The sequence below is a fragment of the Providencia sp. PROV188 genome, assembly GCF_027595165.1.
Lineage (GTDB): Bacteria > Pseudomonadota > Gammaproteobacteria > Enterobacterales > Enterobacteriaceae > Providencia > Providencia lanzhouensis.
In genome coordinates this window covers 346,029-461,371 of sequence record NZ_CP097291.1, presented here as the reverse complement: position 1 = coordinate 461,371, position 115,343 = coordinate 346,029, and the positions used below count along the sequence as shown (strand labels likewise).

97 protein-coding genes, 1 tRNA gene, 3 rRNA genes and 1 riboswitch (1 of these 102 only partly in view) are annotated in these 115,343 nt (G+C 43.7%); of the genes, 38 read left to right on the top strand and 63 right to left on the bottom strand.

The genetic code is table 11. The annotated features are described in order from the left end of the window. Positions 1–12 precede the first annotated feature (12 nt). Positions 13–591, bottom strand: a complete 579-nt coding sequence (locus tag M5X66_RS02035) for a fimbrial protein (RefSeq protein WP_036955392.1) — start codon at positions 589–591, stop codon at positions 13–15. 965 nt (positions 592–1,556) lie between these two features. Here M5X66_RS02035 and zur point away from each other — a divergent pair. Next, positions 1,557–2,072 carry a zinc uptake transcriptional repressor Zur gene (gene zur, locus M5X66_RS02030; protein ID WP_036955395.1) on the top strand — a complete coding sequence of 172 codons (516 nt, stop codon included), beginning with the start codon at positions 1,557–1,559 and terminating at the stop codon, positions 2,070–2,072. A gap of 158 nt (positions 2,073–2,230) precedes the next feature. On the opposite strand, the gene lexA is transcribed toward zur, so the two are convergent. Beyond that, positions 2,231–2,848: a transcriptional repressor LexA gene (lexA, locus tag M5X66_RS02025; RefSeq protein ID WP_036955398.1), complete on the bottom strand. Its 618-nt coding sequence runs from the start codon at positions 2,846–2,848 to the stop codon at positions 2,231–2,233. Positions 2,849–2,985: 137 nt separating this feature from the next. After that, positions 2,986–3,360 (bottom strand): diacylglycerol kinase, encoded by a 375-nt coding sequence (locus M5X66_RS02020; RefSeq protein WP_154634461.1) that lies wholly within the window; start codon positions 3,358–3,360, stop codon positions 2,986–2,988. Between the two features lie 124 nt (positions 3,361–3,484). On the opposite strand from M5X66_RS02020, the gene plsB reads away from it, so the two are divergent. After that, positions 3,485–5,989 carry a glycerol-3-phosphate 1-O-acyltransferase PlsB gene (gene plsB / locus M5X66_RS02015; protein ID WP_154599664.1) on the top strand — a complete coding sequence of 835 codons (2,505 nt, stop codon included), beginning with the start codon at positions 3,485–3,487 and terminating at the stop codon, positions 5,987–5,989. 78 nt (positions 5,990–6,067) lie between these two features. On the opposite strand, the gene ubiA is transcribed toward plsB, so the two are convergent. The 3 genes from ubiA to pgi all read right to left on the bottom strand — a co-directional run bounded on the left by ubiA (position 6,068) and on the right by pgi (position 9,452). Next, a complete protein-coding gene (gene ubiA, locus M5X66_RS02010) occupies positions 6,068–6,922 on the bottom strand; it encodes a 4-hydroxybenzoate octaprenyltransferase (RefSeq protein ID WP_036955408.1) in 855 nt (284 codons plus the stop codon). Between the two features lie 74 nt (positions 6,923–6,996). Then, positions 6,997–7,500 (bottom strand): chorismate lyase, encoded by a 504-nt coding sequence (gene ubiC, locus M5X66_RS02005; RefSeq protein ID WP_036955412.1) that lies wholly within the window; start codon positions 7,498–7,500, stop codon positions 6,997–6,999. A 305-nt stretch (positions 7,501–7,805) separates the two neighbouring features. Continuing rightward, positions 7,806–9,452: a glucose-6-phosphate isomerase gene (gene pgi, locus M5X66_RS02000; RefSeq protein WP_154634460.1), complete on the bottom strand. Its 1,647-nt coding sequence runs from the start codon at positions 9,450–9,452 to the stop codon at positions 7,806–7,808. A gap of 359 nt (positions 9,453–9,811) precedes the next feature. Here pgi and lysC point away from each other — a divergent pair, with 359 nt between their 5' ends. After that, positions 9,812–11,179 (top strand): lysine-sensitive aspartokinase 3, encoded by a 1,368-nt coding sequence (gene lysC, locus M5X66_RS01995; protein WP_036955418.1) that lies wholly within the window; start codon positions 9,812–9,814, stop codon positions 11,177–11,179. 90 nt (positions 11,180–11,269) lie between these two features. On the opposite strand, the gene M5X66_RS01990 is transcribed toward lysC, so the two are convergent. The 4 genes from M5X66_RS01990 to metH all read right to left on the bottom strand — a co-directional run bounded on the left by M5X66_RS01990 (position 11,270) and on the right by metH (position 17,950). Further along, positions 11,270–11,515 (bottom strand): hypothetical protein, encoded by a 246-nt coding sequence (locus tag M5X66_RS01990; RefSeq protein WP_036955421.1) that lies wholly within the window; start codon positions 11,513–11,515, stop codon positions 11,270–11,272. 339 nt (positions 11,516–11,854) lie between these two features. After that, a complete protein-coding gene (locus tag M5X66_RS01985) occupies positions 11,855–13,411 on the bottom strand; it encodes an SEL1-like repeat protein (protein ID WP_036955425.1) in 1,557 nt (518 codons plus the stop codon). 195 nt (positions 13,412–13,606) lie between these two features. Then, complete coding sequence (locus tag M5X66_RS01980) at positions 13,607–14,194, bottom strand: hypothetical protein (protein ID WP_036955429.1); 588 nt, start codon at positions 14,192–14,194, stop codon at positions 13,607–13,609. A 72-nt stretch (positions 14,195–14,266) separates the two neighbouring features. After that, positions 14,267–17,950 (bottom strand): methionine synthase, encoded by a 3,684-nt coding sequence (gene metH, locus M5X66_RS01975; RefSeq protein ID WP_270103831.1) that lies wholly within the window; start codon positions 17,948–17,950, stop codon positions 14,267–14,269. A 261-nt stretch (positions 17,951–18,211) separates the two neighbouring features. Between metH and iclR the strand changes: the two genes are divergently transcribed. Beyond that, a complete protein-coding gene (gene iclR, locus M5X66_RS01970) occupies positions 18,212–19,042 on the top strand; it encodes a glyoxylate bypass operon transcriptional repressor IclR (RefSeq protein WP_036955435.1) in 831 nt (276 codons plus the stop codon). Between the two features lie 56 nt (positions 19,043–19,098). On the opposite strand, the gene M5X66_RS01965 is transcribed toward iclR, so the two are convergent. The 3 genes from M5X66_RS01965 to M5X66_RS01955 all read right to left on the bottom strand — a co-directional run bounded on the left by M5X66_RS01965 (position 19,099) and on the right by M5X66_RS01955 (position 21,799). Further along, positions 19,099–19,986 (bottom strand): N-acetylmuramoyl-L-alanine amidase, encoded by an 888-nt coding sequence (locus M5X66_RS01965; RefSeq protein WP_036955437.1) that lies wholly within the window; start codon positions 19,984–19,986, stop codon positions 19,099–19,101. Between the two features lie 328 nt (positions 19,987–20,314). Next, the gene (locus M5X66_RS01960) at positions 20,315–20,593 is read right to left on the bottom strand and encodes a helix-turn-helix domain-containing protein (protein ID WP_036955440.1); all 279 of its coding nucleotides are present in this window, start codon (positions 20,591–20,593) and stop codon (positions 20,315–20,317) included. A gap of 411 nt (positions 20,594–21,004) precedes the next feature. After that, positions 21,005–21,799, bottom strand: a complete 795-nt coding sequence (locus M5X66_RS01955) for an N-acetylmuramoyl-L-alanine amidase-like domain-containing protein (RefSeq protein ID WP_051422797.1) — start codon at positions 21,797–21,799, stop codon at positions 21,005–21,007. Between the two features lie 234 nt (positions 21,800–22,033). Here M5X66_RS01955 and edd point away from each other — a divergent pair, with 234 nt between their 5' ends. Beyond that, entirely contained in the window at positions 22,034–23,884 is a 1,851-nt protein-coding gene (gene edd, locus M5X66_RS01950) for a phosphogluconate dehydratase (RefSeq protein ID WP_108479272.1), read from the top strand. A gap of 25 nt (positions 23,885–23,909) precedes the next feature. Then, the gene (locus M5X66_RS01945) at positions 23,910–24,548 is read left to right on the top strand and encodes a bifunctional 4-hydroxy-2-oxoglutarate aldolase/2-dehydro-3-deoxy-phosphogluconate aldolase (RefSeq protein ID WP_108479271.1); all 639 of its coding nucleotides are present in this window, start codon (positions 23,910–23,912) and stop codon (positions 24,546–24,548) included. 42 nt (positions 24,549–24,590) lie between these two features. Here the strand turns inward: M5X66_RS01945 and aceK are convergent, their stop codons facing one another. From aceK to M5X66_RS01905, 8 genes are all read right to left on the bottom strand, one after another. Then, on the bottom strand, positions 24,591–26,333 hold the full coding sequence (gene aceK, locus M5X66_RS01940) for a bifunctional isocitrate dehydrogenase kinase/phosphatase (protein ID WP_036955445.1): 1,743 nt from the start codon (positions 26,331–26,333) through the stop codon (positions 24,591–24,593). 108 nt (positions 26,334–26,441) lie between these two features. Then, positions 26,442–27,749, bottom strand: a complete 1,308-nt coding sequence (aceA, locus tag M5X66_RS01935) for an isocitrate lyase (protein ID WP_036955448.1) — start codon at positions 27,747–27,749, stop codon at positions 26,442–26,444. 68 nt (positions 27,750–27,817) lie between these two features. Next, entirely contained in the window at positions 27,818–29,416 is a 1,599-nt protein-coding gene (gene aceB, locus M5X66_RS01930; RefSeq protein WP_154599669.1) for a malate synthase A, read from the bottom strand. 364 nt (positions 29,417–29,780) lie between these two features. Then, the gene (gene metA / locus M5X66_RS01925; protein ID WP_270103830.1) at positions 29,781–30,710 is read right to left on the bottom strand and encodes a homoserine O-acetyltransferase MetA; all 930 of its coding nucleotides are present in this window, start codon (positions 30,708–30,710) and stop codon (positions 29,781–29,783) included. Between the two features lie 464 nt (positions 30,711–31,174). Further along, positions 31,175–31,290: ribosomal RNA gene (gene rrf, locus M5X66_RS01920) — 5S ribosomal RNA — on the bottom strand. A gap of 139 nt (positions 31,291–31,429) precedes the next feature. Further along, positions 31,430–34,335, bottom strand: a 23S ribosomal RNA gene (locus M5X66_RS01915). Between the two features lie 226 nt (positions 34,336–34,561). After that, a tRNA-Glu gene (locus M5X66_RS01910) sits at positions 34,562–34,637 on the bottom strand. Positions 34,638–34,722: 85 nt separating this feature from the next. Further along, positions 34,723–36,262, bottom strand: a 16S ribosomal RNA gene (locus M5X66_RS01905). Together the 16S, 23S and 5S rRNA genes with 1 tRNA gene alongside form the textbook arrangement of a ribosomal RNA operon. A gap of 642 nt (positions 36,263–36,904) precedes the next feature. Between M5X66_RS01905 and purH the strand changes: the two genes are divergently transcribed. Next, a complete protein-coding gene (gene purH / locus M5X66_RS01900; protein WP_154636979.1) occupies positions 36,905–38,494 on the top strand; it encodes a bifunctional phosphoribosylaminoimidazolecarboxamide formyltransferase/IMP cyclohydrolase in 1,590 nt (529 codons plus the stop codon). Between the two features lie 15 nt (positions 38,495–38,509). Further along, on the top strand, positions 38,510–39,796 hold the full coding sequence (purD, locus tag M5X66_RS01895) for a phosphoribosylamine--glycine ligase (RefSeq protein WP_154599615.1): 1,287 nt from the start codon (positions 38,510–38,512) through the stop codon (positions 39,794–39,796). 268 nt (positions 39,797–40,064) lie between these two features. Here the strand turns inward: purD and M5X66_RS01890 are convergent, their stop codons facing one another. The 6 genes from M5X66_RS01890 to nudC all read right to left on the bottom strand — a co-directional run bounded on the left by M5X66_RS01890 (position 40,065) and on the right by nudC (position 44,661). Continuing rightward, on the bottom strand, positions 40,065–40,748 hold the full coding sequence (locus tag M5X66_RS01890; protein ID WP_080675654.1) for a DUF1481 domain-containing protein: 684 nt from the start codon (positions 40,746–40,748) through the stop codon (positions 40,065–40,067). Between the two features lie 32 nt (positions 40,749–40,780). Then, positions 40,781–41,053 carry an HU family DNA-binding protein gene (locus M5X66_RS01885; RefSeq protein ID WP_006657071.1) on the bottom strand — a complete coding sequence of 91 codons (273 nt, stop codon included), beginning with the start codon at positions 41,051–41,053 and terminating at the stop codon, positions 40,781–40,783. A 199-nt stretch (positions 41,054–41,252) separates the two neighbouring features. Beyond that, on the bottom strand, positions 41,253–41,840 hold the full coding sequence (locus M5X66_RS01880) for a YjaG family protein (RefSeq protein WP_036953566.1): 588 nt from the start codon (positions 41,838–41,840) through the stop codon (positions 41,253–41,255). A 74-nt stretch (positions 41,841–41,914) separates the two neighbouring features. Continuing rightward, on the bottom strand, positions 41,915–42,586 hold the full coding sequence (gene nfi, locus M5X66_RS01875; protein WP_154636980.1) for a deoxyribonuclease V: 672 nt from the start codon (positions 42,584–42,586) through the stop codon (positions 41,915–41,917). A 133-nt stretch (positions 42,587–42,719) separates the two neighbouring features. Continuing rightward, positions 42,720–43,784 carry a uroporphyrinogen decarboxylase gene (gene hemE, locus M5X66_RS01870; protein WP_154636981.1) on the bottom strand — a complete coding sequence of 355 codons (1,065 nt, stop codon included), beginning with the start codon at positions 43,782–43,784 and terminating at the stop codon, positions 42,720–42,722. Positions 43,785–43,872: 88 nt separating this feature from the next. Beyond that, positions 43,873–44,661 (bottom strand): NAD(+) diphosphatase, encoded by a 789-nt coding sequence (nudC, locus tag M5X66_RS01865; RefSeq protein WP_036953575.1) that lies wholly within the window; start codon positions 44,659–44,661, stop codon positions 43,873–43,875. Between the two features lie 226 nt (positions 44,662–44,887). On the opposite strand from nudC, the gene M5X66_RS01860 reads away from it, so the two are divergent. The 14 genes from M5X66_RS01860 (at position 44,888) to dcuC (ending at position 59,326) form a co-directional block, all read left to right on the top strand. Continuing rightward, complete coding sequence (locus M5X66_RS01860; RefSeq protein ID WP_036953578.1) at positions 44,888–45,940, top strand: ABC transporter substrate-binding protein; 1,053 nt, start codon at positions 44,888–44,890, stop codon at positions 45,938–45,940. 24 nt (positions 45,941–45,964) lie between these two features. Further along, positions 45,965–46,783, top strand: a complete 819-nt coding sequence (locus M5X66_RS01855) for an alkaline phosphatase family protein (protein WP_036953581.1) — start codon at positions 45,965–45,967, stop codon at positions 46,781–46,783. Then, positions 46,783–47,685 (top strand): ABC transporter permease, encoded by a 903-nt coding sequence (locus M5X66_RS01850; RefSeq protein ID WP_036953584.1) that lies wholly within the window; start codon positions 46,783–46,785, stop codon positions 47,683–47,685. Before M5X66_RS01855 ends, M5X66_RS01850 begins: the two co-directional genes overlap by 1 nt. Further along, on the top strand, positions 47,672–48,487 hold the full coding sequence (locus M5X66_RS01845) for an ABC transporter permease (protein WP_036953587.1): 816 nt from the start codon (positions 47,672–47,674) through the stop codon (positions 48,485–48,487). Before M5X66_RS01850 ends, M5X66_RS01845 begins: the two co-directional genes overlap by 14 nt. Then, entirely contained in the window at positions 48,484–49,500 is a 1,017-nt protein-coding gene (locus tag M5X66_RS01840; protein WP_154599616.1) for an ABC transporter ATP-binding protein, read from the top strand. The genes M5X66_RS01845 and M5X66_RS01840 overlap by 4 nt, the downstream gene beginning before the upstream one ends. A gap of 32 nt (positions 49,501–49,532) precedes the next feature. Then, positions 49,533–50,210 (top strand): HAD family hydrolase, encoded by a 678-nt coding sequence (locus M5X66_RS01835; protein WP_036953593.1) that lies wholly within the window; start codon positions 49,533–49,535, stop codon positions 50,208–50,210. A 207-nt stretch (positions 50,211–50,417) separates the two neighbouring features. Continuing rightward, positions 50,418–50,530: riboswitch (TPP riboswitch) on the top strand. 147 nt (positions 50,531–50,677) lie between these two features. Then, positions 50,678–52,645 carry a phosphomethylpyrimidine synthase ThiC gene (gene thiC / locus M5X66_RS01830; protein ID WP_270103829.1) on the top strand — a complete coding sequence of 656 codons (1,968 nt, stop codon included), beginning with the start codon at positions 50,678–50,680 and terminating at the stop codon, positions 52,643–52,645. Then, complete coding sequence (thiE, locus tag M5X66_RS01825) at positions 52,629–53,306, top strand: thiamine phosphate synthase (protein WP_108479689.1); 678 nt, start codon at positions 52,629–52,631, stop codon at positions 53,304–53,306. The genes thiC and thiE overlap by 17 nt, the downstream gene beginning before the upstream one ends. Then, complete coding sequence (locus tag M5X66_RS01820) at positions 53,296–54,054, top strand: HesA/MoeB/ThiF family protein (RefSeq protein ID WP_154634087.1); 759 nt, start codon at positions 53,296–53,298, stop codon at positions 54,052–54,054. Before thiE ends, M5X66_RS01820 begins: the two co-directional genes overlap by 11 nt. Next, positions 54,042–54,242: a sulfur carrier protein ThiS gene (gene thiS, locus M5X66_RS01815; RefSeq protein WP_036953608.1), complete on the top strand. Its 201-nt coding sequence runs from the start codon at positions 54,042–54,044 to the stop codon at positions 54,240–54,242. The genes M5X66_RS01820 and thiS overlap by 13 nt, the downstream gene beginning before the upstream one ends. Positions 54,243–54,244: 2 nt before the next feature. Continuing rightward, on the top strand, positions 54,245–55,015 hold the full coding sequence (locus M5X66_RS01810; protein ID WP_154636986.1) for a thiazole synthase: 771 nt from the start codon (positions 54,245–54,247) through the stop codon (positions 55,013–55,015). Further along, positions 55,012–56,133: a 2-iminoacetate synthase ThiH gene (thiH, locus tag M5X66_RS01805; protein ID WP_036953614.1), complete on the top strand. Its 1,122-nt coding sequence runs from the start codon at positions 55,012–55,014 to the stop codon at positions 56,131–56,133. The genes M5X66_RS01810 and thiH overlap by 4 nt, the downstream gene beginning before the upstream one ends. A gap of 569 nt (positions 56,134–56,702) precedes the next feature. Further along, complete coding sequence (pepT, locus tag M5X66_RS01800) at positions 56,703–57,956, top strand: peptidase T (RefSeq protein WP_036963418.1); 1,254 nt, start codon at positions 56,703–56,705, stop codon at positions 57,954–57,956. Further along, a complete protein-coding gene (dcuC, locus tag M5X66_RS01795; RefSeq protein WP_036953630.1) occupies positions 57,953–59,326 on the top strand; it encodes a C4-dicarboxylate transporter DcuC in 1,374 nt (457 codons plus the stop codon). The genes pepT and dcuC overlap by 4 nt, the downstream gene beginning before the upstream one ends. Positions 59,327–59,407: 81 nt before the next feature. Here dcuC and M5X66_RS01790 read toward each other — a convergent pair whose 3' ends face one another. Together M5X66_RS01790 and M5X66_RS01785 are read right to left on the bottom strand one after the other, a co-directional pair. Then, a complete protein-coding gene (locus tag M5X66_RS01790; RefSeq protein ID WP_108479687.1) occupies positions 59,408–59,863 on the bottom strand; it encodes a hypothetical protein in 456 nt (151 codons plus the stop codon). A 172-nt stretch (positions 59,864–60,035) separates the two neighbouring features. Then, positions 60,036–61,016 (bottom strand): VWA domain-containing protein, encoded by a 981-nt coding sequence (locus M5X66_RS01785; protein WP_414153957.1) that lies wholly within the window; start codon positions 61,014–61,016, stop codon positions 60,036–60,038. A 511-nt stretch (positions 61,017–61,527) separates the two neighbouring features. Between M5X66_RS01785 and M5X66_RS01780 the strand changes: the two genes are divergently transcribed. Further along, the gene (locus tag M5X66_RS01780; RefSeq protein ID WP_036953632.1) at positions 61,528–62,250 is read left to right on the top strand and encodes a class I SAM-dependent methyltransferase; all 723 of its coding nucleotides are present in this window, start codon (positions 61,528–61,530) and stop codon (positions 62,248–62,250) included. Between the two features lie 78 nt (positions 62,251–62,328). Continuing rightward, entirely contained in the window at positions 62,329–62,838 is a 510-nt protein-coding gene (locus M5X66_RS01775; RefSeq protein WP_036953633.1) for a pyridoxamine 5'-phosphate oxidase family protein, read from the top strand. Positions 62,839–62,912: 74 nt separating this feature from the next. Here the strand turns inward: M5X66_RS01775 and rpoC are convergent, their stop codons facing one another. The 17 genes from rpoC to fkpA form a co-directional block, all read right to left on the bottom strand. After that, a complete protein-coding gene (rpoC, locus tag M5X66_RS01770) occupies positions 62,913–67,136 on the bottom strand; it encodes a DNA-directed RNA polymerase subunit beta' (RefSeq protein ID WP_036953634.1) in 4,224 nt (1,407 codons plus the stop codon). A 109-nt stretch (positions 67,137–67,245) separates the two neighbouring features. Then, positions 67,246–71,274, bottom strand: coding sequence for a DNA-directed RNA polymerase subunit beta (gene rpoB / locus M5X66_RS01765; RefSeq protein WP_154609798.1), 4,029 nt, complete (start codon positions 71,272–71,274; stop codon positions 67,246–67,248). Positions 71,275–71,631: 357 nt separating this feature from the next. Then, positions 71,632–71,997 carry a 50S ribosomal protein L7/L12 gene (gene rplL / locus M5X66_RS01760; protein ID WP_006657047.1) on the bottom strand — a complete coding sequence of 122 codons (366 nt, stop codon included), beginning with the start codon at positions 71,995–71,997 and terminating at the stop codon, positions 71,632–71,634. 60 nt (positions 71,998–72,057) lie between these two features. Then, the gene (rplJ, locus tag M5X66_RS01755) at positions 72,058–72,555 is read right to left on the bottom strand and encodes a 50S ribosomal protein L10 (RefSeq protein WP_006657046.1); all 498 of its coding nucleotides are present in this window, start codon (positions 72,553–72,555) and stop codon (positions 72,058–72,060) included. 335 nt (positions 72,556–72,890) lie between these two features. Continuing rightward, positions 72,891–73,592 (bottom strand): 50S ribosomal protein L1, encoded by a 702-nt coding sequence (rplA, locus tag M5X66_RS01750; RefSeq protein WP_006657045.1) that lies wholly within the window; start codon positions 73,590–73,592, stop codon positions 72,891–72,893. Positions 73,593–73,596: 4 nt separating this feature from the next. Then, complete coding sequence (rplK, locus tag M5X66_RS01745) at positions 73,597–74,025, bottom strand: 50S ribosomal protein L11 (RefSeq protein ID WP_006657044.1); 429 nt, start codon at positions 74,023–74,025, stop codon at positions 73,597–73,599. A 167-nt stretch (positions 74,026–74,192) separates the two neighbouring features. Beyond that, on the bottom strand, positions 74,193–74,738 hold the full coding sequence (nusG, locus tag M5X66_RS01740) for a transcription termination/antitermination protein NusG (protein ID WP_006657043.1): 546 nt from the start codon (positions 74,736–74,738) through the stop codon (positions 74,193–74,195). Continuing rightward, positions 74,739–75,125 (bottom strand): preprotein translocase subunit SecE, encoded by a 387-nt coding sequence (secE, locus tag M5X66_RS01735; protein WP_006657042.1) that lies wholly within the window; start codon positions 75,123–75,125, stop codon positions 74,739–74,741. 388 nt (positions 75,126–75,513) lie between these two features. After that, complete coding sequence (tuf, locus tag M5X66_RS01730) at positions 75,514–76,698, bottom strand: elongation factor Tu (protein ID WP_187128653.1); 1,185 nt, start codon at positions 76,696–76,698, stop codon at positions 75,514–75,516. Between the two features lie 78 nt (positions 76,699–76,776). Beyond that, the gene (gene fusA, locus M5X66_RS01725; protein ID WP_036948738.1) at positions 76,777–78,903 is read right to left on the bottom strand and encodes an elongation factor G; all 2,127 of its coding nucleotides are present in this window, start codon (positions 78,901–78,903) and stop codon (positions 76,777–76,779) included. Positions 78,904–78,989: 86 nt separating this feature from the next. Beyond that, positions 78,990–79,460, bottom strand: coding sequence for a 30S ribosomal protein S7 (rpsG, locus tag M5X66_RS01720; protein WP_006813694.1), 471 nt, complete (start codon positions 79,458–79,460; stop codon positions 78,990–78,992). Positions 79,461–79,558: 98 nt separating this feature from the next. After that, positions 79,559–79,933, bottom strand: coding sequence for a 30S ribosomal protein S12 (rpsL, locus tag M5X66_RS01715; RefSeq protein WP_004265905.1), 375 nt, complete (start codon positions 79,931–79,933; stop codon positions 79,559–79,561). 136 nt (positions 79,934–80,069) lie between these two features. Next, positions 80,070–80,357 (bottom strand): sulfurtransferase complex subunit TusB, encoded by a 288-nt coding sequence (tusB, locus tag M5X66_RS01710; RefSeq protein ID WP_036948734.1) that lies wholly within the window; start codon positions 80,355–80,357, stop codon positions 80,070–80,072. 58 nt (positions 80,358–80,415) lie between these two features. After that, complete coding sequence (tusC, locus tag M5X66_RS01705) at positions 80,416–80,775, bottom strand: sulfurtransferase complex subunit TusC (protein WP_036948731.1); 360 nt, start codon at positions 80,773–80,775, stop codon at positions 80,416–80,418. A gap of 45 nt (positions 80,776–80,820) precedes the next feature. Beyond that, positions 80,821–81,225 (bottom strand): sulfurtransferase complex subunit TusD, encoded by a 405-nt coding sequence (gene tusD, locus M5X66_RS01700; protein WP_036948729.1) that lies wholly within the window; start codon positions 81,223–81,225, stop codon positions 80,821–80,823. Further along, complete coding sequence (locus M5X66_RS01695) at positions 81,222–81,926, bottom strand: helix-turn-helix transcriptional regulator (RefSeq protein WP_036948726.1); 705 nt, start codon at positions 81,924–81,926, stop codon at positions 81,222–81,224. The genes tusD and M5X66_RS01695 overlap by 4 nt, the downstream gene beginning before the upstream one ends. Positions 81,927–82,265: 339 nt before the next feature. Continuing rightward, complete coding sequence (gene fkpA / locus M5X66_RS01690; protein WP_036948748.1) at positions 82,266–83,009, bottom strand: FKBP-type peptidyl-prolyl cis-trans isomerase; 744 nt, start codon at positions 83,007–83,009, stop codon at positions 82,266–82,268. A gap of 233 nt (positions 83,010–83,242) precedes the next feature. On the opposite strand from fkpA, the gene M5X66_RS01685 reads away from it, so the two are divergent. Further along, positions 83,243–83,464, top strand: a complete 222-nt coding sequence (locus M5X66_RS01685) for a SlyX family protein (RefSeq protein WP_036948724.1) — start codon at positions 83,243–83,245, stop codon at positions 83,462–83,464. Between the two features lie 4 nt (positions 83,465–83,468). Here M5X66_RS01685 and M5X66_RS01680 read toward each other — a convergent pair whose 3' ends face one another. From M5X66_RS01680 to kefG, 5 genes are all read right to left on the bottom strand, one after another. Continuing rightward, a complete protein-coding gene (locus M5X66_RS01680) occupies positions 83,469–84,806 on the bottom strand; it encodes an aryl-sulfate sulfotransferase (RefSeq protein WP_270103828.1) in 1,338 nt (445 codons plus the stop codon). 250 nt (positions 84,807–85,056) lie between these two features. Next, positions 85,057–85,656, bottom strand: a complete 600-nt coding sequence (gene slyD, locus M5X66_RS01675; protein WP_211887250.1) for a peptidylprolyl isomerase — start codon at positions 85,654–85,656, stop codon at positions 85,057–85,059. Positions 85,657–85,742: 86 nt separating this feature from the next. After that, positions 85,743–85,946: a YheV family putative zinc ribbon protein gene (locus M5X66_RS01670; RefSeq protein ID WP_036948717.1), complete on the bottom strand. Its 204-nt coding sequence runs from the start codon at positions 85,944–85,946 to the stop codon at positions 85,743–85,745. Positions 85,947–85,955: 9 nt separating this feature from the next. Then, positions 85,956–87,764, bottom strand: a complete 1,809-nt coding sequence (gene kefB, locus M5X66_RS01665) for a glutathione-regulated potassium-efflux system protein KefB (protein ID WP_036948714.1) — start codon at positions 87,762–87,764, stop codon at positions 85,956–85,958. Further along, positions 87,757–88,317: a glutathione-regulated potassium-efflux system ancillary protein KefG gene (kefG, locus tag M5X66_RS01660; RefSeq protein ID WP_108478763.1), complete on the bottom strand. Its 561-nt coding sequence runs from the start codon at positions 88,315–88,317 to the stop codon at positions 87,757–87,759. The genes kefB and kefG overlap by 8 nt, the downstream gene beginning before the upstream one ends. Before the next feature lie 151 nt (positions 88,318–88,468). Here kefG and M5X66_RS01655 point away from each other — a divergent pair, with 151 nt between their 5' ends. From M5X66_RS01655 to M5X66_RS01645, 3 genes are all read left to right on the top strand, one after another. Then, positions 88,469–90,403: an ABC transporter ATP-binding protein gene (locus M5X66_RS01655; protein WP_108478762.1), complete on the top strand. Its 1,935-nt coding sequence runs from the start codon at positions 88,469–88,471 to the stop codon at positions 90,401–90,403. 417 nt (positions 90,404–90,820) lie between these two features. Next, complete coding sequence (locus M5X66_RS01650) at positions 90,821–92,023, top strand: peptidase (protein WP_108478761.1); 1,203 nt, start codon at positions 90,821–90,823, stop codon at positions 92,021–92,023. Between the two features lie 7 nt (positions 92,024–92,030). Next, the gene (locus M5X66_RS01645) at positions 92,031–92,750 is read left to right on the top strand and encodes an Lnb N-terminal periplasmic domain-containing protein (RefSeq protein WP_036948703.1); all 720 of its coding nucleotides are present in this window, start codon (positions 92,031–92,033) and stop codon (positions 92,748–92,750) included. Positions 92,751–92,896: 146 nt separating this feature from the next. On the opposite strand, the gene adiA is transcribed toward M5X66_RS01645, so the two are convergent. Both adiA and M5X66_RS01635 read right to left on the bottom strand, forming a co-directional pair. Then, the gene (gene adiA, locus M5X66_RS01640) at positions 92,897–95,164 is read right to left on the bottom strand and encodes an arginine decarboxylase (protein ID WP_270103827.1); all 2,268 of its coding nucleotides are present in this window, start codon (positions 95,162–95,164) and stop codon (positions 92,897–92,899) included. A 96-nt stretch (positions 95,165–95,260) separates the two neighbouring features. Then, on the bottom strand, positions 95,261–96,121 hold the full coding sequence (locus M5X66_RS01635; protein ID WP_154599893.1) for a MurR/RpiR family transcriptional regulator: 861 nt from the start codon (positions 96,119–96,121) through the stop codon (positions 95,261–95,263). A gap of 250 nt (positions 96,122–96,371) precedes the next feature. Between M5X66_RS01635 and murQ the strand changes: the two genes are divergently transcribed. After that, the gene (gene murQ, locus M5X66_RS01630; protein WP_036948695.1) at positions 96,372–97,283 is read left to right on the top strand and encodes an N-acetylmuramic acid 6-phosphate etherase; all 912 of its coding nucleotides are present in this window, start codon (positions 96,372–96,374) and stop codon (positions 97,281–97,283) included. Between the two features lie 27 nt (positions 97,284–97,310). Then, positions 97,311–98,780 (top strand): PTS N-acetylmuramic acid transporter subunit IIBC, encoded by a 1,470-nt coding sequence (gene murP, locus M5X66_RS01625; RefSeq protein ID WP_154609887.1) that lies wholly within the window; start codon positions 97,311–97,313, stop codon positions 98,778–98,780. Positions 98,781–98,841: 61 nt separating this feature from the next. Here the strand turns inward: murP and M5X66_RS01620 are convergent, their stop codons facing one another. Further along, positions 98,842–99,447: a LysE family translocator gene (locus M5X66_RS01620; protein ID WP_108478756.1), complete on the bottom strand. Its 606-nt coding sequence runs from the start codon at positions 99,445–99,447 to the stop codon at positions 98,842–98,844. A 113-nt stretch (positions 99,448–99,560) separates the two neighbouring features. On the opposite strand from M5X66_RS01620, the gene M5X66_RS01615 reads away from it, so the two are divergent. Genes M5X66_RS01615 through M5X66_RS01605 form a run of 3 tightly spaced genes read left to right on the top strand, consistent with a single transcriptional unit; the run spans position 99,561 to position 101,674 of the window. Continuing rightward, entirely contained in the window at positions 99,561–100,544 is a 984-nt protein-coding gene (locus M5X66_RS01615; protein WP_108478755.1) for a hydrolase, read from the top strand. After that, on the top strand, positions 100,541–100,759 hold the full coding sequence (locus M5X66_RS01610) for a YheU family protein (RefSeq protein ID WP_036948684.1): 219 nt from the start codon (positions 100,541–100,543) through the stop codon (positions 100,757–100,759). Before M5X66_RS01615 ends, M5X66_RS01610 begins: the two co-directional genes overlap by 4 nt. Before the next feature lie 48 nt (positions 100,760–100,807). Next, entirely contained in the window at positions 100,808–101,674 is an 867-nt protein-coding gene (locus M5X66_RS01605) for a phosphoribulokinase (protein WP_036948682.1), read from the top strand. 79 nt (positions 101,675–101,753) lie between these two features. Here M5X66_RS01605 and M5X66_RS01600 read toward each other — a convergent pair whose 3' ends face one another. Continuing rightward, positions 101,754–102,158 (bottom strand): OsmC family protein, encoded by a 405-nt coding sequence (locus tag M5X66_RS01600; RefSeq protein WP_036948679.1) that lies wholly within the window; start codon positions 102,156–102,158, stop codon positions 101,754–101,756. 323 nt (positions 102,159–102,481) lie between these two features. Between M5X66_RS01600 and crp the strand changes: the two genes are divergently transcribed. Beyond that, a complete protein-coding gene (gene crp, locus M5X66_RS01595) occupies positions 102,482–103,114 on the top strand; it encodes a cAMP-activated global transcriptional regulator CRP (protein WP_006813718.1) in 633 nt (210 codons plus the stop codon). A 192-nt stretch (positions 103,115–103,306) separates the two neighbouring features. Continuing rightward, the gene (locus tag M5X66_RS01590) at positions 103,307–104,758 is read left to right on the top strand and encodes a hypothetical protein (protein WP_270103825.1); all 1,452 of its coding nucleotides are present in this window, start codon (positions 103,307–103,309) and stop codon (positions 104,756–104,758) included. Positions 104,759–104,825: 67 nt separating this feature from the next. On the opposite strand, the gene M5X66_RS01585 is transcribed toward M5X66_RS01590, so the two are convergent. Then, a complete protein-coding gene (locus M5X66_RS01585; RefSeq protein ID WP_270103824.1) occupies positions 104,826–106,040 on the bottom strand; it encodes an aspartate aminotransferase family protein in 1,215 nt (404 codons plus the stop codon). 131 nt (positions 106,041–106,171) lie between these two features. Then, entirely contained in the window at positions 106,172–106,747 is a 576-nt protein-coding gene (locus tag M5X66_RS01580; RefSeq protein WP_036948669.1) for an aminodeoxychorismate synthase component II, read from the bottom strand. A gap of 457 nt (positions 106,748–107,204) precedes the next feature. Here M5X66_RS01580 and M5X66_RS01575 point away from each other — a divergent pair, with 457 nt between their 5' ends. Next, a complete protein-coding gene (locus M5X66_RS01575; RefSeq protein WP_154599889.1) occupies positions 107,205–107,384 on the top strand; it encodes a type II toxin-antitoxin system Phd/YefM family antitoxin in 180 nt (59 codons plus the stop codon). Positions 107,385–107,471: 87 nt separating this feature from the next. On the opposite strand, the gene ppiA is transcribed toward M5X66_RS01575, so the two are convergent. Beyond that, complete coding sequence (gene ppiA, locus M5X66_RS01570; protein WP_036948667.1) at positions 107,472–108,044, bottom strand: peptidylprolyl isomerase A; 573 nt, start codon at positions 108,042–108,044, stop codon at positions 107,472–107,474. Between the two features lie 267 nt (positions 108,045–108,311). On the opposite strand from ppiA, the gene yihA reads away from it, so the two are divergent. Further along, positions 108,312–108,932 carry a ribosome biogenesis GTP-binding protein YihA/YsxC gene (yihA, locus tag M5X66_RS01565; protein WP_036948665.1) on the top strand — a complete coding sequence of 207 codons (621 nt, stop codon included), beginning with the start codon at positions 108,312–108,314 and terminating at the stop codon, positions 108,930–108,932. Positions 108,933–109,044: 112 nt separating this feature from the next. Here yihA and M5X66_RS18840 read toward each other — a convergent pair whose 3' ends face one another. From M5X66_RS18840 to M5X66_RS01545, 5 genes are all read right to left on the bottom strand, one after another. After that, complete coding sequence (locus tag M5X66_RS18840) at positions 109,045–109,092, bottom strand: hypothetical protein (protein WP_438361642.1); 48 nt, start codon at positions 109,090–109,092, stop codon at positions 109,045–109,047. 560 nt (positions 109,093–109,652) lie between these two features. Further along, the gene (gene polA / locus M5X66_RS01560; protein ID WP_154609889.1) at positions 109,653–112,457 is read right to left on the bottom strand and encodes a DNA polymerase I; all 2,805 of its coding nucleotides are present in this window, start codon (positions 112,455–112,457) and stop codon (positions 109,653–109,655) included. A 329-nt stretch (positions 112,458–112,786) separates the two neighbouring features. After that, complete coding sequence (dsbA, locus tag M5X66_RS01555) at positions 112,787–113,410, bottom strand: thiol:disulfide interchange protein DsbA (RefSeq protein ID WP_036948659.1); 624 nt, start codon at positions 113,408–113,410, stop codon at positions 112,787–112,789. Positions 113,411–113,443: 33 nt separating this feature from the next. Beyond that, entirely contained in the window at positions 113,444–114,445 is a 1,002-nt protein-coding gene (locus M5X66_RS01550; protein WP_442959372.1) for a serine/threonine protein kinase, read from the bottom strand. Next, positions 114,446–114,715 (bottom strand): YihD family protein, encoded by a 270-nt coding sequence (locus M5X66_RS01545; protein ID WP_006659561.1) that lies wholly within the window; start codon positions 114,713–114,715, stop codon positions 114,446–114,448. It lies immediately after the preceding gene. 214 nt (positions 114,716–114,929) lie between these two features. Here M5X66_RS01545 and mobA point away from each other — a divergent pair, with 214 nt between their 5' ends. Further along, on the top strand, positions 114,930–115,343 hold the 5' portion of the coding sequence (gene mobA / locus M5X66_RS01540) for a molybdenum cofactor guanylyltransferase MobA (protein ID WP_036948657.1). The gene runs 180 nt beyond the window's last position; the window shows 414 of its 594 coding nt (coding positions 1–414); its start codon is at positions 114,930–114,932; the stop codon falls past the right edge of the window.

Below are 115,343 nucleotides of genomic sequence, written 5' to 3'. Positions count from 1 at the left end.
AGGAACTGACTATTATTGGTAAACAATTTTGAAGTTAGCTACAGTGTCAAAACGACCTGTAGTAGCTTTTTGAGTTGGATCTTCGTTACCTTTAACGTACGCTGCGAAGTGCAGAGTAGTTTGTGAACCGTCACCATTGTTTAACGCGTAGCCGTCACCAGTACCTGGGAATGCTTTACCGAATTCAACGATTTTGTCAGCGCCGTTAGTGATTACGATACCAGCGTTTTTAACTTTACCGCCTAAGCCCAGTAAGTCACCAGTGAAGCCTTGGAAACCGTTTACTGTAGAACCAGTAAATGTGATTTTTGCGTTTTTGTAAGTTTCAGTAGAGCAGTTTTTCAGAACGATATCGAACGCTTTGCTGTCTGAACGGAATTGGTTAGAAGTCAGTTCGTGTAACGCGATTTCGCCGAATTCAACTAATTGCTTCAGGTTGTCAGCATCGATTGAACATGGAACGTCGTTAATGAAACCAGTAAAACGGATTTCACCTTGTGAGCTTTCTACTGGATCAGCAGCTAAAGCAACACCTGAAACGCCAACACCTAAACCTAAAGCTAGAGTTAATGCTAATTTATTCAGTTTCATAAAAGTTTTCCTTTAAATGAGTAGGAACTGCTATTTCTCTTTTTCTCTTTCCTGTTTCCACTGATGCAAAATTAAGTCCATTTACTTAATCAGTGCACCCTTGAAAATTCCTCTAGCTTTCCTACTTGATGAATTTCATTCAGGTTAGAGATTTTTTTATATAAACGAGCTCCATCTCATTTATGTGATTTAAAAAACAGAAATCATTAAGCCAACATTCTCACTTCTAAATTAATTACTGAGTCATTCAGTAATTAATTAAAATTGATATAGAACACTAAATGAATTCTGATAACTACCTTGTGATATTTTCTGATGTCAATTCTACATACGTGACATATGTTGTCAAAAACCACCCAAATAAAGCGTTGACTTGGTTTTTTATATCGGAAAAATGAGCAAAGACAACTTTTACCCACTGAATGAGTACTTAAATCTAAAGAAATGATGAATTACTTAGAAAGATTTATATGAAGACTTCATTTTGCATTTATAAAAATGTCTAAATATTGCAAAAAACCTATAAATATAAAAATCTATATTTATATTTAAATACAACTTAATAAACCGAACAGATGTAAATTTATTAGATTTAACATCTATCAAGTGTCTTTTTCGCGTCAGTAATCGCTACATAAGAAACAAGGGGTAAGATAAGTCTTAATTAAAATCAACGCTAAATAGTAACAATGAATTTCAATAATTGTTTTTATTTGGTTAAATTTAACACCCAATTATTAACTAAAATGTAGCAATTAATGATTTATTTAAAATAGAAAAAACCATCTCTTAAATAAGGAGTTCATTTTTTATTAATGTTGCCTTTATTAAAGTTAAAATTGCGTATTCAATTTAGTAAAAAATTGTTTATTTCATCACCACCATTTCAAACACAACAGAAATGGAAGTTATGGTAAACTAAACAGTAATAAAAACTTGAAGCTATCTAGGTGGGGCCAAACAAGATGAAAACAATCAGTGAAGACATGCTGCTTACGACGGCCGAACGTATTTGTCAGTCTCGAGGCGTGCGTTTGACCCCACAAAGAGAGACTGTTCTGCGATTAATTGCGCAGCAACACGGTGCGATCAGTGCTTATGATCTACTAGATTTACTGCGTGAAATAGAGCCTCAGGCTAAACCCCCTACCGTTTATCGCGGTTTAGAGTTCCTCATGGAACAAGGATTTATTCATAAAATTGAATCCACAAACAGCTATGTGGTTTGTCACCATGTGGATAATCCAAGCCATATTTCAGTGATGTTGATTTGCGATAATTGTGGCAATGTGACCGAAAGTGACTGCACGACTATCGAACAAGCGATTAGCACACTAGCGGAAGAAAATCATTTTCATCTCAGGCATACGGTGGTAGAAAACCATGGTTTATGTCAAAAATGTTTTGAGATTTCCAATTGCCAAGATCATGAACACTGTGAGCATAACCATCACGCCACGGTCAGTTCAAAAAAGAAGTGATATAGAATAAGTGGTCTACAGGAAGTAAAATAAAGGAAGCTATATAGCAACATGGAAGATGGCTATATAAAGAAAAACAGTATGAAAATAGCTATATAAAGAAAGGCTATTCAAAAAATAGAGATATTGAGTCTGCTGCCAGACTCAATCACTCATCATCAATGCCAGTCACTGTTACGGATAACCCCAACAGCTAGACCTTCGATAGTAAAATTCTGTTCGCGTAAATCAACCACAATTGGTGCAAAATCAGAGTTTTCAGCAATAAGCTCAACGCGATTGCCTTGTTGCTTAAAGCGTTTAACAGTAACTTCATCTTCGATACGTGCCACAACAATTTGCCCATTATGGACATTCTGTGTTTTATGTACCGCAAGTAAATCACCATCCATGATACCGATATCTTTCATCGACATACCATTTACGCGTAATAAAAAGTCTGCGTGTGGTTTAAATAATTCTGGGTCGACTTGGTAATGGCTTTCAATATGTTCTTGTGCAAGCAATGGTTCGCCAGCAGCAACACGTCCAATCAGAGGAAGTCCTAAATCTTCGGATTCTTCTTCTAACAACAGACGAATGCCTCTGGAAGCTCCAGAAACAATCTCAATTACCCCTTTACGAGCTAAGGCTTTTAAATGTTCTTCTGCCGCATTAGGCGAACGAAAACCCAAACTTGCTGCTATCTCAGCGCGTGTTGGTGGCATGCCCGTTTGCGAAATGTGGTCACGCACCAGATCGTAAACTTGCTGTTGTCGAGCTGTCAGTGCTTTCATCCCGTTCCCCTGTTTGTTTATACAGTCAGACTGTGAGTATATACAGGTAAATGGGTATTGGGAACTGTTAAATTAGCCAAAACCTGCTTTTGTTGATGAATTTCTGGCTTTTTATCTCTTTTACTGTTTTTAGCCCACTAAGCCGTAAAATAACGTGCCCATAATACGGTTCCCCAGATAAACAGAGCTAATCCTATCGTGACGAACACGGCTGCGGAGCCGATATCTTTCGCTCGCCCAGATAATTCATGGTATTCACTGCCAATACGATCAACAACCGCCTCAATTGCACTGTTAATTAACTCAACGATTGCGACTAATACAACTGAACCAATCAACAAAACTCTGTCAATTTGGCTAATATCCAAGTAAAAAGCTATAATTATCGCAATGATAGCAGCAATCGCTTCTTGACGAAATGCAGCTTCATTTACCCATGCTGCTTTTAAACCTTTAAGGGAGTATCCAGCCGCTTTGATGACTCGAGTGAGTCCCTTAGTTTGACTTGCCATATTTTTTCCTTAATTTTTAAACAATAATCAACTTTTGCAGTCAAAGTGAATTATCGATAACAGATCTAAACGTTGCTTTCTGCTATGATTGCGCAGCATTACTAACAAGAGGCTATAATCATTTATGTCACTATGGCGTAAAATATATTACAACACGTTGAATTTACCACTGAAATTATTGGTAAAAAGTAAACTAATCCCAACGGATCCGATAACAGAGTTACAGCTTGACCCAAGCAAGCCAACGCTGTACGTCTTGCCATATCACTCAAAGTCCGACCTGCTCACGCTTCGCCAACAATGCTTAGCGATTGGTTTACCTGATCCGCTAGTGGATAACGACATCAATGGCACCAAGCTTCCAGCCTATGTGTTTATTGATGATGGTCCGCGCGTGTTCCGTTACTACTCCCCAGATCCACGTAAAGAGTCAGTAAAAATATTCCATGCGTATCTGGATTTGCATAAAAACAATCCAAATCTTGATATTCAAATGCTACCTGCATCCGTCATGTTTGGACGTGCGCCGGGTCGCGAAGGGCATAAGCCTGCCCCGCTAAAACTCTTAAACGGTGTGCAAAAATTCTTTGCAGTCCTGTGGTTAGGGCGCGATAGCTTTGTACGTTTCTCTCCGAGTATTTCTCTTGGCCAGATGGCGCAAGAACATGGCACCGACACCATCATTGCCAATAAACTTGCTCGCGTAGCACGTATTCACTACTCTCGTCAGCGTTTAGCTGCGGTCGGGCCAAAACTGCCTGCCCGTTATGAGCTATTTAATAAGCTGCTATCCTCTAAAGCGATTGAAAAAGCCGTTGAAGACGAAGCGCGCAGTAAAAAAATCCCATTACAAAAAGCCCAGCAAAATGCCGTGGCGATGATGGAAGAGATTGCAGCTAACTTCTCTTATGAAGCAGTGCGACTGACTGACCGTGTACTCGGTTGGACATGGAACCGCTTATACCAAGGGATCAATGTTCAACATGCTGAGCGCGTTCGCCAGCTGGCGCAAGATGGTCACGAAATTGTGTATGTGCCCTCTCACCGTAGCCATATGGACTACCTGCTGCTTTCTTATGTGCTTTATCACCAAGGCTTGGTGCCACCACACATTGCGGCGGGTATTAACCTTAACTTTTGGCCAGCCGGTCCTATTTTCCGCCGTTTAGGTGCATTCTTTATTCGCCGTACGTTCAAAGGCAATAAACTCTATTCCACCGTATTCCGCGAATACCTCAGTGAGCTATTTGCTCGCGGCTATTCGATTGAATACTTTGTGGAAGGCGGTCGTTCACGTACAGGTCGCTTACTGGAACCGAAAACTGGTACCTTGTCGATGACCCTACAAGCGATGCTACGCGGAGACTCCCGCCCTATCACCATCGTTCCTATCTATATTGGTTACGAGCATGTGATGGAAGTAGGAACTTACGCAAAAGAGCTGCGTGGCGCTGAGAAAGAGAAAGAAGGCTTCTTCTCCATGGTACGTGGTCTGCGTAAACTACGTAATTTGGGTCAAGGTTATGTGAACTTTGGGCAACCAATTTCACTGACCCAGTACTTAAATAACCGCGTACCAAATTGGCGTGAATCTATCGACCCGATTGAACCACAGCGCCCGAGCTGGTTAAACCCAACCGTCAGCAGCTTAGCCGATAACATTATGGTGAATATCAATAATGCGGCAGCTGCCAACGCGATTAACCTATGTTCAACGGCATTGTTGGCTTCACGTCAGCGCTCGCTCACCCGTGAACAACTGCTTGAACAAATCGAGTGCTATCTACAGCTACTGCGCAATGTGCCTTACACTGCCGATGCAACTACGCCGAACAAAACGGCTGAAGAGCTGCTTGAACACGCTTTGCAGATGAACAAGTTTGAAGTCGAAAAAGACAGCATGGGGGATATTATTATTCTGCCACGCGAAAATGCCGTCTTAATGACCTATTACCGTAACAATATTCATCACTTACTGGTTCTGCCTTCGCTTATCGCCAGCATTGTGCTGCACCATGAGCGCATTAGCCGTGATGCAATCCACCAGCAAGTTGCGCTGATTTATCCATTCCTGAAAGCTGAGCTGTTTATGCGTTATGACGCAAACGCGCTTACGGAAACAGTGGATACATTGATTGATGAGCTGAATAACCAACAACTGATCTGCTTGAAAGATGAGAATATGGTGGTGTTAAATCCTCGCCGTATCCGTCCGTTACAGCTACTGGCAGCTGGTGTTCGTGAAACACTGCAACGCTACGCCATTACACTGTCATTGCTCAATGCAAGCCCAGAAGTCAGCCGCAATACGTTAGAGAAAGAGAGTCGTATGCTCGCGCAGCGTCTGTCCGTTCTGCACGGTATTAACGCCCCTGAATTCTTTGATAAAGCCGTGTTCTCAACACTGGTCGATACCCTCAAAGAAGAAGGCTATATCGACAATAACGAGAATGATATTTTCTCGACGAATGCGAAGAACTTGTACGCCGTGCTTGCACGCTTGATGTCACCGGAAATCCGTCTGACCATTGAGAGCGTTAGCCAAACTGAAGAACTTTCTGCACCAAAACCAGCGCCGAAAAATACGCCGGAAAGTGCTGATGAAGACTCAGAAACCTCGCAAGAGTAATATCGCAACTCAATGATATTCAGCAATAAAAAAGGGTAATGCATCTGCATTACCCTTTTTCTTATCCCGTTTTAGCGGTTAAAAATAACTAATCACCATACCGATAAACAGAATAAAGCCAACATAGTTATTATTCATAAACGCTTTGAAACACGGCGCTCGTTCTCGGTTCACCATCAATTGCTGTTGATAAACAAACAGCGCAGCGGCTAGCACTAACGAACCATAATAAACCATGCCTAAGTTAGCCAATGAGCCAATCACCACCAGCAAGCCAACCATCACAATTTGCAGCAAACCAATAATCAGCTTGTCATATTGACCGAACAGAATCGCCGTTGATTTCACGCCAATTTTTAAATCATCGTTACGATCGACCATGGCATACTGCGTGTCATAAATCACTGACCAGATGATATTCACTAAAAACAGTAACCAACAAACTAGTGGTAAGGACTCACTAACTGCTGAGAATCCCATCGGGATTGACCAGCCAAATGCAGCGCCCAAGACTACTTGAGGCAAATGGCTCACACGTTTCACAAACGGGTAGATCCACGCTAGCGCTAAGCCTGCGACCGATAACCAGATGGTCATGGTATTCAGACTCAATACCAATAAGAAAGAGAGCCCTACCAACGCAGCAAATAGAATTTTTGCTTCTTTTTCCGTAACATCACCGCTAGGCAGTGGTCGGTGTTTAGTTCTTTCTACATGCCCATCGAAATTACGATCAGCAAAGTCATTGATAACACAGCCTGCGGCACGCATTAAAAATACACCGGCCGTAAAGACAATCAGAATATGCAAACTTGGCGTGCCTTGGGCGGCAATCCACAGCGCCCAATAGGTTGGCCACAGTAATAACAGTGAGCCAATAGGTCTATCAATACGCATTAAACGGCTGTATGCATGCCATTTACTTAGCGCCATACTTCCCTCCACGTTATCGTGCTCCTTTATGCTTCTATTTTACCCATAAACGTTATTTGAATTATGTTAGATAGTTATCTATATGCAGGTGATTCAGGTAAAAATATTTCGGTTAATAATAATGGTTTTTGGGACAATCTAAGTAGGGAGCGGCGTACCCAGCGGTCAGCGCTGGATCCCATTTCAATATAATCTCGGGTTAGGTTTTCATGACTAAAGAGGTAGCGCCCTAATGGGACACGCCCAATATCCACTAATTTTTTGTCATTATCAGTGAGCGTCTCTTCTGGGATCAGCGTTCTGCCAATCAACCAAGGGATATTATCCCCATACATAATCACTTCCCGTAGCCAATAACGCTCACTAATTGGTAAGCATTTTTGTTCGTCGGCGGTGAGCATATCCAGTGAGATATAGCGTTCTAAATAAGGTATTACCGTCACTTTCTGACTATGCTGCTCAAACCGCTTGGTCATCGACCCTTGCTCTTGCAACCAATCTAATACACTTTCAGGAACACTCTCGTCGCCCTCTTCTAACCAGTTTATCGGGTGAGAGGTAAAAATCGTTTCAGGCATTCAATCAAATTCCACCATAGTAATTATGGTTATCCCCTGATTGCTACTCAAGCTTGTTAACGTCTAGCGTATTAAAGCCACAACCAGCATCGTTCATCTAAATTATTGGGCGATAGAATAGCACGTTGTTATTGTGCAAGGTTAAAGATAGATAACAATTTATATAAAAAGTCGCTAATTCAACACAAATTGTAAAAATTTTGTGAAAAATATTTGATTTATAATGAGTTAGCTTAAAAATCGTATTTTATTAGGATACTAATAGCCTGCCAATTACAGGCTATTAGTCGCTTAAAAAAACGCCATTAACGCCAGTTTTTATAGCAATTAATCAGCCCATTGGTAGAGCTATCATGGCTCTCTACCGCTTGGCTATTTTCCAATTCAGGCAGAATACGGCTCGCCAGTTGCTTACCTAACTCAACCCCCCATTGGTCAAAGGTGAAAATATTCAAAATTGCACCTTGGGTAAAGATTTTATGCTCATACATAGCGATCAGCGCCCCTAATGAATACGGAGTGATCTCTTTAAGTAAAATAGAGTTAGTTGGGCGGTTGCCTTCAAACACTTTGTAAGGCGCCACATATTCCATCTCTTTGACAGTTTTACCTTGCGCAGCAAATTCAGCATCCACCACTTCACGGGTTTTACCGAAGGCTAATGCTTCCGTTTGTGCAAAGAAGTTAGACAGCAACTTAGCATGGTGATCCCCCAGCGGGTTATGTGTCACTGCCGGCGCAATAAAGTCACATGGGATCATTTTTGTCCCTTGGTGAATTAACTGGTAAAACGCATGTTGCCCGTTAGTTCCCGGTTCACCCCAAATAATCGGACCTGTTTGGTAAGTGACTGCATTGCCATTACGGTCAATATATTTCCCGTTTGATTCCATATTGCCTTGTTGGAAATAGGCGGCAAAGCGATGCATGTATTGGTCGTATGGGAGAATCGCTTCAGTTTCTGAACCAAAAAAGTTGTTGTACCAGATGCCGATCAGCGCTAATAAAACAGGGATATTGCTTTCTAGAGGCGTTTGCGTGAAGTGCTTATCCATTGCATGAGCACCGCTCAGTAATTGAACGAAATTCTCATAACCGACGGATAAGATGATAGACAAACCAATCGCTGACCACAGAGAGTAACGACCACCAACCCAATCCCAGAATTCAAACATGTTATTGGTATCAATACCAAATTTTGCGACTTGTTCGCTGTTCGTTGAAAGCGCCACAAAATGCTTCGCAATATGTTTTTCATCTTTGGCAAACGTCAATAACCACTCACGCGCTGAATGCGCATTGGTCATGGTTTCTTGCGTCGTAAATGTTTTCGATGCAATCAGGAATAACGTAGTTTCAGGATTGAGATCCTTCAATGTTTCTGCAATTTGAGTACCATCAACGTTAGAAACAAAATGCATATTTAAATGGTTCTTATAAGGACGTAGCGCCTCAGTCACCATAAATGGTCCCAGATCTGAACCACCAATCCCAATGTTCACCACATCAGTAATGGCTTTACCGGTGTATCCTTTCCACTCGCCACTGATAATGCGTGCGCTGAATTGCTGCATTTTTTCCAGTACCGCGTTCACTTCTGGCATCACATCTTTGCCATCCACCAGCACTGGGGTATTGTCGCGGTTACGTAATGCGGTATGCAGCACAGCACGATCTTCAGTGCGGTTGATTTTCTCACCACTGAACAGACTTTTGATTGCATCTTCCAGTTGCGTTTCTTTGGCTAATGCCAAAAGTTTGTCCAATGTCTCTTGTGTAATACGGTTTTTGGAGAAATCCACTAAGATTTGGTCATCAAAAGTGGCTGAAAACTTCGTAAAGCGCTGTTTATCTTGTGCAAATAAGTCACGCATATGCACATTTTTCATGTCTGCATAATGCTGCTCTAGCGCTCGCCATGCCGCCGTCTGGCTTGGATTGATACTTTTCATGGATAACACCTCCAAAACAATTTCAAATAATAATAGATTGTAACTCGCCGAGGACACGAAGCTTATCGGTTTTCTGCGTTCTCATAATCTGCTGTTGTTAGGTCTATTCTCCCAAACCTAACGGCCACTGTCATCTCATCCCAAAAATGATATTGAGAAAACCGATAATCATTTGCCCATCATTAGAATTACTGATTTACCTCGATTCATTATTGACGATACGTGCCAAAGTCGATAAATCTATTACTCCAACGTATTTCAAGCTGTTGATGTCGTGCCGTATTCGGCCTGCGCCGCAGGAATTATTTTGGGTTCATGCATTATTTAAAGATAGGCGGTTTAATTAAAGGGATTGGAAAATGAATACAGTAGCTGGCAGTAATCAGTTTGTTATCGCAAAATTCGGCGGCACAAGCGTCGCTAACTTCGACGCCATGAATAAAAGTGCGGATATCGTACTGGCAAATGATCAAGTTCGTGTGGTTGTGCTTTCTGCAAGTGCAGGGATCACCAACTTACTCATTGAACTCGCTGAAGGCTGCGACACTGATAAACGCAATGAGCTACTGCAAAGAGTCAAACAGACTCAGTATGACATTATCGAACACCTGCAAACTGCGAACGTTATTCGCGAAGAAATCGACCGTCTACTTGAGAACATCGCTCATTTAGCTGATTCCGCCTCTCTTGCCACTTCTGATGCCTTAACGGACGAAATGGTCAGCCACGGTGAGATTATGTCCACATTACTGTTTGTGGAAGTATTGCGCCAGCGCGGGGCATCCTCACAATGGTTTGATGTCCGTAAAGTGATGAGAACCAATGAAAGCTTTGGTCGTGCTGAGCCGGATCTTGAACAGCTACAAGTGCTCGCACAGCAGCAATTACTTCCACGCTTAGCCGAATCGATTGTTATCACTCAAGGGTTTATTGGGCGTGATGCCAAAGGGCGCACTACCACACTAGGGCGCGGAGGAAGTGACTATACCGCTGCCTTACTGGCTGAAGTATTGAACCTATCCCGCGTAGATATTTGGACGGATGTACCCGGCATTTACACCACCGACCCTCGTGTGGTGCCGAATGCCCAAAAAATCGATGAAATCGCCTTTGATGAAGCCGCTGAAATGGCAACTTTCGGAGCAAAAATTCTGCATCCAGCCACGTTATTACCCGCAGTGCGTGCGGGGATCCCTGTATTCGTCGGCTCGAGTAAAGCCCCAGAAGCAGGCGGGACGATTGTCAGCGACCAAACGGAAAACCCTCCGCAATTTAGAGCGCTCGCATTACGCCGCAAACAAACGTTACTGACCTTGCACAGTTTGAAAATGCTGCATGCACGTGGTTTCCTGGCAGAGATTTTTACTATCTTGCTGCGCCATAATATTTCCGTGGATTTGATCACCACGTCGGAAGTGAGTGTCGCACTGACATTAGATACAACGGGCTCAACAGGCACTAATGGTAGCTTGCTGACTAATGCCTTAATGACCGAATTATCCGCGCTGTGCCGTGTAGAAGTGGAAGAAAACCTGGCTCTGGTGGCGATTATTGGTAACCAACTTTCACAAGTGAACGGGCTCGGCAAACAGATTTTCGGCGCGTTGGAATCCTTTAATATCCGTATGATCAGCTACGGTGCTAGCAGCCATAATATTTGTCTGCTTGTGCCAGGTAACGACGCGGAAGAGATTGTTCGCACACTGCACAATAATCTTTTTGAGTGATAGCGGATAGCTAACCATAAATAATAGCAATCCATAAACGATAACGGGCAATCTTTTGATTGCCCGTTTGACTTGCTAATAAAAATAAATTTAACGACTTAGGAAAGAGGTAATCAGCCCACTAAACGTCGACTCACCTGCAAAAGCATAAGTGCTTTTTAGCTCTTCTCCGCGAATATCTGCAAAGCGCGCTAACGCTAATTCTTTGCTATTCGCCTCAATCTCTTCAAACTGCTTTTGGTAACCCATATTCACTAACTCGGTAGCATTTTGGGTTTCAGTCATCTCTAACGCAACAACTTCGTCAGATTTAATAAAAAAACAATAAGTGCTCATTTAACACCTCATTTTTTCATGCTCAAAAAACAACTAAACTCGTTCTAATCTAATGGAGAGATTTACAACAAAGACTCAACAAAGAACCAGTTAATAAAACTATACTTCATTATTTAGCTAAATAAAAATAGCTTCCTAATTCACAAAGATTGATAAATTTTATGGTGTAGAAATACGTAATTATCTTAAAAGAAAGAGTAAGAAAGTAATTTTTAAGAATATCAAAATGATATTTGTCATTACGATGAAAACAGCAAAATAGATAGAGATGATTAAAAGCCAACAGTATTAATAAGGTTATTGGCTTTTAAATGAAATGGAATGGATTCTTTCAGTGATTCATTTTTTAGAAGGCAATGAATTTTTTACACTTTCTGTATATTGCAGCATATTCGCTTTTGCATTATGGTCTTTTTGCAATAATGCTAAGTTATTTTTTGCGGTCACATTACCCAGTTTATCCGCACGCTCAAACCACATAATAGCGCGGAAAATATTTTTACTGCCACCTTCTCCTCGGGCATACATTACGCCGAGGTTATTTTGCGCATCACTGTTTTCTTTGAATGCCGCAGACTCCAAAAGCTCCCGTGCTTTTTGGCTATCTTGCTGAACCCCAGTTCCAGTCAGATAAAAAATCGCTAACTGGTTTTTTGCTTCCATATTGTCTTCTTTAGTGACTTCCAGCCACTTCACAATCTGCTGGATCTCAACATCTTTCAACTGACCCGCCAGATATAAGTTCGCTAACTTTAATTGTGCGTCGACAATATCTGAATCCGCTAATTCGATATACCACTGGGTGGCTTTCGCCATATCCGGTTTAACGCCGCCAAGGCCTTTTTCATAATACTCAGCCACTTTCATAGCGGCTTCAGCAGATTCATTATCTGCCGCCATTTGGTACCATTTGAAGGCTTCGCTCAGGTCTTGCCCAACGCCATCGCCTGTCTCATACGCTTGCGCTAACGCATATTGAGCCGAAAATTCACCTTGGTTTGCCGCGCGCTTATACCAGTAAACGGCTTGGTAGTTATTTTGCTCAACGAGCGGATGACCTTTGCTGTAAAAGTCTCCCATATTTTTTTGTGCAACTGGGGAGCCCATGTTCGCGGCTTGGCGATACAGGTAAATCGCCGTATCCTCATCTTTTTCCATGCCTTCGCCATTTTCATACATCACGGCTAAGTTGTTCACGGCAGAGGCTACGCCATTACGTGCACTGCGCTCATACCATGTAAAAGCTTTATTGTAGTCAATATCACCACCAAGCCCATCATGGTAGAACAACCCAATGGCAAACTGTGCATACTCTTGCTCTTGTTCTGCGGCCTCATAATACCAAGCGCGAGCTTGTTTATAGTCTTTTTCGACACCTAAACCACGCTCAAATAAATAGCCCATCGCATATTGGCAGTATGCATCGCCTTTTTCGGCGCATTTACGATACCAATTACCCGCTTGCTCATAATCCTTTTTGCGCTGTGCCAGCATCCCGATGTAGTAATCACCATCATTGCTATTTAAATCAGAAGCTTTCTTAAACCAGTAATAGGCTTTATTTTCATCGGAATCGAGAAAGTCTGTGCCATCCAAATAAGCGACACCCACGTCAATCATGGCATCAACTTTACCCGCATTGGCCTCTTTAATACTGCTTTGAAAATCGGTTGGAAGGTTGCTTGGCTCAGTCACTTCAAGGGCTTTAGGTAAAGGTTCAACTAAAGCGGAGTCCGCCTGAGGCGTCAAAACCACAGGGGTGATAATTGGGTTGGAAGATTGGTTAGCAGCCGCTTTGGTTGGCTGGTTATGAAACGAACCCGACTCTATTGGCTCTGCTTGCACATAAGGGGCACAGATAATGCAGAAACTAAATAAGAGAGAGGGTAATTTCATGACATTTACTCACAGCTTGGCATTGACCACTGCTATATAAGATATCATTCCCATACAAAAATCATAAGGACTATAAGCAGAAAATAACCAAATGATGTGAATTTTTAAGAAAATAATTTGGGTGATTATCGTAATTGGTTATAAAACGAGCTAATCACCCTCTAATTAATAATTAAATTGTCTTAATGCCCAAAATTAATTAACGCGATATCCACCATGCTTACTGGCAAATAAATTAAACTTACCCCACTCAATTAAAATCAATTCCAATTTTTGATGGCTAATTTTGCATAGCGTCGATATTTGGGAAACCACAAAATGGTTTTCACCCACTAATTCTTCTGAAAATACCTCGGCAATTAATCCACTCTCTTTCGCTGTAATTAACCAGCCATCATTGGTCGCAAATTTATGAACCGGAACCATACCTTCTTTGGTACTTTCTTTAGAGAGTAACTTATCTTCCGCTTGTTGCGCTTGATAAAACGCGTCGATTTCCTCTTGTGAAGGGATCGGCTCAACCCGCTCTTGGTTTTCCAAGAACAGATAAATTTCTTCTGCTCTTGCTGGCGTTAACTCGCTTCTTAACCAAATTTGGTTAAAGCAATGTTCCGTCAATGAATCTTCAGTATCCAATTTGTCCATGATTTGCAAAATACTCATCATGGCACTCACCGCGTCTTCGCTCATCATAAATGTCTCTGGCGCGGCGCTATTTTGGATCTGATAAGGATAAACTACCGAGGACGGCAGTTTTCCTTCAATTATAAATTCATAGCTCATCATTTGCTCCCAATAGATTTCCTACCTATAAGATGGAGGCGAATAACTGAAAAATCAATCTTATGGATCAAATCAATCTTCTGGGTCATAGCCTAAGTTTGGCGCTAACCAGCGTTCTAATTCTGCGACCGTCATTCCTTTGCGTTTGGCATAATCTTCAATTTGATCTTTTTGCACTTGTGCCACCGCAAAGTATTTACTATCAGGGTGACTAAAGTACCAACCCGACACCGAGGCTCCCGGCCACATTGCGTAAGAGCTAGTCAGTTTCATACCAATTTTGTCTTCCACATTCAGAAGTTGCCAGATTTTTTCCTTTTCTGTGTGTTCAGGGCAAGCGGCATAACCCGGTGCAGGGCGAATGCCTTGATAATTTTCACGGATCAACTCTTCGTTGCTCAGTGCTTCCTCTGACGCATAGCCCCAATACTGGGTTCTAACTTGTTGATGCAGATATTCCGCAAAAGCTTCTGCTAAGCGATCAGACAAGGCTTTCACCATGATTTTATTATAATCATCGTGGGTATTTTCATACTGCTCAGCCAGCTCATCCTCTTCTAACCCGCCAGTCACGGCAAATGCACCAATATAATCCGCTTTACCGCTCTCTTTAGGTGCCACAAAATCGGATAAACAGTAGTTCGGAAAATCGGTTTTCAACGTTTGTTGGCGTAAATTAAGTGCCACCACTTGGACTTCATCCCGAGCATCGGAACGATAGATTTCCACATCATCCACCACGCGGTTTGCTGGGAAAATTCCAAAAATCCCTTTTGGCGTCAGTAAGTTTTGGCTTTCCAACGTGTCGAGCATCGCATTGGCATCAGACAACAATTTGCGCGCCTCTTCCCCGACCACTTCATCTTCGAGAATTCGCGGGTATTTACCAGCCAATGACCATGTCATAAAGAATGGTGTCCAATCGATATAGTCACGCAATGTTTTAATGGAAGCCGTCACTTCTTGAACGCCTAGGAATTTAGGAACCGGCGGCTGGTACTGTTGCCAATCAATATTCACCCCATTAGCGCGAGCGGCTTCTAATGTAACGGGTGGCGTTCTTGGTTTTTTGCGCCCATGTTGCAGGCGAACCGTCTCATACTCACGACGCGTTCGGGCAACAAACTCGGCTTTTTGGGTTGCTGAAAGTAATGCAGCGACGACCCCCACCGTACGGGATGCGTTCTGCACATAGACCGTAGGTCCTGAATAGTTTTGCTCGATTTTCACCGCAGTATGAGCTTTCGAGGTCGTTGCGCCTCCAATCAATAGTGGTAAGGTAAACCCTTGTCGCTCCATCTCCTTTGCCACATGCACCATCTCATCCAATGACGGCGTAATCAGACCCGATAAACCGATAATATCGACGTTTTGTTCCCGGGCGGTTTTTAGGATCGTTTCACACGGCACCATGACGCCTAAATCAATGATTTCATAGTTATTACACTGTAAAACGACACCCACAATATTTTTGCCAATGTCGTGTACGTCCCCTTTCACCGTCGCTAGTAATACTTTACCTGCACTGCTTCCCGACTGTTTTAGCTCCTGAATATACGGCTCTAAGTACGCCACGGCTTGCTTCATCACGCGGGCGGATTTCACCACTTGGGGCAGGAACATTTTTCCTTCACCAAATAAGTCACCCACCACGTTCATGCCGTTCATTAGCGGGCCTTCAATCACTTCGATCGGGCTTGACGCACGTTGGCGAGTCTCTTCCGTATCTTGGATAATAAATTCCGTAATCCCTTTCACTAGCGAGTATTCAAGCCGTTTTTCCACTTCCCAGCTGCGCCATTCCGCTTGTTGAACTTGCTGCTCCTGTCCTCCTGTTCCACGGTATTTTTCAGCCAGTTCCAGTAGCTTTTCAGTGCCGTCTTCTCGGCGATTGAGGATCACATCTTCTACCGCGTTTTTGAGCTCGGCGGGAAGATCGTCATAAATGGCCAGTTGCCCCGCATTGACGATCCCCATATCCATCCCATTGCGGATCGCGTGATACAGGAAAACAGCGTGAATTGCCTCACGCACCGGATCATTGCCTCGGAATGAGAAAGAGACGTTAGACACCCCACCTGAGATCAACGCATGGGGCAGTTGATCTTTGATATCTTTACAGACTTCAATAAAATCAACAGCATAGTTATTATGCTCTTCAATCCCCGTAGCAACTGCAAAAATATTCGGGTCAAAAATAATATCTTCAGGTGGAAAACCGACCGTTTCCGTTAATATTTGGTATGCGCGGCGGCAAATTTCGATTTTACGCTCGCGGGTATCAGCTTGCCCCACTTCATCGAACGCCATGACCACCATTGCCGCACCATATTTACGGACTAATTTGGCGTGTTCAATAAAGGCATCAACCCCCTCTTTCATGGAGATGGAGTTCACGATCCCTTTGCCTTGGATGCACTTCAGCCCTTTTTCGATCACGTCCCATTTCGAGGAGTCGATCATAATAGGCACTCGTGCAATATCAGGTTCTCCCGCGATCAAATTCAGAAAACGCACCATCGCCGCGTGGGAATCTAACATGCCCTCATCCATATTGATGTCGATGATCTGCGCGCCGTTTTCCACTTGTTGGCGAGCGATATCAAGGGCTTCTTGGTAATTTTCTTCTTTAATTAAACGCTTAAATTTTGCAGAGCCTGTGACGTTAGTGCGCTCACCAACGTTCACAAATAGAGATTGCGCACCAATATTCAGCGGTTCTAAACCGGATAACCGACATTCCACAGGTAATTTTGGTAACTGGCGAGGTTTTAGTCCCTCAACGGCTTGTGCCATTTTTTGGATGTGAAGTGGCGTGGTACCACAGCATCCACCGACGATATTTAAAAAGCCAGCCTCCGCCCATTCGCGGATCTGCTGCGCCATATTTTGGGCATCAAGATCGTATTCACCGAATGCATTCGGTAACCCTGCATTGGGGTGAGCGCTAACATAGCACTCTGAAATACGAGATAATTCAGCGATATATTGACGCAGTTCATCAGGTCCCAATGCGCAATTAAGCCCAAATGATAACGGCTGAGAGTGGCGCAATGAGTTGTAAAATGCTTCCGTGGTTTGCCCCGATAAAGTTCGCCCCGAAGCATCAGTGATAGTCCCTGAAATCATCACAGGCAAGTGGATCCCAAGGGATTCAAATTCAGTTTCTACGGCAAAAATCGCCGCTTTTGCATTTAATGTGTCAAAGATAGTTTCGATCATGATCAGATCGACACCACCCTTAATCAGCGATCGTGTGGATTCACGATACGCGTCCACCAGCAGATCAAACGTCACGTTGCGATAGGCCGGATCATTCACATCAGGGGAGATCGATGCTGTACGGTTTGTTGGTCCCAGAACCCCAGCCACATAACGCGGTTTTTCTGGGGTTTTACATGTCCACTCATCGGCACATTCACGAGCAAGGCGAGCTGCGGTTTCATTTATTTCCGCAGAAAGTGCTTCCATTTTATAATCCGCCATCGCAATGGTGGTGGAGTTAAACGTATTGGTTTCAACAATATCCGCCCCTGCCGCAAAATATTGGCTATGGATATCGCGAATAATCTCAGGTTGAGTTAGCACAAGTAAGTCATTGTTGCCTTTCAAGTCGCTTGGCCAATCTGCAAAACGCTCGCCGCGAAACTGCTCTTCAGAGAGTTTATGGCGTTGGATCATCGTTCCCATCGCACCATCTAGGACGAGAATTCTATTTTTTAATTGTTGTTCTAATTGGTTTTTCTTGCTGGACACTGCACTGTCCTCCTGAAAATGATAATCCCTCGGCTTAATCTGCCCCATGCTGTGACTTCGCACAGCTAAATCGTCAATGAATTGAAACTAAACTAAATTTGTATGAATCACATCCTACCATAACTTCAGAAGAGAAAATTCGTCGTTATGATGAGAGTTTTTCAGGTTGCCAAAGATCGACTTTTTGCTGATCCGATGAGTATTTTTGAATGAAATCATTCATAATAGAAACGAATACTCATTCCTGTCAGGAGACACTTGATGGCGGCTACACCCATTACTAAAAAAATAAAGAAGGCAAAAGGACCTGCGAGTGGCGCTACGGCTGCCGGACAAGTTCAATCCTTAAGCCGTGGACTGACGCTTTTGGAATACATTTCTGAATCAACTGGGGGGATCGCCCTCACCGATTTAGCCCTTCAAGCTGGTTTACCTAATTCCACGACTCACCGCTTATTAATGACCCTCGAACAGCACGGTTTTGTGCGCCAGACAGGGGATCTTGGGTTGTGGGTCATCGCTTCTCATGCCTTTATCATCGGCAGTAGCTTCCTTGAAAGTCGTAATTTATTAGCCCTTGTCCATCCAATATTACGCCGTTTGATGGAAGAATCTGGCGAAACCGTCAATTTAGCGATTTTGGATCACACAGAATATGACGCTGTGATTGTTGACCAGGTGCAATGTAATGCGTTAATGCGCATGTCTGCCCCAATTGGCGGAAAGCTGCCATTACATGCATCGGGTGCAGGAAAAGCGTTTATTGCCAATTTGCCTGAAGAGCAGCTAATTCCATTACTGGGCAAAAAAGGCTTACATGCCTATACACCGCATACATTAACTAATCCATCAGCATTGAAAGAAAATCTGCAACAAGCTAAAAAACAAGGATTTTCTTATGATGATGAAGAGCATGCGCTGGGGTTAAGATGTATTGGTGCCTGTATTTATGATGAGCATAAAGAGGCATTTGCCGCGATCTCAATTTCTGGACCACTTTCGCGGATCACCGATGATCGGGTAACAGAGCTGGGAGCGATGGTGATCAAAGCCGCTAAAGAAATCAGCCATGAATATGGCGCTAATCGCTAGCAAGCAAAAGTGCGGGATCTCCCCGCACTTCTTCAATTAATCATGTTACTGGCGGGCTAATCACCCTGTTGATTGGACGCACTTTCCGATTTATTCGATTTCAAAGATTGTTTGAACTTCGGCATATTGCGATATTTTTCAATCAAGGCTAAAGCGATAGCTTCCGTTTCTGCATCTGCCCGCCCATCAATATCCCGTGGACGATAATGCATTTGGAATGCACGTAACGTCTGTTTCGTTTCTTTATCTAATTTTCCTGTCAGTGGGATCCCTGCATAGCCATAAAATTTCAATGCTTTTTGTAGGTTTAACACACTGACAGATGCATTAATCTGCCGCCCTGCTAAATACTTATTAACGGTTTGAGGGTCTGGCCAAGCGCCAATCCCATGCAGCGCTAATGATTGCCACGGGAATGCACGACCCGGATCTTGTTTACGCAGCGGGGCGATATCACTATGGCCAATGACATTTTCTGGAGGAATGTCATAACGTTGCATAATGTCTTTCAATAGCGGGATCAACGCATCTATCTGCGAGTCATTAAAAGGCGGCCAGATATCTTGACCATTTTTTCTCACCAAACCTTCATTAACGATTTCAATACCAATCGAGCTATCATTAAGCCCGTGATGATATTGCCAACGGCTATCCCCTGCATGCCACGCTTTCAAGCGCTCAGGAACAAGTTGTAAAATGACAGGCTGACCATTTTTTTGTGCAGGTTGACTAGGAATGAGGTAATGGGAACTCACCTTTCCTTTCGTTAATATTTTAATTGAGTGGGCATCATCAGAAACAGTGTAATGCAGAACAATAAATTGAATACGCTCGCTGGTATTCTGTGACGGGTAACTCTGATCGAGATAGTAACCCGTTTTTGAAGGTGTCGTTGAACAACCGACAAGTAGGAATATGACAAATATCCATATTGCCCTAGCCATTTAAAACTGCCCTTTTTCCATGTTGAATTGTCGCACATTTAAGCACACCGACCTCGATAAAACCATGAGAACTTTGTCCAAAGAATCGTCTTAAATATGAACAAACATTAAAAAAAGCGTAAATTAAATGAATCAAAAAAACAAAATATGAATACTTTTATAAAAATAATCTAATTGAATTTAATCGTTATCTGCTTTTATCATTTAAAAGCAGAATCATCAGATTTATGAAATTTAATTAATACGTTAAAGATAGCATTAATAATTAAAATCATTTAATCATTGTAGTTTTATTAATCTATAAGATTTCAAGATAAGATAAAATAAATTAAAAACTCGCTAACGCTAGCTCACTTGAATTAATCCTCTCTTTCTCAAACTGACGTGCAATCATAGTGGTAATTTCATGAATATCAATTTCAAGTAAAATAGCAATCTCGATTAATTTATCTAAACTTAGCTTGTTAACACCCAATTCATATCGAGATACCTGCTGCTGGCTAAGCTGAATAATAGCCGCCAACTCCTGTCCTGATAACCCTTTACGTACCCTAGCTTTACGAAGATGATTGCCAAGCAAAGCATAAATATTTTGTTTTTCTGACATGTACACGCTCACCTCAATATAAAGAATCTAATCAAACATTAATGGGCATTATAAAAACAATCTATTTTTTTTAAAATAGATAAAAACAATCGAATTAACTATTATTGATAGGAATTTAAGGTGTCATTATGATTTTAATTTTTAATCTTTACTACTCTGGGTTGTAATTCATTGCTTTATAAAATATTTTTTTAATATCAGTAGTTGTTTTAACCATGTGAAACTATTATTAAAACATCTCTAATTTAATAATGTCTTACAATTTACACGGTTATGGCAATGATTAGTAACTAAAAATCACTTGTACTTACGATTTAAGTTTATTTTAAAAATTAAAATTTATTTAAAATAAGACGGGCGTAATTAACATTAAAAAATAGGTAATTAGATAGCTTAACTTTAAAACCGACTTTATCTAAATACCATAATTCCACTTTTTCCTTGAAGATACGAAAATAGCTCGACATCCATTACCCGTAAATTTTTTCGTTGTGAAGAAGCATGGCGAAATAGCACCTTTTCCCCTTCTCGAATCACAACCCCCACATGGGTAACATCCAATCCTGATGCTGAGGAATAAATACCAATGTAATCCCCTGTTTTTAACTGCTTCAGTAGTGCTCTATCAATAAATCGAGTTGGGACATAACTAATCACTCTTGGTGTTATTTTAACCGTAGCAATAATAGGGTCACCGTTACTTTTTTTATTAAGTTGTTTATTAACAAAAACCGTATGGGGGCTTAATTGAGCCGTTATATCAGAGACAACTTTATGCTCCCCTTCCGCCCAATCAGAAAAGAAATGACGACGTTGATTAAATGCGACTTTTGCATCGACATAACGTACTTTTTCTAAATATGAGGCAAATTGTTCAGCATCATCCGCATGTTTAAAGGCTTCGCTATACTCAATAAATGTCATGCAATCAACGGCTTTTAAATCAATGATTAACCGTTCAGCAGAGAATGCATCCATATTTAAAGTGCGATTGTTGTACGGGGTGCCCAACAAAATAGCAGTGGCATTCGCCATTTTTTGCTCCGCAGAACTACCTTGGCTGGCTGAAATCACCTTCTCTAAAACGCCGTAAGATCCAGTGGTTAAGACCACTTCAGGCACTTCTGTCGCTTGAACGCTGCTTGAGCACAACCAAAAAATACCTAACAGCCACCCAAGCGGATTACGTTTTTTCAACCCAGCCATATTTCCCTACTTGATTTTTATCTCAATGCCATCGACTAACTCATTATAGTTATTATTTATCATTCTGTTAGGCTGAAATGGTCACGATTACTCCCAATTTCTCTCCGATCCTCCTCTTGATTCAGATCACATATATGTCGAAATCTTCATTTTTATCATTGCAACAATTGTTTTTTCATTGAACAATGTTACCGGTAACATAAAGAATACTGTTTGTATAATGGAGCCATTATCATGAGCAAAAATATTTCTGACGTCACGCCTTCAACGAAGGTCAATGACCACATTTTACAGATCACCCAACGTATCATCGAGCGTTCTAAAGAGACTCGAAAAGCCTATCTCGAAAAAATTGAACAGGCTCGTAGCAGTACTGTGCATCGCGCTGAATTAGCGTGTGGGAATCTGGCTCATGGTTTTGCCGCCTGCCAAAGCGAAGAAAAAAGCATACTCAAAAGCATGACCCGTTCCGATATCGCTATCATTAACTCCTATAACGACATGCTTTCCGCCCATCGCCCCTATGACCGCTACCCTGACCAGCTGAAACAAGCATTACTTGAAAATGGCGCCATTGGGCAAGTAGCCGCTGGTGTTCCTGCCATGTGTGATGGCGTTACCCAAGGACAAGATGGTATGGAGCTCTCATTACTGAGCCGTGATGTTATCGCGATGTCCACTGCCATCGGCCTTTCCCACAATATGTTCGATGGTGCGCTCTATTTAGGGATCTGCGACAAAATTGTTCCAGGGCTGATGATGGGCGCGCTCTCTTTTGGGCATCTACCCGCCGTTTTTGTCCCCGCAGGTCCTATGAGCACAGGCTTGCCCAACAAAGAAAAAGTGAGAATTCGTCAGCTATATGTTGAAGGAAAAGTGGATCGTAATGCATTACTTGATGCTGAAGCCGCGTCCTATCACAGCATTGGTACCTGCACATTTTACGGCACTGCAAACTCTAACCAAATGGTGATGGAAGTGATGGGACTACATTTACCTGGCTCTTCCTTTGTTCCGCCTGATTCCCCATTACGTGATGAACTTACTCATGCTGCAGCTCGCCAAATTACACGTCTTACTGAGCAATCAGGAAATTATTTACCGATTGGTAAACTGGTTGATGAAAAAGTCATTGTGAATGGTATTGTAGCGCTTCTGGCAACAGGGGGATCCACCAACCTCACCATGCATCTGGTGGCGATTGCACGTGCTGCTGGCATCATTATCAATTGGGATGATTTCTCTGATCTTTCTGCTGTCGTTCCGCTGATTTGCCGTATTTATCCAAATGGCCAAGCCGATATTAACCAATTCCAAGCGGCCGGTGGCGTTCAATTGTTGATCCGCCAGCTCCTTGCTAAAGGTTTACTCCATGATGACGTTCACACCGTTGCCGGATTTGGGCTATCACGCTATACCCTCGAACCTTGGTTGGACAACGGTCAATTATCTTGGCGTGAAGGGGCAAAAAATTCTTATGATCTTGAAGTGATTGCTGATATTGATCATCCTTTCTCCCATCATGGTGGGACTAAACTACTGTCTGGAAATCTCGGTCGCGCTGTGATGAAAACCTCAGCCGTACCCGTTGAAAACCAAGTGATTGAAGCCCCAGCCATCGTGTTCAATAATCAAAATGATATTGCACCACGTTTTGAAGCTGGTGAATTAGACAGAGACTGCGTCATTGTGGTTCGTTTCCAAGGACCATCTGCGAATGGCATGCCTGAATTACATAAATTAATGCCACCACTCGGGGTATTATTGGACAAAGGCTATAAAGTAGCGTTAGTCACTGACGGACGGTTGTCGGGAGCATCGGGTAAAGTGCCTTCCGCTATTCATGTCACGCCAGAAGCTTACAATGGCGGCTTACTTGCAAAAGTCCAAGATGGTGATTTAATTCGCGTTAATGCATTAACGGGAGAGATTGAGCTTCTCGTGGACGAACAAATTTTATCTGCTCGTCAACCTTATCAAGCTGACCTGAGTGCAGAACGAGTGGGTTGTGGTCGAGAGCTGTTTGGTGCATTAAGACAACATTTATCTGGCGCCGAAGAAGGTGCTTGCAGCATTAATTTTTAATTTATACCGCTTAATAGGATTTATTATGAATAATTGGAAAATGACCGCTGAAGATGTTCTAAAACAAGGTCCTGTTGTTCCTGTCATTGTGATCAAAAAACTCGAGCAAGCCGTTCCTTTAGCAAAAGCCTTACTCAAAGGCGGTATCAAAGTATTGGAAGTCACGTTGAGAACAGAATGCGCTATCGAAGCTATCCGACTGATTGCTGAAGAAGTCCCTGAAGCGATTGTCGGCGCTGGTACTGTCATCAATGCAAAACAGCTAGCAGAAGTGACACAAGCGGGTGCGCAATTTGCTATCAGTCCCGGTTTAACGGACGAGTTATTAGCGGCTGCAAATCAAGGCAGTATTCCATTAATTCCTGGGATTTCCACTGTATCTGAATTAATGGCGGGCATGAACTATGGGCTTAAAGAATTCAAATTCTTCCCAGCCGAAGCCAATGGTGGCGTGAAAGCGCTCAAAGCAATTGCAGGACCTTTCTCTCAAGTTCGCTTCTGCCCAACTGGCGGGATCTCCCTCGCCAATTACCGTGATTATCTCGCGCTAGACAGCGTGTTATGTATTGGCGGCTCATGGTTGGTACCTGAAGATGCTCTGGAAAATGGCAACTACGATAAAATCACCGAATTAGCACAACAAGCAGTGCAAGGTGCTCTGTAATTGTTAAGTCATGAAGTGGGTCATTGACCCACTTTTAATCAACTAAACCGTAGAGATAGTGCGAAAAAATCGACGACAAAAGCGCTGATCTTCCGAGTAAGCAAACACATCTTCGACATACCCATCCAAAATGCGTTTTTGCAGTTTTTGCCAATAATCCGCGCTAAATAAATCTTGATGATGCATCTGCAAATAGTCCCTGACTTTCGGATCTTGGCATAAGAATTGCGCAAACTCTTCGGGGAAAACATCTTGCTCTCGCACACTGTACCAAGGTTCGCCTGAGAGCTCTTGTTCAGGGTAGAGCGGCTCAGGGATATGGCGGAAATTCACCTCGGTCATATAGCAAATTTCATCATAATCATAAAATACCACCCGACCATGGCGTGTTACCCCAAAGTTTTTAAATAGCATATCCCCCGGGAAAATATTGGCGGCAGCCAGCTGCTTGATGGCGCAACCATATTCTTCTATCGCGTGATAAAGCTGCTCATCCGATGCTTCATCCATGAAAATATTCAGCGGGATCATCTTACGTTCCATATAGAGATGACGAATTAATATTTTATCCCCCAAATCTTCAACCTGAGACGGCGCCTCCGCCAGTAACTCGGTCATTAGCTCATCACTGACAAAACGCTTTTCAATAATAAAGTTTTCAAACTCTTGAGTATCTGCCATGCGCCCCACTCGGTCGTGCTCTTTGACCATTTGATAACACTCAAGCACTCGAGCTTTAGTCACCTCTTTTTGTGGCGCAAATTTATCTTTAATAATCTTAAATACTCGATCAAATGATGGCGCCGTAAACACCAACATCACCATCCCTTTCACACCGGGGGCAAGGGTAAATTGTTCTCGTGAAAAGTTTAAATACGCCAAATATTCTCGGTAATATTCTGTTTTACCATGCTTTTGACAACCAATCGCCATATACAATTCAGCGATTGATTTACTGGGTAAAATTTCACGTAACCAGAAAACTAACCCTGCGGGAAACGGGGCGTACACCATAAAGTAGGAACGAGCGAAGCCAAACACGATACTTGCGTCATCAAAGCCAGTTAAACACGCATCTACATACATTTTGCCGTCTTCATTATGGTGAATAGGCAATAAGAATGGGTAAACTTGATGATTGATATATAGCTTCCCAACTAACCATGCAGCTTTATTTCGGTAAAACAACTCATTCGCCACATGTAATTGGGCACTTTGCTCTACAATCTCAGGGAAGCGCTGCCTTAGTGTTTCCACAATACATTCAATATCAAAGGCTAAATCTCGCCACACCAAGCGAATCGGCAACCCGCTTAAGATCCCATTAAATACCGTTTCCATGTTCCCATTAAGCTTATATTCGCGAGCTAATGGCCTCGGTAAGGTGCAAAAGCGCCGAGCAGGTTGTGAAGTAAAGATAAACAGATTTTCTTGGGTTAACTCTCGATGTTGAAACAGTCGGCAATACACTGAATTAAAAAAACTTTCAGCAATTTCAAAACGTGGGTAATCCGGTAGCAATGTCGCATAGACCTGTTTGATCCTCGCCAAATTGTAGGGACTGAGCGATTGCACTAGCCCCATACATTGCAGCTGAGCAACGACAAGCCCCACATGATGGTCATACAGCTTTATCCTTTGTTTCATCGCGTGTTGAACGGCATGCCAATCCCCGCGTTCAAAGCGTTCTTGAGCACCCGATGTGATTTCAAGAAATCGCCCATATTGCGCATCAAAGCCCTGCAAAATGGTTTGAGCGATGATCTGTTCAGTTTCGAGGGTCATCTTCACTCTCCCAATAAAAAACAGGCACTTGCGTGCCTGAAAACTCAAAAGATACACTTATGTCAACACACATACACCGAGCAATAGGAACCGTATATTTCTCCCCGATTAGAATTGCTCTTCTTCAGTCGAACCTGTTAATGCCGTGACTGAAGAGCTCCCCCCTTGAATCACCGTTGTCACCTTATCAAAATAGCCAGTTCCCACTTCTTGCTGATGAGAAGAGAAGGTATAGCCTTTATTGATAGCGGCGAATTCACATTCCTGTACTTTATCAACATAGTGTTTCATTCCCTCGCCTTGCGCATAGGCGTGGGCAAGGTCAAACATGTTGAACCACATGCTGTGAATCCCCGCCAAGGTAATAAACTGGAAGCGATAGCCCATATCTGACAACTCTTGTTGGAAACGAGCAATGGTGCTGTCGTCCAAATTTTTCTTCCAATTAAATGAAGGTGAACAATTATAAGCCAGTAATTTTCCTGGAAATTTAGCGTGAATTGCCTCAGCAAATTGGCGCGCAGCTTCCAGATCTGGCTTGGAGGTTTCACACCAAACTAAATCAGCATAAGGGGCATAAGCTAAGCCTCGGCTAATCGCTTGCTCTATCCCTGCCGTGGTACGGAAGAAGCCTTCGGTCGTACGCTCACCAGTGATAAATGGCTCATCATAAGGGTCACAATCTGATGTTAGTAAATCAGCAGCGTCCGCATCCGTTCTAGCAACCAAGATAGTAGGAACACCTGAAACATCCGCCGCTAAGCGTGCTGCAACTAATTTTTGAATTGCTTCTTGGGTTGGAACTAAGACTTTCCCGCCCATATGGCCACATTTTTTCACTGCCGCCAATTGATCCTCAAAGTGCACCGCCGCTGCGCCCGCTTCAATCATATGCTTCATCAATTCAAACGCATTCAGAACCCCACCAAAGCCAGCCTCTGCATCCGCGACGATAGGTAAAAAGAAATCAATATATTCTTTATTATCGGGACCAATGCCATTCGCCCACTGAATTTGATCCGCACGACGGAATGTGTTGTTGATCCGCTGAACCACGTTAGGCACTGAGTCTACAGGATAGAGTGATTGGTCAGGGTACATGCTGGATGCCGAGTTCGCATCTGCCGCAACCTGCCAGCCAGAGAGATAAACAGCTTCAATCCCCGCTTTTGCTTGTTGCAATGCTTGCCCGCCAGTTAATGCACCTAATGCATTTACATAGCCTTTCTTCGCGCCGCCATTCAGCTGTGCCCAAAAGCGTTCAGCACCTTTACGAGCTAATGTATGCTCAGGGTTGACCGAGCCACGTAATTTGATCACTTCTTCCGCCGTATATGGGCGCGTGATGCCTTTCCAGCGTGGTTTTTTCCACTCATTTTCCAATTGAGCAATCTGTTCTAAGCGCGATGTTGTCATGATTTACATCCTTTCTTGTTATCTGTCTTTGTAGGGTAATTGAGTGCTATCTCTATTCTTCAAGTTGGCTAATCAAGCAATTGGTAGCCCGGTATAGTTAAGAACTCGATCAATTCATCTTGGGTTGTGATTCGGCGCATCAACTCACTAGCTTCTTTGAATCGCCCACTTTGAAAACGATGGTCGCCAAGCTCTTTCTGGATGACTTGCAACTCTTCATCCAGCATCTCTTCAAATAACTCTTTAGTGACTTTCATGCCGTTCGATAGTGATTTGCTATGACGGATCCACTGCCAAATTGATGTCCGCGAAATTTCAGCCGTCGCCGCATCCTCCATCAAACCGTAGATAGGCACACAGCCATTTCCTGAAATCCATGCTTCAATGTATTGCACCGCCACTCGAATATTGGCACGCATACCCGCTTCGGTTCTTTCGCCTTCACAAGGTTTTAGTAGCTGCTGCGCTGTAATTTCATCATCATTTTCACGTCGGATATTCAGCTGGTTTTTTCGCTCACCTAATGCTTCGTTGAAAACCGCCATGACGGTGTCTGCCAAACCTGGGTGTGCAATCCATGAACCATCATGACCATTGCGCGCCTCCAGCTCTTTGTCCGCTTTAACTTTGGCGAGAATGGCTTGATTTTCCTGCGTATCTTTGCTTGGAATAAAGGCGGACATTCCCCCCATCGCAAATGCTCCGCGACGATGACAGGTTTTGATCAGCAAACGTGAATAGGCGCTTAGAAATTCCTGCGTCATTGTCACCGACTGCCTATCAGGTAAAACGCGGTCAGCGTGCTCTTTCAATGTTTTGATATAGCTGAAAATGTAGTCCCAGCGTCCACAGTTAAGCCCAACAATGTGATGACGCATGTGGTACAAAATTTCATCCATCTGGAAAACCGCAGGGAGTGTTTCAATTAATACCGTGGCTTTGATAGTGCCGCGTGGTAAGCCCACATAATCTTCTGCAGCGCTAAATACATCGCTCCACCACTGAGCCTCCTGCCAAGATTCCAGTTTCGGAATATAGAAATAAGGACCGCTACCCTTCGCCAGTAATGCCTGATAGTTATTGAAAAAGTAGAGAGCAAAATCAAATAGCCCACCGGGGATCGGTTGATTATCGACAAGCACATGTTTTTCATCTAAATGCAGTCCACGCACTCGAGCTATCAATACGGCTGGGTTAGATTTCAGCTGATAAACTTTGCCATTTTCATTGGTATAGGAGATTTCGCCAGTGATCGCATCTCGTAGGTTAATTTGCCCGTCGATCAATCTTTCCCATGATGGCGATAGAGAGTCTTCAAAGTCAGCCATAAATACTTTTACGTTAGCATTCAATGCATTGATCACCATTTTCCGATCAACTGGCCCAGTAATTTCTATGCGACGATCTTGTAAATCATCAGGAATATTTTGAATTTTCCAGTCCGAATTTTTAATGGAATTAGATTCCATAATGAAATCAGGTAAATCACCTGCATCAATCTCTTTTTGACGATGAACTCTGTCTTTGAGTAGCTGCTCTCTTCTTGGCAAGAAACCTTCGACAAGATAAGAAAGAAAGCCAATAGAATCAGAACTTAATATTTGTTTTGCTTGCTGAGAAAATGCTTTCTTGAAGGTTAAATCTGAAATAGATAACTGCTGATCCATTGTTTTTTCCTCATTCATGGCTGGCTATGAATTAAGAGTAAACTTAAAAAACAAATAAATCAAAAACGGTTTCCATTTTAATTTATAATCAACATATCATATTGATTATAAAGTAATTAGATGAATTTATTATTTTGTTCTTAATTTCTATCTCTAAAAATAAAATGTTAAATATAAGTTAAATCATGAAGTTATGTATAAGTCGAAATTTTCTTTTGAACAAAGAAAATGAGTAAGCAGACAAAAATTGATTTTTTATTCATCTAAAAAATGGGAGGAATTTTGATTTAAAGGCTAAATAATTTTGATTACTCAGCCTTATATTCTGAGATATGACCAGTTAGCTGGCATTAAGTGAGTTTTTTTAATCTAATGTTGGTTCCATATGAGTAAGATCGAATGGTGTGATCTGATACACATAATAATTCAGCCAATTGGAGAATAACAAGTGACCATGACTACGCCAACGAACTTCCGGCGAATTATTCGGATCATCATTTTTGAAATAATTACACGGTAATTCAGGTGTGATCCCGGCATCCACATCACGCCAATATTCTTGAGATAATGTTTCCGCATCATACTCAGGATGCCCCGTGACAAAGGCCAAACGCTTATCTTTTGATGCAAATAAGTACGCTCCCGCTTCCGGTGAGCTGGCTAAAATATCAAGGTCTGTGTTCTGACGAATATAGTCTTCAGGGAAATCGGCATAACGGGAATGCGGCGCATAAAAAGAAGCATCAAATCCGCGAGTTAATAACGCATAAGGCTCTAATGTTTCGTGTGAATATACGCCAGAGAGTTTCTCTTTGCGGGTTAATTTAGGTAAATCATACAATACGTTAAGTGCAGCTTGAACCGCCCAGCAAACAAATAATGTTGAAGTCACATGCTCTTTTGCCCATACAATGACCCGCTCTATTTGTTCCCAATAACACACGTCAGCAAATTCAACTAAGCCGAGCGGAGCACCTGTTACAATTAATCCATCAAAATTTTGGTGTTTAATATCTTCAAAATCACAGTAAAAATTGTTCAAGTGTTCAGTTGGCGTATTCTTAGATTCTCGCTGATCAATGCGTAGAAGCTGGATATCGACTTGCAATGGCGTGTTTGATAGTAACCGTAAAAATTGGTTTTCAGTTTCAATTTTTTTCGGCATTAGGTTCAGTATCAGTACTTTCAAGGGACGGATCTCCTGAAGGCTGGCTCTTGTCGTGGTCATGACAAAAACATTTTCTTCACGCAAGAAATTAACTGCTGGTAGCTCATCAGGCAGGCGAATTGGCATGGTTCATCCCCTTAAATATACTTTGTACGTTTAGACTTCTAGAATGCTAAACAATCTAACTAATGTGACTCTACTTGTCGAGCGTTTCAAAGCAAGTTGAAATAATTTCAAGCGATGGTTGGTGTATTAGGAATATTAAAAGTCTAGCAAACTAGTAACTTAATGATATTCAGACTTTTTATTACAACTTAATAGCTAAAATGGCTTAGACTTTTTTGATCTGAAGTAGAGAGGATTTTAAGACTTATGATTTCTTGAATCATGATTTTTGGGTGGTAGTTTTTGCATAGTGGCCTTTAAATACAGGCATCCAGAGAGTAAGAACAACGAAATTAGTGAGATCTGAAGGGGGCTGTTTCGATAATCACGCTTCAAAGGATGACTATCTTGCCTTTTATCACCTATTTTTTAGGCCCCAAAACGCAAAAAAGCCACCCAATGGGTGGCTTCTCGGCTAATTTAATGTCTGGCAGTTCCCTACTCTCACATGGGGAGACCCCACACTACCATCGGCGCTACGGCGTTTCACTACTGAGTTCGGCATGGGGTCAGGTGGGACCACCGCGCTATTGCCGCCAGACAAATTCTGTTTATTCCCGTCTAAGTTTTCTCTTAAACCAGAATATCAATCCTGAACAAGCTGTGTGTCCACCTTCCGGCTTCTCACTTTCTTTGAAAATCAACTTAATCTCTCATCTCGAAAACACCTTCGGTGTTGTCAGGTTAAGCCTCACGGTTCATTAGTATTGGTTAGCTCAACGTATCGCTACGCTTACACACCCAACCTATCAACGTCTTAGTCTTAAACGTTCCTTTAGGACCCTTAAAGGGTCAGGGAAGACTCATCTCAAGGCAAGTTTCCCGCTTAGATGCTTTCAGCGGTTATCTCTTCCGCACTTAGCTACCGGGCAATGCCATTGGCATGACAACCCGAACACCAGTGGTGCGTCCACTCCGGTCCTCTCGTACTAGGAGCAGCCCCTTTCAATCTTCCAACGCCCACGGCAGATAGGGACCGAACTGTCTCACGACGTTCTAAACCCAGCTCGCGTACCACTTTAAACGGCGAACAGCCGTACCCTTGGGACCTACTTCAGCCCCAGGATGTGATGAGCCGACATCGAGGTGCCAAACACCGCCGTCGATATGAACTCTTGGGCGGTATCAGCCTGTTATCCCCGGAGTACCTTTTATCCGTTGAGCGATGGCCCTTCCATACAGAACCACCGGATCACTAAGACCTACTTTCGTACCTGCTCGAGCCGTCACTCTCGCAGTCAAGCTGGCTTATGCCTTTGCACTAACCGCATGATGTCCGACCATGCTTAGCCAACCTTCGTGCTCCTCCGTTACTCTTTGGGAGGAGACCGCCCCAGTCAAACTACCCACCAGACACTGTCCGCACCCCGGATTACGGGGCTACGTTAGAACATCAAACATTAAAGGGTGGTATTTCAAGGTTGGCTCCACGCAGACTGGCGTCCACGCTTCAAAGCCTCCCACCTATCCTACACATCAAGGCTCAATGTTCAGTGTCAAGCTATAGTAAAGGTTCACGGGGTCTTTCCGTCTTGCCGCGGGTACACTGCATCTTCACAGCGAGTTCAATTTCACTGAGTCTCGGGTGGAGACAGCCTGGCCATCATTACGCCATTCGTGCAGGTCGGAACTTACCCGACAAGGAATTTCGCTACCTTAGGACCGTTATAGTTACGGCCGCCGTTTACTGGGGCTTCGATCAAGAGCTTCTCCTTACGGATAACCCCATCAATTAACCTTCCAGCACCGGGCAGGCGTCACACCGTATACGTCCACTTTCGTGTTTGCACAGTGCTGTGTTTTTAATAAACAGTTGCAGCCAGCTGGTATCTGCGACTGGCTTCAGCTCCATGAGTAAATCACTTCACCTAATGCCAGCGTGCCTTCTCCCGAAGTTACGGCACCATTTTGCCTAGTTCCTTCACCCGAGTTCTCTCAAGCGCCTGAGTATTCTCTACCTGACCACCTGTGTCGGTTTGGGGTACGATTAATGATAATCTAGAGCTTAGAGGCTTTTCCTGGAAGCGGGGTATGAGCTACTTCGCCACCGTAGTGACTCGTCATCAGACCTCAGCATATAGTGAACCGGATTTGCCTAATTCACCTGCCTACATCCTTAAACCGGGACAACCGTCGCCCGGCCAGCCTAACCTTCTCCGTCCCCCCATCGCAATTATCACCAGTACGGGAATATTAACCCGTTTCCCATCGACTACGCATTTCTGCCTCGCCTTAGGGGTCGACTCACCCTGCCCCGATTAACGTTGGACAGGAACCCTTGGTCTTCCGGCGTGCGGGTTTTTCACCCGCATTATCGTTACTTATGTCAGCATTCGCACTTCTGATACCTCCAGCATACCTCACAGTACACCTTCACAGGCTTACAGAACGCTCCCCTACCCAACAATATTTACATATCGCTGCCGCAGCTTCGGTGCATAGTTTAGCCCCGTTACATCTTCCGCGCAGGCCGACTCGACCAGTGAGCTATTACGCTTTCTTTAAATGATGGCTGCTTCTAAGCCAACATCCTGGCTGTCTGAGCCTTCCCACTTCGTTTCCCACTTAACTATGACTTTGGGACCTTAGCTGGCGGTCTGGGTTGTTTCCCTCTTCACGACGAACGTTAGCACCCGCCGTGTGTCTCCCGTGATAACATTCTTCGGTATTCGTAGTTTGCATCGAGTTGGTAAGTCGGGATGACCCCCTAGTCGAAACAGTGCTCTACCCCCGAAGATGAGTTCACGAGGCGCTACCTAAATAGCTTTCGGGGAGAACCAGCTATCTCCCGGTTTGATTGGCCTTTCACCCCCAGCCACAAGTCATCCGCTAATTTTTCAACATTAGTCGGTTCGGTCCTCCAGTTAGTGTTACCCAACCTTCAACCTGCCCATGGCTAGATCACCGGGTTTCGGGTCTATACCCTGCAACTCATTCGCCCAGTTAAGACTCGGTTTCCCTACGGCTCCCCTATACGGTTAACCTTGCTACAGAATATAAGTCGCTGACCCATTATACAAAAGGTACGCAGTCACACCATAAAGGTGCTCCCACTGCTTGTACGTACACGGTTTCAGGTTCTATTTCACTCCCCTCGCCGGGGTTCTTTTCGCCTTTCCCTCACGGTACTGGTTCACTATCGGTCAATCAGGAGTATTTAGCCTTGGAGGATGGTCCCCCCATATTCAGACAGGATAACACGTGTCCCGCCCTACTCGTCGAGTTCACAACACTAACACCTTCGGATACGGGGCTATCACCCTTTACTGCCGGCCTTTCCAGACCGTTCTCCTGATGCTAATGCTGATTAAGACTCTGGGCTGCTCCCCGTTCGCTCGCCGCTACTAGGGGAATCTCGGTTGATTTCTTTTCCTCGAGGTACTGAGATGTTTCAGTTCCCTCGGTTCGCTTCGTTTGACTATGTATTCATCAAACGATAGTGCAACGAATTGCACTGGGTTTCCCCATTCGGAAATCGTCGGTTATAACGGTTCATATCACCTTACCGACGCTTATCGCAGATTAGCACGTCCTTCATCGCCTCTGATTGCCTAGGCATCCACCGTGTACGCTTAGTCGCTTAACCTCACAACCCGAAGGTGTCTTTACCAACTGACCCGACGGTCAATTGAACACATTCACGTTGAGATTTTTGAGAGACTCTCACATTGTTTAAGCGATAAACAATGTGCGTTGTTTTCAATTTTCAGCTTGTTCCAGATTGTTAAAGAGCATAATTGTTAAACCAACTACAACGTAATTGGCTTAATCATTATTTTTGGGGAACGTCTTTCACTCATTCTCCGCGCAATTGGCGTCCCCTAGGGGATTCGAACCCCTGTTACCGCCGTGAAAGGGCGGTGTCCTAGGCCTCTAGACGAAGGGGACACTACAGTCAGCTTCGCAGACGCGCTTTTTGCTCTACTTTCTATCAGACAATCTGTGTGAGCACTTCACAAAAACACTTCAATGGTAAGGAGGTGATCCAACCGCAGGTTCCCCTACGGTTACCTTGTTACGACTTCACCCCAGTCATGAATCACAAAGTGGTAAGCGCCCTCCCGAAGGTTAAGCTACCTACTTCTTTTGCAACCCACTCCCATGGTGTGACGGGCGGTGTGTACAAGGCCCGGGAACGTATTCACCGTAGCATTCTGATCTACGATTACTAGCGATTCCGACTTCATGGAGTCGAGTTGCAGACTCCAATCCGGACTACGACGTACTTTATGAGTTCCGCTTGCTCTCGCGAGGTCGCTTCTCTTTGTATACGCCATTGTAGCACGTGTGTAGCCCTACTCGTAAGGGCCATGATGACTTGACGTCATCCCCACCTTCCTCCGGTTTATCACCGGCAGTCTCCTTTGAGTTCCCGACCGAATCGCTGGCAACAAAGGATAAGGGTTGCGCTCGTTGCGGGACTTAACCCAACATTTCACAACACGAGCTGACGACAGCCATGCAGCACCTGTCTCAGAGTTCCCGAAGGCACCAAAGCATCTCTGCTAAGTTCTCTGGATGTCAAGAGTAGGTAAGGTTCTTCGCGTTGCATCGAATTAAACCACATGCTCCACCGCTTGTGCGGGCCCCCGTCAATTCATTTGAGTTTTAACCTTGCGGCCGTACTCCCCAGGCGGTCGATTTAACGCGTTAGCTCCGGAAGCCACTCCTCAAGGGAACAACCTCCAAATCGACATCGTTTACAGCGTGGACTACCAGGGTATCTAATCCTGTTTGCTCCCCACGCTTTCGCACCTGAGCGTCAGTCTTTGTCCAGGGGGCCGCCTTCGCCACCGGTATTCCTCCACATCTCTACGCATTTCACCGCTACACATGGAATTCTACCCCCCTCTACAAGACTCTAGCTGACCAGTCTTAGATGCCATTCCCAGGTTAAGCCCGGGGATTTCACATCTAACTTAATCAACCGCCTGCGTGCGCTTTACGCCCAGTAATTCCGATTAACGCTTGCACCCTCCGTATTACCGCGGCTGCTGGCACGGAGTTAGCCGGTGCTTCTTCTGTTGGTAACGTCAATCGCTGATGATATTAGCATCAGCGCCTTCCTCCCAACTGAAAGTACTTTACAACCCTAAGGCCTTCTTCATACACGCGGCATGGCTGCATCAGTCTTGCGCCCATTGTGCAATATTCCCCACTGCTGCCTCCCGTAGGAGTCTGGGCCGTGTCTCAGTCCCAGTGTGGCTGATCATCCTCTCAGACCAGCTAGGGATCGTCGCCTTGGTGAGCCATTACCTCACCAACTAGCTAATCCCATATGGGTTCATCCGATAGCGCAAGGACCGAAGTTCCCCTGCTTTGCTCCTAAGAGATTATGCGGTATTAGCTACCGTTTCCAGTAGTTATCCCCCTCTATCGGGCAGATCCCCATACATTACTCACCCGTCCGCCGCTCGTCAGCGAGAAGCAAGCTTCCCCTGTTACCGCTCGACTTGCATGTGTTAGGCCTGCCGCCAGCGTTCAATCTGAGCCATGATCAAACTCTTCAATTAAAAAGCTTGATGCTCAAAGAATGTTACTGTCGTTTGATTTCCGAAGAAACCAAATTACCTATTAGTTCATATATATGAATTAACGTGTTAGTCACTCTTCAAGACTTAAAATCAAATATTTTTTGATAGTGTCCTGTGAGTGCCCACACAGATTGTCTGATAAATTGTTAAAGAGCGGTGCGACATTTCTTGAGAAATTCGACTCAGTTTTTATCAACTTAGGTCGTTGTCGCGAGGTGGCGTATATTACGCTTTCCTCATTGAGAGTCAAGTATTTTTTTACTTAATCTTTTCAGATTCTCTCGCTGCCGATTCAGTGTCCATCGCGCTTTGCGTTGGCTTGTTCCCGGTCAGTGGATGCGCATTATAGGGAGTCGCAGAAATCCTGCAACCCTTTTTTTAAGATTTTTTACGGTTTTTAGTTCAACTGCTGCATTCCACAGCAAAACCCCTATTTATACCCACTTACACACAGATTTATCCACAGACTGAAAAAATAGTGAAAATAGTTCGCGCATTACGCAAACGTTTGCGCTACAATTAGCGCGAAAATTCGGCATTGATTTTATTTTGATGCTCTGAAATTGTTAGTGACTTATATATAGATATTGCTTCTTTATCCAAATCCAAGGGATCTATCTCATGCAACAGCTTCGTCCTATTCGCCGTGCCCTGCTTAGTGTGTCTGATAAAACAGGGGTTGTTGAATTCGCTAAGGCGCTTTCTCACCGTGGTGTTGAACTGCTTTCTACCGGTGGAACCGCTAAATTACTAGCAGAGCAAGGCCTTAAGGTCACTGAAGTTTCAGATTACACAGGTTTTCCTGAAATGATGGATGGTCGCGTTAAGACTCTGCACCCGAAAGTTCACGGTGGGATCTTAGGTCGTCGCGGTAAAGATGATGCCATCATGCAGCAGCATGACATTGCACCTATTGATATGGTGGTTGTGAACCTTTATCCATTTGCTCAAACCGTCGCAAAACCAAATTGCACATTAGAAGACGCCGTTGAGAATATTGATATTGGCGGTCCAACCATGGTTCGCTCCGCAGCGAAGAACCATAAAGACGTGGCTATCGTGGTTAACAGTAATGACTATGACAAAATCATCGAAGAGATGGATAACCACGAAAATTCGCTGAATTGGTCAACACGCTTTGACTTAGCTATCAAAGCGTTCGAGCACACAGCAGCTTATGACAGCATGATTGCCAACTACTTTGGCGAACTGGTTGCCCCATATCATGGTGATACTACTCAGCCATCAGGTCGTTTTCCTCGTACCCTGAATTTAAACTTCATTAAGAAGCAAGATATGCGCTATGGCGAAAACAGCCATCAAGATGCGGCTTTCTATATAGAAGAAAGTCCAAAAGAAGCGTCGATTGCCACTGCGAACCAAATTCAAGGTAAAGCGCTTTCTTATAATAATATCGCAGACACCGATGCAGCTCTGGAATGTGTAAAATCCTTTGATGAGCCAGCTTGTGTTATTGTTAAGCATGCTAACCCTTGTGGTGTTGCCATTGGTGACAATATCCATGCCGCTTATGATAAAGCATTCAAGACTGACCCAACCTCTGCATTCGGCGGCATCATTGCTTTTAACCGTCAATTAGATAAAGCCACCGCAGAAGCCATCATTGAACGCCAATTTGTTGAAGTGATCATTGCCCCTTCTATTGCTGAAGACGCGTTACCTTCCTTATCTACCAAGCAAAACGTGCGTGTTCTAGTATGTGGTGAGTGGAGCAAACCTGTTGCAGGTTTAGATTTCAAACGCGTGAATGGAGGTTTACTGGTTCAAGATCGTGACTTAGGTATGGTCGAAGCGGAAGATTTACGCGTCGTAACCACACGCCAACCTACGGAACGTGAGTTAAAAGATGCGCTGTTCTGCTGGAAAGTGGCGAAATTCGTGAAATCAAATGCGATTGTTTATTCGAAGAACGACATGACCATCGGTATTGGTGCAGGACAAATGAGCCGCGTGTACTCTGCTAAGATTGCGGGGATCAAAGCTGCTGATGAAGGTTTAGAAGTTGCTGGTTGTGCAATGGCATCCGATGCATTCTTCCCATTCCGTGATGGCATCGATGCTGCTGCTTCTGTAGGTGTTACTTGCGTTATTCAACCAGGTGGATCTATTCGTGATGATGAAGTGATTGCCGCTGCCAATGAACATGGCATCGCAATGATCTTTACTAACATGCGTCACTTCCGTCACTAATTGCTAGGGGTTTCTATGAATATACTGATTATTGGTGGTGGCGGTCGCGAGCACGCTTTAGCATGGAAAGCCGCACAATCTCCATTAGCAGATAAAGTGTATGTTGCGCCGGGTAACGCGGGTACTGCACTGGAACCTGCACTGGAAAATGTCGATATCTCAGCAACTGACATTGATGGCTTACTGCAATTTGCCAAAGACAAACAAATCGGTCTAACCATCGTAGGTCCAGAAGCACCATTAGTTATCGGTGTGGTCGATGCATTCAAACAAGCTGGTTTAACCATTTTTGGACCAACTCAAGGTGCTGCGCAGTTAGAAGGCTCGAAAGCGTTCACCAAAGATTTCTTAGCGCGTCACAAGATTCCGACCGCAGCTTATGAAAACTTTACTGAAATTGAGCCTGCTTTGGCTTATTTAGATAAAGTTGGCGCACCTATCGTTATCAAGGCTGATGGTTTGGCTGCTGGTAAAGGCGTGATTGTGGCAATGACGCTGCAAGAAGCCAAAGATGCCGTCCATGATATGCTGGCTGGCAATGCATTCGGTGATGCCGGTCATCGTATCGTTATCGAAGAGTTCCTTGATGGCGAAGAAGCGAGTTTCATCGTCATGGTGGATGGTGAGAATGTCATTCCGATGGCAACTAGCCAAGATCATAAACGTGTTGGCGATGGTGATACTGGGTTAAACACTGGCGGTATGGGTGCATATTCACCTGCGCCAGTGGTGACAGATACGGTTCATCAACGTGTCATGGAGCAAGTCATTTATCCAACCGTTAAAGGGATGGATCAAGAAGGGAACCGTTATCAAGGTTTCTTATATGCAGGTTTGATGATTGATAAAGCGGGTAACCCGAAAGTCATCGAATTTAACTGCCGTTTTGGCGATCCAGAAACTCAGCCAATTATGATGCGCTTACAATCTGATTTAGTCGCTCTGTGTTTAGCGGGTGCTAAAGGCGAACTCGCAGGTAAAGATTCTCTTTGGGATGAACGTCCAGCGCTCGGCGTCGTGATTGCGGCAGGGGGATATCCAGGTGATTATCGCAATGGCGATGTAATTTCGGGTCTACCAACGTCAGAAGCCGCTGATAGCAAAGTGTTCCACGCAGGTACCAAGCTCAACCAAGCAGGCGAAGTCGTCACTGCCGGTGGTCGCGTTCTGTGTGTCACTGCATTAGGTAACGACATCGCAAAAGCTCAAGCTAAAGCATACGAAGTTGCCAAAACCATCAATTGGTCCGACAGCTTCTATCGCAACGATATCGGCTACCGCGCTATCGCCCGCATTAAGTAATAGAAACAAATAATCCCAAAGCTGATAAGAGGAAACTTTTATCAGCTTTTTTATTGCCTATCTTTCTATCTTTCTATCTTTCTATCTTTCTATCTTTTTATTTTTTGAACTTGTTTTGCCTTTGACCTTCACACCGCCAATGGCTCTAAGTATTTCGAATCACAGCAAAGCTGCAAGAGAGAGAATCTCTAGGAGCATACATAAGTATGTGACTAGGGTGAACGAACGTAGCAATACAGCTGTGGTTCGAAAGACGACGAGCGGTGACCTACAAAGAATCTTTACTAGGTTGCCAATTGCAGAAGTTGGTATCCGCCACCATCAAAAGCTGAGTGCCCTCTGGCGACTCCAACCACGCCAAATTCAGCTCTTTCGTCCAGACTTTGGCTCTATCATCTAGCCATTTCTGTGCATACGGTTCGAAAGTAACATCGCGCTTTTCACCATCACAAGTGGTGATTTTACCTTGCTTCCAATACCCTTGATGTAGTTCTACACCACCCACTATCAACGCGGTATTGATATTCAGGATACGGTCAGCTTCAAAACGCCAGCGGTTAATTTCATCAGAGGAAAGCGGGGTTTTGATATTATTTTGCGCGCGCTGCATAAACACAATTTCATTATCTTTACTAAAGCGCAGTTGTTCAGTGATGTTGTTATCCCCTTGATTGAGGACTTGGCTGCGGATCTGCCACAATTTACCATCACGATATTCGAAGAAATTGACGGAGGTGTCGGTTCTTTTATAGGGGCTATACACCACCATTAAGACCAACGGCTGACTCTTCGCATCATTCAGTCTCCACATTCGGATTACGCCTTCATCGGCAATAAATCCGCTGGCACTAAACTCAGGGAGTCGAGGCGAATTAGAAGAACAGGCGCTTAGTATTGAGACTGCTCCCAACACCAGCAACCTTTGGCGAATAAACAAAAGGGGTAACTTCATACCCCCTCTGATAATTCTCGTAGACAATGTACTTATTTTACAGCGTCTTTCAGTGCTTTACCGGCAGAGAATGCTGGTACAGTTGTTGCAGGAATTTGGATTTCTGCTTTAGTTTGTGGGTTACGACCGGTACGAGCTGCACGGTGGCTAACTTTAAAAGTACCGAAACCGACCAGTTGTACTGCTTCGCCGCTTTTCAGAGAATCTGAAATTGCGCTCAGAGTTGCTTCTAAAGCTGCTTTAGCTTGAGTTTTAGTCAGATCTGCTGATTCTGCGATAGCATCAACTAATTCAGTCTTGTTCATAAATTATCCTTACACAGTGTGTTTATCGTTTGCAAAGCATCGAGTGCGTCGGATATGCCAGATAGACAGCCCCTGATACACGCCCCCGATAGCCACTTCTTCTCGCCCCTAAATGTAGAACAGAGTAGGGGTAAATGTGAAGTCTTAGTACACAGCATTACTGCTTTAAGTCACGTTTTCGCACTTAAAAGTGCAAAATTTACGCGACAGTAATGCCGATATTGCTGACACCCGCTTCGCGGAGGTCAGATTTTAATCCTTTAATTAACTCTAAGTCTCGTTCTTCGCAAGCGGCTAATAAGCGGAAAATATCCCATTGAATGTCCCACTCTTCTTCCACAGCAGGCACCACTTTTAGCTCTTCATCGGTCATTTCACGCCCTGCTTGGGTCATTTCAAGCATAGCAACAGTACGAATCGATGCTTCACTGACTAAGATTGCGTGCTCAAGGGTTTCACCACTCAGTTTTGCATGAATGAGTTCACCTAAAGCAATACAAGCGTCGATAGCGGGATAAACACCGTACATATCGAAGTCATCGGCGACTGGAATAATTTCTTCTAACTTCTCTAACTGATTGTCGAAATTGACTTTGCTATCTTTGATAACCAAGGTTTCCCAAACTAAATCAAGGATGGCACGATAAACCTTCGCATCAGCAAATTCAGTTTGCTGGCAAAACATTTGATAATTAGGATACATTCTCTCGCACAGGGATGCCATGAAGGTCATATGCTGCCAGCTTTCTAGTTTCTCTAACCTCAAATGAATAGGATTTCTTAACATAATTTCTGACTCATCAATCTCAATACTTCGCAGTTTACCTGAAAATCTGCCAATGCCACATATTTTGCTGATAATTAGCCAATTTTCTCATTCATTCGCTTAAAAAATGTGCGATTCGAAGCGATTCCATCAGCAAAACGGGTCGGTTCTGGCAATCTATACCCCTGAATACACCGTTTTACCCACTCTAGCGAGGAAATAAAACTGACTTTGTGACCCGGAGAAAGATATAAAGGATTACAGCGTTTCTTACTGCGATAAACCCATCCTAATTGCTCTTGAGCCACTTTCAACATTTCGACGCTTTCAGGTTCAACATTGAGTTCAACATCATCACCACATAAACGGCTTTTTGCTACCCCTATCGTTGCGACATCGGCCAACAATCCGAAATGGCAAGCCACACCAAAACGCCGCGGATGAGCAATACCTTGACCGTCAACCAGCACTAAGTCGGGCTTTTGTTGGATTTTTTCCCACGCAGCCATTAACCCTGGGACTTCACGAAACGAGAGCAACCCGGGTATATAGGGTAACTGAGTTGGGATCCGTGCTATTTGATACTCCACCAATTGCAGCTCAGGCCATGAAAGCACCACAATCACCGCGCGAGTGACGGTACCGTCTTGCTCAAAACCGACATCCGCACCACCAATAAAACGCGGCGGGACAAATTCATCATTCAGAATGACTTGTTGAGCTAGCTCTACCTGCTGTTGTCGCAACTGCTGAGTATCAATTGCCATCACGGAACCATTATTAATAAGGATTAATCATAGATGATAATGATGTACTTACAAGATCCTGTAAATACACCACACATTGAGAGGTTCAAATCGAGATAAAACACCACGTTCTACCTCGATTATGCCTTGGCGGCTACTGATGATATTGACGAGAGAAACGGTGAACCGCGTCCACAAACGCACCCGCATGTTCAGGCGCCACATCTTGATGAATACCATGACCTAAATTGAAGACATGCCCTTCACCTTGACCAAAACCTGCTAAAATGTGCTGCACTTCTTGTTCAATACGCGCAGGTGGTGCATATAACATTGAAGGATCCATATTGCCTTGCAGCGCAACTTTGTCACCAACGCGACGACGAGCATCCGCAATTTCGGTCGTCCAATCCAAACCTAGCGCATCACAGCCTGTTGCCGCCATCTCTTCTAACCACTGCCCGCCACCTTTGGTAAACAGGGTCACAGGCACACGACGACCGTCATTTTCACGAATTAAGCCATCAACAATTTTGTGCATGTAGCGCAAGGAGAATTCCAGATAATCACGCTTAGTCAGCACGCCGCCCCACGTATCGAAAATCATCAGGGATTGAGCGCCTGCGCGCACTTGAGCATTCAGATACAAAATCACGCTATCTGCCAGCTTATCCAGCAGTAAATGCAGCGTATTTGGATCTTCATACATCATTTTTTTGATTTTAGTGAACGCTTTGCTGCTACCACCTTCAACCATATAGGTCGCTAATGTCCACGGGCTACCCGAGAAACCAATCAGTGGTACATCACCATTTAAGGCTTTACGGATGGCACGAACTGCGTCCATCACGTAGCCCAGTTCCATTTCTGGATCGGGAATTGAGATATTTTTAACATCGGCAGCGCTTGCTACTGGTCTTTCAAAACGAGGACCTTCTCCCGTTTCAAAATAAAGACCCAGCCCCATTGCATCGGGGATGGTCAGAATATCTGAGAATAAAATTGCGGCGTCTAATGGAAAACGACGAAGTGGCTGTAACGTGACTTCGCACGCTAACTCAGTATTTTTGCATAAAGCAATAAAATCACCAGCTTCTGCGCGGGTCGCTTTGTATTCTGGTAGGTAACGCCCGGCTTGACGCATCATCCATACTGGGGTCACATCTACAGGCTGACGTAGCAACGCACGTAGATAGCGGTCATTTTTCAACTCAGTCATTATTTACTCCATTATTATTGTGGCCGCCGCAAATGGCTAAGGCGCCATATTATACCAGCAAAGGGAAACAATATCAGCGCCAGCGCAATTAGTGGTTATCTTCATCAAATTGACGACATAACACCACACTATCTTCAATTAATCGCCGAGCAATCGTATCTCCCGGTGGGATCAGCGGCAGATCATTATAGTGATACCAGTTAGCGCTCACTAACTCTTTAGGATCCACTTGAATGTCCCCACTATCATAATCAGCTAAAAAGCCCATCATCAGTGAGTGTGGGAATGGCCAAGGCTGGGAAGAGACATAACGAATATTGCGCACTTTTATATGGCTCTCCTCCATCACTTCGCGAGCCACCGCCTCTTCTAAGGTTTCCCCCACTTCCACAAACCCTGCTAACACCGTGAACAGCGGATTTTGTGAATGGCGACGATGTTGTGCCAGCAAAATATGATCATCGCGGCGAATACCAACGATAATACATGGGGCAATTTGTGGATAATAACGTTCATGGCAGTGGTCGCACAAACACGCCCATTCCGTTGAACTATGGCGCATCGCCGTTCCGCAATAACCACAGTAACGATGAGAACGATAAAATTCCGCGAGTTGTACACCCCGTCCAGCTAAACGAAATAGCCCTTCATCTTGGGAAGCGACCACGCGAGGGGAAGCCATATCTGATGGCATTTTTTCAGCAATCAGCCAGACAATTTCCCCTTGCCACTCACCTATGGGAGTGGCTAGTTTCCCCGTTAATCCAAATTGCTGTGCAGCACCTTTAGGTACATCACCTTGGGGCAGCCACAACCGCCCCGCAAAGCAGACAAACCACCAGCCGCTTTCGGTTCCTGCTAATGTGTGTTTATTCATTCTGTTTCTCTATGTCAGCACGCTGAGTTGCGGTTAAAGATACGCTTGTTTTATAGATTGTCATACAACCGTTTGATTCGTCACTACCCTTTCATTATTTTGACACTTTTTAGACATTTAAACGTCACAGCATCTAAAAAGTGTCACACAACTGTCAATTCATTGTCATCTCGAATAATTAGCATGCCAACTAACCAATACGGCGACTCTTATAGAGAGAAACAAGATGAAAGCTATCGTACCTGCAATTTTACTGTCACTCAGCACTTCTCAAATGGCATTTGCGGCTGACAGCGATTTAACACAACTTATCGAAGCTGCAAAGAAAGAAGGCCAAGTTTATAGCGTCGGGATGCCTGATACATGGGCAAACTGGAAAGGCACATGGCAGGATTTATCGACAGAATACGGTTTAAAGCATCAAGATACGGACATGAGCTCTGCGCAGGAAATTGCAAAATTTGCCGCTGAGAAAAATAACGCTACCGCAGATATCGGTGATGTCGGCGCGTCATTTGGTCCGGTTGCAGTACAAAAAGGGGTCACTCAGCCGTACAAACCGACCACTTGGTCACAAGTGCCTGATTGGGCAAAAGACAAAGACGGCCACTGGGCATTAGCTTACACTGGCACGATCGCGTTTATGATCAATAAAGACTTAGTTAAAGACGCACCAAAAAGCTGGGATGATTTACTTAAAGGAAAATATAAAGTCACCGTTGGGGATGTGGGCATTGCCGCACAAGCCAACAACGCCGTATTAGCAGCCGCTTTTGCACGTGGTGGTGATGAAAATAACCTGAAGCCTGCCATTGAATTCTTTGGCGAATTAGCGAAACAGAAACGTTTATCCGTCAATGACCCAACCGTTGCCAACATCGAAAAAGGCGAAGTGGAAGTGGGCATTTTATGGGACTTCAACGCACTGAACTACCGTGACCAAATAAACCGCGACCGCTTTATCGTAGTGATCCCATCCGATGGCAGCGTTATCTCCGGCTATACCACTATCATCAATAAGTTTGCTAAAAACCCAAATGCCGCGAAATTAGCCCGCGAATTTATCTTCAGTGATAAAGGGCAAATCAACCTTGCAGAAGGTTATGCGCGCCCAATTCGTGCTCAATACCTGACACTGCCTGCGGATATCCAAGCCAAATTACTGCCAGATGAGCAATACAAAAATGTTCACCCGATTAAAGATGCGCAAGGCTGGGAAAAGTCATCACGCAACTTACCGAAAATGTGGCAGCAGCAAGTATTAATTCACCAGCAATAATCGCAATTAGGAATCAACAGTCTGATGTCTGAAAAAGTCATACTTGTTGTTCTCGACGGTTTAAGTTATTCAGTAGCCCATCAATGTATGGGCTATCTCAATGGTCTTATCAAAGCCGATAGAGCAACACTTTATAAAATGGAGTGTGAGCTCCCATCCATGTCTCGCCCGCTGTACGAATGCATTTTGACGGGCATTCCTCCGGTTCAAAGTGGCATCGTCAACAACGATGTGGTACGACTTTCTCACTTCGATAGCATCTTTTCATTGGCTCACCAAGCCGGAAAAACGACAGCGGCAGCAGCCTATTATTGGGTCAGTGAGCTGTATAATCGCGCGCCATTTGAGGCGAATCGTGACCGATTTACACATGATAAGCAGCTGCCTATTCAGCATGGTTGCTTCTACCAAGCAGACCACTACCCTGATGACCACCTGTTTATGGATGCGGAATACCTGCGTACCCAACACGACCCCGATTTTTTGCTGATCCACCCAATGAATATCGATGATGCGGGGCACAAGTTTGGTTTTGATTCGTCCCAATATCGCAATGCGGCTCGCAAAGCAGACATTTATTTATCCCATTACTTACCGATGTGGATAGAGCAAGGCTACCAAATCATCATCACCAGCGACCACGGGATGAATAACGACCGTAGCCACGGTGGTATTTTACCGGAAGAGTGTACGGTTCCGCTGTTGACTATTGGCAGCGCATTCTCTCATCGCCCAGACGTTCCGATGGAACAAACAGCGATTTGTGGCACCGTTTGCCAACTACTGGGTGTGCCATTCTCAAACAAAACTGTCTGTGATGATTTACTGGCAGGAGGTCGCTAATGGCGGATATCCCTGCCAACGACCAGTCCCGTCAACAAGAGGGAGGCTTAACCATGTTTAACAAGCCCAATGTGCGTTTTCACTGGCACGCCGCACTGTTAATCGTGCCATTTATTGTGCTGTTTTGCCTGTTTCAAATCGCCCCGATGATTTGGGTACTCTTCAACAGTTTTGTCTACGAAGAAGCATGGTCTTTTGAGAATTACGTAGAGATCTTCACCAACGATTTCTATCTACAAGCATTTCAAAACACTTTGTGGCTATCGCTGATTTGTAGCGTTGTTGGTTTGCTTATCGCTTGTGTAACGGCATTTTCTATCTATAAGATGCAAGGCAAAGTGCGCAATTTCATGATTTCGTTTACCACCATGGCGAGCAACTTCAGCGGCGTACCGTTAGCCTTCGCGTTTATTATTATCTTAGGTTTTAACGGAGCCATTACCCTGCAACTTAAAGCGTGGGGATGGATTGATGATTTTAATATCTACAGCGCCAGCGGCTTGATGCTGCTGTATATCTACTTCCAAATCCCACTCGGTATTTTACTGCTTTACCCTGCATTCGATGCACTCAAACCTGAGTGGGAAGATGCCGCAAAAACTATGGGAGCCAGCAAGTTAACCTATTGGCTGAAAGTGGGTATTCCGGTCATTTCTCCTGCACTGTTAGGCACATTTATTATCTTGGTTGCCAATGCCGTTGGCGCTTATGCCAGTACTTACGCACTCACCAGTGGTAACTACAACCTAGTGACTATCCGCATTGCCAGCCTTGTCTCTGGCGACCTGTTCTTAGAGCCAAATATGGCAGCCGCGCTATCCGTTGTTCTGATTGCGATCCTCGGGTTTATCACCGCCATTCACCACTGGTTATTAAAGCGGAGCTACCATGCTAAATCCTAATATTCGTAGCCCAAAAGCACCGAGTTTACTGTTTCATAAAATGGTTCTTGGTACCGTTGCCGCCATTCTTGCGCTGCCGATTATCGCCACCTTTATTTACTCCATTTCGAGCTCATGGGGTGCGACGATTATGCCTGATGCCCTATCCATCAAATGGTATCTACAACTATGGCAAGATCCACGATTTCTAATGGCATTTGGACGATCACTCTTGATCTGCTTTGGCACATTGCTGATCAGCGTGCTCGTGATTTTACCCATGACTTTTGCCGTTTTTTACCGCTTTCCAAACCTCAAAGGGTTGATGGATTTACTGATTATTCTCCCTTTTGCGATCCCACCCGTGGTCTCTTCAGTCGGTTTACTGCAAATCTTTGCGGATGAGCCATTCATGTTGGTCGGTACCCCGTGGATCTTAATTGGCACCTACTTCACCATTACATTGCCATTTATGTACCGCGCACTGGCGAATAGCTTTCAAGGAATCAATCTGCATGACTTAATGGACGCCGCTCACTTACTCGGTGCCAGCACCTTTAAGGCCTTTTTAATGATAGTGCTGCCAAATATCCGTAAAGGGTTATTGGTTTCTTTACTGATTTCCTTCTCATTCTTAATGGGGGAGTTCGTATTCGCCAATATCTTAGTGGGAACCCGTTTCGAAACCTTGCAGATCTATCTGTTTAATATGCGCCAAACTAGCGGACACTTTACCTCTGCGCTAGTGATGTCTTACTTCTTATTTACGTTGCTGCTGACTTGGTTAGCAACGCGCTTGAATCGTGCGGGAGATGAACGATGAGCTACGTCATTGCCGAAAACCTAACTAAATCCTTTGGTCAGAACCAAGTATTCTCTGATATCCAGTTTACGATTGAACAAGGGGAATTTATTACGCTATTGGGGCCAAGTGGCTGTGGGAAATCCACGTTACTGCGCTGTATTGCGGGACTTGAACAGCCTGACAGCGGGGAGCTGTATATCAACCGCCAGAATATCACTCAGCAGCCAGCTCAACAGCGCGGCGTGGGCATGGTGTTTCAAAGCTACGCTCTATTCCCAAATATGACCGTGGCTGAAAACATCGCATTTGGGTTGAAAATGCGCAAGATGCCCGCCACTGAGCGCGATAAAGCCGTGGCAGAAGTCATTGATATGGTGGAATTACAAGGAAAAGAGAACCAATATCCGCACCAGCTTTCGGGTGGTCAGCGCCAACGTGTCGCCCTCGCCCGTGCATTGGTGATGAAGCCGCAAATTTTACTCCTCGATGAGCCGTTATCCGCCCTTGATGCACGTATTCGTAAGCACTTACGCCAGCAAATTCGTGAAATCCAGCGAGAGCTGAAGCTCACTACCATTTTCGTCACCCACGACCAAGACGAAGCAATGATTATGTCTGACCGCATCTTCTTAATGAACAAAGGCTCGATTATCCAAAGCGATACCGCGGAAAATATCTATACTCAGCCTGCCACTGAATTTGTGGCTCGATTTATGGGGCATTACAATCTGGTGGAAGCAGAAAAAGCCAATGGGATGTTGGGCGTCAATTTACAAGGCACCCTCGCCATTCGCCCTGAGTCCATTTATGTTCGCGAAGTCGGACGCCAATATGGCAGCCATATTTCCGCCCCTGTAGATGCCGTGATCCTTGACCACCAGCTTTTAGGGAATATTATTCGCTATAGCGTGAACACGCCTGCGGGGGATATGACCGTAGACTTGCTCAACCGCTCATCCGAGCGTTTATTTGAGCCAGGCACACGCCTTGAGTTAATGTTTAATAAAAATGAAATTCGTGCTTTAAGTTAATCAACGACGAGCTAGTCAACGAAAGGAACCTCATGCAAAACCCGTCTACACAAACCAAATTAGCGATTTTTGATCTCGATGACACCCTGATCCGTGGCGATAGTAGCGTACTTTGGACGCAATATTTGTGGGATAAGAAAATCATTACCGACCCACGTTTTGTCGAAGCCGATAAAGAGATGATGGCGCAATACAACGCGGGCAATTTGGATATGGTGACTTACTTAAAGTTTAGTTTGCAGACCCTTGCTGGCATCAAGACAGAGCAAGTCGATGAGTGGTTAGATGATTTTGTGGATACCATTATCATTCCGCGCATTTACCCTAGCGCATTAAGCACTATCGCCTCATATCGATCTCAAGGGATCCCGATCATTGTGATCTCTGCAACGGTTACCTTTATCGTGAAGAAGATCGCGGATCACCTTGGCGCCGATGTCACGATGGGCATTGATATTAAGCGTTCAAATGGCTGCTACACCACCGAAGTTGACGGTATCCCGACCTTTAAAGAGGGTAAAGTTAAGCGTTTAACTCAGTGGATTTCCCACCAGCCAATCACCGATGCGTATATTTATTTCTACACCGATTCCGCCAATGACCTACCAATGTGTCATTTCGCCGATGAGACATTTATCGTCAACGGCGACCCGCGCCTTCTCCAAGCCGCCAACGAAAATCACTGGCCGCAGTATTCGTGGAGTTTGTAAAACCCATATTTAGCCAACCTAGTTTTAACTTTTAATTTCTAGGTTTTGGATTTTTACCCAATACACTGATTTCCCTAAATTATTCGAGTGAGAAGAAGGCGGCAAGCGAGGATATCCCTAGGAGCATACACAAGTATGTGACTAGGGTAGCCGAGAGAAGCCAACGCACTTATCGCTTGAAGAATGACGGGGAAACTTTATACTGATTAATTCTTGTCGGAGTGCCTAGCATGTGCAAACATCAGGCTGAGACCGTTAATTCGGGATCCGCGGAACCTGATCGGGTTAATACCCGCGAAGGGAACAAGAGTAATCATTCAGCGCAATTTTCGCTTATTTATTTGGCGAAAAACTAGCCGCAACGCCTTACCATTACTCCTCCGAACTCCAGACAAGCAACTTTCTTTCGATAAACCCGCTATTGGCGCTTTACGCCGTATAGCCTGTGACGATGTCAGGAAATTGCTATGTCCAATAATGCTAATAATGCAGTTATACCGAGTACCGATATTTCCCCTAAAGCTGCACCAGCACGCTCTCGAAAAGAGCAGCGTGATGCCGCAGAAGACTTTATCAATACCATTTCCGGTGTTTCATTCCCAAACTCTGAACGTATCTACCTGCAAGGCTCGCGGGATGACATCCAAGTTCCCATGCGCGAAATCCAGCTCTCCCCAACGCTTATCGGCGGAGACAAAGATAATCCCAAATTTGAAGATAACGAGGCCGTCCCTGTTTATGACACCTCAGGTCCTTACGGCGACCCGGCCGCTGAACTCAATGTTCACAAAGGATTGAAAAAAATCCGTGCGCCGTGGATCAGTGAACGCGCGGATACTGTTGCTGTCGAAAATCTCAGCTCCGACTTTACCCAGCAGCGCTTAGCCGATGCGGGCTTAGATCACTTACGTTTTAATCACCGCCCTGCACCACTGAAAGCGCAAACAGACAAATGCGTCACTCAGTTGCATTATGCTCGTCAAGGTATTGTGACCCCTGAAATGGAATTTATCGCCATCCGTGAAAATATGGGTCGTGAACGCATTCGCAGTGAAGTGTTAAGGCAGCAACATCCGGGGCAAAGCTTTGGTGCTATTTTGCCAGAAAATATTACGCCGGAATTTGTACGCCAAGAAGTGGCGGCAGGTCGCGCTATCATCCCTGCCAATATTAACCATCCAGAATCTGAGCCGATGATTATCGGGCGCAATTTCTTAGTGAAAGTGAATGCCAATATCGGTAACTCCTCCGTGACTTCATCCATCGAAGAAGAGGTGGAAAAACTGATTTGGTCTACTCGCTGGGGTGCAGATACGGTGATGGATTTATCCACAGGTCGTTATATTCACGAAACCCGCGAATGGATTTTACGTAATAGCCCAGTGCCAATTGGTACCGTACCTATCTACCAAGCGCTCGAAAAAGTGAACGGTGTTGCTGAAAACCTCACGTGGGAAATGTTCCGCGATACTCTGCTAGAGCAAGCCGAACAAGGAGTAGATTACTTCACTATCCATGCCGGCGTTTTACTGCGCTACGTACCAATGACGGCGAAGCGCCTGACCGGCATAGTCTCCCGTGGCGGCTCTATCATGGCGAAATGGTGTTTATCCCACCACCAAGAAAACTTCCTGTATGAGCATTTCCGTGAAATTTGCGAAATTTGTGCCGCTTATGATGTTTCCCTGTCTCTTGGTGATGGGTTACGTCCGGGTTCTGTGCAAGATGCCAACGATGAAGCCCAATTCTCAGAGTTGCATACCTTAGGCGAGCTGACCAAAATTGCATGGGAATACGATGTGCAGGTGATGATTGAAGGACCGGGGCATGTGCCGATGCAGATGATCCGCCGCAATATGACCGAAGAGCTAGAGCACTGCCACGAAGCCCCATTCTATACGTTAGGCCCCCTAACCACCGATATCGCACCGGGCTATGACCACTTCACTTCCGGTATTGGCGCAGCAATGATCGGCTGGTTTGGTTGTGCGATGCTGTGCTACGTGACGCCAAAAGAGCACCTTGGTTTACCGAACAAAGAAGACGTCAAACAGGGGCTGATTACCTACAAGATTGCTGCCCACGCCGCTGATCTCGCGAAAGGTCATCCGGGTGCGCAAATTCGTGATAATGCCATGTCCAAAGCGCGTTTTGAGTTCCGTTGGGAAGACCAGTTTAACCTCGCCCTAGACCCTGAAACCGCGCGTAAATATCACGATGAAACCTTACCGCAAGCGTCAGGGAAAATCGCCCACTTCTGCTCTATGTGTGGACCAAAATTCTGCTCCATGAAGATTTCCCAAGAAGTTCGTGACTATGCTGCACAAAAAGAGGCGGGCATGGAGCAGATGTCGGAAGCTTTCCGCGCTCACGGTAGCGAACTCTATCATGGGGCTGAGATTGCTGAGGTCGTGAGTGATGAACAAAACGCTTAATCTCCCAAATAGCCCATTTCCACCGACCGAACACTGCCTCGGTCTGTACCCGGTTGTGGATTCTGTTGAATGGATTGAACGCCTGCTAAATGCAGGTGTTTCCACCTTGCAATTGCGCATCAAAGACAAGCAAGACCACCAAGTACGTGAACAGATCCAGCAAGCAATAGCCCTTGGCAAGCAGCATAATGCCCGATTATTTATTAATGACTATTGGCGTTTAGCCATAGAGCTGGGAGCCTATGGCGTACACTTAGGGCAAGAAGATCTGGAAACTACCGATCTAGTAGCGATTCACCAAGCGGAGCTACGGCTGGGGATCTCCACCCACGATCCTGATGAAGTCGCGATAGCCAAAACGGTGCGTCCGTCTTATATCGCACTGGGGCATATCTTTCCAACCCAAACCAAGCAGATGCCTTCCTCGCCGCAAGGTTTAGAAGCGTTAAAACAGATGGTTGAGGAGACGCCAGACTATCCGACAGTGGCAATAGGCGGGATATCCATTGAACGCGTGCCTGCCGTGCTCGCCACTGGCGTTGGCAGTGTAGCGGTTGTCAGTGCCATCACACAAGCCGATGACTGGCAAAGTGCAACGCGAACATTGCTGGATCTGGTTGAATCGACCTCTCGCTTAAAGGAAAACGACCATGCTCAATGATCTCGAATTTATGCGTTATAGCCGCCAATTACTGCTTGAGGATGTCAGCCCTGAAGGGCAACAAAAACTCAAACAAAGCAAGGTACTGATTGTCGGTTTAGGTGGACTAGGCTCCCCTGCAAGTTTGTATCTCGCGGGAGCGGGTGTCGGTGAATTATGGATAGCGGATCATGATGACCTGCATGTGTCTAACTTGCAGCGCCAAGTGCTGTATGACACGCAGGATATTAACCAGTCGAAAGCGCAGCTGGCCGCAGCGCGTTTAAAGCAGCTTAACCCCCATACTAAGACGCGCATTTTCCAACAAAAGCTTGATGCGGACAGCTTACATCCCTTAGTGGAACAGGTGGATTTGGTGCTGGATTGCTGTGACAACATGGCCACTCGCCATGCGGTCAATGCCGCGTGCGTCATTAGCAATACCCCGCTCGTCAGCGGCAGTGCCGTTGGCTTTGGTGGGCAATTGATGGTTCTTGAGCCTCCTTTTCAATCTGGCTGCTACGCCTGTTTGTATCCCGACCAAGAAGAACCACAACGTAATTGCCGCACGGCGGGGGTTTTAGGTCCGGTGGTAGGAGTGATTGGGACGTTACAAGCATTAGAAGCCATCAAATTGCTGGTGGGATTACCGTCCCCGTTAAGTGGAAAACTACGCCTGTTTGATGGAAAGCAGCAGCAATGGAATACCTTGCAGCTGACCCGTTCAAAACATTGCCCTGTCTGCCGAGAGGTCACATGCATATCATAATCAATGACCAGCCGATGGAGGTTGAATCGCCCATTACCGTCCACCAGCTATTAACGCAACTCGGGCAAAGTACATCCGGCTCAGCACTGGCTATCAACCAAGTCATCATTCCTAAAAGCCAGTGGGAAAGTCATTTTTTGAATGAACAAGACAACATTCTGCTGTTTCAAGCTATCGCAGGGGGTTAATGATGTTAAAAATTGCTGATGTCACTTTTCAGTCACGTTTATTTACCGGAACAGGCAAGTTTGCCAATCCAACATTAATGCAGCAAGCCATCCAAGCATCGAGCAGCCAGCTGGTGACCATGGCGATGAAACGCGTTAATTTACGTGGGCAAGATGATGGTATTTTACAGCCACTTCAAGAGTTAGGAGTTAAATTGCTTCCCAATACTTCCGGCGCCAAGAATGCCCAAGAAGCGATTTTTGCTGCGCGTCTCGCTCGTGAAGCCCTCGGCACTCATTGGGTAAAACTCGAAATCCATCCCGATGTCCGTTACTTATTGCCAGACCCTATCGAAACGTTACTCGCAGCAGAGCAACTGGTTAAAGAAGGATTTGTGGTGTTGCCTTATTGCAGCGCGGATCCCGTGCTATGTAAGCGACTGGAAGAAGTGGGCTGCGCTGCCGTGATGCCTCTGGGCGCGCCGATTGGTACCAATAAAGGCTTAGTGACTAAGGAGATGCTGCAAATCATCATCGAACAGGCTAATGTACCAGTAGTGGTGGATGCAGGAATTGGCGCACCTAGCCATGCCGCCGAAGCTATTGAGATGGGCGCCGATGCGGTGCTAGTCAATACCGCCATTGCCGTGGCTAAACAGCCCATATTAATGGCACAAGCCTTTAAAATGGCGGTCGAAGCTGCACAACTCGCTCGCCAAAGTGGACTTGCGGCACCCAAACAGAGAGCGGAGGCATCTAGTCCTCTGACTCAATTTTTGGAGGCGCTGCAATGATTGAAAGCTTTCGGGAGCGTTGGGAACAGTTAGATTGGGACAACCTTACATTACAGATCAATAGCAAAACCGCCTCGGATGTAGAGCAAGCGTTGCAGAGTGATACATTGACTCTCGATGATTTTATGGCGTTGCTTTCCCCTGCGGCGCGGCATTACATCGAGCCGATGGCACAAAAGGCGCAGCGCCTAACGCGTCAACGCTTCGGCCATACCGTTGGATTTTATGTTCCTTTGTACCTTTCCAACTTATGTGCCAATGACTGTACCTATTGCGGGTTTTCGATGAGCAACCGCATTAAGCGCAAAACCCTCGACGATGCCGAAATTGTCCGTGAATGCGAAACCATCCGCCAAATCGGTTTTGACAGTTTGCTCTTGGTAACAGGTGAACATCAAACCAAAGTCGGAATGGACTATTTTCGTCGCCATATCCCGGTGATCCGCTCCTATTTCAGTTCCCTTATGATGGAGGTTCAGCCCTTATCAACCGAAGAGTATCGTGAGCTGAAAACCTTAGGATTAGATGGTGTGATGGTATACCAAGAAACCTACCATGAGCCGACTTATCAACTTCATCATTTAAAAGGCAAAAAACAGGATTTTCATTGGCGATTAGCAACGCCAGAGCGCCTTGGTCAAGCGGGTGTTGATAAAATTGGATTGGGGGCATTAATCGGGCTTTCCAGTAGCTGGCGAACGGATTGTTACATGGTGGCAGAGCATCTTCTGTATATGCAGCAACACTATTGGCAAAGCCGCTATTCTATTTCATTTCCACGCTTGCGCCCTTGCGCGGGAGGAATCGAACCCGCCTCGCTGATGGGGGATGCTGAGCTGGTTCAGTTAATCTGTGCATTTCGCTTGCTTGCCCCAACGGTAGAATTGTCGCTATCCACCCGAGAATCCCCTTATTTTCGGGATCATGTGGTACCACTGGCGATTAACAGCGTCAGTGCTGGCTCTAAAACCCAACCAGGAGGCTATGCGGATTCGAAAACCGAGTTAGAGCAGTTCTCGCCCCACGATAACCGCAGTGCAGCACAAGTCGCACATGCCTTAGTACAAGCCGGTCTACAACCTGTTTGGAAAGATTGGGATGGCTACTTAGGACGTTAATGGCTCCATTTTTAATGGGAAATATTGAAGAGAATATTTCCCATTAAATGGAACTAAGAATATACGACGTTTAATTTTTAAATAATAATATTAATCTGATCACAAAAACTAAAAGAATACGTCATCAATCAGTCTGAATTAAAATATTAATAATATTTAAAAAATATTTTAATAGTTTTTTAAACTACGATGAATTTATGATAATAGTATAACTGAATTTTAAATTGTTATTATCTTCGTTAAATAACAATTTAAGTTAGGAAAGATGAATATCTAGTATTAAATATAACCAGCGGTAGGCAACCAAAAATATCTCATTTATATCAATTAAATAAATAAATCTCCCACCAGGTATTTTGTGATGCACATTCTAATTTAATAATTAAATATTGCCACTTCTATTCTTCTTTTTTAATCACTCTGTGTCTTTAGTCAAAAAAATAACTGGTCAGATATTTATTTTGGCATTATTCATGATAAAAGAATATTGCAACGAAGTATGTTTATCTTCATTGCAATAATGAAAGTATAAAAATAATGCATCACGATGATGCTGGAGAATGAGAATAATGAATATTGTTGACCGTTTTATTTCTTATACAAAAATTAACACCACCACGAATAGGGAAAAAGGCGCCGCAGGCATCATGCCATCCTCTGAAGGCCAGCGCGTTCTTGCCAAACAGCTAGTTCAAGAGTTAGAAGGCTTAGGCTTACAGGATATCAAACTGCGTGATACAGCTATCGTTACCGCAACACTGCCTTCCAACCTGGATTATAAAGTGCCAACGGTGGCATTCTTTGGTCACTTAGATACGAGCGCAGAGCAGACTAACGACACCAAAGCACAAATTTTGCCTTATAACGGCGAAGATATTTGCATGAATAAAGAACTCAATATTTACCTGCGTAAAAGTGAGTTCCCAGAATTAGAAAATTACCTTGGTGATGACATCATTGTCACCGACGGTACCAGCCTATTAGGTGCCGATGATAAAGCTGCTATCGCCTCGATTATGGATATGTTGCAGTACTTTAAACAAAACCCAGACATCAAACACGGGGATATCAAAGTGGGCTTCGTTCCTGATGAAGAACAAGGTCTACGCGGCGCGAAAGTGTTTGATGTAAAAGAGTTTGGTGCAGATTTTGCCTACACCCTAGACTGCTGTGGTATTGGCGAGCTGGTGTATGAAAACTGGAATGCGGGGGATGTTGAAATCGTCTTTACAGGTAAGTCAGCTCACCCAATGTCCGCTAAAGGCAAACTGGTGAATTCCCTGCTAATGGCGCAGAAATTTATCGCAATGCTGCCCGGTGGCGAAGCGCCTGAATATACTGAAAACCGTGAAGGTTATTACTGGGTTAAGCAGATGTCAGGTAACAGCGCTCGCACTGTTCTGAAAATGGATGTGCGTGACTTTACCGAAGAGGGCTACCGCGCTCGTATGGCATTCCTGAAAAAATTGGCGGATCATTGTGAAGACCTGTGGGGACCAGAAAGCGTAACCTGTACCTTAGCTGACCGTTACTCAAACGTGTACAACAGCTTACAAGGTGAAAACCGTTATCCAATCGATATTGCTCACGCAGCATATGAAGCTTGCGGGATCACGCCAAAAGTTATCCCTATGCGTGGAGGCTATGATGGTGCAGCACTTTCACAGAATGGTCTTCCTTGCCCGAACATTTTCACTGGCGCTCATAACTTCCACTCGATTTATGAATATCTACCAGTGAAATCTCTGTATGCCGCCAGTGATGTTTTAAAACAAGTGGTACAAATTACAGCAGAACGTTTCAAGCCAGGAGCTAAAGCATGATCCCAATTCTAACGGTTCTAATTATCGTTGTTTTGGTTGCACGCTTTATTCTGAAGGGATACAAAGCTGAACCGGTGCTGTTAATTGCCGGTTTAGTGTTGATGATTTTCACCCTAGCCTTAGGCTGGGGTCCTATCCTACCGAAAAGCGTCGCAACCACGGGCATTACTTGGCTCGATCCGTTTGAAGTAATGCGTGACCTATTTAGTAGCCGTGCTGCTGATCTTGGTTTGATGATCATGGCACTAATGGGTTTTGCTCACTATATGGATCACATCGGTGCCAACGAAGCGGTAGTACGCGTAGCAACTAAACCACTGAAAAATATGCGTTCGCCTTATGTGCTACTATTTTTCTCATTCTTGTTAGCGAGTATTTTGCAGTTAGCGATTCCGTCAGCGACAGGCTTAGCTGTACTGTTAATGGGGACCATGTTCCCAATTATGATTGGTTTGGGACTCTCCCCTGCATCTGCCGCTGGGGTTATCGCAACATCCCTTGGGGTTGCTTATACACCAACCGCGATTGATGCTATCCGTGGTGCGAAAGCCGTTGATATGTCAGTCGTTGAATATGTACTTTACTACCAAGGGCCTGCGGCATTAGCCACGGTGCTGGTGGTCGGTATTACCCATATTTTCTGGCAACGTCATTGTGACCGTAAACAAGGTTTCGTCCCTGAAATTGGTAAAGCGGTGCAGTCCCATGACAAAGAAGCAACAGCCAAATCGGTGCCCGGCTACTATGCCATTTTACCGATGCTACCAATCATTATGGCAGTCGGCTCTTCCAACCTGTTTTTTGAGGGAATTCACCTCGACGTTGTGACCATCGTACTGATTGCTATGGCGATTTGTATGGTACTAGAAACCGTGCGAGTACGTAACTTCAAGCAAGTGTGTAATGGTTTCCAAACCTTCTTAAATGGGATGGGGCATGCGTTTAGTAACGTAGTCGGACTGTTAGTTGCTGCGGGTGTGTTTGCTCACGGGATCAAAGTCAGTGGTGCCATCGACCAATTAATCCTTGGCGCAGAATCCGTCGGTTTACCACCATTTGCGATGGCGATTGTGTTTGCATTAGTCACGTTAGCCGCCGCTATTATTATGGGTTCTGGTAACGCACCATTCTTAGCATTCGTGGAGTTAATCCCACAAATTGCACACAGTATGGGGGTTAACCCGATTGCGATGATCCTACCAATGCAGCAAGCTTCGCATATGGGGCGTGGTATGTCTCCGGTTTCGGGGGTGATAATCGCCGTATCCAGTGGTGCCAAACTTCAACCATTCGATGTGGTGAAACGAACCGCCATACCGTTGATGGTTGGGTTTGTCGCGCACTGTGCAATTATTGGAATTTTCTATTAAATCGTACTCTGGGATATATCCATAGAGTTTAATCTGCACACCACAAATAAGACCCCAATGGAATCCATTGAGGGTCTTATTCTATTGAAGAACAATAATCTGTTTCCACTCATTTCTTATCTTGTCGGACAGCAATATTGTGTGATTACCGTGATTGGTGGTCAATCCTGAAATTGATAGTCTTAATTGCAATCTATTCGATGTCTGGATAAGGTGAAGGGTGCTAATCGGGAGCTGTGCATGCAGAATAATGCTATCTCCGCTGTAATAACAGTGACAAGGTAATCCCTCTTCTTCCCCATCATTTATTTTGAGAAAAGTGTCTGAGTGGACATCACCACAGCCATACTCTGCATCATAATCTAACCATAAAATATCTTCTGAGCTGGAACGACTAGCATGGCTATATATTTCAATTTCATATTCAGGTTTATCTGTTCCGATTCGATAAAACATAATAGATGTTTCATCATTTAGCCGTGAGCTACTGACGAGTAGAATTTGTCCATCATGCTTTTCTTCGGTGATAGGCGCCAAAATATTATCCTTTGCTACGCTGTGGTTAACGTTGTAAGTGGCATATTAGCAAGGTACTTTATTCATTTTTTATCATAGATACCAGCAAGTAATCCCGATTTATAAAGGCTTTCTCACAAATATTCGTTTGACTCTCATAGTATTAGGCCTGCAATTGCAGGCCTGTTTGTTATTATTTTTGACACTGGCAAGCTGAATGATGATGCGAGTGGTGACCATGATGACTTTCGTTACCACAGCAAGCATCTATCGCCTTATTGATAATTTCAGCTAGCGTATTCACTGTTCCTAAGATAGTCGGCAGTTGGTCACAGACATTCGCACAGTCCGAACGCTCTGGATTTGGGATAGTCGGCGGGATCAGGCTGTCACAAAGAATTTCTTGCAAGACTAAAGCAAAATTGGCGATGCCCGTGGTGTAGATATAAGAACGTCCACCTGTTTGCTCAGCTAAACGGGCATATTCTTGTGTTACTCTGTCTCTATCAGCTAGGCTTGGGAAACGGTCAAGATTGGTTGGCGCATCATCCGGTGTCCCTTGATAGGTGTACACTTTGACATGAGCATGTTGAGCAATTTCAATCGCTTCATTGTTTTTGGCTATTGCCGCACTGGTAAGTCGACCACCACCGCCCTCCATGCCTTCATCACCTAAGACAAAAATGGCTCGTCTAGCACCATCACGCCAGTCAAAGTATCGACTTACATCAATGACGGCTCGGCAGAGATCTTCTTTGTTCCCCGCATGGTCAATACCATCCGCTTCTTTAAATGGAGGACGTGCTTGTAGGCTACTTTCGTTAACTCCTTTTAAGATTAAATAATCACTCACCGATTGATCGAATTTAGTTCCCGTCCAAACACCTTGTATCCCCAAGAATGTGGCGCGTAAATGTGATGGACAATTTGCTGCTGCTTTTTCAATAGCAGCGTCAATTTGTTGGCTAAGATCCGCAGATTCATCAGACATGGAACCGCTGGTATCAATCACCACGACCAAATCTAAGGCAATATCCCCCGTTCCTGTAACCAGCTGTGAAGTTTGGTTAACCATAATACTTGGTGCCCCAAACGTAGTCATATTTTGCATCATGCTGTTAGACGTTATTTTATTATCATTTTCAATGTCATTACTTTCTGTATTTTTACCCATATTTATATTCCTGTTAATTTCATAGTATTTAATTTATTGGATTTTCATATTCGAATAATATATTTATATAATACTTTTATAACGTATTTAATCACCCCTTAATTGATTCAATCGAGGGCGGTATTATTAATTTATTCGTATTTGCATTGACATAATAATAAATGTCAATGCGTTAACACTTATTAAAGTATCCAATTAAAAATCAATATATTAACAAATAAAATTAATTAAATATTTTTATTGTTCATGTTTCACCAGGCAAGATAAGAAGACAATACATTGATTTAAAATAAAACAATAAATTCTCCATAGGAGCGTTTCAATTATTATTACCCCCTAATAAATGAGGTAATATTCATCGCGTTACTGTTCACCTATATTACTTCAAAATTTTAACTGACATACTTAATCACCATGAAAACAGTCAATTAAAAGCATCTCGTTATACAAAAATTATTCTAATAATGACGTAAATCATTTACTAACACCGAATTAGAACACTATCTAAAAAATGAAAAAATTTGATAATTTAGCCGAACTCTATAATGAAAGTTTGGAATGGCCATATCGAAAAGAACTCGAATTACCCACGATAAAAAATTGGTTAGGTGACACTCGTTCACTAAAAATACTGGATTATGGTTGTGGCGCAGGAGGGATTTCGCGTTGGTTAGCAAACCAAAGATGTCAGCAAGTTGTAGGGTATGATAGTTCAATTGGCATGATTAATAGCGCCCAAATGCATGAAATAAAAGAACCATTAAATATTGAGTATTTCAGTGAATTAGACGACCTCACTCATCACCAATTTGATATTGTGGTCGCTATCTATGTTCTTCCGTATGCAACCAATGAAACACATCTACTCTCACTACTTAAAAGCATGTACCGTACCTTAACCCCTCAAGGTAAGATTATTGCAATAACCCTATCTCCTGATTTTTCGGCCGACCCCGATTATTATCTTCCTTATGGTTTTCAATTAATTGAGTCGAAACCTCGGCATGATGGAAGCTGCGTCGATTTGATACTTTATACAGGGCAAAAGCGTTATACACTGACCGCCTACTATTATGCGATGCAAACATTAGAGAATACGTTTTTACATGCTGGGTTCATCCATGTCTCGACGCTTTGTCATTCAACTTCATCTTTAGAAAAAGACCCATCTCTGTTTCATTATATTCAGTGTCCTCATACTGTCATTATCACTGCAACAAAAACAATTCCTTAAATTAGTTCAAAACATGATACCCAATCACGAAAGTCCCTACAGTGGGCTTTCTTCTTATATACATACAATGGAGACCCCATGAGTTTAAAGCAGCGCAGTTTAATTCTTTTGCACGCCACCCGTTTTGTTACTTTTGCTACACTCAGCCCCGAAAATATTCCGTGGGCAACCACCGTCGAGCCGAAAATTCTGTTCAATCCTCTACGATTTCTTTGGTATTCCGCACATCAAAGCCAGCATTCCCAAAATATTCGCCATCACGCCCAAGTAAGTGGAACGCTGTTTAATTATCATTTACCTGAGTTTGATTCTGCCAGTTTTGACGGCGCTCAGTTCATAGGAACAGCACGGGAATTATCGGTTGATGAGTCTGCAGAAGCTTATAGGGAATTTCATCAACATTCACTTTTCGATGAAGCTCAAAATACGTTGCCCTCTATTGCCCTTGAGCAACTTCAAAAAGGCGGCCATTCACGCTTTTATGAACTTATTATTGATCAGTGGTGGTTGTTTGATATGGAACATTGGCTGGCTAATCAAGAAAGTCGCCGCATTCCTGTGCCGCTGAGCTACCTTAATGATGAATAGCTGGCAATGGGTAGGTAAAAAAAACCGGCATCTTTCGACACCGGTTTCTATTAAGCGATTTTGTAAATCAGAAATTAGTTCTGATTGTCGCTGGTGAAGCCTGCATTTAACAGTTCAGCTAAGTTCGCTGTTGCTTCATCTGCGCTAACTTGTGGAGCTTCCACAGCTTCGCTCAGATGACGACGACGGATACGATCCTGGTGGTACGCGAAACCGGTACCTGCTGGGATCAGACGTCCAACAATAACGTTCTCTTTCAGACCGCGCAGTTCATCACGCTTACCTGCTACCGCTGCTTCTGTCAGTACGCGAGTTGTTTCTTGGAACGATGCCGCTGAGATGAAGGATTCTGTTGCCAGAGATGCCTTAGTAATACCCAACAGATCACGTTCAAAGTTAGCTGGAATCTTACCTTCAGTTTCCAGTTTACGGTTAGAAACTTTAACTCGTGAGTACTCAACTTGCTCACCTTCGAGGAATTCAGAGCTTCCTGCATCCGCGATGGTGACTTTACGCAGCATCTGACGAACGATAACTTCGATGTGTTTATCGTTAATCTTAACGCCTTGTAAGCGGTAAACTTCCTGAACTTCGTTCGTGATGTAACGAGTCACAGCATGAACACCACGCAGACGCAGGATATCATGTGGAGACTCTGGACCATCAGAAACTACGTCACCGCGTTCAACGATTTCACCTTCGAATACGTTAAGCTGACGCCATTTAGGGATCATCTCTTCGTATGGCTCACTTCCATCTAATGGAGTGATAACCAGACGGCGTTTCCCTTTGGTTTCTTTACCAAACGAGATAATACCGCTGATTTCAGCCAGGATCGCAGGCTCTTTCGGACGACGAGCTTCGAACAGGTCAGCAACGCGTGGCAGACCACCCGTGATATCTTTAGTACCTACGGATTCTTGTGGAATACGCGCTAAAGTATCACCGACGTTGATTGCAATGCCATCATCTAACTGAACAATTGCGTTACCCGGTAAGAAATACTGAGCAGGCATGTCTGTGTTAGGGATCAGAACATCTTTACCGTTCGCATCGACTACACGCAGTGCAGGACGTAAGTCTTTACCAGCACTGGTACGCTCAGCGGTATCCATAACAACGATTGAAGATAAACCAGTTAACTCATCAGTTTGACGAGTCATTGACAGACCTTCAAGCATGTCGGAGAAGCTGATGATACCCGATACTTCACTGACAACTGGCATGGTGTGTGGATCCCAGTTTGCAACGGTTTCACCGCCGATCACTGCTGCACCATCACCCTTCGTTAAGTGCGCACCGTAAGGAACTTTATAGCTCTCTTTAGTACGACCGAATTCGTCGATCAGACGCAGTTCTGTATTACGAGAAGTAATTACCAGCTTGCCTTCTGAGTTAGTAACATATTTCGCGTTGAACAGTTTCAACGTACCTGTGTTACGAACTTGGATGCTTGATTCTGCTGCCGCACGAGATGCCGCACCACCGATGTGGAACGTACGCATCGTCAGCTGTGTACCCGGCTCACCGATTGACTGTGCCGCGATAACACCGATAGCTTCACCTTTGTTGATGATATGACCACGAGCAAGGTCACGACCATAACAGTGAGCACACACACCGAAGTCAGTTTCACAACTTACTACGGAACGTACTTTCACGCTGTCAACAGAGTTAGCTTCTAACAGGTCACACAGTTTTTCGTGTAACAGTGTATTACGTGGAACCAGAATATCTGCAGTACCTGGGATCAGGATATCTTCTGCAGTTACACGTCCAAGTACACGTTCACGCAGTGGTTCTTTAACGTCGCCACCCTCGATAACCGGAGTCATCAGGATACCTTCGTGAGTACCACAGTCATCTTCAGTGACAACCAAGTCCTGAGCAACGTCAACTAAACGACGAGTCAGATAACCGGAGTTCGCAGTTTTCAATGCGGTATCCGCAAGACCTTTACGAGCACCGTGGGTAGAAATAAAGTACTGGAGAACGTTCAGACCTTCACGGAAGTTCGCCGTGATTGGCGTTTCGATGATTGAGCCATCTGGCTTAGCCATCAGACCACGCATACCGGCCAGCTGACGAATCTGCGCTGCAGAACCACGAGCACCGGAGTCGGCCATCATAAAGATACTGTTGAAAGAAACTTGTTGTTCTTCTTCACCGTCACGGTTAATGACTGCTTCAGTAGACAAGTTTTCCATCATCGCTTTAGCAACACGTTCGTTTGCCGCTGCCCAGATATCGATAACTTTGTTGTAACGTTCGCCTGCTGTAACCAGACCAGACTGGAACTGTTCCTGAATTTCTGCAACTTCTGCTTCTGCTTCGGCGATGATCCCAGCTTTTTTCTCTGGAATAACCATATCGTCGATACCAACCGATGCACCAGAACGTGCCGCATAGGCAAAACCGGTATACATGATTTGGTCAGCAAAAATAACCGTTGGTTTCAGACCCAGTACGCGGTAACAGGTGTTCAGCATTTTGGAGATAGCTTTCTTACCTAACGCTTGGTTAACCAGCGAGTAAGGCAGACCTTTCGGTACGATCATCCATAAAATTGCACGGCCAACAGTGGTATCAACTAAACCAGTGTTAATCGTAATGTTACCTTCGCTGTCTTTCACTTCTTCAGTGATACGAACTTTAACGCGGGCATGCAGTGAAGCATGGCCAGAACGGTAAACACGCTCAGCTTCTTTAGGACCGGCTAAAACCATGCCCTCGCCTTTCGCGTTTACGCAGTCGCGCGTCATGTAGTAGATACCTAATACAACGTCCTGAGAAGGAACGATGATAGGCTCACCACTTGCCGGAGACAGGATGTTGTTGGTTGACATCATCAACGCACGCGCTTCTAACTGAGCTTCCAGAGTCAGAGGAACGTGTACCGCCATTTGGTCACCATCGAAGTCGGCGTTATATGCCGCACAAACGAGTGGGTGCAATTGGATAGCTTTACCTTCGATCAGAATTGGTTCGAACGCTTGGATACCCAGACGGTGAAGTGTTGGTGCACGGTTCAGCATCACTGGGTGTTCGCGGATAACTTCATCCAAGATATCCCAAACAACCGCTTCTTCGCGCTCAACCATTTTCTTCGCAGCTTTAATGGTTGTTGCCAGACCACGTAATTCTAATTTGCCGTAGATAAATGGTTTGAATAACTCAAGTGCCATTTTCTTAGGCAGACCGCACTGATGCAGACGCAGGTATGGACCTACGGTGATTACAGAACGACCTGAGTAGTCAACACGCTTACCAAGTAAGTTCTGACGGAAACGACCTTGTTTACCTTTGATCATATCTGCCAAAGATTTCAGAGGACGTTTGTTAGAACCAGTGATTGCGCGACCACGACGACCGTTATCTAACAGTGCATCAACCGCTTCTTGCAGCATACGTTTTTCGTTACGTACGATGATGTCTGGCGCAGCCAGATCCAGAAGACGTTTCAGACGGTTGTTACGGTTGATTACGCGACGATACAGATCGTTCAGATCCGATGTAGCGAAACGACCACCATCCAGTGGTACTAATGGACGCAGATCAGGTGGCAGAACTGGCAGAACGTTCAGGATCATCCACTCTGGTTTGTTACCAGATTGAATAAACGCTTCTAACAGTTTGATACGCTTAGTCAGCTTTTTACGCTTGGTTTCTGAGTTAGTTTCGTTTAACTCTTCACGCAGCGTTTCACACTCGTTCTCAAGATCGAGGTTTTTCAGCAGACCTTGGATTGCTTCCGCACCCATTTTCGCGTCAAATTCGTCACCGAACTCTTCCAACGCATCTAAGTATTGCTCTTCTGTCAGAATCTGTGCGCGCTCAAGGCTGGTCATTCCGCCTTCAACAACAACATAAGATTCAAAATACAGAACGCGTTCGATATCGCGCAGTGGCATATCGAGCAGCAAACCAATACGGGATGGCAGTGATTTTAAGAACCAAATATGCGCAGTTGGAGACGCGAGTTCAATATGACCCATACGCTCACGACGCACTTTAGTTTGTGTAACTTCAACGCCACACTTCTCACAAATCACACCACGGTGTTTTAAACGCTTGTACTTACCGCACAGGCATTCGTAGTCTTTTACTGGCCCGAAAATACGCGCACAGAAAAGACCGTCACGCTCAGGTTTGAACGTACGGTAGTTAATGGTTTCTGGCTTTTTAACTTCACCGAATGACCATGAACGGATCATGTCAGGTGATGCCAGAGCAATCTTGATCGCATCAAACTCTTCGGTCTTGGTTTGCGCTTTCAGAAACTTAATTAAGTCTTTCACAAAATGGCTCCTGTCGGAGTTAGACCTGTCAGGTGAGTGCTCGAAGCCACTCTCCCCAAATCCCAGTGCTTACACGGGCCGGAAGGCGAACCTTCCGGCACAGAACGAATTACTCGTCTTCCAGCTCGATGTTGATACCCAGTGAGCGAATTTCTTTCAGCAATACGTTGAAAGATTCCGGCATACCAGGTTCCATCTGATGGCTGCCATCGACGATGTTTTTATACATCTTCGTACGGCCGTTAACGTCATCCGATTTAACTGTAAGCATTTCTTGAAGAGTATAGGCTGCACCGTATGCTTCCAGTGCCCACACTTCCATCTCCCCGAAACGCTGACCACCGAACTGCGCTTTACCACCCAGCGGCTGCTGAGTAACCAAGCTGTAAGAACCAGTTGAACGGGCGTGCATCTTATCGTCAACCAAGTGGTTCAGTTTCAGCATGTACATGTAACCTACGGTTACTTGACGCTCAAATTTCTCGCCAGTACGACCGTCGAACAATGTAATCTGACCTGAAGTTGGCAGACCGCCCAGTTTCAGCAGTTCTTTAATTTCTTTCTCTTTTGCACCATCAAACACTGGTGTTGCAATTGGCATACCTTTTCTCAGGTTCTCTGCCAAACGCATAACTTCTTCATCAGAGAAAGTATTTAAGTCAACTTTCTGACGCGGATCATCACCTAAATCGTAAGCTTTCTGGATGAATTCACGCAGTTTGGCAACTTCTTGCTGCTGTTTAAGCATAGCATTGATTTTTTCACCAATACCTTTAGCAGCCATACCTAAGTGAGTTTCCAGAATCTGACCGATGTTCATACGTGATGGTACGCCCAGCGGGTTCAGAACGATGTCAACTGGGTTACCGTTTTCATCGTAAGGCATGTCTTCAACTGGGTTGATTTTTGAGATAACACCTTTGTTACCATGGCGACCCGCCATTTTATCACCCGGTTGGATCTGACGTTTAACTGCCAGATAAACCTTAACAATTTTCAGTACGCCCGGTGCAAGGTCATCACCTTGAGTGATCTTGCGACGTTTTGCTTCCAGTTTCTTAGCGAACTCAGATTTCAGTTCGTCGTACTGTTCAGCTAATTGCTCTAACTGGTTCTGTTTCTCTTCATCAGCTAATGCTAATTCTAACCAACGGTCACGAGGCAGTTTGTCCAGTTTATCAGCTTCAATACCACCGCTGATCAGTACAGAACGGATACGAGAGAACAGTGCGGATTCAAAAATACGCAGCTCTTCTGTTAAGTCTTTCTTCGCATCACGTAACTGAGTTTCTTCGATTTCCAGAGCACGTTTGTCTTTCTCTACGCCATCACGGGTAAATACTTGTACGTCGATAACCGTACCTGATACACCGTTAGGAATACGTAAAGAAGAGTCTTTAACGTCTGAAGCTTTTTCACCGAAGATAGCACGCAGCAGTTTTTCTTCTGGCGTTAATTGGGTTTCACCTTTAGGAGTGACTTTACCAACCAGAATGTCTCCGCCTTTCACTTCTGCACCGATATAAACGATACCGGATTCATCAAGTTTAGACAGTGCTGCTTCACCAACGTTTGGAATATCCGCAGTGATCTCTTCAGGCCCTAATTTGGTGTCACGAGACACACAAGAGAGTTCCTGAATGTGAATAGTTGTGAAACGGTCTTCTTGAACAACACGCTCAGAAACTAAGATGGAGTCTTCGAAGTTATAACCATTCCATGGCATGAATGCCACGCGCATGTTTTGACCCAGTGCTAATTCGCCGAGGTCTGTTGAAGGACCATCCGCTAACACATCACCACGTTCAACTGGTTCACCTAAAGATACGCAAGGCATCTGGTTAATACAGGTGTTCTGGTTAGAACGAGTATATTTAGTCAGGTTATAGATATCGATTCCAGCTTCGCCCGGATACATCTCATCTTCGTTAACTTTGATAACGATACGAGAAGCATCAACGTATTGAACTAAACCACCACGTCTTGCAACAGCAGTAACACCGGAGTCAACCGCTACTGCACGTTCCATACCTGTACCAACTAATGGTTTGTCAGCACGTAAAGTAGGAACCGCTTGACGTTGCATGTTCGCACCCATCAATGCACGGTTGGCGTCATCGTGTTCAAGGAATGGGATCAGTGACGCACCAACAGAAACAACCTGTTGAGTCGAAACGTCCATATATTCAACTTGTTCACGGCTGAATAAGCTTGACTCGCCTTTGTTACGGCAAGTAACTAATTCTTCGATGAAACGGCCATCGTCGCTTAATACGGTGTTAGCCTGAGCAATGATGAAGTTACCTTCTTCGATTGCAGACAGGTAATGGATTTCATCAGTTACGATGCCATCACGGACTAAACGGTATGGAGTTTCTAAGAAACCGTACTCATTGGTCTGTGCATAAACAGATAATGAGTTGATCAGACCGATGTTCGGACCTTCAGGGGTTTCGATTGGACAAACACGACCATAGTGAGTTGGGTGTACGTCACGTACTTCGAAGCCTGCGCGTTCACGAGTCAGACCACCTGGGCCTAATGCAGAGATACGACGTTTATGCGTAATTTCAGACAGTGGGTTGTTCTGGTCCATAAATTGAGACAGCTGGCTGGAACCAAAGAACTCTTTAACTGCTGCTGAAATTGGCTTAGCGTTGATCATATCCTGTGGCATTAATGCATCGAGGTCACCCAGAGAAAGACGCTCTTTCACTGCACGCTCAACACGAACCAGACCTACACGGAATTGGTTCTCAGCCATTTCGCCAACGGAACGAATACGACGGTTACCTAAGTGGTCAATATCATCGACTTCGCCTTTACCGTTACGGATATCGATGAGTTTACGCATAACATCAATGATGTCTTCTTCACTCAGGATACCAGAACCTTCGATTTCATCGCGGTTCAGTGAACGGTTGAACTTCATACGACCTACAGCAGACAAGTCGTAACGGTCTTCAGAGAAGAACAAGTTATCGAACAGGTTTTCTGCAGCTTCGCGTGTTGGCGGCTCACCAGGGCGCATCATACGGTAGATTTCTACCAGTGCACTTAAGCGATCGTTCGTTGGGTCGACGCGAACGGTTTCAGAGATATAAGCACCGTGGTCTAAGTCGTTGGTGAACAATGTTTCGATTGTTTTGTGACCAGACTGGCTCAGACGTGCCAACATATCTAATGACAGTTCCATGTTCGCTGCACAAATCAGCTCACCGGTGCTCTCATCGATGTAATCTCTTGCAACAACTTTACCTGCGATGTATTCAACAGGAACTTCGATGTTGCTAACTTCTTCTTTTTCTAACTGACGAATATGACGAGCAGTGATACGACGGCCTTTTTCAACATACACTTTGCCGTTTGCTTCGATATCGAAAGAAGCAGTTTCACCACGCAGACGCTCAGGAACCAGCGTCATCATCAGTTTGTTATCGCGGATTTGGAATACAGTTTTGTCGAAGAACAGATTTAAGATTTCTTCGGTGTTGTAATCCATTGCACGCAGAATAATGGTCGCAGGTAATTTACGGCGACGGTCAATACGTACAAACAGGTTATCTTTCGGATCGAATTCGAAATCAAGCCATGAACCACGGTAAGGAATAATACGTGCGTTATACAGCACTTTACCTGAAGAGTGAGTTTTACCTTTATCGCTATCGAAGAATACACCAGGACTACGGTGTAACTGAGAAACGATAACACGCTCAGTACCGTTGATAACAAAAGTTCCGTTTTCAGTCATGAGTGGAATTTCACCCATGTAGACTTCTTGTTCTTTGATGTCTTTAACGGTGCCTTCAGGAGCTTCTCGCTCATACACGATCAGGCGCAGTTTTACACGCAGTGGTGCAGAATAGGTCACGCCGCGAATTTGACATTCTTTAACGTCAAAAACAGGCTCACCTAAACGATAGCTGACATATTGCAGCTCAGCATTACCGCTGTAGCTCTGAATTGGGAATACGGAACGGAAAGCAGCTTCCAGACCATTCTGGCCATCAGGATCTTGCTCGATAAACTTCTGGAACGAGTCAAGTTGGATGGAAAGGAGATAAGGTATATCCAAAACTTGTGGACGTTTACCAAAATCCTTACGAATACGTTTTTTCTCGGTATAGGAGTAAACCATAGGTTTCCTCAGCTCGTTGATCAGTGACCCAAATCGTTCGCCTTTAGATTAAGGGCAGAACAGGAACGCGTTTTTTGAAGAAATGGAAAATGAATACTTTCCTGAATACCCATTTCTATTACTCTTAAATCATTTCATTGCGTTGCAGTTGCTACCGAGCTACCCGAGCGGGTCGTAGCGCAGAACACAGTATATTAAGTCGTCAAATAGAAAGAAGTATTGGAGGGTTGTTTGTTAACATTAAAACTGCGTGAAAAGCTGTTAACACCCATCACGCTTTACAGCGCAAAAAGGCTGGTGATTAAAAAATCACCAGCCATCAGCCTAATTACTTAAGCTGCGTTCTTGAAATTGAACTTATTTAAGTTCAACAGAAGCGCCTGCTTCTTCAAGAGATTTTTTCAGAGTTTCAGCTTCGTCTTTGCTTGCAGCTTCTTTGATAACTGCTGGAGCTGATTCTACCATGTCTTTAGCTTCTTTCAGGCCAAGACCGGTTGCGCCACGAACTGCTTTGATAACTGCAACTTTGTTTGCACCAACAGATGCCAGAACAACGTCGAATTCAGTTTTTTCTTCAGCAGCTTCAGCTGGACCCGCAGCAACAGCAACAGCTGCAGCAGCAGAAACGCCGAATTTTTCTTCCATCATAGTAATCAGTTCAACAACGTCCATTACAGACATTTCTGCAACTGCATCAAGGATTTGGTCTTTAGTGATAGACATAACAAGTGTTCCTAAAATTCAGAAATAGTTTATACGTTAAAAAGCAACGAAGGAAAGGGCTTATGCAGCTTCTTTCTGATCGCGCAGAGCAGCCAGAGTACGAACCAATTTGCCGGCAGCGGCTTCTTTCATGGTTGCCATCAGGCGTGCGATTGCTTCATCGTAAGTTGGGAGAGTTGCCAGACGATCGATATCTTTCGCTTGGATTAACTCACCTTCAAAGGCCGCAGCTTTAATCTCAAATGCTGGATTCGCTTTCGCGAACTCTTTGAACAGACGAGCGCCAGCGCCCGGATGTTCGTTAGAGAAAGCAATTAAGGTTGGACCAACAAACGCGTCTTTCAGTACATCATAAGCTGTACCTTCAACAGCACGGCGAATCAGTGTGTTACGAACAACACGGATATAAACGCCAGCTTCGCGACCTGCTTTACGCAGTTCAGTCATTTTTGCTACAGTTACGCCGCGTGAATCAGCAACAACTGCAGAAAGCGCGCCTTTGGCTACTTCGCTGACTTCAGCAACAATCGCTTGTTTGTCTTGAAGATTTAGTGCCATTAGCTTCTTGCTCCTGGATTAACCGGGAAAACCCGGGACTCACATCACTCAAACACAACATTATGTAAGAGCGCTAAAACACGGTGAGCAGAATAGAAATCCAGAATTAAATTCTAGGTATCTCTGTCACCGTCTACGCAGGTAAATTAAGTAGCTACTAGTAACTAATAAACTACACCTGCGGTCTTGGACGGGGTCTGGAAAGGCCAGACTCCATACCGAAATTTGTGGTTTGTTGAGCATATTTCTATACCCAACAAACTCGAGGCGTCAAATTTTATACAAATTTGACGCAAAGGTAAAGCCTAATTGCCGATTAGCAAATGCTAACGGAATTAAACTGCTGCTGACAGACCAGATTGGTCGATAGCAACACCTGCGCCCATGGTAGTGGACAGGCTGATTTTCTTGATGAAAACACCTTTAGCAGAAGCTGGTTTTGCTTTTTTCAGCGCGATCAGCAGTGCTTCTAAGTTTTCTTTCAGTTTGTCAGCGTCGAAATCAGCTTTACCGATAGTGGTATGGATGATTCCGTTTTTGTCGTTACGGTAACGAACCTGACCAGCTTTAGCGTTATTAACTGCTTCAGCAACGTTAGGAGTTACAGTACCAACTTTCGGGTTTGGCATCAGACCACGTGGGCCCAGAACTTGACCTAATTGGCCAACAACGCGCATTGCATCTGGAGAAGCAATAACAACGTCAAAGTTCATTTCACCAGCTTTGATTTTATCAGCCAGATCTTCCATACCAACCAGTTCAGCGCCAGCAGCTTTAGCAGCTTCAGCGTTTGCGCCTTGTGCGAACACAGCAACGCGAACTGAACGGCCAGTACCGTGTGGCAGTACAGTTGCACCGCGAACGTTCTGGTCAGATTTACGAGCATCGATACCAAGATTGATAGCTACGTCAACGCTTTCAACGAATTTAGCAGTCGCTAATTCTTTCAGCAGAGCAACGGCTTCATTGATGTCATACTGTTTAGTTACATCAACTTTCTCACGGATATTGCGCATGCGCTTAGTCAGTTTAGCCATTCTATTAGTCCTCCACTACCAGGCCCATGGAACGAGCAGTACCAGCGATTGAACGCATCATCGCGTCAACGTCAGCACCAGTCATATCCGCAGCTTTAGTTTCTGCGATTTCGCGAACCTGTGCAGAAGTCACTTTACCAACTTTGTCTTTGTTCGGCTTACCAGAACCAGACTTAACGCCAGCCGCTTTTTTCAGCAGAACTGCTGCCGGTGGAGTTTTAGTTACGAAAGTGAATGAACGGTCTGCATAAACAGTAATAACAACAGGAATTGGTAAACCTTTTTCCAGGCTGTCTGTTTTTGCGTTGAACGCTTTACAGAATTCCATGATGTTCACACCTTGCTGACCCAGTGCTGGACCAACCGGTGGACTTGGGTTTGCCATACCAGCTGCTACTTGCAGCTTAACGTAGGCTTGTACTTTCTTAGCCATGAATATTTCCTCAAATTGGGTAATAACGCCTTAATGGATTAAGGCTCCCCGTTACATTAACGCCCCGCAAAACACCGTTTGCACAGTATGATGCCAAGCATAAAAAACAAAAGGCGCGAAATTGTATGAAAATTTCGCGCCTTTTGCAAGTCTGCTATTCGGAATTGTTAGGCTTTTTCTACCTGTCCGAAGTCTAACTCAACTGGGGTTGCACGACCAAAAATAGAAACAGAGACTTTTAAGCGGCTCTTTTCATAGTCGATTTCTTCAACAACACCGTTGAAGTCAGCGAATGGACCTTCACTAACACGAACCATTTCACCTGGTTCAAATAGCGTTTTAGGACGTGGCTTATCACCCACTTGTTGTAAGCGATTCATAATCGCATCAACTTCTTTATCACTAATTGGTGCTGGACGATCTGAAGTCCCACCGATAAAGCCCATTACACGCGGAACACTGCGTACTAAGTGCCAAGAGTCATCATTCATGACCATTTGAACTAATACGTAACCAGGGAAGAATTTGCGCTCACTTTTACGGCGCTGGCCGCTACGGATCTCAACAACTTCTTCAGTTGGAACCATAACATCGCCAAACAACTCTTCCATATTATGTAATTTGATATGTTCACGCAGAGACTGTGCTACGCGACCTTCAAAACCAGAGAATGCCTGAATGACATACCAGCGTTTTTTAGGTAAATCTGACATTTAGAATAACCTCAGGCTTGTAATAAATGAAACTAAACGCACTAGGATACCATCTAATCCCCACAGGATTAGTGACATTACAGCCGTTACAGCAGCAACAATCAAAGTCGTTTGTAATGCTTCCTGGCGAGTAGGCCAAATGACTTTCTTCACCTCGATGCGAGCTTCGCGCGCAAACGCCAGAGTTGCTTTACCTTTTGTGGTCCACAAAGCAACAGCACCAGCAATAGCTACTACAGCCACAACTGCAAAAGCACGCAGTGCGAGATTATATTGACGGAAGTAATAGTTGCCTACGATAGCAACTAATAATAAGGCACAGACAACTACCCATTTGAAGATGTCTGCACTGCGTCCACTTCCTTGAGCTTCGCTATTCGCACTCATAATTCAACCTGTTACCATGAAGTATGTATAAAGCTCGCTTGCCTTACCTTTGCAGTATGGCAATCAGAGCACACCAATAGAATATGCCAGCATACCCAGTAAATTTAATCACCACCCTATTTCGAAAATAAATTTCTTTTCGTGGCAGCGGTAAAATATACCATAACTTCTGAGCAAAACCTTAATAAATCTCATATAACTGCATCGGGCTCTCAATACAGTTAGTAAATCGTTGTTTCAGAGCCTATCTCACCAATAATTATGAAAACGATTGATGAGATAGGTTCTTAGGTTTAAACGCTAACATTTTAAAAACTTGAGTATAAAAAGGGCATCAGTCGATGCCCTTTTTACTAAAGTGGTTCTTTCTTATTCAGAAAGAGCGGTATTATGCAATGATTTTTGCAACAACACCCGCACCTACAGTACGACCACCTTCACGGATTGCGAAACGTAAACCATCATCCATCGCGATTGGGTGAATCAGAGTCACGATCATGTTGATGTTATCGCCTGGCATTACCATCTCTACGCCTTCTGGCAGTTCGATAGTACCGGTTACGTCAGTTGTACGGAAGTAGAACTGTGGACGGTAGCCTTTGAAGAATGGAGTATGACGACCACCTTCATCTTTGCTCAGAATATAAACTTCTGATTCGAATTGAGTGTGTGGCTTGATTGAACCTGGTTTAGCCAGTACTTGACCACGTTGAATTTCTTCACGCTTAGTACCACGCAGCAGAACACCAACGTTCTCACCCGCACGACCTTCGTCCAGCAGTTTACGGAACATTTCAACGCCAGTACAAGTCGTCTTAGCCGTTGCTTGGATACCAACGATTTCAACTTCTTCACCAACTTTGATGATACCACGCTCAACACGGCCTGTTACTACTGTACCACGACCAGAGATTGAGAATACGTCTTCGATTGGCAGCAGGAATGGCTTGTCAATTGCACGCTCTGGTTCTGGGATGTAAGAATCCAGGTAGCCTGCTAATTCAACAATTTTCGCTTCCCACTCTGGGTTGCCTTCCAGCGCTTTCAGTGCTGAACCGCGAACAACTGGAGTGTCATCGCCTGGGAAATCGTATTGAGACAGAAGTTCACGAACTTCCATTTCAACTAATTCTAACAGTTCTTCGTCGTCTACCATGTCACATTTGTTCAGGAAAACGATGATGTAAGGAACACCTACTTGGCGACCTAACAGGATGTGCTCACGAGTTTGTGGCATTGGGCCATCAGTCGCAGCAACAACCAGAATTGCACCGTCCATCTGCGCAGCACCAGTGATCATGTTTTTAACATAGTCGGCGTGACCTGGGCAGTCTACGTGTGCGTAGTGGCGAGTTGGAGTATCGTATTCTACGTGAGAAGTAGAAATGGTGATACCACGCGCTTTTTCTTCTGGTGCGTTATCGATTTGGTCGAATGCACGAGCGTTACCGCCGTAAGTTTTCGCCAGAACAGTAGTGATTGCTGCTGTCAGGGTAGTTTTACCATGGTCAACGTGGCCGATTGTACCAACGTTAACGTGCGGTTTTGAACGTTCAAATTTTTCTTTAGACACGACTCTATTCCTTATGGAGTTCCCTCTTCACGATAAAGAAGGAACTTAAATTAAAGTAGTTAAATCGATAAAAATCGATTATCTAGCGTTACGAGCTTCGATTACAGCTTGTGCAACGTTGTTTGGCGCTTCATTGTACTTCAGGAACTCCATAGAGTATGAAGCACGACCTTGAGTCTGAGAACGCAGGTCAGTAGCATAACCGAACATTTCGGACAATGGTACTTGTGCACGAACAACTTTACCAGTAGGTAAGTCATCCATACCTTCAATCATACCACGACGACGGTTCAGGTCACCAATTACATCGCCCATGTAGTCTTCTGGAGTTTCCACTTCAACTTTCATGATTGGCTCAAGCAGAACTGGTTTCGCTTTTTTGAAGCCGTCTTTAAATGCCAGCGATGCTGCCAATTTAAACGCCAATTCAGAGGAGTCAACATCATGGTAAGAACCGAAATGCAGACGAACACCCATGTTAACTACTGGATAACCAGCTAATGGACCAGACTTCAGCTGCTCTTGCAGACCTTTGTCAACCGCAGGAATGTATTCCGTAGGGATTACACCACCTTTGATTTCGTTGACAAATTCGTAGTCCATTGGCAGACCATCTTTGTCTTTCTTGTCCAGTGGGTACATATCGATAACGACATGACCGTACTGACCACGACCACCAGACTGTTTCGCGTGTTTACCTTCGATATCAGTCACTTTAGCAGTGATTGCTTCGCGGTAAGCTACTTGTGGTTTACCAACGTTCGCTTCAACTTTGAATTCACGACGCATACGGTCAACCAGAACGTCCAAGTGCAATTCACCCATACCAGCGATGATAGTCTGATTAGTCTCTTCATCACTTGATACGCGGAATGATGGGTCTTCTTGAGCCAGGCGGCCTAATGCGATACCCATTTTTTCTTGGTCAGCTTTAGTTTTTGGTTCGATTGCAACAGAGATTACTGGCTCTGGGAATTCCATACGCTCCAGGATGATTGGTGCATCAACTGCACATAAAGTATCACCTGTAGTTACGTCTTTCAGACCGATAGCAGCCGCGATGTCACCAGCGCGAACTTCTTTAATCTCTTCACGCTTGTTAGCGTGCATCTGAACGATACGACCAAAACGCTCTTTCTTCGCTTTAACAGCGTTCAGAACGGTATCACCTGAGTTAACAACACCGGAGTAAACACGGAAGAATGTCAGGTTACCAACGAATGGGTCAGTTGCAATTTTAAATGCTAAAGATGAGAACGGCTCTTCGTCACTTGCATGACGTTCAGCTGGAGTATCTTTACCATCGTCCAGAACACCGTTAATTGCCGGTACATCTGTAGGAGCTGGTAAGTAATCCACGACCGCATCCAGCATCGCCTGAACACCTTTGTTCTTAAATGCAGAACCACAGGTAACCAGGATAATTTCGCTAGCAAGAACACGTTGACGTAAAGCACCTTTGATTTCTGCTTCAGTCAGTTCTTCACCGCCCAGATATTTTTCCATCAGTTCTTCTGATGCTTCTGCAGCGGATTCGATCAGGTTGTTGTGCCACTCTTCAGCCAGCTCTTGCATGTCCGCAGGGATATCTTCGTATTCGAAGGTAACGCCTTGGTCTTCATCGTTCCATTTGATTGCTTTCATTTTCAGCAAGTCAACAACACCAGTGAACGACTCTTCTGCGCCAACTGGTAATTGCAGTGGAACTGCAGTAGCTGCTAAACGAGTTTTTAACTGCTCAACAACACGTAAGAAGTTCGCACCCATACGGTCCATTTTGTTAACGAACGCGATACGTGGAACTTTATATTTGTTAGCCTGACGCCATACAGTTTCAGACTGTGGCTGAACACCACCAACCGCACAGTAAACCATTACCGCGCCATCAAGAACACGCATAGAACGTTCTACTTCGATTGTGAAGTCAACGTGTCCCGGGGTGTCGATGATGTTGATACGGTGTGGTTCATACTGCTTAGCCATACCAGACCAGAATGCAGTAGTCGCAGCTGAAGTGATAGTAATACCACGCTCTTGCTCCTGCTCCATCCAGTCCATTGTTGCAGAACCTTCGTGGGTTTCACCGATCTTATGGTTTACACCAGTATAGAACAGAATACGTTCAGAAGTTGTGGTTTTACCGGCGTCGATGTGTGCACTGATACCGATGTTACGATAGCGTGCTATGGGCGTTTGACGAGCCATTTTTTCCTCTCTCGTGGGCGTTCAATTCTTCATATAAAGGGCAGCTGAAAGCTACCCTGAGATACATCACTAAGATTGGTAAGAGATTACCAACGGTAGTGTGCGAACGCCTTGTTAGCTTCTGCCATACGGTGAACGTCTTCACGTTTCTTAACAGATGAACCTTTGTTCTCAGCAGCGTCTGATAATTCGTTTGCCAGGCGAAGTGCCATAGATTTATCACCGCGTTTACGAGCAGCATCAACGATCCAACGCATTGCCAGGGCATTACGACGAACCGGGCGAACTTCAACTGGAACTTGGTAAGTTGAACCACCAACACGGCGGGATTTAACTTCCACAGTCGGACGCACGTTATCAAGTGCTAATTCGAATGCGTCAAGTTCAGTTTTACCAGAACGCTGAGCAAGGAGCTCAAGTGCGTTATATACGATTGCTTCAGCAGTAGATTTTTTCCCGTCTACCATCAGGATATTTACAAATTTGGCCAGTAATTCTGATCCGAACTTAGGATCTGGAAGAATTTTACGTTGACCAATTACGCGACGACGTGGCATGGATATGACTCCGTTGTTAATTCAGGTTTGTCCAAAACTCTACGAGAGTATTTTGACATTAAGATTAAAAATGTTTGGCCTTACTTAACGGAAATCCATTAAGCCTTAGGTTTCTTCGCGCCGTATTTAGAACGAGCTTGCTTACGGTCTTTAACACCAGAACAGTCCAGTGCGCCGCGAACGGTGTGATAACGCACACCTGGCAAGTCTTTAACACGACCGCCACGGATCAGGATTACGGAGTGTTCCTGCAAGTTGTGGCCTTCACCACCGATGTAGGAAGATACTTCGAAACCGTTAGTTAAACGAACACGGCATACTTTACGTAATGCTGAGTTTGGTTTTTTAGGAGTGGTAGTATATACACGAGTACATACGCCACGTTTTTGCGGGCAAGCTTCCAGTGCTGGAACGTTGCTTTTCACAACTTTCGAGCTACGAGATTTGCGTACCAGCTGATTAATAGTTGCCATTATTAAAAAAGCTCCTGGTTTTTTTGCTTCGTAAACACGGATTTTGACCTCGTTCGCCAACATGACGATACACGAGGACGCGAAATTTTATTGCCGACTGGCTCAGGTGTCAAGAAATATACAACTTTTAGTGACTTTATAAGGCAAAATGTTGCTTATGAGCTTCAGTTAGCTTTACAAAACCTTGATATGAGATGATAGAAACGTCATCAGCTACCTGATCTTGTAGCCCTCGGGCATGAATATCTGCATCCAAGGCATAGATTTGGGCACCGCTATTTTGTAGTTCCGCAAGATATTTGGATTGTGAAACAGCGGCAATCACACCATCTTGGAAAAGCAATATAGCGTCTTCATTGGTGATTAAACGCAATAGCGCTGAGAAATCACATTTAAATGGAGAAGTGGCTAGAGTGTATAGCATAGGTAGGATCCTACTATAGATCAAAATCCGAACACAAGATCAAATTTTGAACACAATCTCAAAATTTGAGCACAACATCACAGGCGGATAGCCTCTCTTGGATCTGCTGGGGTGTTAAGAATTCAGGTGTCACAACCCACTCATTTTGCTGGCTAAGACCTCTTTCCTTTAATGACTCTAAACATAGGTAAATATTTTCAATGTCATAGAGAGGTAAGATCTTGAACGTCGAAATATAGTCCCGAGCTAAAATTTCTTTAGGCTGCTGATGAGCGAGTAATTGGCATACACCATCAGAAAGGAAGAATACGCTAATTTCTTCTGTCAGTGCCGAGGTTGCTAATAATGCATCCAGTCCTTCGCGCCCACTGGCACTACCATGTGGCATAGTCGTAAAAACAAAGGCTATTTTCTTCACAAGAGACCTTATCTTATAGAGTGACGTCGTTCATGATGTTCAGGTTTAAAACTGGATGGTGCGGTCAGCGGTTAACATGGATTCAGCAAGACTGCCTAAACCGCTCATGGTAAAACTTTCAGATAAGTTATGAGCAGATAGCGATAGCGCGTTAGCTTGTTCTTTATCTGTAATACCACGACGTAACCCTGCGGCAACACAGACATTCATTTCACAGCCCGATTCTTGTGCCAGTTGGCGCCATGCTTTGACCAGGTCAAATTCATCATTTGCAGGGGAAGTTAAAGCATTACCATTAAGAACGCCATCTTGATAGAAAAACACTGTCTTCAATAAATGCCCCTCTTTAAGAAGGGCCTTGGCAAATTGATAGGCACTTGCTGATTGTGAAGTGCCGTATGCGGGGCCAGTCACTAACAAACAATAGGTTAGCGGGGTTGTTTTACTCATTCACCACTCTTAAATTGGCGGATATATAAATAGACGGTGTGCTTAGAAATATTCAGGCGGTCAGCCACTTGGTTGATAGCATCTTTGATATCAAAGATACCTTTTTCGTACAAGTTCAGAACCACTTGTTTATTTTTCGCGTTGTTAGAAACATTACGGTCATTGCTAACTTCTTCGATGGTGTATTCTAATGTTTGTGCAACCAAGTCATCGACTGAAGACGCGAAGTTGACATCCGAAGTCACTTCTTGCTTTTCTTCTGGCACAAAAGACTTAATGATTTCAGAGAATGGCACATCCAAGTTCATGTTAATACACAGTAAGCCGATAACACGTTGCTTACGGTTACGAATCGCAATCGTCACAGACTTCATTAAGTCGCCACTTTTTGCTTTCGTAAAATAGGCTTTAGAGACATTGGATTCCGCATCCGCCATATCATGAAGCATTCTTAATGCTAAGTCAGTGATAGGGGAGCCAATCTTACGCCCTGTATGCTGGCCATTCGCTATTCTCACTGCTGAACATTTGAGGTCTTCTAAAGAGTGAAGAACAATTTCACAATGCTCACCAATTAGCATAGCGAGCCCGTCAACCGCAGCTTCATATGATTTTAAAATTTCGTGGTCAGTCTCAGTAAACGGCTGGTTATCAAGAATATTAATATCACTGAGGTCTTGGGATTGTAATGCATCAGACATTTCAACGTCATCCTTCTAAAGTGTATAAAATTCATCACGTCAACCAATGAGGCATTCATTATTCGACTCATTTGCCTTCATTTTATCGTACATAGTCAACGGATGTGATGATTAAAAATAAAAACGAATCTATTGAAGTTAAAACTCCGAGGCGTTGCCGTCAAGCGAATGAATGCAAGAGAGTATGTTTTATCACAAGTTTTAAAGAATATAAGATTTTTAAATGCAAATTTTTAATCGAGAATGACACAACTCTGCTTTTTTAGCATTGGATTGCGTAACTCAATGAAAAAAGCCCAGAACGAATCTGAGCTTTTTTATTTTTAACGATGTGAAATCTTATTTTGCAGCAGGTTTGATGTCTAATAACTCAACATCGAAGACAAGCGTTGAGTTTGCAGGGATACCTGGAACGCCATTTTCACCGTAAGCTAATTCTGGTGGGATAACTAATGTCATCTTGCCACCTTTCTTCAGGTTAGATAAACCTTCAGTCCAGCCTTTGATCACTGAATTTAATGGAATAGTCAGTGGCTCGTTACGAGAATAAGAGCTATCGAATTCTGTGCCATCGACTAAAGAGCCTTTATAGTGAACAACAACGGTTTCGTCTTCTTTAGGTTTTGCGCCAGTGCCATCTTTCTCAATTTTGTACAGTAGGCCAGACTTAGTTTTCACTACGCCCTTTTCTTTTGCAAATTTCTCGCGATATTCGTCACCTTTCTTCACGTTAGCTACTGATTCAGCCTTGATTTTATCTTCAGCTGCTTTTTTCACTTGTCCTTCGAATTGACGTAATGTTTCTTCAACTTGAGCATCAGTCATTTTGCTTTTGCCGTTGAATGCATCTTGAACACCAGCCAGTAATTGAGCTTTGTCCAGATTAATACCGATCGATTTTTGCTCTTCTAAAGAATTCTGCATATAGCGACCTAAAGAGGCACCTAATGCGTATGCGTTACGCTCTTCAGCATTTTTGAAAGCGCTCGCTTGTGTTTTTGCTTCTTCTGCCATAACTTGTGGGGCAGTAAAAGCGAATGCTAATGTTGTTGCTAATAGACTTGCCTTAAACAGTGATTTCATCCTAATCTCCGATAGCTATTATTCGAGCCATACGGCTCATTTTTATTGATAGCTGTTCCTTATCTTAAAAAACAAGCTGTCAGTTAACACAAAAAATATAAGAATATCTTAGACCACATTAACAAAAAGAGGTTTCAACGCCTACACCTTTAAATAAAACTTATCTGTTGATTTGTAATGTTCGGTTATTATGATGTTTTTTTCATGGTGAGAACCCATAAGGAGAGTCTAAAATGGATTCATCAGACAATTTTGAACAGCGTTTAGAACTTTTAGAAAGCAAAGTTGCTTTCCAAGAATTGACCATTGAGCAGCTTAACCAAGTGATTACAGAACAACAAATGCAGCTGTCAAAAATGCAAGAACATTTACGCATCGTTGCGGAGAGGTTGAAAGCGTCGCAATCATCTCATCTTGCCCGCCCTGAAGAAGAGACTCCCCCTCCACATTATTAATCTCTCAGCTATTCGCCTTGATATGAAATTGGGAGATATCAATATCAGGCAATGCCACTTCTTCGGGCTTATTCAATTGAGGAACCCATTCATAGGGGACTCTATAAGCCCGATAAATCATGTTATTCCATACGTATTGCTCGTCGGTATAAGGGGAAATATATTCCCAAACAATTTTATTTTCCTTGGTAACTTCAATAATTCGTCCATCCGCGCCCTCTGTAATCAGAGTATTACCATTAAGTAATCGTTGCGCACTGCTAACATGCGGACTATAAAATCGAAAACGATTCGTCGGTATTTTAAATCCCTGCTCATTTGCAGAATGCTGCCAAACAATATCTAAACTGATCGGGTCTATCTCCAAGACTCGAGAATAATCACGACCCGCATTTTTTAATCCATAAAGCGAGGTTGGCGTTGCTTGCCCATAGCCTGCTTGCCAGCCATTATCAAACAGTAAAATATTCCCCGCCCCCGGTAACCCTTGAGGAATAAGATGGGCATGATGTTGACCAATAATCCCCCCTAAATGTTTAACATTATCATGGGTATAATCAGGCCCAATTTGCCATACAATCTTTCTTGTTTCACGGCTGGTAATTCCAATAATATTCGCTTCCCGAGAGCTCCATATTATATTCTCAGGATGAAAATCAGCATTGCCATTATCATAGTGTTTGTTGGGACCAAGCCAAGATAGGCTATTGATATGTAAATAATCCCCTACATCACCAACGATCAGATTAGGATTACGATAAAAGACATTTTTAGCAGTTTCAGAAAAACCGAGCTCCGAAAAATAATCACTGAACGCCCATGCCCATACAATATTTCCCTGCCAATCAATCTCAACAAAGACGTCATCCAGTAATGGCTTATCTGATATTTGAGGATTTTGAATATTTCGATGGCAAAGTAATAATGTTTTTCCATTATGAACAGGGGATATCAAGCCAGGCGTATAATACCCGACGGGATTTCCTTCTCGTTGAAAATCATGATGCGCCCTTGCAGACCAATATTGTTTTCCGACATCATCCGTCAATGACTCTACACGATCGAATGACCAAACTTCGTTATTATCCCAATCCCGCTGAACCAACCTGGTATATTCGCGATATTTATTACCCTCTTTTGGCTTTTCATAGCTCAGCAGATTGCCTTGAGGTAACATTTTGCAAGGCACGCCATCACTGTCCTGCCAAACATGAACTTCATTGCCATTCATATCAATAAGCACAGCGCCCTTATTCGCCGCTGAGAATAATGTATAACCATTCCATGCTTTATCTGGTCTATAAATTGTTGTTTTTGTAGGGTAAATAGAGGGAGTTCCCATAATAATTTTCCTAGATGATTGAGACTATGACGCGAGATAAACAAAGAAATTAATCTCGATAAACATCATGGGAATTATAAGACAGAAAATTAACCAATTGATTTATAATAAATTTTAGTGATTACTAAATTTAATGACGGGGAATGCTTGAGACCGAATTTTGAGCAAAAAAAAGCCCAACATAAAAATGTTGAGCCTACTTTCGAAATAAAAAACGAGTTCGCTTTTTATTGAATCTCTCTTTTAGAGATTAGTGGCAACCACAACCGCCATGCTTGTGACCGTGACCTTCGCCACCACCACAGCAACCTCCTTCTGAACCGTGGCTATGACCGCCACCGCCACAGCAACCACCTTCGTGGTCATGGTCGTGGTCGTGACCATCAGCACCATGGACGTGGCCATGAGCGATTTCTTCTTCAGTTGCTTCACGGATAGCCATGACTTCAACATTAAATTTCAGGTTTTGACCTGCTAACATATGGTTACCGTCAACGATAACTTCATCGCCTTCGATGCCAGTGATTTCAACTGGAACTGGACCCATGTCAGTATCCGCTAAGAAACGCATACCCACTTCCAGCTCATCAACGCCCATGAATACATCTTTCGGTACGCGTTGAACTAAGTTGTCATCATATTGACCATATGCATCGTCTGAAGCGACTTCAACATCGAAATGTTCACCAACTTCACGACCTTCTAATGCTTTTTCCAGACCAGAAATTAAAGAACCACGGCCATGCAGATAGTCCATTGGCGCATTTGCCGGGGACTCATCAACTAAAACACCGTCTTCTGTTCTTACTTGGTAAGCTAAGCTTACAACCAAGTCTTTTGCTACTTTCATGACATCTCCTACGACCCGTAAGGGAAAAATTTTTGCCAATTGTACCGGAAAACAATTGTGCTGTATTGAGAATTGACAAAATTCTCTTATTCTGGGGTAAAAATTCCAATAACTTGTTCTTGCTTTCTCACATGCTCAGTCGCATCGCCTTCAGCTTGACGTTGTTGATCCCCGCAATTGACACATTCAACCACATCAATTTTATCTTCTCGCCACATCATTAAGGTGTCTTGAGACTTGCATTTAGGGCAGGTTGCCCCAGCAATAAAACGCTTACGTGTTGCTGCCATTTTTCTACCTTACTGTTCATTATTCCAGCTGTGCGGTTGGCGATTTTCTCTTTGCATCTCTTTTTCGAAAAGTTCGTTGAGTTCACGCCGCGCCTCTTTAATACGCGAAATTTGCCCGCTATCGCTATTCTCATTTTCAGGAATGATATCCCTTAACATACGCATATCAAGCCGGCGAAAATGCTGTTTTGCACGATAAGCTTTATGAGGATGCATACCTGTACTAATCAGTGCCTTACTTCCCATTTCTAATGCGCTTGAGAAGGTTTCACGGCTAAAATCCGTCACGCCACTATGCAGTAATTCGTGAGCCTCTAAACGCCCTTTTGCACGGGCAATAATATGCAAGTTCGGGAAGTTTTCTTGGCAAATACGCACAATTTCCATCACTTCTTCAGGAACGTTGCTGGTGATCACAATGGCTTTGGCTTTATCCGCTCCCGCTGAGCGTAGAAGTTGTAGTTCTCGCGCATCCCCATAATAAACGGTGTAACCGTAGCGGCGCATGGTACTAATCGCGGTAACATCTTGTTCAAGCACCGTAATATTCACTTTGTTCGCCATCAATAGACGACCAACCACCTGCCCCATTCGTCCAAATCCCACTAAAATCACGTGAGGATTGGTGTCTTCCACAAACGGTTTTTCGGTAGAGGTTGGCTGCTGATTATAACGGCGGTTGAGATACGCATCTATCAGCTGCATCACAAGTGGCGTTGTCATCATCGATAACGTCACCACCACCAACAATAAATCCATTTGCCTTTCATCAATCACGCTAGCTCCGAATGCCGTGGCATAAATCACAAAGGCGAACTCACCACCTTGGCTAAGCACCCCTGAGAATTGCGCTCGGGCGCCTGTACGTAAACGTGCCACAAATCCCAGCACATATAAGACAAGCGCTTTCACAGCGACCAGCACCAAAACTGCCAATAAAACTTGAGGGAGATAAGCCCACAAGACTTGTAAATTTAATGACATACCGACGGAAATGAAAAACAGCCCCAGCAGCAAACCTTTAAACGGCTCGATATTGATTTCAAGTTCATGACGAAATTCCGTCTCAGCGAGCATCACCCCAGCCATAAACGTCCCCAAGGCCATTGAAAAGCCAAGGCTTTCCATTATCAATGCGGAACCCAGTACGACTAACAACGCCGCTGCGGTAAAAATTTCATGCACGCCCGATTTCGCTGCAAGCCTAAATAATGGACGTAGTAAATAACGTCCGACAATCCATAACCCTGCAAACGCCACCACTTTCAATCCAATTTTGTACCAATCGCTGCTTCCCGTATCACCTGCCAACAGCGGAATCAGCGCCATAATCGGGATCACAGCCATATCTTGGAACAGTAAAACAGAAAAGCCAAGCTGCCCACTTTCTTGGTTGGACATCCCTTTTTCATTCATTAATTGCAGCGCCATTGCCGTGGAGGACATCGCCATTCCCAGCCCACCAACGACCGCTGCCTGCCAAGAAAACTGAGCAAGAATCAGGATCCCAGCCATCAAAGCGGCAGTCACAACCACTTGAATGGTGCCGACACCAAAAATCGATCGGCGCAGCTCCCACAATTTCGAGGGCTTCAGTTCCAACCCAATTAAAAACATTAAGAAGACAACACCCAGTTCCGAGAAATGCAGGATGTCATCCACATTGCGAATAAAGCCCAATACAAATGGACCAATCGCAATCCCCGCTAATAAATAGCCTAACACCGCTCCCAAACGGATTTTTTGGGCAATCGGCACCATCACCACACCGGCGCATAAAAATATGATCACCGATTCAAATAGATTTAATTCATCCATTTGAAATGTCTCCCGTATTGAGGGGTTGTCTCATCCATTGCTTATACTCTTCAACCATTTGCTGTAACTGTTGTGGGCTCTGTCGGCGGGCAGAATAGATAATGTTCGGTTCCATCCAGTGCATATCACACATCAATGAGGTCAACTCAAATGGACGAAGGATTTCAGATAATGGATAACGATTATAGCCACCATATTGGTAAGCTTCTTCTGGCTCTCCAGTAGTAATAATCGAGCGCCAATATTTGCCTTTCAATTTTTGGTATCCTTGGTCTGTGGCAAATCGGCGAGTCAGAACTTGGTCAAACCACTCTTTTAATAGCGCGGGACAACTATAAGTATACAGCGGGTGCTGAAATACGATGACATCATGCTGGCAAAGCAGCTTTTGTTCTGCGGTGACATCAATAAAATAATCGGGATATGTTGCGTATAAATCGTGGATAGTGACATTGTCAAAACCGCGCACTGCATTTAACAACAGACGATTAGCAACAGATTCATGGGGGTCTGGGTGAGCATAGACCACGAGCACTTTTGGCGTATTTGACATCTTTCCCTCCTCAAAGGCGTGTCAGGCGGATAATTTTCCGTTACCATGCAGCCTGCTAAATGTACTTTAAGCTTAATATATTTCAGTAATAACTTTATTATTCGAATATATCTAACTCAATAATTTAACATATTTTCAATAGACGGTTTCTATGATTGTTTTCTCTTCATTACAAATTCGCCGAGGTGTACGTGTTCTGCTGGACAATGCAACTGCGACTATCAATCCGGGGCAAAAAGTCGGGTTAGTGGGTAAAAACGGCTGCGGAAAATCCACATTGCTGGCACTGTTAAAGGGTGAATTGCAAGCGGAAGCAGGATCAGCAACCTTTCCAAGCAATTGGTCTATGGCATGGGTGAACCAAGAAACCCCAGCCCTTGATGTACCTTGTATTGAGTATGTGATTGATGGCGATCGTGAATTTCGTGCCTTAGAACATAAACTCCAACAGGCGAACGAAAAAAATGACGGTCACGCTATCGCCGTTATTCATGGGCAATTAGATGCCATTGATGCGTGGACAATTCAATCCCGTGCAGCGAGTTTGCTACATGGTCTTGGCTTTAGCCAAGCACAGCTACAGTCTCCGGTAAAATCATTCTCCGGTGGGTGGCGTATGCGCCTGAACCTTGCACAAGCCTTACTGTGCCGCTCCGATTTATTACTTCTCGATGAACCGACGAACCACTTAGATTTAGATGCGGTGATTTGGCTGGAAAAATGGCTTAAGAGCTATTCTGGCACCTTAATTTTGATTTCCCATGATAGGGACTTCCTCGACCCAATCATCGACAAAGTGCTGCATATCGAACAAGAAACCATGTTCGAATACACAGGCAACTACTCTTCATTCGAACGCCAACGTGCCACTAAGCTGGCGCAGCAACAAGCCTTGTATGAAAGCCAACAAGCTAAAGCCGCCCACTTACAAAGCTATATTGACCGCTTTAGAGTGCAGGCCACCAAAGCTAAACAGGCACAAAGCCGAATTAAAATGCTTGAACGTATGGAGATGGTCGCCCCTGCGCACGTGGATAACCCATTCCATTTTTCATTCCGTCAACCGGAAAGCCTGCCTAATCCATTATTAAAAATGGAAAAAGTCAGTGCAGGTTACGGCGAAAAAGTGGTATTAGAATCCATAAAATTAAATTTAGTTCCGGGTTCTCGCATTGGGTTACTCGGCCGTAACGGTGCCGGTAAATCCACATTAATCAAAATGCTAGCAGGCGACTTGCCACCATTACACGGTGAAATCTCACTCGCTAAAGGGATCAAACTGGGGTATTTCGCCCAGCATCAATTAGAATATTTGCATGCGGATGAGTCCCCATTACAGCATCTTGCTCGCCTTGCGCCAGAGCAAACCGAGCAGCAATTACGTGATTACCTTGGCGGCTTTGGTTTTAAAGGTGACCAAGTGACGGATCCTAGCGGACGTTTCTCCGGTGGAGAAAAAGCCCGCTTAGTATTAGCTCTAATTGTCTGGCAGCGCCCTAACTTACTGTTACTCGATGAGCCAACCAACCACTTAGATTTGGATATGCGCCAAGCACTGACCGAAGCGTTAATGGCTTTCGAAGGCGCATTGGTTGTGGTTTCCCATGATAGGCACTTACTGCGCACCACCACCGATGAGCTGTATCTGGTTCATGGCGGAAAAGTCGAGCAATTTGATGGCGATCTTGAGGATTACCAACAATGGTTAGCCGAGCAGAACAAAATGGAGCTACAGCAAGCTCGTGATCTGCTTGATAAAGAAAAACCAGCCAGCACATCAACCGTGACGGCGCAAGATAGAAAAGACCAAAAACGCCGCGAAGCCGAATTCCGTCAGCTGACCCAACCTATCCGTAAAAAAATCACGGAGTTGGAAAAGAAAATGGAAAAACACTCTGCATCATTAGCTGAGTTAGAGGCGAAGTTATCCGATGCTGCCATTTATGAGCAAGATAAAAAAGCGGAGCTAACTGACTGTTTGAAAAAGCAAACTGAGCATAAATCAGCCCTTGAAGACGTTGAAATGGAATGGATGGATCTGCAAGAGCAGTTAGAAACTATGACCAATGAGTTTGAAGCTGGCTAATTCGTAATAGCCTTTCAATAATAACCCTTTATTAAAATCAAATTAATAAGGGGTTATTTCAATAAACAACCAAAAAAGATAATCATAATTGGATTTCTTGCATTTGAAAATTTAATTACACATAAAAATCTTATTTAAGGTTTCTTTAAAACATAATCCGAAGCGTTGACGTATTATTAATAGAATTAAATATTAACATATCGTTAACCTGAAGCAGTTATAGCCACATAATCAAAGTGTAACACAAGAAATAACACTTATTCTTCAATGAATTAAAATCACCATAAAACGCACTAATTGCCATCTATTTTGTCGCTTAAATATCCCCATTATAATGAAGCCAATTCTACAAACTAAAAATAAAAACCTATAAAGATAAGGCATTAGCACTTATCAAGATTCTATGGTTGGTGCAGCATGATTTATATCATTACGATGCTCTATGGCAGAGACACAGCAAAAAAATATTTCTGGTTTATTCTGGCACTCACATTATTTGGTGTACTGATTGGTGCCTGCTTTTTTCTATTACCTTTTTTTGCTGATCCCCATGAGTTTATGATCTTCCTCTGTATTCCAATTTTATTGGAAGCCATTCGCTCGTTTGTCTGCGCAATGTATTGCCAAGGTGCTACCCGAGGACTGAGGATCAGTCGCGGATTAGTGCTACTTTTAATGGTCTACATTGTCTTGTTTTCTAAAATACATGCGTGGGAAACCGTTCTCTCTGGATTTATTACTGGCTTATATCTCATGGTCAGTGCTATCTGGAAAATGTCCAATAGCGTGGTTTTGAAATTTAAACGCTGGAAGTTGATGCTCACTGTCTCCATTATTGAATTCTCATTAGGTTTATGGAATTTCATTCCTTGGTCTTTTGACTATTCATCTCGCCAAGTTTATTGGGATGTCGGCACGCTGATTATGATCTTCTCCCTCGACTCATTCTTTGTTTACTACTTTGTTGTGAGCAGCCAAATTCCCAATGCCAATCATATGGTATTTACGCGCAATAATGACGCTTCAAATAGAGAGCGCGGCACATTACATGTATGGACAACGACTGGGCAACTTCCACTATTTTTTAAAATTATCCAACGCTATATTGTTTCCCGTAATTCATTGGGCGTGATTAGTACAGGGCATGTTGCTTTTGAACTGGATGAAATTTATATCAGCCACTATCCAGAAAAAGATATCGACCGCGATACCGCGCAATTCTTGCAGATATTAAAATCCACCGAAGAAAACAATGACACAGGCGTTTTTCAAATCAGTTATCTTGATGAAATGAAAATTGCGCCACCATCAAACTTCAAATTAACCATTGAAGGGATCAGCAAAGAAAAGCTAGACGCATTCTGGCAAGAATACAGTAAAGACACGACCTACAATTTAACTAGTCGTAATTGTTCAACCGTCGTTTCTTTGGCGCTGATAAAAAGTACCGAGGGATATTTTACTGAGAAAAAAGGCGGTTTCATGCTACTGCTTAAATTGCTCTTTAGCCCTGAGCTTTGGGTTATGTCCCAACTCAGAAAACATGCAAGTATTATGACGTGGACACCGGGCATTGTTTTAGATTATTCCCGCGCCATGTCCGTTTTATTAAAAATGTAGCGTGCAGATGAGCAATCTATTACCTCAGAATGAGTGGAGAACGGAGTATCGCTATAAATCCCATATGGATTTTAATAACGAAACTTCAGACATCTCCATCCATAATTTTCGCTCTTTTCAGTTTGCCGACAAAAATGAATATACTTGGGATACTAAGCATTACAATCTGTCTAACTTGCAAAGTGTAGATTTAGTACAATCCCACTGGTCTGGCAAAATGATCGCCCATGTTTTTCTGAGCTTCGGTTTTTCCAATGGGGATTATGTCTCTTTTTCTATCGAGACAAGGCGAAAAGCACATCAACAATTTTCAGTTTGGAAGGGATTTTTCTATAACTACGATATTATCTATGTAGTTGCTGATGAGCAGGATTTAATTGGTACTCGCGTTAATTTACGCAATGAGCAAGTCTATATTTATCCCTTAAATTTAGATAAGCCACTTATTACAGAACTGTTTCTCAATTATATGAGCAAACTTAATCAGCTCAAAGAGACCAACGAAAAATACCATTCCATGTGGAATAACTGCACAACCAGCATTTATAAAATCGCCAAAAAAACCTACCCTGATTTTAAATTTAACTGGAAACTGTTAGTCAGTGGCTACGCTTCACAATATTGCCATCAATTAGGCTTTATTGAAGATAAAGATTATTTTAACAAACAACAAATCCCATTAATCCAATTGGTCGATAACCAATTTTCTCAAATAATACGCCGATAATAATGAAAAAAACCTGCCAAACGCTATAAAAAATAGCGAAGGCAGCGTTGAAATGTATGGCAAAAACAGGCTAAATCAATTTGGCTAGGCAGTACAAGAATAAAAAATATTAGACGCATTTCATGCAATTGTTATAGGGTGTCGTTTCACACCTTCACGCACATAACATGGTATTCGCCATCAATTTTTTCCGTGCCTTCCGTTTCATGTTCAAAACCCGGGAACTCACTATCCCATGCTTGTAAACTACGCAAATAGCCAATATGCGGGCTGTTAGTTTCTCCAAAGCTTTCGCCGGATAACAACATTGGGATCCCCGGTGGATAAGGAATAATCGAGTTCGCTGCAATACGCCCAGCCAGCTTATCTAACGGCACAGCTTCAACGCGATTCGCAACAATCTGTTGATAGGCATCACGTGGGCTCATCATGACATTGGGTAACTCTGAATAGGCTTGATTTAGCTGACTTCCCGGATTATTACGCTGCAAATAAGCAAACATCTTATCCCCCAAGTCCCTCAGCCCCATCTCACCATAAATTTCAGGCGCCACTTCCACCACTTCAGGTAACACTTTTTTCAGTTGAGTGTTGGTATCATAGTGGCGTTTAAAGGAGAGCAATGCATTGACTAATGTGCCCCATTTTCCTTTGGTGATCCCCATAGAAAACAGGAACATAATTTGGAAATCGGTAGTGCGGGTCGGCACAATACCATAGTGATTTAGCCATGCGGTGACGAGCGCCGCAGGAACACCGGAATCAAGTAGCTTGCCATCGTCCCCCATTCCTGGTGCCAAAATACTCACTTTGATAGGGTCTAACATCGCCCAATCTGCAGGAATATTTTTGAAACCATGCCACGTATCTTCAGGGTTCATTACCCAGCAGCTTTGCTCTTTCATCAACAATTCAACAGGGGCAAACTCAAAATCATAACGCTCACCAGTTGCAGGATCCTTCACCGTTTCCTGATTCCACGGTTTGAAAAACCACTCACCATCATTTTGGAACTCTTTGTACAGATAGCCGAGTGATTGACGAAAGTCGATGGCTTCGCGGATCACTTCATCGGTTAATGAGCGCCCACTATTTCCATCCATCATATCTGCCGCAATATCGTTCGATGCGCAAATGGCATACAACGGCGATGTGGTTGCATGCATGTGATAGGCTTGATTAAAGCGATTAAAATCAATGGCATTACGTCCATTACGAACATGAATGAACGAAGCTTGCGACAGCGCATTCAATAATTTGTGCGTTGAGTGAGTAGCGAAAATGGTAGGGTCATCGTCTTTGCGCTCTTCATCACGCATCGCAAAATGGTCACGATAAATCGGATTGAATCGCGCGTAGCCATACCATGCCTCATCGAAATGAATTCTATCGAGGGATTTATCCAATAAATTTTGCACTTTGCGCGCGTTGTAGCAAACACCATCATAAGTACAGTTTGTGACCACGCTATACGCCGGTTTTTTACCGATTTTATCGGCAGTAAATGGATTATCAGCAATCTTTTTCTGAATGGCTTCAGGAGACATTTCTGTGGGGTAAATCGGTCCAATAATTCCATAACGGTTACGACTCGGGACCATATAAACAGGCTTTGCTCCCGTTAAAATCAAGCCTTGTTCGATGGATTTATGGCAGTTTCGGTCAATGACCACCACATCGTCATCCGTCATGCAAGCTTGCATAATGGTACGGTTCGAGCCCGAAGTCCCGACCACTACAGAATAGGATTGATCTGCACCAAAAATCCGTGCTGCGTTTTTCTCACACTCGCCAAATGCCCCAGTGTGATCGAGCAATGAACCAACGGCAACTCGCTCGATGCCGATATCTGTGCGGAATAAATTTTCGCCAAAAAAATCGTGATAAATACGCCCTGCTGGCGTTTTAGTGAAACCCACTCCGCCTTGATGTCCCGGTGCTGCCCATGAGTGTTCGTGTACATCACTGTATTTAATCAAACTTTTCATTAATGGTGGGAGCAATTGCGCACGGTAACGGATGATAGCAGCAAGAACACGTCCGGCAATAAAGTCCGCGGAGTCCTCTAAAATCCATGCAAATTCATCCACTTGCTCCATCATTTTTCTATCAAATGCCACTAAGGCTTCTTCACGATCACTCAACAGAAAAACGGGCACATCTTCTTGGCGACGATGTAGTTGGGTGATCAGCCGGTGAGCTTGAGCCTGTTCTTCCTTATCGGACATATCTCGTCCGTAAAGTAAGCAGTCAATGCTGGTGTTTGAGCGAAGATAGGCGAGACCGTCTTCAAAATCACGGATAATGACCGTTTCGACGTGTTCGTCATTCAGTTCGCTTGCCAGCCGCGCAACCGCATGGCTTATCACAGAATCTTCGTCTGTAAGCTCGGTATAAACGATCAATGCCCTCATGGACTCTCCCTCAATGAATTATTTTAAGCTAAATAATGCCTCCTTTAGTCTTAACGCAGATAAGATTATTTTGCAAAGTTATCGAGACATTAATAGCTATTCGTCAAGTTTATTAATCATCACTTTGGCATTCATCACCAATGCTTTCGCTTTATCTTCCCGTTTTTGTAACAACGCCATAAACAGCAAATCGGTAAGGGTATTTTGTGCCGTTCTTGACGAAATTGATGAGCTCCGCCATTCGTTCTCTTCCGCCACACTTTCCAACATATAGTCTGACATTTGAGCGAGGGGTGAATCTTTGGAGCGCGTGATAGCGATAACACAAGCACCATTTTGATGCCCAATATTCGCGGCAGTGAGCATATCTTTACGCTTTCCAGAGAAGGAAATAACAATTTGCACATCTTTCGGCGTCAAGGTTAAGGCGGCAGCAATTTGAACGTGATGATCCGGCTCCACGAGAGTGGTAATACCGATTTTCTGAAGTTTATAGCTTAAATCTTTCGCAGTGAGCCCAGAGCCACCAATCCCAACAATCTGCACACGTTGCGCACTGTCTATACGTTCAATAATTTTTTCAAACTGTTTAAAATCAAGGCGTTTCGTTGTTTCTGTGATGGAATAATTTTTCTCTAATGCCAGCTTCTGCGCGACCACCATCAAGCTATCCGTTTGAGTAATACGGTTATGCAACGCACTGTGAGGCTCCCCCAACTCTTGCTGTTGGCGGCCAATAATTTCACTCAACGCCAATTTCAGCGCGGGATACCCCTTTACACCTAATTTTTGACTAAACTTCACAATAGCGGATTGACTGATCCCCAACTGCTCCGCTAACTGCGAAGACGACAGTTTCAGCACATTTTCCGGACTTTCTAAGATAAATTGTGCAATTTTGCGTTGATTTTCCGCTAATCGCGGCAAGAGGTACGTGATGGTATCGAGTAGTGTCATAGTAACCCTCAAAAAGATAAAGCCTCATCAACAGAATAAATTTACAAATAAATTATTCCTTCAATAAAAACTCAATGCTTGTCATTTAATCATTTAAATTCAAATAAATATTATTTTATCGAGCAATAAGCGACCAAATTTATTCGCTTATATTGGCAACAGAGAATAGATAGTACCGTGATAACCATCACATCAAAGGAATAAATAATTCCATAGCATACCCCCATGATACGTTTAAGGAGTTATTACTATGTCGATTGATTTAAGCAAGATGGTCACGGAAAGCCGTAACGAAGCCAGTACCCACATTGACCAATTATCTACCATTGAAATGCTTCAAGTAATCAACAATGAAGATAAAAAAGTCCCTTTGGCTGTCGAAAAAACCTTACCGCAAATTGCAGAATTGGTCGATAAAGTTGCGGCAGCTTTCCAGCAAGGTGGTCGTCTGATTTATTCCGGTGCAGGTACTTCGGGACGTTTAGGGATCCTCGATGCCAGTGAGTGTCCACCGACCTATGGAACCCCTCATGAACAAGTTATTGGGCTGATTGCTGGTGGTCACCAAGCCATCTTCCGTGCAGTTGAAAATGCGGAAGATAAACCCGAGTTAGGAGAGCAAGACTTAAAGAATATCGATTTTAATCAAAAAGATATTCTAGTTGGCATCGCCGCTAGTGGTCGCACGCCTTATGTTCTGGGAGCCATGAAATATGCTCGCTCCTTAGGTGCAACCGTTGCCTCAATTAGCTGCAACCCTGATAGCCCTGTTTCCCAAGCTGCTGACATTGCCATCACCCCGATTGTGGGTGCTGAAGTTGTCACTGGCTCTTCGCGCATGAAAGCGGGAACCGCACAAAAACTGATTTTAAATATGATCACCACAGGGGCGATGATCCGCATCGGTAAAGTCTTTGGCAATTTAATGGTAGATGTGGAGGCAACTAACGCCAAGCTCATTGAACGCCAGACTAAGATTGTGATGGAAGCAACTGAATGTGACCGCCAAAGCGCAGAATCTGCATTACAACAATGTGATAGACACTGTAAGACAGCGATTTTGATGATTTTATCTGGCTTAAATGCCGATGAAGCTCGTCAATTGCTCGCTAAAAATCATGGCTTTATTCGCACTGCCCTCAACATCGCAAAATCCGTCTAATCAGCGGATCTCTATGAGAGAAACAGTATGGCTAAAATAACAAATGAAATGATACAGCAGATCCTGCAACACGTGGGGGGCGGTCGTAATATCAAGCAGTGCGGTAACTGCATGACGCGTTTACGGCTCACCTTACATGATGATCAGTTTATCGATAAAACCGAAATCAAAAAAATCCCCGGCGTACTGGGCGTGATTGAAAGTGACGACCAGCTGCAAATTGTTTTGGGTCCAGGAAAAGCCCAAACAGCCGCGGATTTAATGAAGCAAATGTTAGAAAATGGCGAAGCGGATGAAGCTCATGACGCTAACGCGACCCAAGATCTGAAAGAGATTGCTTCTGCCAATAAACAGCAGATGAAAAAGAAACAAACCAGCGCCGTTCACCGCTTTCTATCTAAATTTGCGACTATTTTTACGCCATTAATTCCGGGCTTTATTGGCGCAGGTCTATTAATGGGCTTGGCGTCATTGCTCACATTATTATCGGCGAACCAAAACTTATTTCCTGCGGATTCAACCCAACTTGCCCATCTCAAAAGCTTAATTGCGTATATGAGTGTATTCGGTAAAGGGTTATTCACCTTTATGGGATTGTTGATTGGTTATAATGCCCAAAAAGCGTTTGGAGGAAGCGGTGTTAACGGTGCCATTATCGCTGCGCTGTTTATTTTAGGTTACGACCCGGCGGCCACTAAAGGCTTCTATTCCGGCATGACAGACTTCTTTGGTTGGTATATCGACCCGAGAGGCAACATTATCGGGATCCTAATTGCCTGTATTTTTGGTGCTTGGGTTGAAAAACAAGTACGCAAAATTATTCCAGCCAGCTTGGATATTATTCTAACCTCAACGATTACGCTGTTAATCGTCGGTGCTGCGACCTTTGTTTTCATTATGCCTATCGGTGTGTGGTTATTCGAAGGAATGTCTTGGCTATTCATGCATTTAAACGGAAACCCTATCGGCACAGCCGTCTTAGCGGGTCTGTTCTTAATTGCGGTAATGTTCGGTGTCCACCAAGGCTTTATTCCGGTGTATGTCGCGTTAGTTGAAGCTCAAGGGTTTAACTCGTTATTCCCAATCTTAGCGATGGCGGGTGCGGGTCAAGTAGGCGCCGCATTAGCGCTGTACGTGAAAGCCAAAAAAGGCTCTGTTACCCGTAGTCAAATTGGTGGTGCCCTATTCCCCGGCTTCTTAGGCATTGGTGAACCATTAATTTACGGGGTGACGTTACCGCGCGTGAAACCGTTTGTCACCGCTTGTTTAGGGGGCGCTGCTGGTGGTTTCTTTATCGGAGCGGTCGCGTGGATGGGTTTACCTGTTGGGTTAAATACTGTATTCGGTCCTTCAGGGCTAATCGCTATTCCGTTGATGACGTCAGATCAAGGCGTGCTTCCTGCAATGGCAGTGTATGCAGGCGGTGTCTTAGTCTCTTATCTATGCGGGTTTATTTTCACTTATCTATTTGGCAGTAAAAATGTCGATTTGGACTAGAGAATAGTGTGGATTGAAAAGCAAAAAGGCACCTAACGTGCCTTTTTTCTCGTAGAAAAACTTACTCCAGCCAAATTAACGGTACACACGCTGCGGTCAGTATCCCCATCACTAGGTTAAAAATAAACCATGCGCGGCGGCTACGTAAGAAAACTCCGATCAAGGAACCAAAGCCCATCCAAATCAAGCCCGCGACGAAATTCACAATCACAAACGCGATGCTCATCACGATAATAGACTGAGTAAATAACTCGCCTGGAAGACTAAAACTCCCTACTGCGCCTAGCCCCATCATCCATGCTTTCGGGTTTAAGAACTGCAACAGTCCGCCTTGAAACCAAGTAACGCTTTTAGAGGCTTTGCTGTCTGTTTTGAGTGGCTCGTAACTGGCAGTGGCTGTTTTCCACGCTAGCCATAATAAATAAACGCTACCAATGATTTTCAGCACAATATGAATTGCAGGATATAATAGTAATAGCGCGGCAACACCGAAGGCAGACAAATATAAAATTGACTGCATGCCCAGCATTATTCCTAATAATAATCCGATACTGCGACGAAAACCGTAGTTAGCTGCACAAGAGGTCAACAACATGTTGTTAGGGCCGGGTGTGACTGCTGCAATGAATAAAAACGTAAAAAGCGAAAAAATTAGCCCCAGAGTCATTTACACTATGTTCCTCAACCTAAATTTGTTTCTAGATTTGTTTACTTGCATCACAGAAAAATAACAGTATGTTATGTCACTCACAAGCGTTCCACTAAATAAAAAATAAGGCCATGTCAGAAAATTTCCGCCCTATGAGTTGGGCAAAGAACCCACATCTCCAAACCTTATTGCCAAGGATCTTTCGCCGTACCCCGAAAATTATCCCAACATGGCAGCGATTAGAATTGCCTGACGGTGATTTTATCGATCTTGCTTGGAGTGAAAACCCAGAACAAGCGAGCGAAAAGCCTCGTTTAGTGATTTTTCATGGGTTGGAAGGAAATTTTAAAAGCCCCTATGCCCACGGGATGTTAGAAAGCGCCCAGAAACAAGGGTGGCTCGGCGTGATCATGCATTTTAGAGGATGCAGTGGTGAACCTAATCGCCAAAAACGTATTTACCATTCCGGTGAAACCAGTGATGCACGCTATTTTTTACATTGGCTAAAACAGACATGGGGTGATGCCCCCACCGCCGCGGTAGGCTATTCCCTTGGCGGTAATATGCTCGCCTGTTATTTAGCTGAAAACGGTGAGAATGCTGAATTAGATGCTGGCGTCGTTGTCTCGGCGCCATTAATGCTTGAAGCCTGCTCCATGAAAATGGAGAAAGGAATTTCTCAGCTCTATCAACGTTACCTATTAAATGGATTGAAACGTAACGCCACCCGCAAACTGGTGCGTTATCCGGGTTCACTTCCTCTTAATTTGTTGCAGCTTAAACAGTTAAAACGCATTCGTGAATTCGATGATGTGATCACCGCGCGTATTCATGGTTTTGATGACGCTGCTGATTATTACCAAAAATGCAGTGCGCTACCTAAGTTATCTCAAATTACTAAGCCAACCCTGATTATTCACGCGAAAGACGACCCGTTTATGGCGCCCGAAGTCGTGCCTGATTTAAGCCATTTACCCGAAAATATTGAATACCAAATGACGGAGCATGGTGGGCACGTCGGCTTTGTCGGCGGTAGTTTTAGAAAACCACAAATGTGGTTAGAAACTCGCATCCCTCTGTGGCTAACTGCGTATTTGAATGAGCAAAAATCATGATTATTCCGTGGAAAGATCTCGCCCCTGAAACCCTCGAAAATCTTATCGAGAGTTACGTTTTACGCGAAGGAACTGATTATGGCGTTCACGAAAAAAGCTTACAGGACAAAGTGGATGATGTGAAACGGCAGTTAGTTTCCGGCGAAATTGTGCTAGTCTGGTCTGAGTTACATGAATCGGTAAATTTCATGCCTAATAACCAGTTTCGCCCGTAGCGCTGTTTCTCAAAAATAGTGGTCATGGCGTAAAACAGGGAGTCCACTATGTCGAAGAAGCATCCGATTATTGCAGTGACGGGTTCGAGTGGCGCAGGAACAACCTCAACGAGCCAAGCTTTTCGTAAAATTTTCCATCAATTAAATATCCGCCCTGCCACCCTTGAGGGGGATAGTTTTCATCGTTATACCCGTCCTGAAATGGATATGGCTATTCGTAAAGCTCGCGAGCAAGGGCGCCATATCAGTTATTTCGGCCCAGAAGCCAATGATTTTTCTCTACTGGAACAAACCCTCATTGATTATGCCCAAACGGGTGGCGGTCAATCTCGGAAATATTTACACACTTACGATGAAGCCGTGCCTTATGGTCTACAACCCGGCACATTTACGCCATGGGAGCCATTACCCGCTAATACCGATGTGCTGTTTTATGAAGGATTACATGGTGGCGTAGTCACCCCGGAGCATGATGTTGCTCAGCATGTTGATTTACTTGTCGGTGTAGTACCGATTGTTAACCTTGAATGGATCCAGAAATTGATCCGCGATACCACCGAGCGAGGGCATTCTCGTGAAGCCGTAATGGATTCTGTAGTCCGTTCGATGGGGGATTATATTAACTATATTACACCACAGTTTTCTCGTACTCATATTAACTTCCAACGGGTTCCTACCGTTGACACCTCTAACCCTTTCTCTGCTAAAGCAATACCTTCACAAGACGAAAGTTTTATCGTTATTCGCTTTAGAGGATTAGAGCAGATCGATTTTCCTTATTTATTATCCATGTTAAATGGCTCATTTATTTCAGCGATGAATACCATTGTAGTACCCGGTGGGAAATTAGGACTCGCAATGGAGCTTATTATGATGCCATTAGTGGAAAAGCTAATGAAACAGCGAAATGGGTAGTTTGACACTCTCATTAAAGAGATAAATAACAAGATGCTTATCTTAATTATCGATAAGCATCTTAATATCAAGAAAACAATTACGGCGCTTTAATTTCGAAACTATGAGTCACGTTAACCGTTTTTTCTAGCATGATAGCAACGGAACAATATTTTTCAGCCGAAAGTTGAACCGCACGCTCCACCACTTTGTCCGTTAATTCACGTCCCGTCACAATAAAGTGCAGGTTGATATCCGTAAAATAACGAGGGGCTTCTTCACGACGCTGTGAAGTTAATTTCACTTCACAATCAACAATATCCTGACGACCTTTTTGCAGAATAGAAACCACATCAATCGCACTGCATCCGCCTGCCGCCATTAAAACCATTTCCATCGGACTCGGTGCTTTATCGCCCGCATTACCATCCATCATGATTTGATGACCTGATGCCGACTCACCTAGAAAAGAGAGCCCTTCAACCCACTTTACGCGTGCTTCCATTTTTATTCCTCTCGAAAATAGTGATATTTATCGTCACATTGTTCCATATATCTAGACAATGTTATATCAGCATTATTAGGCTGAAGCGATACAGGGAAGACTTTCGGCATTGGATATGATACAAACAATGGTCAGTTGATAGGATTAAGATCAAAACTCAACGATTTAATTGATTATATTATACAATTGATATTAATTTACGTTAGCCTAGAGCAGCATTAATAATAGGCATCAATGTGACTTAGTATGCTAAGCTAGACACTTTAAAGTCAGCCTTTCCCTACTTTTCGAAAGGTTGCAATAACATACAGAGGATAACGCTAATGGTTCTCGGCAAGCCACAAACAGACCCTACTCTTGAATGGTTTTTGTCACACTGCCATATTCATAAGTATCCATCCAAGAGCACTCTGATCCATCAGGGTGAAAAAGCAGAAACCCTTTACTACATTGTTAAAGGTTCAGTGGCTGTTTTAATCAAAGATGAAGAAGGCAAGGAAATGATTCTCTCTTACCTCAATCAGGGAGATTTCATTGGCGAACTTGGGTTATTTGAAGAAGGGCAAGAACGTACTGCGTGGGTTCGCGCGAAAGTTGCTTGCGAAGTCGCGGAAATTTCTTACAAGAAATTCCGTCAGCTGATTCAAGTCAATCCAGATATCCTGATGCGCCTTTCTGCGCAAATGGCAAGTCGTTTGCAAACCACATCCGAAAAAGTGGGTAACCTTGCATTCTTAGATGTTACTGGTCGTATTGCTCAAACATTGTTGAATTTAGCTAAACAGCCTGATGCGATGACTCACCCAGACGGTATGCAAATCAAAATTACTCGTCAGGAAATCGGTCAAATCGTAGGTTGTTCTCGCGAAACTGTCGGTCGTATTTTAAAGATGCTGGAAGATCAAAACTTAATCTCCGCACACGGCAAAACGATTGTTGTTTACGGCACTCGCTAATTTACCTGTCAGCCTCACCTTTCTTGGTGAGGCTTCGTATTGAAATAGCTTTATACTTCACGTACAAAGCTATTTTTTTACTTATAGCTCAGTTTATATCGTCTCAGTAACGAGTGTCGTTTCTTTATATTCTTCTAGCTAATTATCGAACTAAGATAGTGAGAGTTAATCATTATTTGGAGATTATTAGTTATGCCACATATTTCCCAGAATTCTACAAAATCAACACCACTTAACACAATCAATAAGAAAAGTAGTTCAGAAGAAAACCTTGTTACGAAAAATAAATCTTCTCTAATAGAGCCTCGTACAAAAACACCTTTTATATCTCCTGACTTATTAGCAAAAGCAAATGAAATCTCCAATGTAATTAAAAGTGGTATGAATATTGAATATTTACTTCCTAGTCAGTTTATTAAATTCCCAGTTAATCAGGAAAAAGCTATTCTAACAGATATATATACACTCCCACCTTATGAAGATAATAGAAATCACTCAGCACCACTCTCTATTATTAATTTAGACAAAAACAATACTTCACCAAAAGACATTAAATGGGATAACACACCAATGGAAATCAGCAATTCAAGCAAACAAACAGTGAATATAAAAAATAGCCATTTTTTAATTAAAGATTTTGGCATCAATAAGTTAAAGCATTTTTTCTATGAATCTATTGAGAAAGTAAAATCAACAGGGAAAATTCAAGCTTTAGTCATTGTGAACAAAATAATTCCCAGAGAAAAAGATTTATACAACGTTAAGTTTTATAATAAAGAAGGAACGGTTGAAATACAAAAAACTCACAAAGAAAATGTAGTAATGCTAAACGACGTAAAAAACCCACCAATATCATTTACAGGCAAGGAAAAAGATAAATTTAATAAAATTAAAGATCTACAGAGTGTAATTCACACCCTAGAAAAGGACATACTCAAAATAAAAAAAACTAATCCCGAAAATATAGGCAACTTACAAAGTGAATTTAATTATACAAAATCTTTCAAATACTTAATTGACCAATGCATTCTATCACCGAGTGATCAAAGAGATAAAAAATTCGACGCCACTATTGAAACGATGAACAGAGTTGTTAATGAATTAAAAAATGAACGTGACAATTTTAAAGGAAATCAAAATTCAAGCATAAATATCACCGTTGAAAACAACATTTATAAGAGTAATGGTAGCTTAAGCTCCAATTCATCCAGCTATTTTTCAGAAATAACGGAGGAATCAGAATATAGTTCAGAAGAAATAACAAAGATGCATATAGAAAACGATCATATTACCACTCAAAAAAATAATGAGTTAAAAAACAAAAAAGCAGAAAATACAGAGGCACCTCAGAAAAAAACACATTCTGTCGTGAATTCAAAGAAAAAAACATATCAATCTAATGGAAAAATATATATCAATAGAGCAACTATATTACGAGACAAGCATATTAGCAAAACGTTTAATTTAAATGAAAATCCACAAAAAAAAATATTAAACGATGGGAAACTAAATACTAAAGAATTAGATACAAGTTTTGAAAAAATCCAAAAAACCTTACATGATATAAATGTTCTAGGCGAACAAATAGTCAATGAAAAAGCTCACTCTGCGATGCTTAAAACGGAACTAGCTAAGCTTAAATAGCGAGTAACAGCTTGATAAAATGCTCAGTGACAGAGGCAAATTCGTCTCTGTCACTATAAAAATACAATTAAGCCAGCAGCTTACTAATTGCCGTTTCTAACTTCGCCATACCGCTATTAATTTCATCTTCAGAAATAATCAGTGATGGTGTAAAGCGCAATACATTTGTACCCGCATTCAGCATCATCAGCCCTTCAGCCGCGCAAGCTTGTAGAATATCTTTTGAGCGATTCAGTAATTTGCCATTTAGTTCTGCACCAATTAATAAGCCCATTCCACGAATTTCAGCAAAAATGCCATATTGGTCATTAAGCTTGTTTAAATGGGCGACAAATAACTCACGGCGCTTAGCAACCCCATCAAGTACTTCATCGGTATTGATAATATCAAAAGCGGCATTACCCACCGCACACGCCAGCGGATTACCACCATAAGTGGTTCCGTGTGAGCCCACTTCCATAGTCTTAGCAATTTCAGCGGTTGTAATCATCGCACTAATCGGGAAGCCGCCGCCGAGGGCTTTTGCTGTGGTTAAAATATCGGGAACGACATCATAGTGCATATAAGAGAATAATTTCCCCGTACGCCCCATTCCACTTTGCACTTCGTCAAAAATAAGTAATGTATTATTTTCATCGCAAAGCTTACGAACTCCTTGCAGAAATTCTGATGTTGCTGGGGTTACCCCGCCTTCCCCTTGAACTGGCTCCAAAACCACTGCACAGGTATTTTCATCGATCACGGCTTTAACGGCATCAAGGTCATTAAAAGGCACATGAATAATATCCGCAGGTTTTGGACCGAATCCATCGGCATATTTCGCTTGTCCGCCAACTGAGACAGTAAATAATGTTCTGCCGTGAAACGCTTGCTTGAATGCAATGATCTTCGTTTTATATGGGCTATATTTGGTGATGGCATAACGACGCGCTAACTTGAATGCGGCTTCATTCGCTTCAGAGCCAGAGTTCACAAAAAATGCACGGTCTGCAAATGTTGCTTTGGTTAATTTTTGAGCCAGCTTTAACGCCTGCTCATTGGTAAAAACATTGCTCACATGCCACAGTTTTTCGCTTTGTTCACGAACAGCAGCGACTAAACTTGGATGGCAATGACCAAGCGCTAAAACCGCGATCCCACCTGCAAAATCAATATATTCTTTACCTTGCTGATCCCAAACGCGACTACCTTCGCCTTTAACTGGAATAAATTCAGCTGGCGAAAAAATAGGTAACATAACCTGATCAAAAGTTTGCCGATTGACTTCGTGTTGTTCTGACATACCCCTCACCTGCTCTTTATCGAATGCCTAAGTGAAAATATAAGCATCAAATATGAATAAAAAATCAATAAAGAGCAATAGGCAAGGGTAAAATATGCATAATTAATTTTGCTATTCGCGAAAATCAACTACTAATATTTGAGAAAATTACTCAACAACTCATGACCTTGTTCGCTGAGAATACTTTCAGGATGGAATTGAACCCCTTCAATTGGCAGGGTTTTATGGCGGATCCCCATAATTTCATCGATATCCCCGTTATTCAGTGACCATGCGGAGACATCAAAAGAGGCTGGTAGTGTTTCTGCCGCAATCACTAAAGAGTGATAGCGAGTCACCGTTAAAGGCCGATTAAGTCCTTTAAATACCCCTTGATGATTATGGTGGATAGATGACGTTTTGCCGTGCATCACTTCTCTCGCTTTCACGACAGAGGCACCAAACGCCTGCCCAATGGCTTGATGACCTAAGCAGATTCCCAAAATGGGCACTTTTCCGGCAAAATGTTTTATCGCTTCCAGAGAAATCCCTGCCTCATCAGGCGTGCAAGGACCCGGTGAAATGACCAAATGGGTTGGAGCCAATTGTTCAATTTCTTCAATGGTAATTTCGTCATTACGTTTCACCAGCACTTCCGCCCCTAGTTCGCAGAAATATTGGTATAAGTTGTATGTAAATGAATCGTAATTATCAATAAGTAAAAGCATAGTAGCCTATCCGACTGATTTTTATCATTATAAGTTTTTTTGTTTATGCATAATTCGTGGCGGTTAGCAATTAGAACGCGTCCCAAAAACCATAAATTATCACAAAGGGCGGCTATCATAGCACAGCCAAGACAGGAAAATAGCCTATTTACGTCAAGTAACCCACTTTCAGTACAAAATTTCCATATAAAAATCATGGGATTATATTCACAAGAATATAACAACATTCAAAATTTGATAATAATTGCTTTAAATACAATGGAATAAAATAGCAGCAGCCAGACTAAATTAGATTGCCCTTCATGTTGTGTATTTCATGTACAATATTTTTTTTCACTCTAAAATAAGCTCCATATTTAGTGCTAATTTTAGAGGTTGCTATGTATATGTATACCAAAACGCTTCTTGCTAAAAAAACATCATCAATTAGCGAATTTAAAAAAATCCCTCCGCCGCAATGAATGAATCAAATGGAGAGCCTGTTGCCATTTTGAGCCACAACAAAGCGATCTTCTACTGCGTACCTACTGATTTATTCGAGCTAATGGTAGAAAAACTTGGCGATCAACTCCTATTAGAAAAAGCAATCGCACGCATGGATGATGATGAAATAGAAGTGAGTTGGGATGACTTATAATGGAAAGAGTGTAAGAAAAAATGCAAAGAAAGGCTTTGTAGATAAGAGGATGATTGCAATAAACCACCCTCTTTATTAGAAATGATATTAAGGCTTTTTAATCACTTCCGCGGAAATAATCGTAATAGGTTCAACAGGAACATTTTGATATGGGCCTACGTTCTCTGTTTTCACTTTAGAAATTTTGTCTGCAACATCCATTCCTTTAACGACTTTACCAAATACCGCATAGCCGAAATCACGTTGCCCATGATCTAAAAACGCATTATCAGCAACATTAATAAAGAATTGGCTGGTTGCACTGTCTTTATTTGCGCTACGAGCCATTGAAATAGTGCCACGTAAATTACGTAATCCATTATCAGCTTCGTTAGCGATTGGTGCACGGGCTTGTTTTTGCTGCAATTCTTTATTAAAACCGCCGCCTTGGATCATAAATCCAGGAATAACACGGTGGAAGGTTGTACCGTTGTAATAGCCTTCATTAACATATTGCAGGAAGTTTTCAGTACTAACAGGGGCTTTTTTACTATTGAGTTCTAATTCAATATTACCTGCGGAGGTGACTAATTTAACGTAAGTTTCACCCGCGGCTAATGCAAGAGAAGTTGTGCTCATTGCACAGATTGCCAATAATGGCACAAAAATTCGTTTCAACATTCAAGATCCCTTTTGTTAATACCCAAAAACATATTAATGCCCAATTCTAGAGCGAAGCGGGAGTAATTGCTAAAGATTTACCTATATTTACGCCAAATAGTTAAATTTTGCTGAATTAAATTAATTGTAGAGCCATTTAATGAAAAAACCTTCGCTTAATGTCATTCTCAAATAGATATCGCACCAAATATCCCCCTTTTGTTGTTTGTATGCTATTCAGTCGCTATAATCCCCCAGCCTTTTGAGGCTACTCAGGGAGAACCACCAATGGCAATTAAAAACCACAACTACCACATGACAAAATTTGTCATCAGTGCCCCCGATATCCGTCATCTACCAAAAGATACGGGCATTGAGGTGGCGTTTGCTGGCCGATCTAACGCGGGCAAATCCAGTGCATTAAATGCATTAACACAGCAAAAAAGCTTAGCGCGAACCAGTAAAACACCGGGAAGAACTCAGCTTATCAACCTGTTTGAAGTTGAAGAGGGCATTCGCCTAGTTGACCTTCCGGGCTACGGTTATGCCGAAGTACCTGAAGAGATGAAGCGCAAATGGCAGCAAGCTCTCGGTGAATATTTACAGAAAAGAGAATGTATCAAAGGGTTAGTGATTTTGATGGATATCCGTCATCCATTAAAAGACCTCGATATGCAGATGATCGAATGGTCAGTCGCCATGAGCATTCCTGTTCTTGTTCTACTCACCAAAGCGGATAAGCTCGCTTCAGGCGCAAGAAAGAAACAGTTAATGGAAGTTCGCCAAGCATTAGCGCCGTTATCAGTGGAAGGCGATATTGAAGTGGAATATTTTTCTGCACTGAAAAAAATGGGTATCGATAAATTACGTATCAAACTCGACAGTTGGTACAGTAACGCCGCAGAATAATCTTTTCATTCCTTGTACGCCCATTCGGCGTACAACGGTCTATGCCGTTAGCGCATCAAAATTTATGCAAAAAAAATGCTCCAGTCAAAAACTTGACTGGAGCAGCTAATATTCAGCTAAATCCGATTACGTGAAGTAAAAGGTCTGAAAGATAGAACATCTTACCTCTGTACCCTACGCCTGATAATGTACTTTATTTTCCGCTCGAAAAAAAGGCTTTTTGTAGTTTTTTTTCAAAGCTTACTACGATTCAGCCCTGCAAATTGCCTAATAATTCGCTAAAAACGTATTTTTACTACATATTTATGAGATCTAAGTCGCATAATAACAACCTTAGCTATCCCAACGATATATTTAAAATTCAGTGTTTTACCCATGAATTATGTGCAATTTAAAGGGAATAAAACGCCTCCAAATTTCTGCGTAAATACCACTATAAAAAATATTCTAAGCATAAAAAAACACCCCAAAAATTGTCTCCAACCTTTGGGGTGCCTTACATTATCTTCTACTTAACTCTTAGCTTTTGCTTTTGCTTTTGCTTTTGCTTTTGCTTTTGCTTTTAGTTTTTACTTCTAAGATCGTTTTACCAACCAATACTCTAAATAGTTCATGTTGTGGCAAGGCGGTGAGCGAAGACAGCTTGGGGAGCATACACAAGTATGTGACCCAAGTGGCTGAGTGAAACCAACACAGCCACAGCGTGAAATATGACGAGTATTAGTGCGCTTCGTCCCAGTTCGAGCCGACACCCACCTCCACTTTGAGAGGAACATCCAGCGTCATACTCTGCTCCATCAGCGCCTGAACCTTCGCTTGTACCTTCTCTAACTCGGACTCTTTGACTTCAAACACCAGTTCATCGTGCACCTGCATGAGCATATCTGCATCTGGTTTTTCGGTTTCGAGCCAATTATCTACTGCTATCATCGCTTTTTTGATGATATCAGCTGCTGTACCTTGCATTGGAGCATTGATCGCTTCGCGTTCTGCTGCTTTACGGCGCATACCATTGCTAGATTTAATATCGGCAAGATACAATCTACGCCCTTCTAATGTCTCAACATAACCTTGTTCAGACGCTTGCAGGCGGGTATTTTCCATATAACGCAGCACACCTGGATAACGCTCAAAGTAGAGATCCATATAACGTTGTGCTTCTCCACGTGGGATGCCTAACTGGCGAGCCAAACCAAATGCACTCATGCCATAAATCAAACCGAAGTTAATCGCTTTTGCACTACGGCGTTGGTCGCTGGTGACTTCCTCTAACGGAACACCAAATACCTCGGCTGCGGTGGCTCTATGGATATCTTTCCCTTCCGCAAACGCCTTCAATAAGCCTTTATCTTGGGAAAGGTGCGCCATAATACGCAATTCAATTTGTGAATAGTCCGCTGCCATCACTTTGTAGCCATCACGCGCCACAAACGCTTGGCGGATACGTCGACCTTCTTCGGTACGCACTGGAATATTTTGCAAGTTCGGGTCACGGGAAGATAAACGTCCCGTCGCTGTTACTGCTTGGTGATAAGAGGTATGCACGCGATGAGTTTTTGGATTAATCATCAGCGGCAGCTTATCCGTATAGGTGGATTTTAGCTTCGCTAAGCTACGATGCTCTAACAGTAATTTTGGTAGTGCATGGTTTAATGCCAGCTCTTCCAACACTTCTTCGTTGGTTGAAGCAGCGCCACTTGGTGTTTTCTTGATAACTGGCAATTGCAGCTTTTCGAATAAAATCGTCTGCAACTGTTTCGGAGATGCCAGATTGAACTCTTCACCCGCTAACTCAAACGCCTGTTTTTCCAACTCCGCTAAACGCGCGGTGATCACCTGAGACTGCGCCCCTAATGCCGCCGCGTCAATCAGCACACCTTTACGTTCCATACGCACTAACACAGGCACCAACGGCATTTCGATATTTTGGAAAACGTGGGCTAATTTTGGCTCTGCTTCCAGTTGTGGATACAGCGCTTGATGCAGTAACAATGTCACATCCGCATCTTCCGCCGCATAGTTTGCCGCTTGTTCCAATGGAATTTGGTTAAAGGTTAACTGCTTTTTGCCTTTACCCGCTATCTCTTCAAAACTCACGGTCTTATGGTTGAGATGGCGATCTGCAAGGCTGTCCATATCATGACGTCCCATGCCTGCCACACTGTTCAATACATAAGATTCCAACATAGTGTCAAACGCGATGCCTTTTAGCGAAATATCGTAATTTAATAACACTTCCGCATCGTATTTTAGATTTTGACCGATTTTGCCGATTTTCTCATTTTCTAAGATAGGCTTCATCGCTGCCAAAACGTCTTTTAAAGGCAACTGATCTGGCGCATCAAGATAGTCATGCCCGACAGGTAAATACGCGGCATGACCAGCTTCGATAGCAAAAGACATACCCACTAAACGAGCTTCTTGGGTATCAAGGCTGTCAGTTTCTGTATCAAAGGCAAACAGCGTCGCTTCGCTGAGTTTTTTCACCCAACTATCTAACTGTTCTTTATCGAGAATTGTTTGGTAATTTTCAGCACATAGTGTTGGGACGGCAGGCTTAGATTTTGCCGCAGGCTGGCTTGCTGGTGCACGGTAACTTTCTGCGGCTTTAGTTGGTTTCCCCCCTTTGCCGTCCATCCAGCTACCATTTTCAACATCGGCCAACCAGCGTTTAAATTCATAACGGCTAAACAGTGAATGAAGTTTATCCGCATCCAGTTCCGTCACTTTGAGTTCTTCACACGGTTTTTCTAGCTCAACATCCGTTTTAATCGTCGCCAGTTGGTAAGATAACAGTGCGAGTTCGCGGTTCTCTTCCATTTTTGGTGCGAGGGTTTTAGAGCCACGGAAACCGAGTGGAGCAATCGCATCTAAGTTTTTATAGATGTCGTCTAAGCTACCAATACCTTGCAATAATGCTAATGCGGTTTTTTCACCGACACCCGGTACACCCGGAATATTATCGGATGAGTCCCCCATTAAGGCTAAAAAGTCGATAATTAGGCTTGGTGGAACCCCATACTTCGCTTCCACTTCTTCAGGACCTAAGATGGTGTTGGTCATTGTGTTGATCAGAGTGATATTCGGTTCAACCAACTGCGCCATATCTTTATCGCCCGTACTGATCAGCACTGGCATCCCTTTACTGCTGGCTTCACGCGCCAACGTACCGATGACGTCATCAGCCTCCACACCAGGCACCACTAGCAGCGGCAGCCCCATGGCTTCCACCATTTCATGCAATGGTGCAATTTGAGCACGTAAATCATCCGGCATTGGCGGGCGATGGGATTTGTAGCTTTCAAACAGTTCATCACGGAACGTTTTTCCCTTAGCATCAAAGACAACCGCCACATGACTCGGGGTATATTGCATGATTAGGCTACGCAGCATATTCAACACGCCATACATCGCTCCGGTAGGTTCACCAGCGCTGTTGGTCAATGGAGGGAATGCATGATAAGCACGGTACAGGTAGGAAGAGCCATCTACCAAAATAAGGGGATTTTCAGCAATCTGAGCCATAATCTGTCATCATCTTTTTTATCGGGAATGAATGGGGGATAGGATGCCACATTGTGGCTTCAGATACACCTTGAGATTCAATTTCCCGCTGAGTTATCCCATTTCTTATGCGATAACTTCCTGTGGATAACTTTGTGAGTAAAATTTAGTTATCTAAAAGATTCAATGAGTAAGAGAATTGCAAGAAGAAAACAATAAAATAAAATCAATAAGTTAGCTAATGAGGCTTTGATTTATCGCAAATCAGGGGGGATGGTCGAATTGTGGATATTGATAACGGACAATCAGTAAATAAAAAGATAGCGGCAAGTTGCCGCTATCTTCATTGATTATTTTTTGCTGACTAAGAAGTTCACAACTTTTGAGTATTCTTTAGCATAATCCTCTGCGTTATCGACAGAAATTCCGTTATTACGGATTTGATATTTACCATCGACGAATAACGCTGGCACGCCACGCAGTTTTAAATCTTGTGCGGCATTTTGTTGCTTAGCAACTAACGATTTCACGACGAAGCTATTCAGTGCTGCATCGTATTCTTCACCTGTTACACCCGCTTTAATAAACGCATTACGGATATCCGCAGGGGTATTGATCGTTTGGGTTTTCTGAATGCCTTCAAACAGAATTGGCGTCACTTTATCTTCAACTTTCAGCACCATCGCCACAGCCCACGCTTGAGTCATTTGAGCACCTAGAGGGCCTAAGAAATCAACGTGATAACGCGCTTTAGTGACACCTTCTGGCAGGTTTTTCTCTACCGTTTGTGGCACTTTGTAGATGCTTTCAAACTGATAGCAGTGTGGGCAGTAGAATGAGAAAAACTCCAGAACTTGCGGTAAGTCTTGTACCGGAGGCTTAACATCCGTGTACTCTTTACCTTCTGAATAATTTGCTGCCGCAGCACCAAAAGACATGGCAATACCAATCAAAGCCAACATGATTTTTTTCATAGAAAACTTTCTCCAAAAACATAGTCTTAAATATTAAAATTGCGGGTTCAATTGCAAAGGAGCATCTAACAACCGTTCAGTTTGCTGTGCAAACTCGATAGATTGCTTTTGCCAAAAATCAGCAGATTGGATCCAAGAAAATGCTTTCGGGAAAGCGGGATCTTGCCAGCGACGAAGGATCCATCCTAAATAATGCACCATTCGCATCGCACGTAGCGGTTCAATCAGCTTTAACTCACGTACATCAAAATCACAAAACTCGTTATACGCTTCTAATAACGTATCCAGTTGGATAATCTGCTCTTGGCGTGAACCATTAAGCAACATCCATAAATCTTGCACCGCAGGACCATTGCGTGCATCGTCAAAATCCACCAGCCACGCTTCATCACGCCACAAAATATTGCCAGGATGGCAATCCCCTTGCAGGCGAATAAAAGATTGTTGAGCAGGCCACAGGGCTTTAACTTGGGCAATCAACTTATCCAATGAATCTATCAATGGTGCTTTATCACGTTCAGTAATTAATGAACTGGCGGCGATAATATTTCTCGGTTGGTCAAGATACTCATCCACACCAAGAGTCGGACGAAATGCAAAGTTTCGCTGTTTACCGATTTGATGCACTCGTCCTAATAAATGACCGACACCCTCAAGCTGGAATAAATTATCCGTTTCATATTGGCACCCTCCGATACTCGGAAAGAGTGCAAACATAAACCCACCAAACTCTAATACCGTTTGTCCGGCAAATTCTAAAGGCGCAGCCACCGATAAGCCTTCATCTTGTAGCTCAAGGGTAAAATCATGCTCTTCTTGAATTTGAGAACGGTTCCAGCGCTCAGGACGATAAAATTTCACCACATAGCGTTGGCGATTTTCATCCTGAAATTGGTAAACGCGATTTTCGTAGCTGTTAAGCTCTGTCAGCCCTGATTCTGGGTAAATCCCCGCTTCCATCAGCGCATCAAGGATCAAATCAGGGGAGATCCCACTAAAATGGAAGCTCGATTGTTCTGTTAAATCCATGTTCATTTAATCTTTTATGATGCCACGAGCACGTAGAATGGCCGTTTTAAAATCATCTTCGTAATCTTTTTGAATACCGGGGATCACCGCATTGCTGTCAGTGCCACGCATTTTTAGATGATAAATTAATACGTCGTCTGTCAGTTCAGATAAACTGCCTTTAAAACCCGCTTCATCTGCCAGTTTTTGCAGTAATTGCACTAAATTTAAATCTGAATTGTCCTTCCATACTGGATGCAGAAGTTCGATGACTTCATTTAAACGATGGCATTTCATGTTTATTCCTTATCACGAATATTCGATACAAGTTACCAATAATCCTACAAGAGAAAAAGGGAACAGTTGTCAATCTAAGTAAAGTTTAACCGTTTCTTGTATTAATATTCATTGATTTTATAGGAAAATAGAATAGATTTTAGCTGTTACTATACTCAAAAAACTACTTAAGTTCGTTAAAACATTTTCGCTAAGATTTTCAGAGATATTGAACATGTCATTTCGTCAGTCGATTACAGGCGTGATCCTCGCCGGGGGCAAAGGCACCCGCATGGGTGGCCAAGATAAGGGTTTAATTCCTTTATTGGGTAAGCCGCTATACCGCCATATTATTGAGCGTTTGCAGCCGCAAGTCGGTCAATTGATGATCAACGCTAATCGCCACCACGCAGAATATGCACAAAGCCAGCTGCCCGTTTTCACGGATTTAACCGCAGATTTTTCGGGTCCCTTAGCAGGGATGCAAGCTGCACTCCATCAGGTCACCACCGATTGGCTGCTATTTGTCCCTTGCGATGTTCCCGAATTCCCAACTGATTTAGCCGAAAAAATGTTTCGCGAAAAAGGCGAGCACCTTGCCTGCTACGCCTGCGATAACGAACGAGAGCACCCGACATTTACCCTACTC

Excerpts from the sequence above, each read along its gene's own strand:
- ubiA (WP_036955408.1), bottom strand. The coding sequence starts at position 6,922 with ATGGCGCTAAGTAAATGGCATGCATACAGCCGTTTAATGCGTATTGAT.
- plsB (WP_154599664.1), top strand. The coding sequence starts at position 3,485 with ATGTCACTATGGCGTAAAATATATTACAACACGTTGAATTTACCACTG.
- fusA (WP_036948738.1), bottom strand. The coding sequence starts at position 78,903 with ATGGCTCGTCAAACGCCCATAGCACGCTATCGTAACATCGGTATCAGT.
- iclR (WP_036955435.1), top strand. The coding sequence starts at position 18,212 with ATGGCGGCTACACCCATTACTAAAAAAATAAAGAAGGCAAAAGGACCT.
- fkpA (WP_036948748.1), bottom strand. The coding sequence starts at position 83,009 with ATGAAATCACTGTTTAAGGCAAGTCTATTAGCAACAACATTAGCATTC.
- slyD (WP_211887250.1), bottom strand. The coding sequence starts at position 85,656 with ATGAAAGTAGCAAAAGACTTGGTTGTAAGCTTAGCTTACCAAGTAAGA.
- M5X66_RS01645 (WP_036948703.1), top strand. The coding sequence starts at position 92,031 with ATGAGCAATCTATTACCTCAGAATGAGTGGAGAACGGAGTATCGCTAT.
- M5X66_RS01880 (WP_036953566.1), bottom strand. The coding sequence starts at position 41,840 with ATGTTAAGAAATCCTATTCATTTGAGGTTAGAGAAACTAGAAAGCTGG.
- M5X66_RS02035 (WP_036955392.1), bottom strand. The coding sequence starts at position 591 with ATGAAACTGAATAAATTAGCATTAACTCTAGCTTTAGGTTTAGGTGTT.
- edd (WP_108479272.1), top strand. The coding sequence starts at position 22,034 with ATGAGCAAAAATATTTCTGACGTCACGCCTTCAACGAAGGTCAATGAC.
- M5X66_RS01615 (WP_108478755.1), top strand. The coding sequence starts at position 99,561 with ATGTCAGAAAATTTCCGCCCTATGAGTTGGGCAAAGAACCCACATCTC.
- aceB (WP_154599669.1), bottom strand. The coding sequence starts at position 29,416 with ATGGATCAGCAGTTATCTATTTCAGATTTAACCTTCAAGAAAGCATTT.
- M5X66_RS01890 (WP_080675654.1), bottom strand. The coding sequence starts at position 40,748 with ATGAAGTTACCCCTTTTGTTTATTCGCCAAAGGTTGCTGGTGTTGGGA.
- ppiA (WP_036948667.1), bottom strand. The coding sequence starts at position 108,044 with ATGTTGAAACGAATTTTTGTGCCATTATTGGCAATCTGTGCAATGAGC.
- adiA (WP_270103827.1), bottom strand. The coding sequence starts at position 95,164 with ATGAGGGCATTGATCGTTTATACCGAGCTTACAGACGAAGATTCTGTG.
- M5X66_RS01650 (WP_108478761.1), top strand. The coding sequence starts at position 90,821 with ATGATTTATATCATTACGATGCTCTATGGCAGAGACACAGCAAAAAAA.
- murQ (WP_036948695.1), top strand. The coding sequence starts at position 96,372 with ATGTCGATTGATTTAAGCAAGATGGTCACGGAAAGCCGTAACGAAGCC.
- thiS (WP_036953608.1), top strand. The coding sequence starts at position 54,042 with ATGCATATCATAATCAATGACCAGCCGATGGAGGTTGAATCGCCCATT.
- M5X66_RS01635 (WP_154599893.1), bottom strand. The coding sequence starts at position 96,121 with ATGACACTACTCGATACCATCACGTACCTCTTGCCGCGATTAGCGGAA.
- rpsG (WP_006813694.1), bottom strand. The coding sequence starts at position 79,460 with ATGCCACGTCGTCGCGTAATTGGTCAACGTAAAATTCTTCCAGATCCT.
- polA (WP_154609889.1), bottom strand. The coding sequence starts at position 112,457 with ATGGCTCAGATTGCTGAAAATCCCCTTATTTTGGTAGATGGCTCTTCC.
- nfi (WP_154636980.1), bottom strand. The coding sequence starts at position 42,586 with ATGGCAATTGATACTCAGCAGTTGCGACAACAGCAGGTAGAGCTAGCT.
- M5X66_RS01885 (WP_006657071.1), bottom strand. The coding sequence starts at position 41,053 with ATGAACAAGACTGAATTAGTTGATGCTATCGCAGAATCAGCAGATCTG.
- M5X66_RS02020 (WP_154634461.1), bottom strand. The coding sequence starts at position 3,360 with ATGGCAAGTCAAACTAAGGGACTCACTCGAGTCATCAAAGCGGCTGGA.
- M5X66_RS01580 (WP_036948669.1), bottom strand. The coding sequence starts at position 106,747 with ATGCTTTTACTTATTGATAATTACGATTCATTTACATACAACTTATAC.
- purD (WP_154599615.1), top strand. The coding sequence starts at position 38,510 with ATGAATATACTGATTATTGGTGGTGGCGGTCGCGAGCACGCTTTAGCA.
- M5X66_RS01960 (WP_036955440.1), bottom strand. The coding sequence starts at position 20,593 with ATGTCAGAAAAACAAAATATTTATGCTTTGCTTGGCAATCATCTTCGT.
- nudC (WP_036953575.1), bottom strand. The coding sequence starts at position 44,661 with ATGAATAAACACACATTAGCAGGAACCGAAAGCGGCTGGTGGTTTGTC.
- metA (WP_270103830.1), bottom strand. The coding sequence starts at position 30,710 with ATGCCAATTCGCCTGCCTGATGAGCTACCAGCAGTTAATTTCTTGCGT.
- M5X66_RS01965 (WP_036955437.1), bottom strand. The coding sequence starts at position 19,986 with ATGGCTAGGGCAATATGGATATTTGTCATATTCCTACTTGTCGGTTGT.
- rplA (WP_006657045.1), bottom strand. The coding sequence starts at position 73,592 with ATGGCTAAACTGACTAAGCGCATGCGCAATATCCGTGAGAAAGTTGAT.
- kefB (WP_036948714.1), bottom strand. The coding sequence starts at position 87,764 with ATGGATGAATTAAATCTATTTGAATCGGTGATCATATTTTTATGCGCC.
- thiH (WP_036953614.1), top strand. The coding sequence starts at position 55,012 with ATGATTGAAAGCTTTCGGGAGCGTTGGGAACAGTTAGATTGGGACAAC.
- thiC (WP_270103829.1), top strand. The coding sequence starts at position 50,678 with ATGTCCAATAATGCTAATAATGCAGTTATACCGAGTACCGATATTTCC.
- M5X66_RS01990 (WP_036955421.1), bottom strand. The coding sequence starts at position 11,515 with ATGAGCACTTATTGTTTTTTTATTAAATCTGACGAAGTTGTTGCGTTA.
- pgi (WP_154634460.1), bottom strand. The coding sequence starts at position 9,452 with ATGAAAAGTATCAATCCAAGCCAGACGGCGGCATGGCGAGCGCTAGAG.
- M5X66_RS01600 (WP_036948679.1), bottom strand. The coding sequence starts at position 102,158 with ATGGAAGCACGCGTAAAGTGGGTTGAAGGGCTCTCTTTTCTAGGTGAG.
- rplL (WP_006657047.1), bottom strand. The coding sequence starts at position 71,997 with ATGTCTATCACTAAAGACCAAATCCTTGATGCAGTTGCAGAAATGTCT.
- thiE (WP_108479689.1), top strand. The coding sequence starts at position 52,629 with ATGAACAAAACGCTTAATCTCCCAAATAGCCCATTTCCACCGACCGAA.
- murP (WP_154609887.1), top strand. The coding sequence starts at position 97,311 with ATGGCTAAAATAACAAATGAAATGATACAGCAGATCCTGCAACACGTG.
- ubiC (WP_036955412.1), bottom strand. The coding sequence starts at position 7,500 with ATGCCTGAAACGATTTTTACCTCTCACCCGATAAACTGGTTAGAAGAG.
- M5X66_RS01945 (WP_108479271.1), top strand. The coding sequence starts at position 23,910 with ATGAATAATTGGAAAATGACCGCTGAAGATGTTCTAAAACAAGGTCCT.
- dsbA (WP_036948659.1), bottom strand. The coding sequence starts at position 113,410 with ATGAAAAAAATCATGTTGGCTTTGATTGGTATTGCCATGTCTTTTGGT.
- M5X66_RS01550 (WP_442959372.1), bottom strand. The coding sequence starts at position 114,445 with ATGAACATGGATTTAACAGAACAATCGAGCTTCCATTTTAGTGGGATC.
- M5X66_RS01860 (WP_036953578.1), top strand. The coding sequence starts at position 44,888 with ATGAAAGCTATCGTACCTGCAATTTTACTGTCACTCAGCACTTCTCAA.
- M5X66_RS01840 (WP_154599616.1), top strand. The coding sequence starts at position 48,484 with ATGAGCTACGTCATTGCCGAAAACCTAACTAAATCCTTTGGTCAGAAC.
- M5X66_RS01620 (WP_108478756.1), bottom strand. The coding sequence starts at position 99,447 with ATGACTCTGGGGCTAATTTTTTCGCTTTTTACGTTTTTATTCATTGCA.
- M5X66_RS01955 (WP_051422797.1), bottom strand. The coding sequence starts at position 21,799 with ATGGCTGGGTTGAAAAAACGTAATCCGCTTGGGTGGCTGTTAGGTATT.
- aceK (WP_036955445.1), bottom strand. The coding sequence starts at position 26,333 with ATGACCCTCGAAACTGAACAGATCATCGCTCAAACCATTTTGCAGGGC.
- M5X66_RS01685 (WP_036948724.1), top strand. The coding sequence starts at position 83,243 with ATGGATTCATCAGACAATTTTGAACAGCGTTTAGAACTTTTAGAAAGC.
- rplK (WP_006657044.1), bottom strand. The coding sequence starts at position 74,025 with ATGGCTAAGAAAGTACAAGCCTACGTTAAGCTGCAAGTAGCAGCTGGT.
- M5X66_RS01610 (WP_036948684.1), top strand. The coding sequence starts at position 100,541 with ATGATTATTCCGTGGAAAGATCTCGCCCCTGAAACCCTCGAAAATCTT.
- M5X66_RS01785 (WP_414153957.1), bottom strand. The coding sequence starts at position 61,016 with ATGGGTAAAAATACAGAAAGTAATGACATTGAAAATGATAATAAAATA.
- M5X66_RS01775 (WP_036953633.1), top strand. The coding sequence starts at position 62,329 with ATGAGTTTAAAGCAGCGCAGTTTAATTCTTTTGCACGCCACCCGTTTT.
- M5X66_RS01820 (WP_154634087.1), top strand. The coding sequence starts at position 53,296 with ATGCTCAATGATCTCGAATTTATGCGTTATAGCCGCCAATTACTGCTT.
- kefG (WP_108478763.1), bottom strand. The coding sequence starts at position 88,317 with ATGTCAAATACGCCAAAAGTGCTCGTGGTCTATGCTCACCCAGACCCC.
- rpsL (WP_004265905.1), bottom strand. The coding sequence starts at position 79,933 with ATGGCAACTATTAATCAGCTGGTACGCAAATCTCGTAGCTCGAAAGTT.
- crp (WP_006813718.1), top strand. The coding sequence starts at position 102,482 with ATGGTTCTCGGCAAGCCACAAACAGACCCTACTCTTGAATGGTTTTTG.
- M5X66_RS01670 (WP_036948717.1), bottom strand. The coding sequence starts at position 85,946 with ATGGCAGCAACACGTAAGCGTTTTATTGCTGGGGCAACCTGCCCTAAA.
- lysC (WP_036955418.1), top strand. The coding sequence starts at position 9,812 with ATGAATACAGTAGCTGGCAGTAATCAGTTTGTTATCGCAAAATTCGGC.
- rplJ (WP_006657046.1), bottom strand. The coding sequence starts at position 72,555 with ATGGCACTAAATCTTCAAGACAAACAAGCGATTGTTGCTGAAGTCAGC.
- tusD (WP_036948729.1), bottom strand. The coding sequence starts at position 81,225 with ATGAGTAAAACAACCCCGCTAACCTATTGTTTGTTAGTGACTGGCCCC.
- M5X66_RS01605 (WP_036948682.1), top strand. The coding sequence starts at position 100,808 with ATGTCGAAGAAGCATCCGATTATTGCAGTGACGGGTTCGAGTGGCGCA.
- M5X66_RS01835 (WP_036953593.1), top strand. The coding sequence starts at position 49,533 with ATGCAAAACCCGTCTACACAAACCAAATTAGCGATTTTTGATCTCGAT.
- M5X66_RS01850 (WP_036953584.1), top strand. The coding sequence starts at position 46,783 with ATGGCGGATATCCCTGCCAACGACCAGTCCCGTCAACAAGAGGGAGGC.
- M5X66_RS01980 (WP_036955429.1), bottom strand. The coding sequence starts at position 14,194 with ATGAGCTATGAATTTATAATTGAAGGAAAACTGCCGTCCTCGGTAGTT.
- M5X66_RS01855 (WP_036953581.1), top strand. The coding sequence starts at position 45,965 with ATGTCTGAAAAAGTCATACTTGTTGTTCTCGACGGTTTAAGTTATTCA.
- tusB (WP_036948734.1), bottom strand. The coding sequence starts at position 80,357 with ATGCTATACACTCTAGCCACTTCTCCATTTAAATGTGATTTCTCAGCG.
- M5X66_RS01590 (WP_270103825.1), top strand. The coding sequence starts at position 103,307 with ATGCCACATATTTCCCAGAATTCTACAAAATCAACACCACTTAACACA.
- M5X66_RS01575 (WP_154599889.1), top strand. The coding sequence starts at position 107,205 with ATGAATGAATCAAATGGAGAGCCTGTTGCCATTTTGAGCCACAACAAA.
- lexA (WP_036955398.1), bottom strand. The coding sequence starts at position 2,848 with ATGAAAGCACTGACAGCTCGACAACAGCAAGTTTACGATCTGGTGCGT.
- M5X66_RS01680 (WP_270103828.1), bottom strand. The coding sequence starts at position 84,806 with ATGGGAACTCCCTCTATTTACCCTACAAAAACAACAATTTATAGACCA.
- M5X66_RS01695 (WP_036948726.1), bottom strand. The coding sequence starts at position 81,926 with ATGTCTGATGCATTACAATCCCAAGACCTCAGTGATATTAATATTCTT.
- hemE (WP_154636981.1), bottom strand. The coding sequence starts at position 43,784 with ATGACTGAGTTGAAAAATGACCGCTATCTACGTGCGTTGCTACGTCAG.
- M5X66_RS01655 (WP_108478762.1), top strand. The coding sequence starts at position 88,469 with ATGATTGTTTTCTCTTCATTACAAATTCGCCGAGGTGTACGTGTTCTG.
- M5X66_RS01780 (WP_036953632.1), top strand. The coding sequence starts at position 61,528 with ATGAAAAAATTTGATAATTTAGCCGAACTCTATAATGAAAGTTTGGAA.
- yihA (WP_036948665.1), top strand. The coding sequence starts at position 108,312 with ATGGCAATTAAAAACCACAACTACCACATGACAAAATTTGTCATCAGT.
- dcuC (WP_036953630.1), top strand. The coding sequence starts at position 57,953 with ATGATCCCAATTCTAACGGTTCTAATTATCGTTGTTTTGGTTGCACGC.
- M5X66_RS01845 (WP_036953587.1), top strand. The coding sequence starts at position 47,672 with ATGCTAAATCCTAATATTCGTAGCCCAAAAGCACCGAGTTTACTGTTT.
- purH (WP_154636979.1), top strand. The coding sequence starts at position 36,905 with ATGCAACAGCTTCGTCCTATTCGCCGTGCCCTGCTTAGTGTGTCTGAT.
- M5X66_RS01585 (WP_270103824.1), bottom strand. The coding sequence starts at position 106,040 with ATGTCAGAACAACACGAAGTCAATCGGCAAACTTTTGATCAGGTTATG.
- pepT (WP_036963418.1), top strand. The coding sequence starts at position 56,703 with ATGAATATTGTTGACCGTTTTATTTCTTATACAAAAATTAACACCACC.
- nusG (WP_006657043.1), bottom strand. The coding sequence starts at position 74,738 with ATGTCAGATTTACCTAAAAAACGCTGGTATGTCATTCAGGCATTCTCT.
- M5X66_RS01545 (WP_006659561.1), bottom strand. The coding sequence starts at position 114,715 with ATGAAATGCCATCGTTTAAATGAAGTCATCGAACTTCTGCATCCAGTA.
- secE (WP_006657042.1), bottom strand. The coding sequence starts at position 75,125 with ATGAGTGCGAATAGCGAAGCTCAAGGAAGTGGACGCAGTGCAGACATC.
- M5X66_RS01985 (WP_036955425.1), bottom strand. The coding sequence starts at position 13,411 with ATGAAATTACCCTCTCTCTTATTTAGTTTCTGCATTATCTGTGCCCCT.
- aceA (WP_036955448.1), bottom strand. The coding sequence starts at position 27,749 with ATGACAACATCGCGCTTAGAACAGATTGCTCAATTGGAAAATGAGTGG.
- M5X66_RS01810 (WP_154636986.1), top strand. The coding sequence starts at position 54,245 with ATGTTAAAAATTGCTGATGTCACTTTTCAGTCACGTTTATTTACCGGA.
- zur (WP_036955395.1), top strand. The coding sequence starts at position 1,557 with ATGAAAACAATCAGTGAAGACATGCTGCTTACGACGGCCGAACGTATT.
- rpoB (WP_154609798.1), bottom strand. The coding sequence starts at position 71,274 with ATGGTTTACTCCTATACCGAGAAAAAACGTATTCGTAAGGATTTTGGT.